The following is a 114,505-nucleotide window of genomic DNA, read 5'->3' as shown; positions in this document are numbered from 1 at the left end:
AACGCATCACGTATATCCGCACCATCGTCCAAGGCAAGGCCGGCCAGGAACCCGGCAAGACAATCGAGACGATGCCCACCACAGGCCAGTACCTGTGACGGCTGGCCCCGCCGCCGGAACCGGCGCCCTGCCCGCCGGCGGCGTGATGCGGGTGATGGGATCAGAAACCGAATACGGGATCCACGCCCCGTCCGCGCCGGGCGCGAACGCCACCATGATGTCCGCCCGGGTGATCCAGGCATACGCTCAGGTCACCCGCCAGCGGGCCGCCGGCGGAGCGGAAACCCGCTGGGACTACACCGACGAGGAGCCGCTGCACGACGCCCGCGGCTGGACGGTGGAGCGGGCCGCGGCGGATCCCGAGCAGCTGACCGACCGGCCGCCGGTGCTTGATGCCGAGTCGGTGGCGCTGGCCTACGGCCGCGGCGAGCTGGAGCGCGACGGCGAGGACAAGTCCGGCTCGCTGCTGATGAACATGGTCCTGGGCAACGGGGCCCGGCTTTACGTCGACCATGCCCACCCGGAGTATTCCAGCCCCGAGGTCACCAACCCGCACGACGCCGTCGTCTGGGACGCCGCCGGTGACCTGGTGGCCCTCGCCGCCGTGCGCCGGCTGGCCGCCGACCCGGAACTGCCGCCGATCAACCTCTACAAGAACAACACGGACAACAAGTCCGTCTCCTACGGTTCACACGAGAACTACCTGATGCCGCGCTCCGTGCCGTTCGGCGACATCGTCCGCGGCCTGACGCCGTTCTTCATCACCCGACAGGTCATGTGCGGTGCCGGCCGCGTGGGTCTCGGCCAGGACAGCTCCCGCGCCGGCTACCAGATCAGCCAGCGCGCCGACTTCTTCGAGACCGAGGTGGGGCTGGAAACCACCATCCGACGGCCGATCATCAACACCCGCGACGAATCGCACGCCACGGCGGACAAGTACCGCCGGCTGCACGTGATCATCGGCGACGCCAACTTGAGCGAGGCCGCCAACTACCTCAAGTTCGGCACCACCGCGGCGGTCCTCAGCCTGATCGAAGCGGGCCTGGCCCCGCGGATCGAGGTCCACGACCCGGTGGCGGCGCTGCAGTCCGTCAGCCACGACACGGCCCTGACCGCCACGCTTCGGCTCAAGGACGGCCGCCGCGTCACCGCCCTGGACATCCAGTGGATGTACCACGAGGCCGCGTCCAAGCTCGCCCAGGAGACCGGGGTGGGCGACGCCGTCGACGGCGACGGGCACACCCGCGCGCTGCTGGACCGGTGGGCTGCGACGCTGACCGCGCTCGACGGCGACCGGGCGGCGGCCGCGTCCTCCGTGGAATGGCTGGCCAAGCTGTCCCTGCTGGAGGGCTACCGGCAGCGGGATGGGCTTGACTGGTCCGATGCCCGGCTGGGTCTGGTGGACCTGCAGTGGGCGGACATCCGCCCCGAGAAGGGCCTCTACCACCGGCTCCTCGCCCGCGGCCGGATGCAACGGGTTGCCACGGAGGCGGAGATCCAGCGCGCCGTCGGCGAGCCGCCGTCGGACACCCGGGCCTATTTCCGCGGCCGCTGCGTCAGCCGCTTCGGGCATGACCTGGTCGGTGCCAGCTGGGATTCGGTGATCTTCGACCTCCCCGGCCGGGGCAAGCTGCAGCGCGTCCCCACCCGCGAACCGCTGCGCGGAACCGAGGCCCTGACCGGCGCTTTGTTCGACCGGCACCAGGACGCCGGGGAGTTCCTGGCGGAGCTGCTGGGGCAGGCGCCGGCCTCCTGACGCCAAAGCCCCCGCAGGGTCCGGCAGCGTGGCAATATGGCTTACAGGAAGTCCCGCGCCGAGCGGGACGGACAGCGAAGGAGAAGATCATGGCAGGCCAGGAGCAGATGCAGCCGCAGTCCCGCGACACCGAGGTCGAGGAGGACGTCGCCCCGCCGCCCGCCGCGCCCGAGGCCCAGGCTTCAGAGGCGACACAGGGCGTGGATGACCTGCTCGACGAAATCGACGGCGTCCTGGAATCCAATGCCGAGGAGTTCGTCCGCGCATTCGTGCAAAAGGGCGGCCAGTAGCCAGCCCCGGGCCGCGGACGGGCCGCGGCAGCCATTGATTCACTACGTGGAGGGAGTGCACCAATGCTGGACAATTCAGCCGACCAGGTGATGGCGGGGGCGTCGTCCTCATTCGCCGAGCACCTGCAACGCTCGCGGCCCGAACTGCTGCCCTACAACGCACTCTCTGCGGGGTCCGGCGCCCCGGCGGGACTGACCGCCGGCCACATTCCCGGCAACGGCTCGGCCCTGGCCGGCGTGCCACACGCCACCACGATCGTCGCCCTGACCTACGCCGGGGGAGTCCTGATGGCGGGGGACCGGCGCGCAACGATGGGCAACATGATCGCCAGCCGGCACATCGAAAAGGTTTTCCCGGCCGACCACTACTCGGTGCTGGGCATCGCCGGGACCGCCGGCATCGCCATCGACATCACCCGTCTCTTCCAGGTCGAGCTCGAACACTACGAGAAGATCGAGGGCACGCAGCTGAGCCTGGACGGCAAGGCCAACCGCCTCGGCGCCATGGTCCGCGGCAACCTCCCGATGGCCATGCAGGGCCTGGCCGTCGTCCCCCTGTTCGCGGGCTTCGACCGCACCGCGGGCATCGGCAGGCTGTTCTCCTACGACGTCACCGGCGGCCGCTACGAGGAACAGGAGCACCACGCCGTCGGCTCCGGCTCCGTCTTCGCCCGCGGCGCGCTGAAGAAACTGTGGCGGCCGGGGCTCAGCGGCGCCGACGCCGTCCAGGTGGCCGTCGAGGCCCTCTACGACGCCGCCGACGACGACTCCGCCACCGGCGGGCCCGACCCCGTACGGCAGCTTTGGCCCGTGGTCTACACCGTCGACCGGGCCGGCGCGGTCCGGGTCCCCGAAGCGCAGCTGGCCGCCGTGGCCGGCGGCATCATCGACGCCCGCACGGCCGCACAGAGGGAGGCCTGAGATGACCCAGCAGTTCTACGTCTCCCCGGAACAACTCATGAAGGACCGGGCCGACTTCGCCCGGAAGGGTATTTCCCGGGGCCGGTCCGTGGTGGTGGTCAGCTGCCGGGACGGCATCGCCCTGGTGGCGGAGAACCCCTCCCCGTCGCTGCACAAGATCGGCGAGATCTACGACAAGATCGCCTTCGCCGCGGTCGGCAAGTACAACGAGTTCGAGAGCCTCCGGCAGGCGGGGGTGCGCTACGCCGACGTCCGCGGCTACTCCTACGACCGTGAGGACGTCACCGCGCGCGGCCTGGCCAGTGTCTACGCCCAGAGCCTGGGGGCCGTGTTCACCGCGGAGCAGAAGCCTTTCGAGGTGGAGCTGGCCGTCGCCGAGGTGGGACCCGCCCCGGAGGCGGACCACCTCTACAGGCTTACCTTCGACGGTTCGATCGCCGACGAACAGGGATTCATCGTGATGGGCGGACAGGCCGACAAGGTTTCCGAGGCCGTGGCCGACGGCTGGCGCGGGGACCTCGACTTCGGCGGGGCCATCCGGCTCGCGCTGGCCGGCCTCGTGGCGGACCGGGACGCGGCTGCCCTGCCGGTCTCCGCCGTCGAGGTGGCCGTCCTGGACCGCGGCTCGGAAACCGCGCGCGGCACCCGGCGGGCCTTCCGCCGGCTCGACGACGCCGAACTTGCCGCGCTGCTGGCGGAGGGAAACTGACATGGACAAGAGAATTTTCGGCATCGAAACCGAATTCGGGATCTCCTATTCGAGCCCGGAGTCCCGGCCGCTCGCCCCGGAGGAAGTGGCCCGCTACCTGTTCCGCAAGGTGGTCAGCTGGGGACGCTCCTCCAATGTGTTCCTCACCAACGGCTCACGGCTATACCTGGACGTTGGATCCCACCCGGAGTACGCCACCGCCGAATGCGATGACCTGGTGCAGCTGATCGCCCACGACCGCGCCGGCGAGCTGATCCTGGATGACCTCGTGGCCGAGGCGCAGGAGCGCCTCGCCGCCGAGGGTTTCAACGGCACCGTCTACCTGTTCAAGAACAACACCGACTCGGCCGGAAACTCCTACGGCAGCCACGAGAATTACCTCATCCCGCGCCGCGGCGAGTTCTCCCGGCTGGCCGAGATCCTGATCCCGTTCCTGGTCACCCGCCAACTGATTGCGGGCGCCGGCAAGATCCTGAAGACCCCGCACGGCGCCACCTACGCGTTTTCCCAGCGCGCGGACCACATCTGGGAGGGCGTCTCTTCGGCCACCACCAGGTCCCGGCCGATCATCAACACCCGGGATGAGCCGCACGCCGACGCCGAGTTCTACCGGCGGCTGCACGTGATCGTGGGCGACTCGAACATGTCCGAGACCACCACGCTCCTCAAGGTCGGCACGGTGGACCTGATCCTGCGGATGATCGAGGCCGGGGTAATCATGCGCGACATGCGGATGGAGAACCCGATCCGGAGCATCCGCGAGATCTCCCATGACCTGACCGGCCGGGCCCTGGTCCGCCTGGCCAACGGCCGGCAGCTCACCGCCCTGGAGATCCAGCGCGAATACCTGAACAAGGTCACCGAGTTCGTGGCGGACAAGGGCGCGCACAACGCCCACGTCCCGCTGATCCTGGACCTCTGGGAGCGGACGCTGGACGCGATCGAGAGCGGGGACACCAGCGCCATCGACACAGAGGTGGACTGGGCCATCAAGAAGAAGCTGATGGACAGCTACCGGACCCGGCACGGCCTGGAACTGGATGCCCCCAGGATCGCGCAGCTGGACCTGACCTACCATGACATTTCGCGCAGCCGCGGGCTGTTCTACCTGCTCCAGTCGCGCGGCGCGGCCCGGCGACTGGTGGACGACACCGCGGTCAAGGACGCCGTCGACGCCCCGCCGCAGACCACCCGCGCGAAGCTCCGCGGCGACTTCGTCCGCCGGGCCCAGGAACTGGGCCGGGACTACACGGTCGACTGGGTCCACCTCAAGCTCAACGACCGCGCCCACCAGACCATCCTCTGCAAGGATCCGTTCCGCAGCGTGGACGACCGGGTGGATGCCCTGCTGGACTCTATGGGCTGATACCCAGCTTTCCGCGTTACTCTGGAGAAGGTGCCGTTTCCCGGCAACCGCTTGCCTTGCCGCCGGCATGAGCCCGGCATGGCGTCCATCCTGCCCCGACGAAAGTTCTTACGTGCGCCGACTACTAGCAATTCTTCTTCCCGGACTGCTGCTGCTCACCGCCTGCGGTGGCGGCGACAAGGCGGCCCCGGAGCCCACCAGCCAGTCCGCCGGCGAGACCGCGAAGCTGGACTCGCTGAAACTGACCGACAACGGTGACAAGAAGGCCCCCGGCGTCGACTTCACCAAGCCGCTGGAGGTCAAGGACCCCACCATCAAGGTGGTCACCGAAGGCAACGGCGACAAGGTCAAGGCCAACCAGGTCGCAGACATCTCGATCGTCGCGTTCAATGGCAAGGACGGCTCCACTGTTGAGGACACCTTCCCGAAGGACCCGGAGAAGCTCGAACTCAACGACGACCTGAAGTCCGGCAGCGCCGTCATCTACAACGCGTTCGTCGGCGCCAAGGTCGGCTCCCAGCTGGCCCTCGCCGTCCCCGGCCAGGCCGGCGCCGAGGGTGCCCCCGCGCAGCCCTCGCAGCTGATCGTCATCAAGATCCTCGCCGCCAAGGACGCCCCGAAGGTCCTCGACAAGCCCGAAGGCGACGCCGTGACGCCGCCGGCCGGCCTGCCGACCGTAAAGGATAACGACAAGGGCGTTCCGGTCATCTCGGTCACCGGCGTCGCCGCACCGACCGCGCTCGTCTCCCAGGACCTGATCAAGGGCAAGGGACAGGCCATCAAGGAGACCGACACCATCACGGTGAACTACGTCGGAGCGACCCTCGCCGACGGCAAGGTCTTCGACTCCAGCTTCGACAGCGGCAAGAAGGCCTCCTTCCCGCTCAACGGCGTGATCAAGGGCTGGACCCAGGGCCTGGCCGGCAAGACCGTCGGCTCCCGCGTCCTCCTGGTCGTTCCCAAGGCCCTCGCCTACCCCGACGCCACGGCCGCCAGCGGCCAGCCGGTCGGCGACCTCGTGTTCGTCGTCGACATCCTCGGCGTCAAGTAACCCTTCCGCATTCCGCACCACACCCAAGCACCCCCGAAGGAGCACACATGTCATTTGGACAGCGCAACCTCGACCGCCAGAAGCCCGAGATCGACTTCCCGGAAGGCGATGTCCCCACCGAGCTGGTCATCAAGGACCTGATCGAGGGCGACGGCGCCGAGGCCAAGGCCGGCGACACCGTGTCCACCCACTACGTGGGCGTGGCCTGGTCCACCGGTGAAGAATTCGACGCCTCCTGGGGCCGCGGCGCACCGCTGGACTTCCGGGTCGGCGTCGGCCAGGTCATCCAGGGCTGGGACCAGGGCCTCCTGGGCATGAAGGTCGGCGGCCGCCGCCGGCTCGAGATCCCCTCCGAACTGGCCTACGGCTCCCGTGGCGCCGGCGGAGCGATCGGCCCCAACGAGGCCCTGATCTTCGTGGTCGACCTCGTGGCCGTCCGCTAAGGGCGTACCACCCCCGCCGGGCCCCTAAGCCCGGCACCTTCCGCGGCGGCGCGGCACCCAAGAGGAAACAACTTCCCCGGGTGCCGCGCTTCCGCCGTTTAACGCCGCGGAACTTTAGTAGCCTTGCGGGGTGTCCGCCTCACGTACCGAACGTCTCCTGAACCTGCTGATCGCGCTGCTGAACACCACCTACGGCCTGCGCCGCGGAGAGCTGCGCCGCAAGGTCTACCACGACACCACCAGCTCCGAGGCCGCCTTCGGGCGGATGTTCGAACGGGACAAGGACGAACTCCGCCGCTTCGGCTTCGAGGTGGAGACCGTCATGGACAAGGGCTGGGGCTCTGACGACCCGGCCACCACCCGCTACCGGATCGGCAAGGAATCCAACCGGCTGCCGGACGTGAGCCTCACCCCGGAGGAATCCACGGTCCTCATGCTGGCGGCCCAGCTGTGGGAGCAGGCAGCGCTGGGCTCCGCCGCCCGCAACGCCGTCCGCAAGCTCCAGGCCGCCGGCGGCCTGGCCGACGCCGAGCTCCCCGCCGGCGTCCAGCCCCGGATCCGCCCCGCCGGGCAGGGCTTCGAGGACCTGGTCACCGCCGTCCACGCCCAGCACCCGGTGGCGTTCGCCTACCGCGCGGGCAGCACCGGCCGCGAGGAACAGCGCACCGTGGAACCCTGGGGCCTTGGCAGCCGCTTCGGCCAGTGGTACCTGATCGGCTACGACCGTGGCCGCAAGGACAAGCGGTTCTTCCGGCTCTCCCGATTTACCTCCGCCGTCACGGTCCTGGAACAGGAAACCTTCACCCCGCCGCCGGCGTTCAACGTCCGCGACCAGCTCGCGGCCCTGCCCGAGCTGCCCGTCCGGCACGCCGCCGTCGACGTCGCCGCGGGCGCACTGCCGGGGCTGCGGCGGCACGCAGCGGACCCAGACACAGTGGACACGGACGGAGGAGCGGACGATGGCGGCGCTGGCCCCCGCGGGGGCTACGACCGGCTGCTGTTGCCGTACCGGGACGAGGAGACGTTTGCCGCCGAGCTCGCCGCGTACGGGGCGAAGGCCGTCGTCGCCGGCCCGGCCCAGCTGCGGGACGCGGTGCTGCGCCGGCTGGATGCCGCGGCGGAGTTTGCGGCCGCTCCGGTGCCCGCCGTCGACTTCGCCCCTGCCGGACCCCAGGCAGTGAAGCGCACCCGGAAACGCACCTCCGAGGATCAGCTCAAGCGCATGCTCCAGCTGATCCCGTTCCTGGTGCACAACCAGGGACTGCACATCAGCGAGGTGGCCGACCGCTTTGGCGTCACCCGTAAGGTGCTCGAGGAGGACCTGCAAATCCTGATCTGCTCCGGCCTCCCGGAGGGTTACCCGGACGACCTGCTGGACATCCGCTGGGATGACGACCACGTCTTCATCATCCAGGACCTGGACCTCACCCGGCCCGTCCGCTTCACCGTCGACGAGGCCTGCGCGCTGCTCACCGGGCTGGAGGCGCTCAACGGCCTGCCCGGCATCGCGGAGGGCGGAGCCCTGGAGTCCGTGACCCTCAAGCTCATGGCCGCCGCCGGCGAGGAGGGCCTCAAGGCCGCCGCCCTCTCCGGTCCCGAGGTCACACCCCAGGACTCGGCGGCGCTGGAGACCGCACGGGAGGCCATCCGCTCCGGCTCCCAGCTGCACCTGCAGTACCTCGCCCCGCAGCGGGACGCCGTCTCCGAACGCGACGTCGACCCCCTGCGCCTCTACTCCCTGGACAGCACCTGGTACCTCGAGGCCTACTGCCACTCGGCACGGGCGGTCCGGAACTTCCGCCTCGACCGGATCCAGGACCTGCGCCCCAACGGACGCCCGGTGACCGCCGCCGGAGCGCCCGCCGACGGTTTCCCGGTGAAGCTCTTCACCCCGAACGACGACGACGCCGTTGTGGTCCTCGAATTGACCCCGCGCGGCGCTGGCCTGGCGGACGAGTACTACGCCGAACGCACCGCCCCGCTGCCCAAGGGCAACCTCCTGGCCGAGGTGCGCTTCGGCAGCACCGACTGGGTGCCGATGCTGATGGCCCGCCACGGCGGCGACGCCCGCGTGGTGGCCCCCGCGGGGCTCGCCGCCGACGTCGCCCGCTGGCTGGATGCTGCGCTGGAATCGTACGGCGCGGCCGGAAACCCGCCGGCGCCGGCGCACCAGCGGCGGCAGCGCGGCTAGACTGAACAGCATGCCTTGGTGGTCCTGGATCCTGCTCTGGACGGCGCTGATTGCGTTGTCGCTGCTCTTCATCGGCGTGCTCGGCGTGCGGTTGTTCCGGCAGTTCATGGCCACCCTCAAGGATCTCGGTGAGGCGGGGGACCGGCTCGCGGCCTTCGGGGCGGCGCCGTCCACTCCCGGTTCAGCCGTGGTTCATGTGGACGGCCTAGGCTCGGACGGCGGCGCGGCAGAAGGCGGCACCCCGGGTCCTATGACGGCTCCGGGCGCGGCGGTTTTTGCCGCTCCCGCGCTGATGCGTCAGAATTACCATGCATCCAAAGCGGCACGGCAGGAAGCCCGGCGCATTCGCCGGATCCGGCGAAAAACGGAACGTGGCCAGCCGCAGGCACTGCGGGACCTCGATATCCGTTAGTCATTAGGATGTACCTAAACGAAAGGACCACCCAGCATGAGGCTTGAAGGCTGGCATCTCATCATCATCATCGTCCTGGCACTGGTGCTGTTCGCAGCGCCGAAGCTGCCGGGGATGGCCCGCAGCCTGGGTCAGTCGATGCGGATTTTCAAGTCCGAGGTCCGCGAAATGAAAAAGGACGGCAAGCCCGAGGCCGAGGTTGACCCGGACGCCGTCGAGGGCCGCGTGGTCAACCACCCCCGGACCGCAGGCCCCGAAGGCCACCCCGGCGGCGGAACCGACGTTCCCCCGTCCACGCGCGCCTAGAACCACATGGCAGTGACCATGAACCGACGGTCGAACCCCGAGGGCCGGATGGCCCTGATCGATCACTTCAAAGAGCTGCGCAACCGGCTCTTTAAGTCGGCGATCGCCGTCGTGCTGGGCACGGTCGTCGGCTTCCTGGTTTACCAGCCCATCCTCGCGGCCCTGATCAAACCGATCCGGGACCTCAACGAGCACGAGGGCCGGCAGGCGTCGCTGAACTTCGACGGCGTCGCCAGCTCCTTCGACCTGATGATCCAGGTCTCCGTGTTCCTCGGCCTGCTGGTGGCCAGCCCGGTCTGGATCTACCAGCTCTGGGCCTTCATCGTGCCCGGGCTGCACAAGAAGGAACGCCGCCTGGCGCTCTCCTTCGTGGCCGCGGCCGTCCCGCTCTTCGTCGGCGGCGTGCTGCTGGCCTGGCTGGTGCTGCCGAACGCGGTCCGGGTTCTCACCGAGTTCACCCCCTCCGGCGGCTCCAACTTCATCAGCGCCCAGGTCTACCTGTCCTTCGTGCTGCGTCTGCTGCTCGCCTTCGGCATCGCGTTCCTGCTGCCGGTGGTGCTGTTTGGACTCAACCTGGCCGGACTGGTCAAGGGCCGCCAGCTGCTCAAGAGCTGGCGGATCACGGTCTTCCTGGTCTGCCTGTTCGCGGCGATGGCCGCCCCCGGCGCGGACGCGACCAGCATGTTCTACCTGGCCGTGCCCATGCTGGTGCTGTTCTTCACCGCGATCGGGTTGTGCCTGCTCAACGACCGGCGCCGCGAGAAGAAGGCGGCGAAGATCGACGCCGAGACCGAGGCCACGGCAGACCGCGCCACCCCCAGCTCCGAACTGGAGAATCTCTAGGCCGGAGCGCATTAGGCTGGAAGCATGTCGTTGAACCCTGAGCCCGAGTCGCCCTCCGAGCGCTACCGGGCCAGCGTCGAACGGGCCGCCGAGGCCAGGACCTACCTGGGTGGTTTCACCCGTTCGCTCGCCTTTGACCTTGACCCCTTCCAGCGCGAGGCCTGCTTGTCCCTGCAGGCCGGCCGCGGAGTGTTGGTGGCTGCGCCCACCGGCGCCGGGAAGACCATCGTCGGCGAATTCGCCATCTACCTGGCCCTGCAGCGCGGCCTGAAGGCGTTCTACACCACGCCCATCAAGGCCCTCAGCAACCAAAAATACACCGAGCTGGCCGGCAAGTACGGCGCCCAGAATGTGGGCCTGCTGACCGGTGACACCAGCATCAACGGCGAGGCCCCCGTAGTGGTGATGACCACCGAGGTGCTGCGCAACATGCTCTACGCCGGCTCCGAGACCCTGGACGACCTGGGCTTCGTGGTGATGGACGAGGTGCACTACCTCGCCGACCGGTTCCGCGGCGCGGTCTGGGAGGAGGTCATCATCCACCTCCCCAGCGAGGTCCAGGTGGCCTCGCTCAGCGCCACCGTCTCCAACGCCGAGGAATTCGGCGCCTGGCTGGACACCGTCCGCGGCCAGACCGACGTCATCGTCTCCGAACACCGGCCCGTCCCGCTCTGGCAGCACGTCATGGTGGGCCGGAAGATCGTGGACCTCTTCGCCGGGGACACCACCTTCGACGAGGTCGCCGCCGCCGGGCCGTCTGATGCGGACGACGTCGCCGCGGGCGACGGGGTCACCGTTGCCGGCACCCTCGAGGGTGGCACGACCGACGACGGCGGCAGCCGCCCCGCGGCGCCCACCAAGCGCCGGGCCATCACCGAGAAGGCCGGCTTCGAGGTCAACCCGGAACTGCTCTCGATGGCCAAGGCCGAGAGCCAGATGAACTTCCGCGGACGGTTCGGCCACGGCGGCCGCAGCCAGCGCCGGCACCGGAACCAGCGGGATGAGGCGCCCCAGTCCGCGCAGCGCAGCCCGGTCCGGAAGGCCAGCCGCCCGCAGGTAATCGCAAGCCTGGACCGGATGGACCTGCTCCCGGCCATCACCTTCATCTTTTCCCGGGCCGGCTGCGACGCCGCGGTGGCTCAGTGCGTCTCCGCCGGGCTCTGGCTCACCACGGAGAAGGAACAGGCCGTCATCGCCAGCCGCGTGGACGAGGCCGCCCAGGACATCCCCTCCGACGACCTGGACGTCCTGGGCTTCTGGAGCTGGCGGGACGGGCTGCTCCGCGGCTTGGCCGCCCACCACGCCGGCATGCTGCCCACCTTCAAGGAGGTAGTGGAGAAGCTCTTCGTCGACGGTCTGGTCAAGGCCGTGTTCGCCACCGAGACCCTGGCCCTGGGCGTGAACATGCCCGCCCGCTGCGTCGTGCTGGAGAAGCTCGACAAGTTCAACGGCGAGGCGCACGTGAACATCACGGCGGGGGAGTACACCCAGCTCACCGGCCGTGCCGGACGCCGCGGCATCGACGTCGAGGGCCACGCGGTCGTGCTCTGGCAGCCGGGCACCGACCCCGCCGCCGTCGCCGGCCTCGCCTCCCGCCGCACCTACCCGCTCAACTCCAGCTTCCGGCCCACCTACAACATGTCGATCAACCTCGTGGCCCAGTTCGGCAGGGCCCGGGCACGCGAGATCCTCGAATCCTCGTTCGCGCAGTTCCAGGCCGACCGGTCCGTGGTGGGCCTGGCCAAGCAGGTCCGCAGCCGGGAGGAGTCGCTGGCCGGCTTCCACAAGGCCATGACGTGCCACCTGGGCGACTTCACGGAATACACCCGGATCCGCCGGGCCCTCTCCGAGGCGGAAAAGTCGGCGTCGCAGAACTCCTCGCGGGCCCGCAAGTCGGTCACCGAGGACTCCCTGAGCCGGCTGCTGCCCGGCGACGTCGTCGACGTGCCCTCCGGCCGCACGCCCGGTCTCGCCGTCGTCCTCAGCTCCGACCACCAGTCGCGCGAACCGCGGCCGGCCATCATGACCATGGAGCACCAGCTGCGCCGGATCGGCCTGCACGATCTCGAGGGCCCCATCAGCCCCCTGACCCGGGTGCGGATCCCGAAGTCGTTCAACGCCAAGGTGCCCAAGTCCCGCCGGGACCTGGCCTCCTCCGTGCACAACGCGCTGCGGGAAAACAGGCCGCCGGCGCCGCCGAACCGCAACGAGGACTTCGGCCGCGCCGCCGCGGCGCCCAACCTGGAGCGGAAGATCACCGAGCTGCGGCGGGAACTACGCGCCCACCCCTGCCACGGCTGCAGCGAACGCGAGGACCACGCCCGCTGGTCCGAGCGCTGGTGGAAGCTCCGGCAGGAGACCGACGGCCTGGTCCGCCAAATCCAGGGCCGGACCAACACCATCGCCAAGACCTTTGACAGGGTCTGCGGCGTCCTCTCCGCCTACGGCTACCTGGAAACCGGGGAGTCCGGAACGGTCTCGATCAGCCCGGACGGGCAGCGGCTGCGCCGGATCTACGGCGAGAAGGACCTGCTGATTTCCCAATCGCTGCGCCTCGGCGCCTTCGGCGACCTGGACGCCGCCGAGATCGCGGCCCTCGCCAGCGTGCTGGTCTACCAGGCCAAACGCGAGGACCGCGGCCTGCGGCCCAAGATGCCGAGCGTTTCCCTGGAGTCCGCGGTCGACATTGTGGTCCGGGAATGGTCCGCGCTGGAGGACGTCGAGGAGGCGAACAAGCTGCCCCTGACCGGGGAACCGGAGCTGGGGCTGGTTTGGCCGGTCTTCAAGTGGGCCAAGGGCCGGCACCTTCAGGAGGTGCTCAGCGGCACGGACCTGGCCGCCGGCGACTTCGTCCGCTGGGTTAAGCAAATCATCGACCTGCTGGACCAGCTGGCCAAGATCCCCGGGCTGGAGCCCCGGGTCTCGCGGCTCTGCTCCGACGCGATCAGCCTGATTAAGCGCGGCGTCGTCGCCTACTCGGCCGTCGCCTGACCCCGGCCAGCTCCCTGGCCCTCATCAGATTCACGGCGGTTTCGGCCGCCCACCGCAGTCACGCCGCCGGAGTGCCCGGCGGCCCGCAGTAAGGAGTTCGTTGTCCATGACCGCTTCACCCTCCGAGTCCCGGCCCGCCACCACCGAGCGTAAGGTCACGCTGTACCGCAACGGCTCGGTCTACACCGCGGCCGATCCCTTCGCGACGGCGATGCTGGTGGACGGGGACACGGTGGCGTGGGTGGGGTCCGAGCAGGCCGCCACCTCCATCGCGGACGACTCGATGACCATCGTCGACCTGCAGGGCGCGCTGCTGGCCCCGGGCTTCGTCGATTCCCACGTGCACCTGACCGAGACCGGCATCGCGCTCGAATCCCTGCAGCTGGGCCAGGTGCGCTCCGGCGCCGAGCTGCTCGACGCCGTCGCCCGCCACGCCGCCGCGGCATCCGGCAGCAGCACGGGAGCCGGGTCCGACGGCGGGACGATCCTGGGCCACGGCTGGGACGAGTCCCAGTGGTCCGATCCGACCTTGCCCGGCCGCGAGGAACTCGAGCGGGCCGCCGGCGGCCGCCCGGTCTACCTGTCCCGGGTTGATGTCCACTCCGCGCTGGTGTCCGCGTCCCTGGCCACCGCCGCCGGGCTGCCCGGACTCGACGGTTTCGGCGCCGACGGCCAGGTCAAGCGTGCCGCGCACACGGCCGCCCGCCGCGCCGCCCGTGACCTCCCGGCCGCCGCGCTGCGCGGCTACCAGCAGGCGGCGCTGGCCCGGTCAGCCGCCAACGGTTACGTGGCGCTGGCCGAGATGGGCGCCCCGCATATCGGCGGCGTCGAGGACCTGCGGATCGCGGCAGGCTGGAACGACGCCGGCCGTCCCGGCCCCGCCATGCCCGAGGTGCTGCCGTATTGGGGCCAGCTGGCAGGCTCGGAGGCCGAGGCCAGGTCCATCCTGGCGGACCTGGGCGTCTCCGTCCTCGGCCTGGCCGGTGACCTCAATATGGACGGCTCCATCGGCTCCCGGACGGCAGCCCTGCGTGAGGACTACGCGGACGCGCCGGGGGAGCGGGGCACCCGGTACCTCTCGGTTGATGAGGCCGCCGCCCACATCGCCGCGTGCTCGCAGCTGGGCCTGCAGGCCGGCTTCCACGTGATCGGCGACGCCGGCCTGGACGCCGCCCTCGAGGCGCTGGACCAGGCCGCGTCCGAGGTGGGCGAGCAGCGCGTGCGCGCCGCCGGCCACCGCCTGGAACACGTCGAACTGGCCGACGCCGCCGCGATCGGCCGCCTGGCCAAGTACTCGGTGACGGTCAGCGCCCAGCCGGTCTTCGACGCCCTGTGGGGCGGCCCGGACAGGCTCTACGCCCGGCGCCTGGGCGACCGGCAGCAGGGGATGAACCCGTTCGGGTCCTTCTACTCCGCCGGCGTGCCGGTGTGCTTCGGCAGCGACAGCCCGGTCACGCCGCTGAGCCCCTGGTCCAGCGTCCGGGCCTGCCTGGAACACCACGACGAGGGCGAACGCATCTCCGCGCGGGCAGCCTTCCTGGGACACACCCGCGCCGGCTGGCGCGCGGCCCGCTACCGGAACCCGATGGCGGGCCAGCTGGTCCCCGGCGCCCCGGCCAGCTTCGCGGTCTGGGAGGTCGAGGAACTCATGGTCCAGGTGGCCGACGGCCGGGTGCAGTCCTGGAGCACCGACCCTCGCGCCCGCACGCCGCTGCTCCCGGCACTGGACACCGGCAGCGACCCGGTCTGCCTGCAGACCGTCCGCGACGGCGTTGAACTCTACGCGAGCGGTTCGCTGGGCCGCTGACCCGCCGCCGGCGCGGCCCGAACGGCCCGCCGGCGCCCGGACTCCCTGTCTATAATGGGAAGCTGTGCCCGTCGTCGGCTCCCGCCGACCATCCCGGCCTGCCGACCGCTCCCTCCAAGGAAAGGCCCCGCTGTGCGTGTCCTCACGATCATCCCGACTTACAACGAGCTGGAATCGTTGCCCAAGACCCTTGGACGCCTGCGCACCGCCGTGCCCGCCTCCGACGTGCTGGTGGTCGACGACAACAGCCCCGACGGTACCGGCGCGCTGGCCGACCGGATGGCGGCTGAGGACAGCCAGGTCCACGTGCTGCACCGGGCGGGCAAGGCCGGCCTGGGTGCCGCCTACATCGCGGGCTTCAAGTGGGGCCTCGACGCCGGCTACGACATCCTCGTGGAGATGGACGCCGACGGTTCGCACAAGCCCGAGCAGCTGCCGCAGCTGATCGAGGCCGTGGAGCAGGGCGCCGACCTGGCGATGGGTTCCCGCTGGGTTCCCGGCGGCAGCGTGGTCAACTGGCCGCTGTACCGCCAGGCGATTTCCCGCGTCGGCAGCACCTACGCCCGCATCATGCTCGGCGTGAACATCAAGGACGTCACCGGCGGCTTCCGCGCGTTCCGCCGCAGCACCCTGGAGAAGCTGAACCTGGATTCGGTCGATTCGGTGGGCTACGGCTTCCAGGTGGACCTGGCCTGGCGCGTCGCCCGGCTGGGCCTGACCATCGTCGAACGCCCCATCACCTTCGTCGAGCGTGAGCTGGGCGCCTCCAAGATGAGCGGCAATATCGTGGTGGAAGCCATGATCAACGTCACCAAGTGGGGCCTGACCGCCCGCTGGAACACCCTGAGCCACAAGCTCGGCCGCAAGTAGCCAGGGGCCGACCGGCACAACGGCGCAGGCAAAGCAGACAAACAAAAAGCCGGGCCGGAACCCCTGAGGGGTTCCGGCCCGGCTTTCTTTGTGTAATGACCTAGGCGGAGCGGCGTTCCCCGCGGCGTTCGCGGAGGATGGTGAGCCGGTCCTCGAGGATCTGCTCCAGCTCCGGCAGGGAGCGGCGTTCCAGAAGCATGTCCCAGTGCGTGCGGACAGCTTTTTCGTTGCCGTTGACCGGACGCTCGCCGTCAACCAGGAGCGCTTCTTTACCGGTCTTGGAAACCCATACGGGGGGAATCTCGGCCTCGGAGGAGAAGGTGACGAATACCTGCTCGCCGTCCGCGCAACGATATTCGACCCGCTGGCGCGGAGCGGGCTCGACGCCGGATTCGGTCTCCATGCTCTGTGCGCCCAGGCGCATACCCCGCAGGCTGCGATCGCTCATTTTTTCTCCCTCATGATCGGTTCGCAGGGCCGGAACCCTGCGCTAGTCCGTGGGCTGAACCCGCCGGACTACTGTGTGCATTGCGTTCTCCGGTGAACCCGTTGCAGGCGGCGCGGCCGGTCGGAGGACCTGCCGTTGTGCCGCGGTGTTCTGCCACCGGATATAACGCTCAGCGAAGCCTATTTGTTCCAGCAGGGTGAACCGGCCGGACAAATACTCCACTATACTCTGCCGGGGGCCACCAGGCAAAGGGGAACGCGGCAAAGGGGGCGCGGTAAAGGCAAAGCGGCAAAGAGAAACGCCGGGCCGCTGCCGGCCCGGCGTTCCCAATATTTCGCAGGGTGTGCGGTCAGTGCTCCGCGGCGCCCGCAGGAGCTCCGGCAGACGGGGCCGACGCCGGGACTGCCGGCGTCGTCGGTGCCCCACCCGCAGCCGGCGCACCGGCCGGAGGTTCGGGGGAGAGGCCGCCCAGGGCGCCGCCGATGCCCTTGAGGGCCTCGCCCACCTCGCTGGGGATGATCCAGAGCTTGTTCGAGCTGCCCTCGGCCAGCTTGGGCAGCGTCTGCAGGTACTGGTAGGCCAGCAGCTTCTGGTCCGGGTTGCCCTGGTGGATCGCCTCAAAGACCTTCTGGATGGCCTGGGCCTCGCCGTCGGCCCGCAGGATCGCCGCCTGGGCGTCGCCCTCGGCCTTGAGGATGGAGGACTGCCGCTGGCCCTCGGCGGTGAGGATCGCGGATTGCTTCGTGCCCTCGGCGGTCAGGATCGCGGCGCGGCGGTCACGCTCGGCGCGCATCTGCTTCTCCATCGAGTCCTGGATGGAGTGGGGCGGATCGATGGCCTTGAGCTCCACCCGGGACACCCGGATGCCCCACCGGCCGGTGGCCTCGTCCAGCACGCCGCGGAGCTGGCCGTTGATCTGGTCGCGGGAGGTCAGTGCCTCCTCCAGGTTCAGGCCACCCACCACGTTGCGCAGCGTGGTGGTGGTGAGCTGTTCCACGGCCTGGATGTAGTTGGCAATCTCGTAGGTGGCGGCGCGGGCGTCGGTGACCTGGAAGTAGACCACGGTGTCGATGGAGACCACCAGGTTGTCCTCGGTGATCACCGGCTGCGGCGGGAAGGAGACCACCTGTTCGCGCAGGTCCAGCAGCGGCAGGAGCCGGTCAACGAAGGGGATCAGGATGGTCAGACCGGGGTTCAGCGTCCGCTGGTACTTACCGAGCCGTTCCACCACGCCGGCGCGGGCCTGCGGGATGATCCGCACCGACCTGACCAACACGATTATCACGAACGCCACAAGTACCAGCAGTACAACTGCGACTGCGATATCCATACATCACCTTTTCCCCAGATATGTGGTTTTGCTGTGCGGCGGGTCCGCCGCGGGATCTCACGTTGTGTGCTTGCGGGCCTAGGCGCCGGAGTCGGGGGCGCCCGGGTCCAGTGTCCGGTCCAGGACTTCAGCGCCTCCACGCGGGACGACGACGGCGGTGGCGCCGTCGATGGCGCTGACGGTGGCGGTCTGACCCGGTTCGAGGACGCCGGAGTCCAGCCGGGCGGTCCAGACGTCGCCGCCGATCTTGACCAGGCCGCCGGCTGAGCTGACCTGCTCCAGGACGACGGCGGGCTCGCCGATCAGGCGTTCGATGTTGCTGCGCTGGTCCGCGGGACTGCTGCGCAGGTGCTTCAGGGCGACGGGGCGGACAAAGCCGACCATCAGGAGGGACACGACGCTGAAGATGACGATCTGCAGCCAGAGGTCCGCTCCGCCGAGGGAGGCCGCCAGGCCCGCGAGTGCGCCGCCGCCGAGCATGATGAAGAACAGGTCGAGCGTCAGCATTTCCACCACGGCGAACACCAGGAACACCGTGAGCCACAGCGCCCACCAGTTGTCGGCCAGCCATTCAAACATCGTTTCCCCCTGGATGTTTTCTTGGTACGGTGCCGCAGACGCGGCCCCGTAACGTCTTTCCATCCTAGGCGGGATGCGGTGCCAGGTGGGGTTCCGGTCCGGCAGTAGCCGGGAACGTAGTGAAGTCGTTACCCGCCGGCGGGGCGCGGTTCCGGCCGCCGCTCCCTCTACAGCGGCGTGAAGACGCTGATCCGGAACCGGGCCGTCACCGCGGTGCGTGCGGCCTGGCGAGCCCGGGTCTCCTCGAGGGATGCCCGGTCCAGGTGATGCCCGGCGGGGCCCATCAGGGCGAGCTTCACGACGTCGTCGGGCGTGAGGTCCAGGGCGATATCCACCTCGCGTCCGGGCAACGCCGTGAAATGCCCGACCAGACCCGCCGCCAGCCGTTCCTCCTTGGCCGGTTCGATGCCCAGCATGCCCGTGGTGCCTGCGACCTCCGTTAGGTGTCCTGGGCGCGGGGTCACCACGATCAGCCTCCCGCCGGGGCGCAGGACGCGGGCGAATTCGGCGGCGTTGCGGGGCGCGAAGACCACCATGACCACGTCGACGGCGGCATCCCGGACGGGCAGCGGCTGCCAGATATCGGCGACGAGGTTCGCCGCGCCAGGGTTCAGCCGGGCCGCGCGGCGCAGGGCGAACTTCGAGATATCCAGCCCGACGGCGGCGGCGGGAACCCGGTCCAGGACGGCGCGCAGGTAGTGACCGGTGCCGGTGCCGGCGTCCAGGATGGCCGGTCCGGCTTCCGAGGCGCCTTCAGCGGTACTGGCTTCCCCCGCTGCTTCGCCTCCGGCGCCCGTCAGCGCAGCCGCGGCGAACTCCGCGAGGGCGTCGGCCAGCGGCCGGTAGTGGCCGGCGGACAGGAAGTCGTGCCGGGCCGCCGCCATGTCCGCCGAGTCCGATTCGAACACGGTGCCCTTGCCGGTCAGGAGGTTGATGTAGCCCTGTTTGGCGGCGTCGAATGAATGCCCGGCGTCGCAGACCAGGCCGCCGCCGTCGGCCGCCCCGCGAAGGAAGCCCCCCCGGCACAGCGGGCAGGCGAGGAGGGCACGGGAGGCGGAAAGCATAGTCTCCATCGTAGGGCCGGCCGCCTCCGGCCGGAGGAGCCCGCGGACCTCCCGGAGAACTCCCTCGCCTCCCGCCGCGGCTGGGCGACGCCGGCGCAACGCCGGACTGTGAGGTATTTCACCTGCCGCCGGGACGGGGCTAGGCTCGCACTCGTGAAACCCCAACATGTGACCCTGCTCAAGTCTGTCTCCGCGCCCGCCGTCCACCCCGACGGAACCCACGCCGTCGTGTCCGTGGTGCGCCCCGATTTCGACGCCGATTCCTACGTGGGCCAGCTGTGGTCCGTCTCCGCGGACGCGGACCGGGCACCGCGCCGGCTGACCCGCGGCTTCCGCGACACCGCGCCCGCCATCTCCCCGGACGGGCAGGTCCTGGCCTTCATCCGCGCCGCGGCGGGCGGGAAGCCGCAACTGCACATCGTGGAGGCCGGCGGCGGCGAACCCGTTGCCGTCACCGACGCACCGCTAGGAGTGGGCGCCTTCGCCTGGTCCCCGGATTCCCGCAGCATCGTTTTCGCCGCCCGCACCCCGGAAGACGGCCGCTACGGCACGGTCGACGGCGTCTCCGCAGGCGGCGAGGACGCCCGGCTGATCACCGACTACCAGTACCGGATGAACGGCGTGGGCTACACGGCCGACAAGCCCCAGCAGCTCTTCCTGCTGGATGTCCCGGCGCTCACCGACGAACCCTGGGTGGCACCGGCCGGCCGGGCCCTCAAGGACGCCGGCAAGGACGCGTCCAAGGACGCCGAGGACACGAAGTCCTCCGGCAAACTGCCGGAAGCGCACCAGCTGACCCACGCGGCAACCGACCATGACGGCGCAGTCTTCAGCGCCGACGGCAGCCACGTCTACTTCACCGCAGCCCTGCACGAGGGACACGACCGGGACCTGGTCACCGGGATCTACCGTGTCCCGGTCGGCGCCGCTGCTAACGCCGACGAGACCCCCGCCCCGGAAGAGGTCCGGCCCGCTGCCGCCGGCACTGGCACCCTGTCCATCGGTGCCGTCCGGGAAAGCCGCGACGGCCGCCACCTCTACTTCCTGGCCCAGGACCTCGGTCCGGAAGGACTGGACTTCGTGGCCCGCAACACCGCCCTCTTCGTGATGCCCCCGGCAGGCGGCGACGCGGTCCGGCTCAGCGACCCGGAAACCCAGGACATCGCGGGCCCGCTGGAACCGGCCGGGACGGACGGCGTGCTGGTGATGAACAATGCGCGCGGTGCCTTTGAGCTGCTCCGCGTCGGCCCCGACGGCAGCAGCGCCGCTCTGACCACCGGTCCGCGCGTGGTCACCGGTGCCGCGGAAGCAGCCGGAACCGTCTGGATCAGTTTCACCGACGCCGGGACCTCCGGTGACGTCGCCGTGCTCGGCGGGGGGGAGCCCCGGACGCTCACCGACTTCTCGGCTCCGCTGCGGGAGGAGGCCGGCGTGCTGGTGCCGCAGGAGCTCACCTTTGCCTCATCGGACGGCTACCCGGTGCACGGCTGGTTGGTCATGCCCGAGGGCAGCGGCCCGCACCCGGTGCTGCTGAACATCCACGGCGGCCCCTTCGCGCAGTTCACCGGGGCGCTCTTCGACGAGGCGCAGGTCTACGCCGGTGCCGGGTACGCGGTGCTGATGTGCAACCCGCGCGGCTCTGCCGGCTACGGCCAGGAGCACGGGCGCAGCATAAAGGAGCGGATGGGCACCGTGGATATGCAGGACGTCCTTTCCTTCCTCGACGGTGCGTTGGAGAAGTTCGAGGAGCTCGACGGCGGCGCGCTGGGCATCATGGGTGGCTCCTACGGCGGCTACCTGACGGCCTGGACCATCAGCCACGACCACCGCTTCAAGGGCGCAATCGTCGAACGCGGCTTCCTGGACCCCGTAAGCTTCACCGGCTCGGCCGACATTGGCTGGTTCTTCGGCGGCGAGTACACCGGCCGCTCGGCGGAGCAGATGGAAGCCCAGAGCCCCATGGCCCGGATCGGGGAGGTGCGCACTCCCACCCTGGTGATCCACAGCGAGGAGGACTTGCGCTGCCCGGTGGAACAGGGACAGCGCTACTTCACGGCGCTGAAGCAGCAGGGGGTGGAGACGGCCTTCCTGGTCTTCCCGGGCGAGAACCACGAGCTGTCCCGCTCGGGCACGCCGCACCACCGCCGGCAGCGGTTCGAGCAGATCCTGCAGTGGTGGGGCCGGTATCTGCCGACGGCCACTAACGCAGTGTCCTAAGCCCCAGGCCCTAGGGCCGCGAGTCACCCAAGGCCCGGCAGGAATCCCAGTTCCTGCCGGGCCTTTGTGATGTCCGGTTGGGCCCAGCGGGCGGCGTATTCGGTGTTGGTGGTCAGGGACCGCAGTTCTGCCCTGTCCAGGTACAGCACGCCGTTGACGTGGTCCGTCTCGTGCTGGACGATCCGGGCCTGCCAGCCGGTGAACTCCCTGGTCTTCACCTCGCCGTCCGGGTCGGTGAAGGTTAGGCGCACCGATTCGGGGCGCAGGACGGCGGCCTGCAGTCCGTTGACGGACAGGCACCCCTCGTAGAAAGCCTTTCGCTCTGTGCCGAGGGGTTCGTAGCTGGGGTTGAGCATGGCGAAGAACTCCAGCGGCTGCCGACCCCGGACGGCAGCGACCTCCGGGTCGACGTCGAACGTGTCCTCCAGCACTGCCAGCCGCAGCGGGATGCCCAGCTGCGGGGCGGCCAAACCCACCCCCGGCGCTTTGTGCATTGCCCGGCGCATCAGGTCGATCAGGGCGGACAGGGTGGGGGCGTCCAGCTGCCCCGTGAACGGGGCCGCGCTCTGCCGGAGCACTGGGTGGCCGGCCTGCACGATCGGCGGCAGCACCCCGGCCTCGAGGATCCGGTGGACGGTTTCCCGGATCTTGTCGTCGAGGGAGAGAGTCCCGGCGGAATCGGTGTCCGCGCTGGTGGGATCGGTGTCTGGACTGAGGTTGCTGGCGTCTGCTGGCATGGCTCCAGACTACTGGCGACCGCACGCGGCGGTGACGAAATCGTAGATCCTGCCGCGCAGCGCCGGCCCGGCAGCGATCTTGAGTGTGCCTGCCCGGCCGGCCACGGTGACGTGGAGCGGTATCAGCGTGCCCACCTTGTCCTCGGCGACGGCGTGCGGGTCGCACCGTGCCGGCCGCAGCCCCAGCGGGACCTCGCGTTCGGGCTGGTCGGCGGTGATCTGCAGTCCGTGCGGCCACGGTGCCGCGGCATCTTCCTCCAGCAGCGTGGTGCCGCCGACGCCATCGATGGTGAGCGTTTGCTTCACCGTCGAATCTCCGGCGATTCGCGGAGTGATGACGAGGTCGACGACGGCGGCGCGGCCGTCTGCGGTGGGCCGCAGGTCCGGGGCGAACCGGAAACCCGCGACGGCATTCGCCGCCTGCGCCACGCACTGTTCGTCGTTGTTCCGGGTCAGCACCCCGAAGGGGTCGGTGACGGCAACCGTGACCTGGCTGACCGCCCCGGTGGTGTCACGGAGCCGCAGGGTGGCCTCGCCGGCCTTCGCTTCGCTGCCGGATGACGCACCCGTGGCCTCGGTGCCGGCATTGCCGGATGCTTCGCCGGCCGCCGGGCAGGCTGCGGCCGGGAGCGGGGCTGGGAGGCTCTTGGCTTGGCCCGGCGGCAGTTCGGTCCCGCCGCCCGGGGTCGCCCAGCCGATGGCGCCGGCGAACAGGCCGGTGGTCACGTCGGCCGCCTCGACGGTGAGGACGGCGGAGGTGGTGTTGGTCAGCTGGATCTCCACGATCTGCTTGCTGTAGTTGTCCCGGAACTGGTTCATCGCCACGGTCACGGGTGCAGCGGACGGGGTGCCGGTAGGGGCAGACGCGGTGGCGGGGACGGAGGACCCGGGCGTTGGTGCGGCCGGCGACGACGTCCCCGTGGTGGAGGGGCCCGTGGGACCGGTGCAGGCCACGGCCAGAAACACGGACACCAGCAGCGGCGCGAGTGTCAGCGCGGCGCGGGCCCGACGTGGCTGATTCTGTGCCGTCCGCCGTTCCGGCGGTGGCCTGCGACGGATCGGAGCGCTGCCCATGCGGCCAGTGTAGGCGCGGGTGCCGTACCACGGCAGGTGCCGGCACCTCTCGTTGCCGGCACGGGAGGTGCGAGGTCCGGTTCGGTTAGTCTCAAGGTATGACTGACGCCGCGCCCCTGGACCGTGTGCTGGGCCTGCTCCGTGCCATCGAGTCCGGCACCGGGTCCGCCGCATTGGAGCCATTTCTCGCCGAGGACTATGTCCTGACGGAGGCGCCCCACCTGCTGGCCCCCGCCGGGAGCACCCGGACCCGGGACCAGGTTCTTGCCGCCGCAGACCGCAGCGGCGAGGTCGTGATCGGGCAGCACTTCGACGTCCGCCGGACCACCTGCCAGGAGAACCGCGTGGTGGTGGAGGCGGAATGGTCGGCCGTCCTGCAGCTGGACCTGCCACTGTGGGACAAGGGTGAGACCATCCGCGCCCGGACCGCCTCGGTCTTCGAACTCCGCGACGGCCTGATCATCAGCCAGCACAGCTACGACTGCTACTACACCCCCGAGTAGGCGCCGCCCGCACGTCAGCGCACGGTGAAGAGGCTCAGTGCATGGTGAAGCGGCGGGCCGTCCACCGGTTCAGCGCCGGAATTGACGCAGCCGCCGCGATTGCCCCGTTCCGGGCCGCGAGGAGTCCCGCCGGCAACGGCCGTCCCAAGGCCATGTTGATCTCGGACTGCCGCACCGCACGGGCCGCGGCCCTGAGCCTGCGGTGCTCGAACGCCCGCAACTCGGGCACCATGGACGGGTCAGTGGACCGCCCGGTGGCCAGTAACGAGGGGATGAGGCCGGCCAACTCGACGGCGTCCAGCCAGCCGAGGTTCATGCCCTGGCCGCCGATCGGGCTGATCTCGTGGGCGGCGTCCCCGATAAGGACGCAGCGCCCCGCGGCCATCCGCCGGACCAGCCGCGAGCGGACGCCGAAGGTGCTCAGCATGGTGTTGCTGCCAGCGTCGACGCTGACGCCGGTGCGCCGTCGAACCTCCCCGGCCAGCCCGTGAGCCCCGTCGCCCGCGGGCGTACCGCCATTCATGCGCACTACCCAGCGCCGCTGCGGGCCCGGCAACGGGAAGGACTCCACGATCCCGTCGGCGGCGAGGAAGAGGGCCGCGTCGGTGCCGAGGTCGGTGCCGTCGTCGAAGTCGCCCATCAGGTACCGGTCCGGGTAGTCCATGCCGTGTGTCCCGAGGCCCGCGGCGGAGCGCACAACGGAGCGGACGCCGTCGGCGCCGATCACCAACGACGCCTCCAGGTAGTCCACGAGCCCGGCGCTGTCGGTGCGCACCCGCACCGGGCCGCCCTCCCGCCCCCTACCCGCCAGGCCCGTCACCCGTACCCCGCAGCGGAGCGCCCCGGGGTCCAGGCCGCGCAGCCTGGCCGCCAGGACCTCTTCCGTGCTGTTTTGCGGCAGGGACAGCACGAACGGGTAGGGCCCGGGCACGGCGTCGAAACTCATCTCCGCCAGGGTCCGGCCCGCGTTGACCGCCACTCCGCGCCGGATCGGGACGCCCCGGCGGATCAGCTCCTGGTCCACGCCGGCGCGGGACAGGGCGCTCAGGGCCGGCGGGTGGATGCCGATGGCGCGGGAGTGCCCGGCGGTCCCGGCGGTCCGGCGTTCCAGGACGGTGACGGATATCCCGCGCTGCAGAAGCAACGTGGCCAGGAACAGGCCGACGGGCCCGCCGCCGACAATAGCGACGTCGATCACGGGCGACGGCCCGGCGTCGCGGAATCGTCGGACGCACCCTGAGGGTTCCCGCTGCCGGGAGGGACCTCACTGGCGGGGCGCTCCAGCAGCAGGAGGTTGCGGAACGGGAAGCCGGGCCGCACCGTCCAGCCCGGGGGAGCGGCGGCGCGCAGTTCGGCGGGCGTGTAGCTGCGGCGGATGGACGTCAGCCCGTCGGCCCGGATGAAGGATCCCCGGAACGGCAGGGCGGCGCCGGAGAACAGCCCGTAGGCCAGTGCGCTGCGCCGCAGGTCGTTGTGCAGGACCAGCCGGCCGGCCAGCGCCGCCGACTCGGACAGGAACGCGGGCAGATGGTCGTCCGGGAGGTGGTGCAGGACGTGGTTGGAGACCACGATGTCGAACCGTTCCCCGGCGGCCAGGAGCCCGGTGGTGTCCTGCCTCCGGAAGCTGACTCCTGGAGCCTTCCCCGCGGCGGTCCGGGCCTCGGCGAAGGCGGCGGCCCGCGGGTCCGGGTCCACGGCCGTGACCCGCAGCGGAAGCCGGTCGCGGGCGGCCCAGCGGGCCAGCCGGACGGCGACGTCTCCGCCGCCACAGCCGACGTCCAGCAGGGACACCGGGGTCCCTGCCGCGAGAAGCGGCCTGAGGTGCTGCCGGTAGATCCCCCGCCAGCCCGAGACGGCGCGGTTTACCAGGTCAAATTGCGCGTAGGTGCGCTCCAGCCGGCCGGGGTCACAGTCGTCCCGGTCCATTTCCTCGACGGCATCGGCCGCCCGGTCACTCAGCAGCACGGAAGCTCTCAGACCAGGGCGGAGGCGGTCGCTGCCGCGGCGGCCCGCTCCGATGCGCGTGGCGAATCTTCCCGCCACCCGGTGACCTTGGTGAACAGCGCGGTCTCCACGGTCAGCCCCGGACCGAACGCCATCGAGCAGATCCGCTCGCCGCGCCCGTCGCCGTCGTCCGCTCCCGGATTGGCGGGAAGGTCCAGGATGTGCCGGAGGACGAAGAGCACCGTGGCGCTGCTCATGTTCCCGTAGTTGCGCAGCGTTTCCCGGGCCGGCCGCAGTTGCTCCTTGCTGAGGCCCAGCCGGGCCTCGACCTTGTCCAGGATGCTGCGGCCGCCCGGGTGGATGGCCCAGTGCCGGATGTCGCCGTACGCGGCACGGGTCAGTGAGGGGTCACGGGCCAGGAGGGGTTCCAGGGCGCCGACGATGTGTTCGTCGATGATGTGCGGGACGTAGGTGCCCAGCACCATTTCGAAGCCGGCGTCGCCGATGTTCCAGGCCATGGCCTCCTCGCCCACGGGGGTGAGCACGGTTTCGAAGTGGTCCAGGGTCATCAGCGCCGGCGCGTCCGGAACGTCCCGGGTCGTAATGACGGCGGCGGCGGCCCCGTCGGCGAAGAGGGCCGAGCCCATGATGGTGTCCGGGTCGTTCGAGGTGCGCACGTGCAGCGAACAGAGCTCGGCGCAGACCACCAGCACCACGGCGTCCGGATCCGCCTCGCAGAAGGCGGCGGCAGCCCGCAGCGCCGGGAACGCGGCGTAGCAGCCCATGAACCCGAGGTGGTACCGCCGGACGGAGGGTTTGAGGCCCAGGCCGCGGACGATCTTGTAGTCGGGTCCGGGGTTGAAGAACCCGGTGCAGGAGACGGTGACCAGGTGGGTGATGTCCTCCCGGGCGATGCCGGCGCAGGCGTCGACGGCCTTCTCCGCGGCCTCGATGAAGAGTTTGCTGGCCTCGACGGCGAAGATGTCGTTACGGGCCTTGGTGCCGGGGCTGAGCAGGAGTCCGGAGGCGGCGTCGAAGAACTGCGGGTCGGCGGCGGTGCTGCGCGTGGTCAGTTCGTCGAGGGCGGTGTAGCGCGTATCGATCGCGGCGCCGTCGAAACAGGTGGCCACCAGGCGGGCTCCGAGCCTGCTGAGGCCCGGCTGGGCGGCGAAGACGTCACGGGCTTCGGACTGGATCAGGACAGTGGGCGGGACAGCAGTTTCCAGGGACCTCAGGTAGACCGTCATGGTTCATTCTGTGGGAGCCCGGCGGATTAGACAATGGCGTCTTGGCCGCGGCTGGCGCCCGCCGTCGTCGTTCCCGCCCAATAACACCACCGTCTGTTCTAAGCTGGCCCTGCACGCCCAATGGAAGGAGACGCGGCAGCATGACACCAGCAGGGGAGCCGGCCCCGGCGGCGGTCCACGTCGCCGACACCCATGACCTGATCCGGGTGCAGGGGGCACGGGAGAACAACCTCAAGGACGTTAGCGTCGAGATCCCGAAGCGCCGCCTGACCGCATTCACCGGCGTCTCCGGCTCCGGCAAGAGCTCGCTGGTGTTCGCCACCATCGCGGCCGAGTCCCAGCGCATGATCAACGAGACCTACAGCGCCTTCGTGCAGGGGTTCATGCCTACCCTGGCGCGCCCCGACGTCGACCTCCTCGAGGGGCTGACGACGGCGATCATCGTGGACCAGGAGCGGATGGGCGCCAACCCCCGGTCCACGGTGGGCACCGCCACGGACGCGAACGCGATGCTCCGGATCCTCTTCAGCCGGATCGGCACCCCTCACGTCGGGCCGCCCACGGCATTCTCCTTCAACGTCCCCACCCGCAAGGCCAGCGGTGTCATGAGCACCGAGAAGTCCGGCCGGGTGGAGAAGAATGTGGTGCAGAACGTCGTCTACCTGGGCGGCATGTGCCCGCGGTGCGAGGGCATGGGGTCCGTGTCCGACATCGACCTGACCGCCCTGTATGACGAGACCAAGTCGCTGGCCGGCGGGGCGCTGACCATTCCCGGCTACAGCATGGACGGCTGGTACGGCCGGATCTTCAGCGGCTCCGGGTTCTTCGACATGGACAAGCCGATCAACAAGTTCACCAAGAAGCAGCTGGATGACCTGCTGTACCGCGAACCGACCAAGATCAAGGTCGAGGGTATCAACCTCACCTACGAGGGCCTGATCCCCAGGATGCAGAAGTCCATGCTGTCCAAGGATCCGGAGGCGATGCAGCCGCACATCCGCGCCTTCGTGGAGCGGGCGGTCACATTCCAGTCCTGCCCGGAGTGCGACGGGACCCGGCTCAGCAAGGAGGCCCGGGCCGCGCGGATCAACGGCAAGAACATCGCCGAACTCTGCGCCATGCAGATCACCGACCTGGCCGGCTGGATCCGGGAGCTCCGGGAACCGTCCGTGGCGCCGCTGCTGGGCGGCCTGCAGCACCTGCTGGATTCCTTCGCGGAGATCGGCCTGGGGTACTTGTCCCTGGACCGGCCGGCCGGGACGCTGTCCGGGGGAGAGGCGCAGCGGACCAAGATGATCCGCCACCTGGGATCCTCGCTGACGGACATCACCTACGTCTTCGATGAGCCCTCGATCGGCCTGCACCCGCACGACATCGAACGAATGAACGGGCTACTGCTGCAGCTGCGGGACAAGGGCAACACGGTGCTGGTGGTAGAGCACAAACCCGAGACCATCGGCATCGCGGACCACGTCATCGACCTGGGGCCCGGCGCCGGAGCGGGCGGCGGTGAGGTGGTCTACCGGGGCACCGTGGCGGGGCTGCGGGGGAGCGGCACCGTTACCGGCCGGCACCTGGATGACCGGGCCGCGGTCAAGGACCCGGTGCGGACACCGGTGGGGGTATTGGAGGTCCGCGGCGCGTCCACGCACAACCTCAAGGACGTCGACGTCGACCTGCCGTTGGGCGTGCTCTGCGTGTTGACCGGTGTCGCCGGCTCCGGGAAGAGTTCGCTGGTCAATGGATCGGTGGCCGGGCGCGACGGCGTGGTGGTGATTGACCAGGGCGCCATCAAGGGTTCGCGGCGCAGCAACCCGGCGACCTACAGCGGGCTGCTGGAGCCCATCCGGAAGGCTTTCGCCAAGGCCAACGGCGTCAAGCCGGCGCTTTTCAGCTCCAATTCGGAGGGCGCCTGCCCGGCCTGCAACGGCGCGGGCGTGATCTACACGGACCTGGGTGTCATGGCCACGGTGGAATCGACGTGCGAGGAATGCGACGGCAAACGCTTCCAGGCCTCCGTCCTGGAGTACACGCTGGGCGGCCGGAATATCGCCGAGGTGCTGGCGATGTCCGTGGCCGAGGCGAAGGACTTTTTCGGCGGGGGAGAGGCAGCCACCCCGGCCGCCCATAAGGTCCTGGACCGGCTCGCCGACGTGGGATTGGGTTACCTGAGCCTGGGCCAGCCGCTGACGACCCTGTCCGGCGGCGAGCGTCAGCGGCTTAAACTGGCGGCCCAAATGGCCGAAAAGGGCGACATTTACATCCTCGACGAGCCGACCACCGGACTGCACCTGGCCGACGTCGCGAACCTTCTGGCGCTGCTGGACCGGCTGGTGGACTCGGGCAAGTCGGTGATCGTCATCGAGCACCATCAGGCGGTCATGGCGCACGCGGACTGGATCGTCGACCTGGGTCCGGGTGCCGGGCACGACGGCGGCAGGATCGTTTTCGAGGGCACACCGGCTGAGCTGGTAGCCGCACGGTCCACGCTGACGGGCCAACATCTGGCCACCTACGTGCGCCACTAGACCGCAGACAACTAAGCCCTTGAAAGTTCAACCGCAGGAAAGGAACTGGTGTCCATGACCCGCCAGAGTGTTCTCGCATCGACGGCACCGAAGCCCATTGGACCGTATTCACAGGCCGCCACGGCACCCGGACTGGGCGTGCTGTTCCTGTCCGGTCAGACGCCCATCGATGCGTCCACCGGCGAACTGGTGGACGGCGACGCTGAAGCACAGACCCGGCGGGTTTTTCACAACCTGGAGCAGGTTCTGACCGAAGCCGGCCTGGGCTGGGACGACGTCGTCAAGGTCAACGTGTACCTGACGTCGATGGCTGACTTTGCGGCGATGAACTCGGTGTACCGTGACATCTTCAATGAGCCGTTTCCGGCGCGCACCACGGTGGCTGTCGCTGAACTTCCGCTCAACGCGCGCGTGGAAATCGAACTGACAGCGGCACTGCGCTAAGCCCCTCCCGGGTTCCTGGCCGCAACGCCGATAATCAACATTATGTAAAGTAATGCTGAATTACCCCCTCGCCCAGGTGTCTTCTTGGGCTCCGCGTACCGAGTCCTCACCGCTTTCTCACTGCACGTAGACCACACTGGATGCCGGTAAGGAATTATCACCCAGGGGGAATTCGTGGCAGCAGCAGGAGCCGATCAAATTAGCGCAGATGCCTGGACCGGCGTCGGGCCTTCGTACGCGCAGAGTTTCGCCCACCTGTGCGCGGGTACCATCGCTCCGTTGCTTGAGGCAACAGCCGGGATCCTTGGCCCACTGTCTGGTCGCAGGGTGGCCGACGTCGGGTGCGGAAATGGAAACCTCGCCGCGGCGGCGATCGAACTGGGCGCCGACGTCACCGCTGTAGACCCGGATGCCGGGATGCTCTCCATGGCCCGCGCCGCGGCACCTCAGGTCGACCTGATTCTGGGCGGACTGCCTGGCCTGCCACTCCCCTCGTCTGCATTTGACGCCGTCCTCGCCAATTTCGTCGTCAACCATGTCGGGGATCCTCGCGCCGCCGTCGTCGAACTCATCCGGGTGTGCCGGCCGAAGGGCACGGTCGGTGTCACCGTCTGGCCCTCCGAGCTTTCGGCCATCAACACCCTGTGGGCGGACGTGGTGAATGCCAGCGGGGTAACGGCAGCCGGCCAGGGCAGACTTCCGGTGGACAAGGATTTTGATCGGACCGAACCGGGCCTGCGGGTGCTGCTCCAACGGCCCGGCCTGGAAGCCGTGCAGACGAGAATCCTCTCATGGGACTTCATGATCGATGCCGAAGACCTGTGGGCCGGTCCGGCCGGCGGCGTCGGGGGAATCGGCAAGATGGTTCGCAGCCAGGCGCCATCCGTTCAGGCCGCCATGCACCGGGAGTACCTGCGGCTGGTCTCCCCCATCACCACGAACGGAAAAGTCGTGCTGCCGGCGGTTGCACTGCTCGGCGTGGGACAGGTTCCTCACAAGAAAGAGCTGCTAGTTGATGATTTCGCCGTGGCCGTCGGATAACAGGACCGAAAGCCGTTCGCGCCACATCTGCAGCTGCTCGGGCGTAAGCCGGGTCCACTCAAAGATCTCCCCGGTGATCAGCAGCGGCTCAGCGCTCCGATACGACCGGGTGGGGTTGCCCGGAAACTTCTTGTCCGTCACGTTCGGGTCGTCCTCAAACGCCCCGATGGGTTCGACGACGTAAACACGGGGGCGCAACGCGCCGTCGGACAACTCTGCAGCGATTTCCGCCGCCAACCCGGCGCCATCGACGAGGGCCGTGAAGTAGATGTGGTTCATCACGACCTCGGGACGGTAATTCGACCGTCGGCCCGCAGTCAGCCGGTCCCCCACCCGCAGATCCGCGACCGTGCCGTGGAAGAAGGGACCATTCTCACTGGATGCTCCGGACACCTGCACTCCTCACCTGTCTGCGCCGACGTCGACGCCGCTCCCCTACGTTAGCCCGCATTCCTATCATCCCCCGGCGAGGCACCATCCGCGGAGGGAGCCGACACCGCCGTTGACGTCGACGGGGCGTCCCCGATCGCCAACCCGGGCGATGGCAGACTGGCGCAATGAACACCCGCGGCGACATGCCACCCTGGCCAGCGACCCACCCGGAACAGGGCCCCATCCGTCTGCGCAGGTTCACGGATGCGGACGCGGCCATGGCCATGGCCCTATCGCGGGATCCATACGTCCCGACGGTGGGAAGCCTCCCCGCGAACGCCACCCTGAAGGAGGCTCTTGCGTGGATCGCGCGGCAGCGGCAGCGTTTCACCAATGGCTCGGGGTTCTCCTTTTCGATCGCCGAGCTGACGAGTGACCGGGCCGTGGGAAACATCGGGCTCTGGACCAGGGATCTGGGCCAAGGACGCGCGCAAGCAGGCTACGCGGTCGTCCCCAGCGCCAGGGGCGCCGGGATCGCGGCGGCAGCCCTCGGAGCCCTCACCGCTTTCGCCTGGTCCATCGAACAGCTGCACCGGGTCGAGCTGTTTATCGAGCCTTGGAATGTGGGGTCCATGCGAACCGCAGAACGAAGCGGCTACCGCCGCGAGGGACTACTCCGCAGTCACCAGGAAATTGCCGGGAAACGGTGTGACATGGTCCTTTACGCAGCGACCCGCGACGACATCGTCCGGCCGCGGACAGACCGTGAAGGAGAATCAACAAGTGCCCAATAGACTCCCCGATGACGGGATCCTGGTTCGAGTGGACGGCCGCACGCGGTCCGAGATCAAGCACATGCTGACAGGCGGCGGGGTCCTGCTGAACGCTCACGCAGAAACCCTCCTGGCCCATCCCGCATTCGACGCTTCGGAGGCCCGGATTCTCCGCATCGTGGCCGGACGCGCCGGGCGGCAGAAGTCGACCGGTGCAGATCAGCTGTCCTCCGCATGATGGGCTGAGCCGCGGTGCAAGAAAAGATCCACAGCGGCTTCAGTGAGCCCTTGAACCACGGCCGCAATAACTTCCAGGATGACCGACATGCGGTAACTGTAAGACTTTTTGTTCGGCGTCTCGACAAATCGCCACCTGCTGAAGATTCTCTGCCGGTGTTCGGCCTAAGACCCTGATCTCCGAAGCGGTTTCTCAGAGGGCAGTAAAACGGCGATGCCCGACCGCCTGAAGCCATAGGATGTCCTGAATGTCAGGCAGCAACGGGGAGCTGACGGGAAACTAAGGCGGGAAGGTGACAGACGATGTTCTCGCTCGGGATTGAACTAGGGCCCGAACTGATGGCCCGCCAAGCCGCGTGGTTCGCTCCTACGCATCAGCCTTTCCTCATTCCCAGAGAAGGCTCGAGTCGCATCGGTATCGAACCCCGACGAGGAGAACTCGACGCTGAACTGCGGGATACCTTCGAGATTTACAACGTCCCGGATTACCTGGTCTGCGTTCTGGTGAGCGAAGAAGAGTTCAATGATCTCGGACGAATGGCGCGGGCAGTTCTCCTGCACAACCAGATCACGTTCGCGAGGCAAGTTATCCCCTCCGTCCGAAGCGCCCCTGCTGAAGTTCGCGCCCAGGCAGCTGCCCAGGCTGACGGACATCGCTTCGTGTGGTGGCCCTCGCTGCTGGAAGGACATGAGATACCGGTCCTCGATGAATATCTTCGCCACGGTCGCAGACCTAGCAGGCATCTGGAGGTTCCCGAACATATCTGGGAGAACTCTCGTGCGGCTCTTCCCGGGGCTAGGGCACTCGCGGGCACCTTTCCCCATGCCAGCGGCCCTAACTGTCTTGGGACCGTCATGGCGGCAGCGGGCCGGTCCGACGCTGCCGGGAGGTGGATGCTGCGGGAGCCATTCGAGGAGTGGCTGTCTTCGACCGCCGCCCCGGGTGGCTCCGACGACGACGCCGGAACGGTGCTCGTCTGGCGCTCGCCGGACGGATTGGTTCAGCACGCTGCTGTGGCGATCGGGGGCGGGTACGTTCTTCACAAACCATCACAGGGCTGGATGAGCCCCAGGAAGATCCTCACCGCCAAGGAGGCAATTGCCAGTGCCCGGCAGCCTGGCCGGAGACTCACCCGCTACAAACTCCGCACTGTTTAGCGGCGCCGTTCGATCACCCGACGCCAAGGCCAAACCGGGCCTGTTCAACCCTGTGGTTCTCGAGCGAAGACGCTTGGCCAGTTGCCGAATTCGATGCGAAAAGTCAGTACCTCTGCCCGCCATCAAGTGCCCTACGGGCGATCTCCTTCTCAACGAGTGCGGACTCAGCAAGACCGAGAAGACCAACTATTGCCCATAAATACATTTGCCAAGCCCCTCCCCACAGCAGGGAAAGCGCCAACCAGGAGACTCCTAGGACATGGGTGCTGCTTTTCATCGAGCGAAGCGTTTCGGTGGACCGCCTAGGGAAGCGCGATGCTCTGCGCAGGCAACTCCAAATTCTTCGCACCCTTGCTCCTCGTTCCGGCGGTGAGGCGCCTTCATCGTAGTGACACCCATCGGGTGAGGCGACGGACGTGCTTTTCCGGCTACAAAGCGAGCGAGGATGAATAGCCGATCCGGCTCTCCCCCGGATACCCGCCCGGCACCAGGCCGCCCGCCATTCGCACGGCCTCGTTGTGGACAATATGATAAGTAGGCGTAATACTAGACAAACTAGTAAAGACGTTGAGAGAGTCTGGAGTGACCGTGACGGCTACCATCTCTGCCGGGCCTGGGGCGCCCGAGGTCGATATTCGCAATGCTGACCTTATCCGACTCATCGCCGGGGTGGCTGCCGCCGACAAGCCGTCGCTGGAGGGCTTTTACGCCCTCACCTCGGCCCGGTGCTACGGCCTCATCCGGCAGATCGTCCCCGAGGCCCACGCCGCGCAGGGAGTCCTCGAAGCTGTCTACGCCTCCGTCTGGAAACGGGCACGAACGTACCGGCCAAGCGACGGTACCCCCCTCGCCTGGGCCCTCTCCCTCGCCTACGGGCACGCGATGCAGGCGCGCACGGGTCGCGGCATCAACGCGGCCTGCGCCTGCCCCGGCCCCGGCCCCGGCAACGATCCATGAATCTCTTCTCCCGGCATCCCCGTCCCGTTCCCCCGGCCCCCGGGCAGGAATCCGTCTGGGACTATCCCCGGCCCCCTCGCGTCGAACACCGCAGCGAACGCGTGGTGGTGCGCTTCGGGGGGCAGGTCATCGCCGACACCACCGATTCGGTCCGCGTCCTGGAAACCAGCCATCCCCCGGTCTACTACCTGCCTATCGAGGCCTTCCCGGCCGGGGCGCTGCGGCCGGCGGAGGGCTCCAGCTTCTGCGAATTCAAGGGCGAGGCCCGGTACTTCGATGTCATCTCCGGGTCATCGACGGCGCATCGGGCCGGTTGGACGTACCCGGAGCCGGCTAAGGGCTTCGAATCCCTGCGTGGCCGGGTGGCGCTCTATCCCGGCCTGATGGACGCCTGCGAGATCGACGGCGAACGGGTCACCCCGCAGGAGGGCGGCTTCTACGGCGGCTGGATCACCGCCAACATCGTGGGCCCGTTCAAGGGCGCCCCCGGCACCGGCGGCTGGTAACCCGGCGCGGTCGAATGTACCAACGCCGTAAAGATCCGGCGTCCCCCGGAAACCTTCATTTCACACGGACAAATGTCCGCCGCAACTGAAATGGGGTCGAAGATGTTGAATCACCGAAAAGTGCTGCTGCCCGTTGTCATGGCCGCCGGTCTGGGCCTTGGGTTCGCGCTCACAGCGTGCGGACCCTACCCGGGCAACGCCGGCATGAGCTCCGCCGGGTCTCCGGTGGTGCGGGACACCGCCGAGTTGACGTCGACGTCGTCCGTTGAAGCAACGACCAAGGCCTCCGCCCCTCCGCACACTGCAAAAGGCCGCGACGCCGGCGACGCGAAGGTCTACACCTTTCCGGACGGCGGACTGAGCTTCGCCTACCCTGCCGACTGGACCGTGCAAACCTCGACGCCCCCAGCAGGGCTGCCCGGCGTGGAGGCCCTGGTCACGGACCAGTACGGCAAGGACCGGGTGCTACTGGCCCGGGGTGTTACGGCCGGTTGCGCCGGCGGCCCCGTCTCCCGCACGGTCTTGGACCGCGCCGCCGCTCCCGGCATTCCCACAGCCGACGGCGGACCAGCAGCGTTCGGCTTTGTCAGCGAAGTCTCCCCCGGCGGCGAGACCTACTCCATGGGCCTCACGGATCCCCGCTCGCTGCAGGAGGGCGACGGCGTCTCCTCCTGGTGCGGCCTGGTGGGTTCCGGCGGGGATGGGCTTTTTACGCGGGTAATCTTCGCCGACCCGGCGTTTCCCAGCCAGGGGGCGGCCAAGGCGTGGATGAAGACCAAAGACTATGACCGTCTCAAGGACTTGCTGGTCAGCGTCACCGTCCGGTGAGCCCGGGGTGTGGGGTGCCTGCGGAGGGGCATCCCACACCTGCGTCCGGACGCGTCAGTGCAGAGGCGGAATGGCTCCGTAGGACTTCGGCAGCGCATAGGGGTTGACCGGCCGATCCTCGTCGAGCGACGTCGGCTCTTGCGTCGCGTAGGTGCGCGGCGTACGCAGATTGCGGGACCGGCGTCGGAGTCCCGTCACGAGGAGCCCCAGCCCTGCGAGCAGGAATGCGGTACCGGCGGCGAGGGCCACCCCCGGCACACCCCGGCCCGAGAGCGCGTCGAAAAGGGGCAACGGCATCATGATGAGCGCCGCCGCCAGAAGGGCCACTCCGGACCCGATGAACAACGTTCCTTTTGATCCCACAATGTCCCCCTTAGAGGTCCACGGACGGACCCTACTACCAGTCAACCCGATCCGGCGCGTCGGGGGAAGCTCCCGCAGGCAACCATGTTCGCCGTTTCGCCTGAAGCGTCCAGCCCATGGAGGATAGGGAGCTATGTGTACCGATGAGGACCTGCCGCACGCCGAGTTCGCCTTTCCCGGACCGTTGAGGGACGCACTCGTGGGTGCCATTCTGGATGGCCGAAAGACGTCGACGACGTCGCTCGCCGTGGAGTACGCGCTCGCCGACGAGCCTTTACCGATGGTCGGGGCGCGGCAGCAGGTCCTGGATTCGGCAGGCCGTGCCGTTGCGGTCATCGAGACCACGGGTGTGCGCCGGATGCCGCTGGCCGAGGTGGACCTGGACCACGCACGGGACGAGGGCGAAGGCTACGAAACGGTGGCCGAGTGGCGCGCCGGACATGAGAACTTCTGGCACAGCGACCAGATGCGGGAGGCACTCGACGAGGCCCGCATCACGGTCCGCGACGACACCCTGCTGGTCCTCGAACGGTTCCGCCTGGTTCGTCGACTGTAGGACGGAAGCGGGCTAGGCTCGGCCCCATGACCGACGCCGAAACCGACACACCGCGACTGCTGGGGACCCTGCACGCCGCAGGCACGTCGGGGTTCGTCCGCCTCGAGGAATACCTGGACGCGCCCGTCGGTACCGTATGGAGGGCGCTGACCGGGCTAAGCGAGCTGGGCGCCTGGCTCGGCGAGCTGGCAGGGATATCGGGAGAGCCGCTTGCGGCAGCCCCCACCGCGGGGAGCGAGTACCGGGCGCGCTACTTTGCGAGCGGCTGGGAGGGTACCTGCCGCATCGAGGCGTGCGAGAAGCGCAGGGCCATCCGGATCGCCACCTCGTCCGAGGATGAACCCGAGGGGCTGATGAAGATCACGCTGGCACCTCACGGCACCGGGACCCTACTGGTGTTCGAGGACCATGGCCTGCCACTGACGAACCTGGCCGCCTACGCCGCCGGGGACCAGATCCACGTCGAGGACCTGCAATCCCACCTCGCGGGCAAGGGACGCTGCGACGCCCGACGGCTCTGGCAGCAACTGCATCCGCTCTATCTCCAGCAGCCCACGCATTGACCAGCGCAGGCATTAACGCCCGGCATGGACCCGCCCCGGCGGAGTCCAGAGCGATCCCCAACCGAACTGTGACATGACTTCGTCGACATCCCGCCGTCGCGGTTCAAGCTTTCGTCAGCATGCTTACTATACTGAGGGCTAACACTTCCGTAGAGAAACGAGCATCGCATGACTTCGGCATCCGCCACGCGTTCCCTCCCCTATCCCCTGGGCGTCACGCTGCGTGAGGGCGGCGCCAACGTAGCGATCTACTCGCAGACTGCCGACGCCGTCGACTTCTGCGTCTTCGACGGAGACGGCAACGAGACCCGGACCGCGCTCGCCGAACGCACCGGCCACGTCTTCCACGCCGTGGTCCCCGGCGTCGAGGTAGGCACCCGCTACGGGATCCGCGTCGACGGGGCCTGGAACCCGGACGCCGGCCTGCGGCACAACGTGAACAAGCTGCTGCTGGACCCGCACGCCACCGCCGTCGAGGGCGGCTACGACTGGGGCCAGGCCGTCTTCTCGCACGACCTGAACGATCCGACCGTCTTCGACGAGTCCGATTCCGCCGATTCGACGCCCCGCTGCGTCGTGACCGACCCGTCCTTCGACTGGGACGCGGGCTCCCCCGACATCGCCCCCCGCACTCCCCTCGCCGAGACTGTGGTCTACGAGGTCCATGTCAAGGGCTTCACCCAGCAGCACCCGGACGTCCCCGAGGACATCCGCGGCACCTACGCCGGCCTGGCGCACCCGGCGGCCATCAAGCACCTGACGGACCTGGGCGTGACCGCCGTCGAACTGCTCCCCGTCCACCAGTTCGTCCAAGACAGCCACCTCGAGGAGAAGGGCCTCCGGAACTACTGGGGCTACAACAGCATCGGCTTCTTCGCCCCACACGGCGACTACAGCTCCGCTGGCGACGGCGGCGGCCAGGTCGCCGAGTTCAAGGCCATGGTCAAGGCGCTCCACGCGGCCGGCCTCGAGGTCATCCTCGACGTCGTCTACAACCACACGGCCGAGGGCAACCACATGGGCCCCACCCTGTCCTTCAAGGGCATCGACAACGCGGCCTACTACCGCCTCGTCGAGGGCGAGGAGTCGGCTTACTTCGACACCACCGGCACGGGCAACAGCCTCAACGTCGGCCACCCCGCCGCCCTGGGCCTGATCATGGACTCGCTCCGCTACTGGGTAACGGAGATGCACGTCGACGGCTTCCGCTTCGACCTGGCCACCACGCTGACCCGCCAGGACGGCAGCGCCGAACTACACAGCGCCTTCCTCACCCTGATCGAGCAGGATCCGGTCCTCGCCCCGGTGAAGATGATCGCCGAGCCGTGGGACACCGCCGGCTACCAGGTGGGCGGCTTCCCGGCCGACTGGTCCGAATGGAACGGCAAATACCGCGACGACGCCCGTGACTTCTGGCACGGCGGCGAGAACATCCTGGGCGACTTCGCCCAGCGCTTCCTCGGCAGCCCGGACGTCTACGAGGGCAGCCGCCGCGCCTCGCTCTCCAGCGTCAACTTCATCACCGCCCACGACGGGTTCACCCTGGCCGACCTGACCGCCTACGACGAGAAGCACAACGAGGCCAACGGCGAGGACAACAACGACGGCGAGAGCGACAACCGCTCGGCCAACCACGGCGTGGAGGGCCCCACCGACGATCCCGCTGTCAACGAGCTCCGGGACCGCCAGCGCCGTAACTTCCTCTCCACCCTGCTGCTCTCCGCCGGCGTCCCGATGATCCTCGGCGGCGACGAAATGGGGCGCAGCCAGGGCGGCAACAACAACGCCTACTGCCAGGATGACGAGATTTCCTGGTTCGACTGGAACAAGGTGGACGGCGACCTGCTGGAGTTCACCACCCAGCTGATCACCCTCCGCCGTGAGAACCCGGCGCTGCGCCCCACCTGGTACCGCCACGCCCCCGAGGCCGGCAGCGCGGACACCGTCCGGGTGCTGCGGGCCGACGCCGAGGGCTTCGGCGACGAGGACTGGACCGAGGACCACCGCGCCATCGCCTTCGTGCTCGAGCACGAGGGCGCCGACGCGTTCGCGGTGCTCTTCAATGCGGCCGAAAACGGGGTGGAGTTTACCATCCCGTCGGCACCCGGTCAGGAATGGGAGCTGGCGCTCTCCACCGACCCGGAGCAGCAGGTTCAGGCCCCGGTCGAGACCCTGATCGTGCGTGACCGCTCGGTCACGGTCCTTCGTTCGCGGGCCTGATCACACCCTGAAGTGACTGTGGGGCGGGACCATTCGGTCCCGCCCCACAGTCATGCCCGGGCCGCTGTGGCCTGCGTCCTGGCTCTTAGCGGAGATCGGTCAGGCCCGTGCCCTGATCGTCGAGGCACGGCGAACGCTTACCGGCGAGCGCCCCGGTGGAGCGCAGGCAGGTGCACTGCGGCCCCTTGGTCCCCGGCAGCGAAGTCCAGACGAACCGCTGCATCTTGTTGTAGAGCCCGAAGTCGAGTACCGCCCCGTCCAGCCTGGGAGCAAGGTCCGCGCTGACGCTTAGCTCGACGGCGTCCTCCCCCGCCGGTTCAAGCTGGCACCGCAGCGGTTTCCGCGGCAGGGTCCTGGAAAAATAGAGGCCCTGCTTCCGGCATCCGCCGTCGGCCGAGTAGCAGTGCAGGGTGCCACCGAACACGCCGATCATCTCCAGCGCGGCGTCTGTGACGAAAAAGCGTCCATGGCCGGGGATGGCCGCCCCGGTTCTCGCGGGACGCCCCTCCTCCGGATGCACTGATACCCGGCCGGTCCGTTGCCTAGCCGGCAACGACGACGACCGTTCCGACGTTGCGGACTCCGCCCCGCACCGCCTGCTCAATGGACCGGGTGGCTTCCGTCAGCTCGGCCATGGTCCAGTGGGCGTGCGCCGGGGTGGTGACCTCGACGTGGAGCCGGTGCCCGGACCAGCGGAGCCGGACGGTGGATCCGGGTGCCACGGGTTCGATGGCCGCCTCGGTCCGGTCCACCAGGGCCGGGTCGACGCCGTCGAGCAGGCGCCGACCGATATCCCGCACCGTTCCCCAGAGCAGCACGAAGATGGTGATCGAGATCAGGATGCCGATCAGCGGGTCCGCCAGCGGGAAGCCGAGCCAGACGCCGATGACGCCGGCCACCACGGCCAGGGAGGTGAACCCGTCGGTGCGGGCATGCACGCCGTCCGCCACGAGGGCCGCGGAGCCGATTTCCTTGCCGACCCGGATGCGATAGACGGCTACGATCTCGTTGCCGGCGAAGCCGATGAGACCGGCCGCCAGCACCCAGCCGAGGTTGGTGAGGGGCTCGGGCTGGAAGATGCGGATGACCGATTCGACGGCGGCGACGACGGCGGACAGCGCCACCATGGCAACGATGAACAGGCCGGCGAGGTCCTCGGCCCGGCCGTAGCCGAAGTTGTAGGTCCTGGTGGCGGCGCGGCGGCTGAGGACGAAGGCGATCCAGAGCGGCACCGCAGTCAGGGCGTCCGAAAAGTTGTGGATGGTGTCTGCCAGAAGCGCCACCGAGCCGCTGAAGAGGAAGACCACCAGCTGCAGGAGCGACGTAACGGCCAGGACCACCAGCGAAATCTTCAGCGCCCGGATGCCCTTGGCCGAGGATTCCATGGCCTCATCGACGGAGTCCGCGGCGTCGTGGCTGTGCGGGACGAACAATCCGTGCAGGAACCCACGAAGTCCACCCCGGTGTTCGTGGCCATGGTCGTGGCCGTGTGCATGCCTGTGACCGTGGACGTGCCCATGTGCGTGGTCGTGGTCGTGACTGTGCGCATGGTCGTGGTCGTGACTGTGGTCGTTCGCGTCGTCGTGGTCGTGCTGGTGGGCGGCGGCCTGCGGCACGCTGCCGTCGGTGATGTCTTTCATGCCGTTCCGCTCTCTTGGTCTGCGTGGTGGTGCCGGGGGGTGCCGCCCAAGGTGTGTTCGGCTTGGTAGATCGCATCCGCCACGAGCTGGCGGGCGTGTTCGTTCTCGAGCCGGTAGTACACCCGCGTGCCCTCGTGCCGGGTGGAGACGATCCGCGCCATGCGGAGTTTGGCGAGATGCTGGGAGACCGCGGACTGGGGCTTCCCCACGGTCTCGGCCAGCTCGTTGACGGACAGCTCGCCCTCGCGCAACGCCAGGATGATCCGGACCCGGGTGGCGTCCGCCAACATCGCGAAGACCTCGACGGCCAACTCGACGTACTCGCCGTCGACGTCCAGGCCGCACGGCTTATCTGCATTCATGCGAATATTATGACACAGAGGTATTGGCGGAATTTTGGCCCGCTCCGGTGACTTGCCCATAAGTGACAGCATTCAACGCAGTCCCGCACTGCACCGACCCGGGAGGCACCATGCCACTGATCAACATCGACGTCGTCGAAGGACGCACCCAGGACCAGCTGCAGGCGTTGCTGGACACGGTTCACGAGTCAATGGTGGAGGCCTTCGAGGTGCCGCCCACCGACCGATACCAGATCCTGACCCAGCACAAGCCGCACGAGATGGTCGCCCTGGACACCGGGCTGGGGATGACCCGCAGCAACGACCTCGTCGTCCTGCGCTTCACCAGCCGGCGCCGGGCGGAGGACGCGAAGCAGAAGCTCTACCGGCTCCTGGCCACGGGACTCGACGCGAAGTGCGGCATCAGCCCCCAGGACCTGATCGTCACCATCACCGAGAACGACGCCGCCGACTGGTCCTTCGGCAACGGTACCGCCCAGTTCCTCACCGGGGAGCTTTAGGCTTCCTCCCCCGTACTGTCCCCGGCAAAGTCCACCGCGGCGGCGTCCTGCACCGCCGCGGTGCGGCCCGGGGCGGTGTGGAACTGCCAGTAGAGATTGGTGTGCGCAATGACCAGGTCCGGGCTGGGAGCACCCCACTCGGACTGGTCCTCGGTGGTGTGCGCGTCACCCACCAGCGTCACGTCGTAGCCGCGGACGAACGCGCCGTGAATGGTAGACCGGATGCATTCGTCCGTCTGGGCGCCCGACACCACCAGCCTGCCGATCCCGGCCGAAGCGAGGACCTCCTCCAGGTCGGTGTCCTCGAACGAGTCGGCGTACTTCTTGTGGACCACCGGCTCGGAGTCGTGCGGGGAGAGCTCGGGGACGATTCCCCACTCTTCGCTGCCGCGTGCCAGGTGCTCGGAAGAGTGCTGCACCCAGACCACCGGAACCCCCGCCTCGCGGGCCCTCTCGACCAGGCCGCCGATGTTCCGGACCACGCGGTCCCGCTCGTAGGCTCCCTCGACGACGCCATTCTGGACGTCGATCACGACCAGGCCCGTTGTCGGCCGATCGGCGAGTGTTGTCATTGCGCACCCCTTCGTGCTGTTTCTGCCGGTGTAATGAGTCGCGCCCATGCTAGCCGCGCGGGGCGACGAAATCCACGGTCCGGGGAACCGGCCGGGGATCGGTCGAGCTGCCGGGCACAGGAATCCGGTCCTGCCGATCCCGGTTAAACTTGGGGCATGCCCCTTAGCGCCCCAGCACCGCACCAGAACCAGCCCCTGGACGGGCGCCGCCCCGCGCCGCGCACCGCGATCCTGGCGGCTGCCGCGGACGCGCTCCTGATCCTGCTCTTCGCCGCCATCGGGCGCGACGCCCACCAGCGCGGCGAAATCGTCACCGGCGTGCTGGCCACCGCATGGCCGTTCCTGGCCGGAGCCGCGGCTGGCTGGCTGGTGTTCCGTCTCTGGCGCCGTCCGCTGGCGGTGTGGCCGTCCGGCGTCGTCGTCTGGCTCGCCACGGTGGCGGTGGGCATGCTGCTTCGGGCCCTCACCGGCCAGGTAGTGGTACTTCCGTTCGTGATTGTCGCCCTGATTGCCGTCGCCGTTTTCCTGCTCGGCTGGCGCCTCCTGGCCGCGGGCGTGAGGCGGCTGCGCTCCCGCCGCAGCGGGAGCTGATGGACTAGGCTTGCAACCATCCGGGCCTGCCCGCACCGGCGGCTTCGGCCCTGCTCCGGCACCCCGGCAATGATGCACCCGCTCCGAAAGGTCCCCACGTGATCACCGCTTTCGTCCTGATCAAGACTGATGCTTCCGCCATCCCGGAGACGGCCGAGAAAATTTCGTCGATCCCGGGCATCAGCGAGGTCTACTCCGTCACCGGCGAGTGGGATCTGATCGCCATCGCCCGGGTGGCCAAGCACGAGGATCTGGCGGATGTCATCGCGGACAAGCTCTCCAAAGTTCCGGCTGTGGTGCACACCACCACCCACATCGCCTTCCGCGCCTACTCCCAGCACGACCTCGACGCGGCCTTCGCCCTCGGCTTCGAGCAGTAAGCGCCTCGCGCAACAAAGGCTCAGGCAGTAGACACTCGAGCGCTCACAGCCACGCGCGGCCGGCGACTGTTCAGTCGCGGGACAGCGCCACCCAGCGGTCCAGGACGGCGGCGGCGGCACCCGAGTGCACAGCTTCCTCGGCCCGCTTCATCGCCGCGGCCATCCGCTCGGTCAGCGGCCCGGCGGCATCCAGGTCGAAGGCCACCAGGCCCGCCGCGGCATTAAGCAGGGCCGCGTCCAGCGCCGGCCCGGGATCTCCGGCCAGCACGGACCGAACGACGGCGGCGTTCGCCGCGGCGTCGCCTCCGCGCAGTTCCGCCACCGTCGCCTGACGGATGCCCAGCTCGCGCGGGTCGAAGGTCTGCTCGGCGACGTCGCCGTTCCGGATCTCCCAGATGCGGGAGGGGCCGGTGGTCGTCAGTTCATCGAGGCCGTCGTCGCCGCGGAACACCAGGCCGCGGCTGCCGCGCCGGGCCAGCACCCCGGCCACCAGCGGCGCCATCCGCTCGTTGGCCACACCCACCGCGGATGCCTGGACGTGCGCCGGGTTGGTCATCGGCCCCAGGAAGTTGAAGGCCGTCGGAACACCAAGGTCACGCCGGGCGACGGCGGCATGCCGCATGGAAGGGTGGAAGACCTGGGCGAAGCAGAAGGTGATGCCCGCTTCTTCAGCGTTGCGGGCCACCCGCGGGATCGGCAGGTCCAACCGGACGCCGAGCGCCTCAAGAACGTCGGCGGAGCCGGACGCCGACGACGCCGCCCGACCGCCGTGCTTGACCACTTTGGCGCCGGCGCCGGCGGAGATGAGCGCGGCCATAGTGGAGATGTTCACGGTGTTCAGCTGGTCCCCGCCGGTGCCGACGATGTCCAGCTTCTCCCCGGCGATCTCCAGCGGGTTTGCGGAGTTGATCATCGACTCGACCAGGCCTGTGAGTTCGGCCACCGTCTCGCCCTTGGCGCGCAGCGATACAAGGAACCCGGCCACCTGTGCCGGCGAGGCCTCACCGGACATGATCGAGGCCATGGCCCAGGCGGTGTCGCCGGCGGTGAGGTCCTCACCCTTGATCAGGGCGCCGATAAGGCGCGGCCAGGTCCTGCTTGCCGCCGGTGTAGATGCCTGGGAAGTCACGGTCCGATGCTATCGAGCCGGGAGCCGCAATGCCCAATGCGAAGGCCTGCGGAACTTTTCCGCGCGATTTCGCGTCTTTGTAGAAAAAGTGCCCTCAAAAGGCGGTTCGCGTTGGGCACACAGGACTTTTACAGACATAATGTCTATGTGACATCTGCGACCCATGCCCCCAGTACCCCGGCGCACCCCACGCTGAACCGCCCGAACATGGTTTCCGTTGGAACCGTTGTCTGGCTCTCCAGTGAGTTGATGTTCTTCGCCGGTCTCTTTGCCATGTACTTCACACTCCGTTCGACGTCCGGACAGATGTGGGCTGAAGAGACAGCCAAGCTCAACTTCCCCTTTGCGCTCGTTAACACGATCGTCCTCGTGGCCAGTTCCTTCACTTGCCAGATGGGCGTCTTCGCCGCGGAACGGCTTCAGCCGCGCCGCCTTGGCGGTCCGCTGAGCTTCTCCCGCTGGGGAATGAATGAGTGGTTCACGCTCACATTCATCATGGGTGCGTTCTTCGTGGCCGGCCAGTCGACCGAGTACGCCATGCTCGTCTCCGAGCACGTCTCGCTCTCCTCCAACGCTTACGGCTCGGCGTTCTACATGACCACCGGCTTCCACGGCCTCCACGTCATCGGCGGCCTCATCGCGTTCCTGCTCATCATGGGACGCTCCTTCGCGGCCAAGAAGTTCGGACACTTCGAGGCAACCTCCGCGATCGTCACCTCGTACTACTGGCACTTCGTCGACGTCGTGTGGATCGGCCTCTTCCTGGTCATCTACGTCCTCAAGTAGCCACCCCTTGTCTCTCTTTCTACAAGAGATAGAATTTCAAGAAGCGGCTCCCGGAGCCAACGCAGCATCGAAAAAAGGAACCACCACGTGAAGGCACTCTCGCAGAAGCGACGTCACCCACTGGCAGCAGTTGCACTGTTGCTGATGGGCCTCCTCATCACTGGTGGGCTGTACGCCGTCGCCACCACCGTCAACCAGGCCAAGGCCGACACCACGAGCTTCAGCGCAAGCGACGCGGAGGAGGGCGGCAAGCTGTTCGCCGCCAACTGCGCCACCTGCCATGGCATGGGTGCCAGCGGATCGCAGGCGGGCCCGTCGCTCGTCGGCGTCGGCGCCGCCGCGGTTGACTTCCAGGTGGGAACCGGCCGTATGCCCATGCAGATGAACGGTCCGCAGGCTTACAAGAAGCCCGCCCAGTTCAACGAGGAGCAGACCCACCAGCTGGCTGCCTATGTAGCCTCCCTGGGCCCCGGCCCCTCCATCCCGGAAGCCGGAGTCCTCGACGAGAAGGGCGACGCCGCCAAGGGTGGCGAGCTGTTCCGCACCAACTGCGCCATGTGCCACAACGCCGCCGCTGCCGGTGGCGCACTGACCAAGGGCAAGTTCGCCCCGGCCCTGGCCGACGTGTCCGGCAAGCACATCTACGAGGCCATGGTCACCGGCCCGCAGAACATGCCGGTCTTCTCCGACGCCAACGTCTCCCCCGAGGGCAAGCGCGACATCATCACCTTCCTTAAGCAGATCGAATCCAACGGATCCCCGGGCGGCAACGACCTCGGCGCCCTCGGCCCGGTCTCCGAAGGCCTGTTTGTCTGGATCGCCGGCCTGGGCGTCATCATCGCCTTCACCATCTGGCTGACCTCGCGGACCTCCTAGGCTCCGCACCCCGTAAGAATTTCTGCCGGCCCGCCGGCAGGTTGAATTGAAAACTAACCCGGCGAGAGCCGGGACGAGAGAAGGATGAGGCGAATTATGGGCAACCATAGTGACGGCAGTCCGAACCACTCGGGCACCGTAGCTACGGCTGGTCAGAGCGAGGTGGAGAAGTTCCAGGATCCTGGAATTCCCCCGCACCGTTTGCGCCTGGCTGACACGGACCCGAAGGCCGCAAAGCGAGCGGAACGGCAGGTGGCCCTCCTGTTCGGCGTATCCGTCGTTGGTACCCTGATATTCCTGGTGGCGTACTTTGCCATCGATCTTGGAAACGACTCCTCGATCGCCACTATCCGGCTGCAGAACACCCTGCTGGGCATCGGCACCGCGTTCGCGATGCTGGGCATCGGCACGGGCATCGTGCACTGGGCCAAGGCCCTCATGCCGGACCACGAAGTGTCGGAAGAGCGTCACGCCATCCGCACCGAAGAGGACCGCCAGGCCGCCGTCCGGATCGTCGACGACATCGTCGAGGAAACCGGCATCAAGCGCCGCCCGCTGATCCGCAACACCCTGCTGGGCGCCGTCGCCCTCGCCCCGCTGCCGGCCTTGGCCGTCTTCGGCGACCTCGGTCCCCGTCCGGACGACAAGCTGGCCCACACCATGTGGGCACCGGTCAACGGCAAGACCAAGCGCCTCACCCGCGACCCTGATGGCACCCCCATCAAGGCCTCGGACGTCACCATCGGTTCCGCCTTCCACGTCATCCCGGAAGGCCTGAACGAGCTGGAGTCGGGCAAGCTGAACGAGAAGGCCAAGTCGGTCGTCCTGCTCATGCGCCTGAACCCGGAATCCCTCAACCCCTCCCCGGGGCGCGAGGACTGGGGCTACAACGGCATCGTTGCCTACTCCAAGATCTGCACCCACGTCGGTTGCCCTGTCGCCCTCTACGAGCAGCAGACGCACCACCTGCTGTGCCCGTGCCACCAGTCGACCTTCGACCTGACCCAGGAATGCAAGGTCATCTTCGGCCCCGCCAGCCGGCCGCTCCCGCAGCTGCCCATCGCCGTCGACGATGAGGGTTACCTCTACGCCACGAGCGACTTCAAAGAACCTGTTGGACCTAGCTACTGGGAGCGTGATGAGCATGAGCGCAACATCAACAGCTGACACCCCCACCTTTGTCGCCAAGACCAAGGGCGGCCGCATCACCGACTTCGTCGACCAGCGCGTCGGCGGATCGGGCATCCTCCGCGAATTCGGCCGGAAGGTCTTCCCGGACCACTGGTCCTTCATGTTCGGCGAGGTGGCGCTGTACTCCTTCGTCATCCTGCTGCTCTCCGGCACCTTCCTGACCTTCTTCTTCGATCCGTCGATGGCTGAGACCCACTACCAGGGTTCCTACATGCCGCTGAAGAACGTCGAGATGTCCGTGGCGTACAACTCCTCGCTGAACATCTCCTTCGATGTCCGCGGCGGCCTGTTCATGCGCCAGGTGCACCACTGGTCGGCACTGCTGTTCGTGGCCTCCGTGGCCGTGCACATGCTCCGCGTGTTCTTCACCGGCGCGTTCCGCAAGCCCCGCGAGATGAACTGGGTCATCGGCTCCGTCCTGCTGATCCTGGCCATGGCCGCCGGCTTCACCGGTTACTCCCTCCCCGATGACCTGCTCTCCGGTAACGGCCTGCGCATCATCGACGGCGTGATCAAGTCCATCCCCGTGATCGGCACCTACATCTCGTTCTTCCTCTTCGGCGGCGAGTTCCCGGGCACGGCCATCATCGGCCGCCTGTACGTGCTGCACATCCTGCTGGTTCCGGCCCTGATCCTCCTGATGATCGCGGCCCACCTGTTCATGGTCGTCGTGCACAAGCACACCCAGTACCCCGGCCCGGGACGCAACGACGGCAACGTCGTCGGCTACCCCCTCGGCCCGGTCTACGCGGCCAAGGCCGGCGGCTTCTTCTTCATCGTGTTCGGTGTCATCGCCCTCATGGCCGGTTTCTTCACCATCAACCCGATCTGGAACTACGGTCCCTACGACCCCTCCCCCGTCTCCGCAGGCACCCAGCCTGACTGGTACATCGGATTCGTCGACGGCGCCCTCCGCCTGATGCCCGGCACGTTCGGCAACTGGCACGTGGAGCAGATCTTCTTCGGCCACGTCTTCACCTTCAACGTCCTGCTGCCGGCCCTGGTCCCGGCGGGAATCCTCTTCACCGTGATGTTCACCTACCCGTGGATCGAACGCTGGATCACCAAGGATGACCGCGAGCACCACGTCCTGGACCGTCCGCGCAACGCCCCGACCCGTACCGCCATCGGCATGGCCGGCTTCGTCTGGTACTGCGTGATGTGGGCAGCCGCTGGTTCCGACCTCATCGCCACGCACTTCCACGTGGCCCTGAACGACGTCACCTACTGGCTGCGCGCACTGTTCTTCATCGGCCCGGTCATCGCGTTCATCGTGACCAAGCGCGTCGCCCTGGCGCTGCAGCGCAAGGACCGTGAGATCGCCCTGCACGGCCGTGAGACCGGACGCATCGTGCGCCTGCCGCACGGTGAGTTCATCGAGGTCCACGCCCCCCTGGACGAGTACAAGCGCTACAAGCTGGTCGGCTTCGAGTCCCCGAAGCCGCTCCCGGCCCAGCCGAACGAGAAGGGTGTGGTGGACCGCAAGGAAAACCGCCGCGCCAAGCTCTCCCGCTGGTTCTTCGAGGACCGGGTGGCACCGGTCACGCCCACGGAGCTCGCGGCGGCCCACAGCCACCACGGCGCCCACGAGGCGGTCGAGGCGAACGCCGAGCAGAAGACGCTCAGCCACTAGTCTCCCCTCGTAAGACATAGAAGAGGCCCGGTCCTGATGGATCGGGCCTCTTCTGTGTTTCCGGGGACGTCCAGTGCTATGGCCTGGTCCCCGTGGCGACCGGCGCCTAGGGCCGGTAGCCGCTGACGTAGTTCCTGGTGGGACGCACGCCGGGCCGCTGCAACGGGACCCAGAGCTTGTACCGGTCGGCCCGGTAATAGGAGACTGAGTAGTCCACCATGGCGCGGGCCACGAAGGCGTGCCGCTGGATCTTCAGCAGCGGCGAACCTACCTCGACATTGAGCAGCCGGGCGGTCGACGGCGAGGCGGCGGTCGCCTCGATCATGTCCTCGCCCCACTCCATCACCAGGTCGTAGCGTTCGCTGAGGACGTTGTAGAGCGACGTCGGCGGATCACCGTCGAGCAGGCCCGGCACGCGGTGTGCGGGAATGAAGTTCTCGTCCACGCTCATGGGTTCGTTGTCCGCCAGAAGGAGCCGCCGGAAGCGGACCACGGGCGTTCCCTCCTCCAGCTGGAGTTCGCGGGCCAGGAACGCGCTGGCGCCGATTTGCTCGAAGCTGAGGACCTTGGCCGCCGGGACCATGCCGCGGCGCTGCATTTCCTCGCTGTAGGAGGTCAGCTTCACCTGGAGGTCCAGCTTTGGTTTCCTGACGAACGTCCCTAGCCCCACGACCCGTTCGATGACCTCCTCACCGACGAGGGCGTCGATAGCCTGGCGGACGGTCATGCGGGCCAAGCCGAACCGCTCTGAGAGCTCCCGCTCCGACGGCAGGGCCGAGCCCGGCGGGCAGGAGGTGGCGATGTGGGTGCGCAGGATCTCGCGCAGCTGGACGTAGATGGGAACCCCGCTGGAACGGTCGATCTCGCCGGCCATCCGGGCGGCGTTACTTCCCACGGCCGGGCCTCGTGCAAGCTGTCATGAATTAAGCGTAGGGCACCCGCGCCACAGGTCTAGACCAATCCGGGCTCGCGGTTTCCCGGCTCTCCGCTCCCCCGGCTACGCTGGAGGCTGCATCTTTCGCTTGACCCCATCAGGAGCCTCCCTTGCCCGTACACAAGGCCGTCATCCACGCCGAAATCGGATTGCACGCCCGGCCGGCGGCAGAGTTTGTCCGCGCCGTCACCGCCACCGGCCTGCCCGTCACAATCGCCCGGCCCGGCCAGCGCGGCGTGGACGCCCGGTCCCTGCTCGAAGTCATGACGGAGGACTTCGAACGCGGCTGCGAGGTGGAGCTGGCCATCGACGCCGCCAGGATTCCGGAAGGCCGCAGCGCCGAGGACGCGGAGGCCGCCCTCAGCGACCTTGGCACCCTGCTGGCGGAGCAGTAACAAACAAAAACGACGGGGACCCCACCGGATGGTGGGGTCCCCGTCGTCGTTAGCGGTGCCGGGCGAAAGCCCGTGCGGTGCCTAGTGGGCGTGGTCTCCGCGGCTGTACTCGTAGACCCAGCCGATCAGCGCCACGATGGCCAGGCCACCGGCGATGAAGGTGATCCAGAAGCCGACTGCGATGCCCAGGAAGCCACCTGCGCAGGCGAGGCCCAGGACCAGCGGCCACCAGCTCCAAGGGCTGAAGTGGCCCTGCTCGCCGGAACCCTCGTGGATCTCGGCGTCGCTGCGGTCCTCGGGACGCAGGCCGACGCGCTTGCCGGTGAAGCCCAGGTAGGCGCCGATCATGCCGGCCAGGCCGGCGACCAGCAGGATGCCCAGGATGCCGACCCACTCGCTCCAGTTCGTCATGAAGCCGTAGACGATCGCGACCGGGATGAAGAAGAACACACCGAGTCCAAAAATTCTAGATTCGATTTTCACAGTTAGGCGTCCTTCTGGTCGGCGTTACCGAGCGTCGCAGCAGCCGGCGCCGGGGAGTCGATGGTGTAGCTCTGGGCGAGCTCCGGGTGGTGCAGGTCCAGGGCGGGACGCTCGGACCGGATCCGGGGCAGCGAGGTGAAGTTGTGGCGCGGCGGCGGGCAGGAGGTTGCCCATTCCAGCGAGGCACCGAAGCCCCACGGATCGTCGACCATGACGTTCTCGTTGCTCCGCCAGGTGATGTAGACGTTCCAGAAGAACGGGATCAGCGAGGCGCCCAGCAGGAAGGAGGAGTACGTGGAGAACTGGTTCATCCAGGTGAAGCCGTCTTCCGGCATGTAGTCGGCGTAGCGGCGCGGCATGCCCATGACGCCGAGCCAGTGCTGGATGAGGAAGGTGCCGTGGAAGCCGAGGAACAGCATCCAGAAGTGGATCTTGCCGAGGCGCTCGTTGAGCATCTTGCCCGTCCACTTCGGCCACCAGAAGTAGAAGCCGGCGAACATGGCGAACACGACGGTACCGAACACCACGTAGTGGAAGTGCGCCACGACGAAGTACGTATCGGAGACGTGGAAGTCCAGCGGCGGGGAGGCCAGGATGATGCCGGTCAGGCCGCCGAAGAGGAAGGTGGCCAGGAAGCCGATGCTCCACAGCATGGGGGTTTCGAAGGTGATGGAACCCCGCCACATGGTGCCGATCCAGTTGAAGAACTTCACGCCGGTGGGAACCGCGATCAGCATCGTCATGAAGGAGAAGAACGGCAGCAGGACCGAGCCGGTGACGTACATGTGGTGGGCCCACACGGTGACGGACAGTGCGGCGATGGAGATGGTGGCGTAGACCAGGCCCTTGTAGCCGAAGATCGGCTTGCGGCTGAAGACCGGGAAGATCTCCGAGACGATGCCGAAGAACGGCAGGGCGATGATGTAGACCTCGGGGTGGCCGAAGAACCAGAACAGGTGCTGCCAGAGGACGGCGCCGCCGTTCTCCGGGTCGAAGATGTGCGCACCGAAGCGGCGGTCGGCGCCGAGGGCGAAGAGGGCCGCGGCCAGCGGCGGGAAGGCCATGAGCACCAGGATGGCGGTGACCAGGGTGTTCCAGGTAAAGATCGGCATACGCCACATGGTCATGCCCGGGGCGCGCATGCAGATGATCGTGGTGATGAAGTTGACCGCACCCAGGATGGTACCGAAGCCGGAGAGGGCCAGGCCGAAGACCCAGAGGTCACCGCCGACGCCGGGGCTAAAGGTGGTGTTGGACAGCGGCGCGTAGGCGAACCAGCCGAAGGAGGCGGCACCCTGCGGGGTGATGAAGCCGGAGACCGCGATCGTGGAACCGAAGAGGAAGAACCAGAAGGCCAGCGCGTTCAGTCGCGGGAAGGCGACGTCGGGGGCACCGATCTGCAGCGGCATGATGACGTTGGCGAAGCCGGCGAACAGCGGGGTCGCGAACATCAGGAGCATCACCGTGCCGTGCATGGTGAAGAGCTGGTTGTACTGTTCCTTGGTCTGCAGGATCTGCATACCGGGTTCGAACAGTTCGGCGCGGATCAGCAGCGCCATGACGCCGCCGAAGCAGAAGAACACGAAGGACGCGATCAGGTACATGTACCCGATGGTCTTGTGGTCCGTGGAGGTGATCCAGTTGACGACGATGCGCCCCTTGGATTTGGGTACTACGGGAGCCTCAAGGATCCCGGAGGGCTGAGAGTAGGTTGTTGCCACTTCGCGCTCCCCTTACTTGTTCTCGGTCGGGGCCGGGTTGCGGTCGTACTCTTCGCCGAGCAGGCCGGTGTTGCCGTCCTGGCGGAGCTGGTTCATGTGGGCGGCGAACTCCGACTCGGAGACGACCTTCACGCGGAACAGCATTTCGGAGTGGTACTCACCACAGAGTTCGGCACACTTGCCGTCGTAGGTTCCCTCTTTGGTGGGAGTGAACCGGATGTAGTTGGTCTTGCCGGGGATCATGTCGCGCTTCTGCAGGAAGGCGGGAACCCAGAAGGAGTGGATGACGTCGCGGGAGTTCAGCTCCAGGTCAACGGACTTGTTGACGGGCAGGTACAGCGTCGGCAGCTTTTCCTTGTCGACGTCGTTGCCGGTCAGGTGCGCCTGGACGCCGGCCTCGTGGAGGTCCTCGGTGACGACGTCACCCTTCTTGTAGTTGAAGTCCCAGGCCCACTGCTTGCCGCGGACGTCGACGACGACGTCGGCAGGCTGGCTGCGGTCGTCGATTGCCTTCTGGTCGCTGTCGGTGAAATAGAAGAACACCAGGACCATGAAGAGCGGGATCGTCAGGTAGAAGACCTCGAGCGGGAGGTTGAAGCTGTTCTGGCGGGGGAACCCGACGGTGCCCTTGCGGCGCCGGTAGGCGACGATGCACCAGATCATCAGGCCCCAGGTGATGATGCCAACGACCAGGGCTGCAATCCATGAGTTGACCCAGAGGTCCATGATGCGGTCAGTGTGGTTGGTGGTGCCGCGCTCGGTCGGCAGCCACCCTTTCTGTACCTCTGGTGAACATCCAGTCAAAGCCAACGCGCCGGCTAGTGCCAAGCCAGTGATCGAAGTGATCTGTTTGCGTCGGCTGCCGGTTCGGTTCTGCGAACTCACAGACGGCCCTTCCTACTTGTTGCTGTCGCCCGGCCGCATACAACGATCCGGGCACACTAAAAGTTTTACTACTCGGTGTAGAGCTTACCGCTCCCTGGGAGTTTTCGCCCACATGTCCGCGCCGTGGTCCGGCACCTTTTTCGGGGTTTCCGCGTTAGGGTCCCCGGACGGAACAATGGCCGGGCTGAAAGCCCGGCCATTGACCTTAGTGGAAGGAGTCTCCGCAGGCGCAGGAGCCGCCGGCGTTGGGGTTATCGATCGTGAAGCCCTGCTTCGAGATGGTGTCTTCGAAGTCGATGCTCGCGCCGCTGAGGTACGGCACGCTCATCTTGTCTACGACGACCTCGACGCCGTCGTAGTCGCGGACGGCGTCGCCCTCGAGGAGGCGCTCGTCGAAGTAGAGCTGGTAGATCAGGCCGGAGCAGCCGCCCGGCTGCACGGCGACGCGGAGGCGCAGGTCGGTGCGGCCTTCCTGTTCCAGCAGGCTGCGGACCTTGCCGGCAGCGACGTCGGTCAGCTGCACCTCGTGGCTGGCCAGTTCCTGGCTTTCCTGGACTGCGGTGTCGGTGCTGGTTTCATTGGTTGTAGTGCTCATGGCCTACCTTCTGACGACGGTCGGAGCGGCGCCGCCCGGCGGCGCCGGCCCCTGCTTTAACGGTATGGGCTATAGCTACATGCTACGTCGATCAGTGCTGTAGCTCTAACTCCTGGGATAACCGTCCGCGTCCGCCGGATGTTCCCCGGAAGCCCGGTATCAGGCCAGTCCCTCGGCGTTCAGCCGGGCCAGGAGCAGCGCCTCGGCGATGATCGCGTTCCGGAAGTCCTCCAGGTGCAGGGACTCGTTGGCGCTGTGGGCGCGGGAGTCCGGGTCCTCGACGCCGGTAACCAGGATCTGGACGTCCGGATACAGCTCGGTGAGGTCCGCGATGAACGGGATGGACCCGCCGATGCCGGTCTCGACGGCCGGCACGCCCCAGGCCTCGCCGAGGGCCCACATCGCCAGCCGGGCCGCCGGGGAAGAGGTGTCGGTCATGAAGGCGCTGCCGGTCTCCCCCGGGGTGAAGACCACCTGGGCGCCGAACGGGGCGTTGGCCTCGACGTGGCGGCGGACCGCGTCCATGGCCTCGTCCGGGTTCTGGCCCGGGGCCAGGCGGAGGCTGAACTTGGCCTTGGCGCGCGGCAGCAGGGTGTTGGAGGCGACGTTCACGGCGGGGGCGTCGATGCCGATGATGGACAGCGCGGGTTTCGTCCACATGCGCGAGGCGATGCTGCCGGTGCCGGCGAGCTTGACGCCGTCGAGCACGGAGGCGTCCTTGCGGTATTCCTCCTCGGTCAGGTCCACGGCGGCGTCATCCCGGCCCACCAGCCCCTCGATGGCGACGCTGCCGTCGTCGTCGTGCAGGGTGGCGATCAGGCGGGAGAGCAGGGTGGGGGCGTCGAGCACGGGGCCGCCGAACATGCCCGAGTGCACCGCGTGGTCCAGGACCTTGACCTCGATGGTGCCATCCACGAGGCCGCGGAGGCTGGTGGTCAGGGCGGGGATGCCGACCTTCCAGTTAGAGGAGTCGGCAACGACGATCACGTCGGAGCGCAGCAGTTCCTGGTGGGTTTCGAGGAATGCGCGGAAGGTCGGCGAGCCGGCCTCCTCCTCCCCCTCGAAGAAGAACGTGACGCCGAGGCCCAGCTCCTCCCCCAGCACCCGGCTGACCGCAGAATAGGCGGCGACGTGCGCCAGGATGCCGGCCTTGTCGTCCGCGGCGCCGCGGCCGTAGAGCCGGCCGTCCCGCTCGACGGCGGTGAACGGTTCGGTCTCCCAGAGCGAGAGGTCGCCGGTGGGCTGGACGTCGTGGTGGGCATAGAGCAGGATGGTTGGCTTGCCGGCCGCGGCGGGACGGCGTGCGACGACGGCGGGTCCGCCCGGGGTGCCGTCCTCCTTGTCGCAGCGCAGGATCCGGACATCATCGAAACCGCTGCCGCGGACCAGCTCGGCCACCGCGTCGGCGCTGGCATTCAAGGGAGCGGGATCGAAGCTGGGCCAGGCGATGCCGGGGATCGCGACGAGTGCCTTGAGCTGCTCGACGGTGGCGTCAAAGGCCTCGGTGACGGCCTGGCGGAGGGCTGCGGTATCGACGGTCTGGGTGGTGCCGCCTGCTGAATGCTGCGGGGTGCCCGCGGGTGATGAAGTCATGGCCAAAACACTACCCGTGTCCCCGATCACCTCAAACAGCACCACAGGCCCCACCGGAGGCACGGCGCGGGCGCCGGCACGCGTCCCGGTGCCCGCGTCCGCCGCCGCGTCATCGGGCCGGGAACGGCACCTCTGCAGGGTAGTCTGTAGGGGTGTTTGGACGGAAAAAGGAAGCGCCCTCGGCGCAGGATGTAGTTGACCAGCAGGTGGCCGCGGCTCGAACCCCCACCGCCGGCAAGGGCGCGCCCACCCCGAAGCGCAGCGCGCAGGAAGCGGCCCGCAAGCGGCCCCTGGTGCCGCAGGACCGCAAGGCCTCGCGCGCAGCGGAGCGCACCGCGGTGGCCGAGCAGCGGCTGAAGATGCGCCAGGCCATGGATACCGGCGACGAGAAGTTCCTCCCGCTCCGGGACAAGGGACCGCAGAAGCGCTTCGCCCGTGACTACGTGGACGCCCGCTACAGCCTGGGCGAATACCTGATGTTCGGTGCGCTGGTCTTCGTGGTCATCTCCCTGCTGGTGCCCGCCAGCAGCGAGCAGATGATCTACGTCCTGGGCGCCTTCTGGGTGATGTTCCTGGCCGTCTTCGTCGATGTCTTCTTCCTGTCCCGGAAGCTGAAGAAGCGCCTGACGGAGAAGTTCGGCGACGTCGAACGCGGCACGGTCTGGTACGGCTCGATGCGTTCGCTGCAGTTCCGCCGCCTGCGCATGCCCAAGCCCCAGGTCGGCCGCGGCGAGTACCCGGCCTGACCCCACCACCAGCCCACTAAAAACCCCCGGCAGCCTCGCTGCCGGGGGTTTTTCGCATCTGTGGGTGCCGCCGCCCGGGAGGGCGTTGCGCGTCTCGCGGGGGGCTCTTCGCCTAGCGACGAACGGGGTGCTTCGCCAGGTACCCGTTGATCCGCGCCGCCCAGAACGGGCCCTCATAGAGGAACGCGGTGTACCCCTGGACCAGGGTGGCGCCGGCCTCGAGCCGGGCGCGGACATCCTCGCCCGATTCCACCCCGCCCACCGAGACGAGGGTCAGCGCGCCGCCGGTCGCCGCCTTCAGCCGGGCCAGGACCTCCAGGGACCGCTTCTTCAGCGGCGCGCCGGAGAGACCCCCGGCCCCGCAGGACTCCACGGCATCCGGGTCGGAGGCCAGCCCCGTCCGCCCGATGGTGGTGTTGGTGGCGATGATGCCGTCGAGCTTGAGGTCCAGCGCCAGCCGGGCAACGTCGTCGATGTCCTCGTCGCTGAGGTCCGGGGCGATCTTGACCAGCAGCGGAACGTGCCGTCCGGCGGCGGTGTCGGCCGCCTCCCCCACGGCGGTCAGCAGCGGGCGCAGGGTCTCTACGTCCTGCAGCAGCCGCAGGCCGGGGGTGTTGGGGGAACTGACGTTGACCACCAGGTAGTCCGCGGCCGGCGCCAGGCTGCGCGCGCTGATGAGGTAGTCCGAAACCGCGTCCTCAAGTTCCACCACCTTGCTCTTGCCGATGTTGATGCCGATCACCGGCCGCACGGTCCGGTAGCGGCGCTGCAGCGCTGCGCGCGCGGCGCGGAGCCGGGGAGCGACGGCGGCGGCGCCGTCGTTGTTGAAGCCCATCCGGTTGATCACGGCGCGGTCCTCGATCAGGCGGAACAAGCGCGGCGCCGGGTTCCCGGGCTGGGCTTGGCCGGTGATGGTGCCCACCTCGATGTGGCCGAAGCCCAGGTCCGTGAGGGCCTCGATGCCGTGGCCCTCCTTGTCGAAGCCAGCGGCCAGGCCGAACGGTGAGGGGAAGGTCAGGCCGAACGCCTCGGTCCGCAGCGACGGCGCCGGTGCCGTGAGCCGCTGCAGCAGCCGGCCCGCACCGCAGCGGTGGGCGAGGCGGATGCCCTGGAAGCCGATCTTGTGGGCACGCTCGGCGTCCATCCAGGAGAAGGCAAGCCGGAAGAAGGTGGGGTAAAGGCGCATGGTTCTAGTTTTCCGGGTCCGGCGCGACAAATCCAACCGGCGCGGGCGGGTGTCCCGGGCCGGGCGCTAGCATGATGCCATGACCCGCGATGAAGCAGTCCCCGCCCGCTCCCCGGGCTCCCCCTCCCCCGCCCGGATTGAGGCGGACGTGCTGGTGGTGGGCGCCGGCCTGGCCGGGCTGGTCGCCGCGTCCCAGGCGTACGCGGCGGGACGCCGGGTGGCGGTGCTGGACCAGGAACCCGAGTCCTCCGCGGGCGGCCAGGCCCATTGGTCCTTCGGCGGGCTTTTCCTGGTCAACACCCCGGAACAACGCCGCCTGGGCGTCCGGGACAGCGCCGAGCTGGCCCTCGCCGACTGGTTAGCGTCGGCCGGCTTCGACCGCGAGGAGGACGCCACCGCCCGGCAGTGGGCCGAGGCATACGTGGATTTCGCCGCCGGTGAGAAGCGGTCCTGGCTGGCCTCCCTCGGCGTCGGGCTGTTCCCGCTCGTGCAGTGGGCCGAACGCGGCGGCTACGGACCCGACGGCCACGGCAACACGGTGCCCCGCTTCCACGTCGCCTGGGGTACCGGCCCCGCGATCGTGGCACCATTCCTGGCCAAGCTCCGGGAGGGCCAGGCCGCCGGGCGGGTGAGCTTCCATTTCCGGCACCGTGCCACCGGGCTGACGACGACGGCGGGCCGGGTCACCGGGGTGCACGGCTCCGTGCTCGCACCGAGCACCGCCGCCCGCGGCGAACAGTCCTCCCGGGAAGAGGCGGGCAGCTTCGAGGCCTCCGCGGCGGCGGTGATCGTCGCGAGCGGCGGAATCGGCGGCAACCACTCGGCCGTACGCGCCCAGTGGCCGGGCGGAAACGCCCCGGCGGAGATGCTCTCCGGGGTGCCGGCCTCCGTGGATGGAGAGTTCCTGGGGGCGGTGTCCCGGGCCGGCGGAACCCTGGTCAACGGCGACCGGATGTGGCACTACCCCGAGGGCATCCACAACCACTCTCCCGTCTGGCCCCGGCACGGCATCCGCATCCTGCCCGGCCCGTCCGCGCTCTGGCTTGATGCGACCGGACGGACGCTGCCGGCTCCGCTGTTCCCGGGTTTCGACTCCTTGGGCGCGCTCCGGCACATCCTGGGCACCGGGTACGCCCACTCCTGGTTCGTGCTGAACCGCAGCATCGCGCTGAAGGAATTCGCCCTCTCCGGCTCGGAACAAAACCCTGACCTCACCGGCAAGGACCTGCGCCTGCTGGCCACCCGGCGGCGGCCCTCCCCGGACAACCCCCTGCAGCGGTTCCTGGACCGCGGGATCGACTTCCTCCAGGCCGCAACCCCGCGCGAACTGGCCGCCCGGATGAACGAGCTGGCCGGCGGCGGACTGATCGACGCGGATGGACTCGAGCGCACCATCCGTGCCCGGGACCGCCAGTTTGCCAGCGGCCTGGGCAAGGACCCGCAGCTGGCCGCCATCCGCGCCGCCCGCCGCTTCGCCACGGACAAGCTCATGCGCGTGGCACCGCCGCACCCGTTGCTCGATCCGCGGCACGGCCCGCTGCTGGCCGTTCGGCTCTCGGTCCTGACCCGCAAGAGCCTGGGCGGGATCCGGACCGACCTGCAGTCCCGGGTGCTGGACGCATCCGGCGCCCCGGTGGACGGGCTGTACGCCGCCGGCGAGGCGGCCGGTTTCGGCGGCGGCGGCATTCACGGCTACCGCGCCCTGGAGGGGACGTTCCTGGGCGGGTGCATGTTCTCCGGGCGGGCCGCCGGGCGCGCCGCCGCGGCGGCCGTGGCCTAGGCAGACATCCAGCGCAGGGAGGACGGACGGTGGCCGACGAGGGGCTGCAGTGGCAGCAGGACATCCTGGGCGAAGATTTCGCCGCGTGCACCTTCACCGCGGCCGGCCCGGACGGCGTCGAACGCGAAGCCACGCTGGTCCGTCACGTCCCCTCCCTGGGCGCAGGCCGGCGGCCGAGCCGGGCGGTACTGTTCCTGCACGGCTGGAGCGACTACTTCTTCAACGAGGAGCTCGCGGAATTCTGGACCGGGCATGGTTTCGACTTTTTCGCCCTGGACATGCACAACCACGGACGCAGCCTGCGGCCGGGTACGCACGGCGGCTACGTGGCGGACCTGGCCGACTACGACGCCGAGATCACGACGGCCATCGCGATCGTCCGGTCGATGGGCCCGGGCGGCCGGTACCCGGTCACGCTGATGGGCCACTCCACCGGCGGCCTGATCGCGGCGCTGTGGGCCAGCCGCCACCCGGGAAACGCCGCGCAGCTGGTGTTGGACAGCCCGTGGTTGGAGATGCACGGCACCCCCGCCCTCCGCCGCGCGGCCCGAACCATGGTGGAACCCCTCGCCCGTTTCCGGCCCGAGTCCGTGATCCGGCTGCCGGCGCGGCCGTTCTACTGGCGCAGCATCAGCAGCGCCGCCGAGGGCGAGTGGCTGCTCGACGACTCCTACCGGCCGCCGCACGCCTTTCCGGTGCGGGCCGGCTGGCTCAGCGCCGTCCTGTCCGGGCAGACCCGGGTGGCGCGGGGCCTGAACATCGACGTGCCCATCCTGGTCCTGATCTCCGGGGCGAGCGCCAACGGCATGTTCTGGAAGGAATCCATGCGCCGCACGGACGCCGTGCTGGACGTGAACACCATCGCCCTGCGCGCCCTGAGCCTCGGCCGGACCGTCACGCTGGAGAGGATCGACGGCGCACTGCACGACGTCTTCCTCTCCGCCCCCGGCGTCCGGGCGGACGCCTACGCCCGGCTGGCCCGCTGGATGACGGCCTACGCCCCTGAGGAGGGCGGCGCCAGCTGAGCCGCGGCGTCCACGGCCCCGCCGTAGCGGCGGTCACGCCGGGCGTAGATCTCAACGGCCTCCCACAGGGTCCGGCGGTCCACGTCCGGCCAGAGCGTGTCCAGGAAGACGAACTCGGCGTAGGCGGACTGCCAGAGCAGGAAGTTGGAAAGGCGCTGCTCGCCCGAGCTGCGCAGGAACAGGTCAACGTCCGGCAGGTCCGGCTCGTCCAGGTACTTCTGGATGGTCTTCTCGGAGATTGCCGAGGGCTTCAGCCGGCCGGCGGCCACCTCCTCGGCGATCGCCGAGACGGCGTCGGCGATCTCCGCGCGGCCGCCGTAGTTAACACACATGTTCAGGGTGCAGGTGCTGTTACCGCGGGTGAACTCCTCGGCCTCCTCCAGCTCCTTGATGACCGAGCCCCACAGGCGCGGCCGCCGGCCGGACCAGCGGATCCGCACGCCCCACTCATTCATCTGGTTGCGCTGGCGGCGCAGCACATCCTTGTTAAATCCCATCAGGAAGCGCACCTCCTCCGGGGAACGCCGCCAGTTCTCGGTGGAGAAGGCGTACACGCTCAGGTGCTTGATGCCGAGCTCGATCGCCCCGGCCACCACGTCCAGCAGCGCCGGCTCCCCCGCCTTGTGCCCCTCGATCCGCGGCAGTCCGCGCTGGTTGGCCCAGCGGCCGTTGCCGTCCATGACGATCGCGACGTGCTGCGGCACCAGCTCGGCCGGAATGGCCGGCGGCACCGCGCCGGAAGGGTGCGGGTACGGGGCCACCACAGGGGTGGTGCGCCGCGGGGTGGGGGTTTTCTTCTTGCCGAGGGCCACGGTCAGGTTCGCTCCACATGCTTGAGGGATTTGAGGACACGCTCCAGGTGCCACTGCAGGTAACTGGCCACCAGGCCTGCCGCCTCACGGCGGTGGACGGCCACGGACGCGTCCGCGGCAGTCCAGTTTCCGGTCAGCAGGGCACCGAGGAGGACGACGGTTTCCGGTGCCGGTGCGGGCGATCCGGGCGGGCGGCAGGCCGGACAGACCATCCCGCCCAGGGGTGCCGAGAAGGCCGTGTGCGGGCCCGGCGCCCCGCAGCGGGCGCAGTCGGTGAAGCTGGGCGCCCAGCCGCCGGTGGACAGCGCGCGGAGCAGGTAGGAATCGAGGATCAGTTCCGAGGCGTGGTCGCCGCGGCTCAGCGACGCCAGCGCCCCGACCAGCAGGTTGTACTGCGCGGTGCCGGCCTCGCCGTCGACGTCGGTGAGCTTCTCGGCCGTTTCGGTCATGGCCGCGGCCACCGTGTAGCGGCCGTAGTCGGCCGCGATGCCGGTCCCGTAGGCGCCCTTCGCGACGGCCTGGGTGACCACGTCCAGGGTGCGGCCCGAGATCAGCTGCAGGTCCGCGACCATGAAGGGTTCCAGCCGGGCTCCGAAGCGGCTGCTGGTGCGGCGGACCCCCTTGGCGACGGCGCGGACCTGGCCGTGGTGCTTGGTCAGCAGCGTGATGATGCGGTCGGCCTCGCCGAGCTTATGAGTGCGCAGGACGACGGCGTCGTCCCGGTAGGCGCGCGCGGCGTAGGAGGATGGTTGGGCCACAGTTTTATCTTCGCATTGACTTCGCGTAATCGCCGCCACGGGCCGTCCGCACCACGGAAACAGCGCTGCGCCGCCGGAGAGTCTCCGACGGCGCAGCCGCAGGGCGGGCGGGCTGGTGCGGTTTAGCCGCGGGCGTCCCGGATGGCGCGGTTGACGGCGGAGATGACGGCCTTCAGCGAGGCCATCGAGGTGTTGGCATCGATGCCGACGCCCCAGAGGACCCGCTCGCCGACGGCGCATTCGACATATGCGGCGGCCTGGGCGCTCCCGCCCTCGGACAGGGCGTGCTCGCTGTAGTCCAGGACGCGGACGTCGACGCCGTCTTCGCGGAGGATGCTTAGCAGCGCCGCGATCGGGCCGTTGCCGGTGCCGGTGCGCCGCAGGGGCTTCCCGTCGACCTTCAGCGCGGCGGTGAGGGTCATGGTTCCGTCCTCGTCGGATTCGGTGCTGACCGCGCCGAGCGCGTAGCGGCCCCACTGGCCCTCGGCGGCCGAGGAGGGCAGGTACTCATCCTGGAACACCTGCCACAGCTGGGCGCCGCTGACCTCGCCGCCCACGGCGTCGGTGCGGCGCTGGATGACGCCGGAGAACTCGATCTGGGCGCGGCGCGGCAGGTCCAGGTTGTGCTCGTTTTTCAGCAGGTAGGCCACGCCGCCCTTGCCGGACTGCGAGTTCACCCGGATCACGGCCTCGTAGCTGCGGCCCAGGTCCTTCGGGTCGACCGGCAGGTACGGGACCTGCCATTCGTAGTCGGCCACGTCCTTGCCGGCGGCGGCGGCGTCGCGCTCCAGGGCTTCCAGGCCCTTCTTGATGGCGTCCTGGTGGGAACCGGAGAAGGCGGTGAAGACCAGGTCTCCGCCGTACGGGGTGCGCTCGGCCACCGGCAGCTGGTTGCAGTATTCGACCGTGCGGCGGACCTCGTCGATGTCGGAGAAGTCGATCATCGGGTCGATGCCCTGGACGAACATGTTCAGGCCCAGGGTCACCAGGTCAACGTTGCCGGTCCGCTCACCGTTGCCGAAGAGGCAGCCCTCAATCCGGTCCGCGCCGGCCAGGTAGCCCAGCTCGGCGGCGGCGACGCCGGTGCCGCGGTCGTTGTGCGGGTGCAGGGAGAGGATGATCCCCTCGCGCGGGTGCAGGTGGCGGCTCATCCACTCGATCGAGTCGGCGTAGACGTTGGGCGTGGCCATCTCGACGGTCGCGGGCAGGTTGATGATCACCTGGCGGTCCGCGGAGGCTTCGAAGACGTCGGCGACGGCGTTGCAGACGCGCACGGCGTATTCCAGCTCGGTGCCGGTGAACGATTCGGGCGAGTACTCGTAGGTGATGTGCGTGTCCGCGAGGGTTTCCTCGTACTTCTTGCACAGCCGGGCACCCTGCAGGGCGATGTCCAGGATGCCGTCCTCGTCCTGGTTGAACACCACGCGGCGCTGCAGGACCGACGTCGAGTTGTACAGGTGCACGATCGCCTGCTTGGCGCCGACCAGGGATTCGTAGGTCCGCTCGATCAGGTGCTCGCGGGCCTGGGTCAGGACCTGGATGGTGACATCGTCCGGGATGTGATTGCCCTCGATGAGCTGGCGGACGAAGTCGAAGTCCGTCTGCGAGGCCGACGGGAAGCCGACCTCGATTTCCTTGTAGCCCATCCGGACCAGCAGGTCGAACATCTTCATCTTGCGGGCCGGGCTCATGGGATCGATCAGGGCCTGGTTGCCGTCGCGGAGATCAACGGCGCACCAGCGCGGGGCCGTGGTGATGACCTTGTCCGGCCAGGTCCGGTCCGGCAGTTCGACCGTGATCAGGTCCTGGAACGGGACGTACCGGTGGACCGGCATACCTGAGGGCTGCTGTGCGTTTAGCATTACTTATCGGGGCCTTTTCTGTGATTCCTGATGAAAGGGTGGCCGGGCAACACAAACTCCGCAGCGAGGTTTGGCCTTGCGCTAGATCGCGTCTGAGGCCCCGCCGCGGCAGCTAAGAAGAAGCAGTTCTGCACGCACATTTTCACGATAACACGGTGCGTAAGATGAAGGAGCGATACCCCCAGCAACGTCCACCATGCAGACGCCGGCCCGGTCATCACGCCCGCGGCGGCGCCTGAACAGAAGGAGCCGCAGTGCCGCTTTCCGGGATTGACCAGTCCACCATCGACGACGCCGTCCGGCCGCAGGATGACCTGTACCGCCACTTCAACGGCGCCTGGCTGAAGTCCGCCACCATCCCCGATGACCGGCCGCTGGACGGTGCTTTCACCGCCCTCCGCGACGGCGCGGAGCTCGCGGTGCAGGAGATCATCCTGGCCGCCGGCGGCCGGGGCACGGAGGCCAGCGGCATCGAACGCAAGATCGGCGACCTCTACAACAGCTTCATGGACGAGGACGCCGCCGAGGCCAAGGGCGCCGAACCGATCCGGGAGCGGCTGGCCGAGGTGGCCGCCACCGGGTCCGTCGCCGAGCTGCTGCGGCTGGCCGGCCGCCTGTTCCGTGCCGACGTGTCCGGACTGTTCTACATCTACCCGGCTCCCGATGCCGGGAATCCGGACCGGATCCTGCTCTACACCGGGCAGGCTGGCCTGGGCCTGCCGGATGAGTCGTACTACCGGGAAGAACAGTTCGCCGCCACGGTCACCGCCTACCGGGAGCACGTGCGCACCATGCTGCAACTGGCCGGCGTCGCCGACGCGGAGGCCGCCGCGGGGCGCGTGGTGGAACTGGAAACGGCCCTGGCGTCCCACCACTGGGACAAGGTGTCCCTGCGCGATCCGCAGAAGACCTACAACCTCAAGACCGCCGACGAGGTGGCCGGGCTCTTCCCGCTCATGAACGACTGGTTCGACGCCGCCGGCATCGACGCGGACAAGCGCGCCGAGCTGGTGGTCAGCACCCCCGACTTCTTCACCGGCGCGGCGTCGCTGCTGGAGACGGTGCCGCTGGGCACCTGGCAGGAGTGGCTCGCCATGCGCGTCGTCAGCGCCGCAGCCCCGTATCTGTCCTCGGCGTTCGTGGACGCCAACTTCGCGTTCTACGGCACCACCCTCAGCGGCACTCCGCGCAACCGTGACCGCTGGAAGCGCGGCGTCGCCGTCGTCGAGGCCGCCCTGGGTGAGGCCGTGGGGCAGATCTACGTGGCCCGGCACTTCCCGGAGTCGCACAAGGAACGCATGCGGGTCCTCGTAGGAAACCTGATCGAGGCGTACCGCGAATCCATCACCGGCCTGTCCTGGATGGGCGAGGACACCAAGCAGGAGGCGCTGAAGAAGCTGGACGCCTTCCGGCCCAAGATCGGCTACCCGGAGAAGTGGATCGACTACTCCGCCGTCGTGATCGACAAGGACGACCTGCTCGGCAACGTGGAGCGCGCACACAACGCCGACGTCGACCGGCACCTGGACGAGGTGGGCAAGCCCGTGGACCGGGAGAAGTGGCTGATGACCCCGCAGACGGTCAACGCCTACTACCACCCGCTGCTGAACGAGATCGTCTTCCCGGCCGCGATCCTGCAGCCGCCGTTCTTTACCGCGGACGCGGACGACGCCGTCAACTACGGCGGCATCGGCGCGGTGATCGGGCACGAGATCGGCCACGGCTTCGACGACCAGGGCTCCCAGTACGACGGCGACGGCCTGCTGCGCAACTGGTGGACCGAGGCGGACCGCGGCGCGTTCGAGGCCCTCACCTCGAAGCTGGTGGTCCAGTTCGACGCCCTCTCCCCCGCCGAGGCCTCCGGCCGGCACGTCAACGGCAAGCTCACCCTCGGCGAGAACATCGGCGACCTCGGCGGCCTGACCATCGCCTACAAGGCCTACCTGATCAGCCTCGGCGGCCAGGAGGCCCCCGTGCTGGACGGCCTGACCGGGGCACAGCGGTTCTTCGCATCCTGGGCAGCGGTCTGGCGCCAGGTGATCCGCAGCGAGGAGGCCATCAAGCGGCTCGCGACCGACCCGCACTCCCCCAACGAATTCCGCACCAACGAGATCGCCCGGAACCTGGACGCCTTCCACGAGGCGTTCGGGACCACGGAACGGGACGGCATGTGGCTTGTCCCCGCGGAGCGCGTCAGCATCTGGTGACCTAACAGGCACATCGATACACGAGGAGGCCCGGGCGTTGACGCCCGGGCCTCCTCCGTACCTGCCGTGTCCGTCCGGTCAGCGGACGATCATGGCGGGGTTGACCTGCTGGCAGACCGTGTCGCCGGCCGTCTGGTTCACGATGTCCGGCGGCAGCTGCGCGGACGCGGAGGTGGACGGCTGCGCGCCGGCCGCGTAGTCGGCCCCGAGGTAGGCCTGGACGCCGGTGACGTTCGCCGCGGGGAGGACCTTGGAGGACGGGACGCCCAGCAGGGCGGCGACGTCCGCGGCGACGTCCGCGAAGTTCCCGCCGTAGTACACGGCGGTGGACGCGACGGCGGGCGCGGTGAACTGAGCGGTCTGGGTGAAACCGGCGGCGTTCAAGGCGGCCACCGCCTTCGCGGCGTTGGCCGCGTTGGAGCTGCCGTTGGCGACCGTGACCGGCTGTGCGGCCTTGTTGTAGGCGGCTGCGCTCGTGGCGGCCGGCGCGGGAGCGGACGACGCCGCGTCGGTGGCCCCCGCGGTGGGGGCGGCCGGGGCCTTCGGGTCGGTCAGGTCCACGTCGCTGCGGAGTGCGGCGAAGAGCTGGGACGCCGCGGGTTCGGCCAGTTGCAGGCGGTTGCTGTCCGAGACGGCCGGTTCTGTGGGGGTGGCAACGAAGGCGACCTTGCTGATGTCGATGTTCTTCAGCCGGTTGCCGACGGTGAGCAGGGTGGGCACGGACGCCAGTCCATCGTCCACCGTGAGGTTTTTGGTGATGGCGTCGGCGATGCCGAGCATTCGGCCCGGGTTCGTCAGGGTGCCGTCATCCTTGATCTTGCGGACCAGGGAGGAGAGGAAGCCCTGCTGGGCCTTGATCCGGCCGAGGTCGCCGCCGTCGCCGAACGCGTGCCGGGTCCGGACGAAGGAGAGGGCCTGCTCGCCCTGGACCTTGGAGGTGCCCTTGGGCAGCCGCAGGCCGGAGTCGGGGTCGTAGACGGCGTCGCTGACGCAGACGTCCACGCCGCCGACGGTGTTGGAGAGTTCCTTGACGGAGTTGAAGTCGGCCATCATGAAGTGGTCAATCTCGAGGCCGGTGAGCTTATTGACGGTGTCCACCGCGCAGCCGATGCCAGCCTCGGACATCGCCGAGTTGATCATGGCCTGGCGCTGGGCCGGGTATTCCTTCTTGGTCTTCTGGTCCACGCACTTGGGGATGTCCACGAGGAGGTCGCGGGGAAAGCTGATGACGCTGACGCGCTTGTTGTCCGCGGAGATGTCCATCATCATCATCACGTCGGAGTGGCCGTAGCCGGCGGAGTCCTCGGCGCTGCCGTACTCGGAGTTCTTGCCGTCCCGGGTGTCCGAGCCCAGGATCAGGATCTGCATCCGGTCCGTTGCCTCGTTGACGGCGTCCTCGGTGCGGCCGTTGCCGGCGCCGAGGGCCTGCTTGCTGATGTTCCCCTGCAACCGGATGAACCAGTAGGACCCGAACGCGATCACGCCCACCAGGAGCACGGAGATCACGATGGTGGTGGCCTTCAGCCAGGTGGGGGTCCGGTGCGTTGCGCCCAGGTGCCGGGCGGGCCCGACGGAGGGGTCATCCGCGTGCCGGGCAGCGGCGCCTGACCGGGCCGGTGGAACGGTCCCGTCTGAACGGTTGTCACGGGGTCGAACCACGGATGGTGCCTTCCTTCGCGGAGTGGGTCTACCCATTTTAGTGCCCCGCGGCGGAAAAGCTGTGACCGGCCCTCGCCCTGCGCGGGTTGGGGCCGGCCGGGGAGGGTCAGAAGCCCAGCTTCACCAGCTGCTTCGGGTCCCGCTGCCAGTCCTTGGCGACCTTCACGTGCAGGTCCAGGTAGATCCGCGCGCCCAGCATCGCCTCGATGCCCTTTCGCGCGTTGGTGCCGACTTCCCGGAGCCGGGCGCCGCCCTTGCCGATGATGATGGCCTTCTGCGAGGGCCGTTCGACGTACAGGTTGACGCGGACATCCAGGAAAGGACGGTCCTCGGGACGGTCTTCGCGCGGCACGATTTCCTCCACGACGACGGCCAGGGAGTGCGGCAGCTCGTCACGGACGCCCTCGAGCGCGGCCTCGCGGATCAGTTCGGCGATCATCACGGCCTCGGGCTCGTCCGTGAGGTGGCCGTCCGGGTAGAGCGGGGGCGACGGCGGCATATGGCTGATCAGCACATCGGCGACCGTGTCGACCTGGAAACCGTCGGCGGCGGAGACGGGGACGATGTCCTTCCAGCCCTCCTCGCCGAGGACCTCGCGGCCCAGGGCGGCGACGGCGAGCAGCTGCTCGGTGAGGGCCTGTCGGTCCACGGTGTCCGCCTTCGTGACCAGCGCGATCACGGGTTTGCGGCCGAGGGCGGCCAGCTGGGCGGCGATGAACTTGTCGCCGGGGCCGATCTTCTCGTTCGCCGGGAGGCAGAAACCGATCGCATCGACCTCGGCCAGGGTGTCCGCCACGAGTTCGTTCAGGCGCTTGCCGAGCAGGGTGCGGGGCCGGTGCAGGCCCGGGGTGTCCACCAGGACCAATTGCGAGTCCTCGCGGTGCACGATCCCGCGGATCGTGTGCCGGGTGGTCTGCGGCTTGGCGGAGGTGATGGCCACCTTCTGGCCCACCAGGGCGTTGGTCAGGGTGGACTTTCCGGCGTTGGGGCGTCCCACCAGCACCGCGAACCCTGCCCGGTACCCGCCGTAGGGCGCTCCGCCGTCGGACTTATTCTGCTTGCTCACGTGGAACTCCCTGTTGCATTGTGTCGGCCTCGTCGAGTAGCTCTCCAAGGTCAGTGTCTTCCTTTGGCGCTGCCGCCGCAATGACGTGGCTGACGCGGTTCCGGCGGCCCTCGAGCCGGTCGGCGCGGAGGGTCACGCCGTCGACCGTGACGGTGCTTCCCACGATCGGGACCCGGCCCAGGGCCTTCGCGAGCAGGCCGCCCACGGTGTCCACCTCGTCGTCGTCGAGCTCCAGGTCGAAGAGTTCGCCCAGGTCGTCGATGCTCATCTTGGCGCTCACCCGGTAGGTGCCGTCGCCCAGCTCGACGGCCTCGGCGGACTCCGTGTCGTATTCGTCGACGATCTCGCCGACGAGTTCCTCGATCAGGTCCTCCAGGGTGACTAGGCCGGCGGTGCCGCCGTATTCGTCGATGACGATGGCCACGTGGGTGGATTCCTTCTGCAGCTCGCGCAGCAGTTCGCTGACGGGCTTGGAGTCGGGAACGTAGCGCACCTCGCGGGCGAGGGCGTCCACCGCGGGCGGTTCGACGCCGGGTTCCAGGTTGTGGATCACGGCGGCGACGTCCTTGAGGTAGACGATGCCGAGGACCTGGTCGGTGTTCTCGCCGATCACCGGGATCCGGGAATAGCCGGAACGGAGGAACAGGGACATGGCCCGGTGCAGGCTGGAGCCGGAATCGATGGTGAGGATGTCCGTGCGGGGCACCATCACGGCGCGGACCAGGGTGTCGCCGAAGTCGAAGACGGACTGGATCAGTTCCGCCTCGTCGTTCTCGATCACCTCGGATTCGCTGGCGCGTTCGACGAGTTCGCGGAACTCCTCTTCGCTGAAGAAGGCCTCGTTGTCCGCCGGGGCGCCGGGGGCGACGGCGCTGCCGAGGGTGACCAGCCAGCCCGGGATGGGGCCGAGCACCCAGCAGAGCCAACGGATCAGCGGGGCGGAGAAGCGCACCAGCCCGGCGGAGTGCACCCGGCCAAGCTGGCGCGGGGAAACCCCCACGATCACGAAGCCGAGGATCGCCATGATGCCGGTGGCGATCAGGCCGGCCAGCCAGACGTTATCCAGCACGCTGTGCAGCAGCACGGTCACGGCCACGGCGGAGGCCATCTCGAACCAGATCCGCCAGAACCGCAGGGCACGCATGTGCGCCACCGGCTGGGCGAGAATCCGTTTGAGGGCGGTGCCGCGGCTGTTCAGCACCGCCGCCTCGGCGTCGTGCCGTGGGAGGTAGTTGAAGGCTGCCTCGGCCGCTGTCAGGAGCGCGGCAAAACTCAGGAAGACCAGCGACATGCCGGCCAGGATCAGTGGGGTCACTGAATCGTCTCTGCCGGGGCTTCCCGGCCGGTGAAGCCGGAGAGGAGTTCGCGCTGCAGGCCGAACATCTCTTCCTTCTCCTCCGGCTCGGCGTGGTCGAAGCCGAGCAGGTGCAGGATGCCGTGCGTGGTGAGCAGCAGCATCTCGTCCTGGGTGGAGTGGCCGGCGTTCTGGGCCTGGATCTCGGCCACCTGCGGGCAGATGGCGATGTCACCGAGCATGCCCTGCGGGGTGGGCTTGTCCGGGGTGCCGGGGGTCAGCTCGTCCATCGGGACGGAGAGCACGTCGGTGGAACCCGGCTCGTCCATCAGTTCGATGTGCAGCTTTTCCATTGCGGGCTCGTCCACCAGGAGGATGGACAGCTCCGCCTGCGGGTGGATGAAGAGCCGTTCGAAGACGTACCGGGCCAGCGCCACCAGTTCGGCCTCGTCGACGGCGATGCCGGATTCGTTGTTGACCTCGATGCTCATGCGTGTTCTCCCCGGTTGTCCCGGGCGACGGAGTGCTTGACCCGGTTTCGTTGTGTTTCGTCCCAGACGCTGTAGGCGTTGACGATGTCGCCCACCAGCCGGTGCCGGACGACGTCGGCGGCGTCCAGGACGGAAAAGTTGACGTCCTCGATGCCCTGCAGGATGTCCTCGACGATCCGCAGGCCGGACCGGGTGCCAAACGGCAGGTCCACCTGGGTGATGTCGCCGGTGACCACCATCTTGGAGCCGAAGCCCAGGCGGGTGAGGAACATCTTCATCTGCTCCGGCGTCGTGTTCTGGGCCTCGTCCAGGATGATGAAGGCGTCGTTCAGGGTCCGGCCGCGCATGTAGGCCAGCGGGGCCACCTCGATGGTGCCCGCGGCCATCAGGCGCGGGATGGACTCCGGGTCCATCATGTCGTGCAGCGCGTCGTAGAGCGGCCGCAGGTAGGGATCGATCTTGTCGCTCAGCGTTCCGGGCAGGAAGCCGAGCCGCTCACCGGCCTCGACGGCGGGGCGGGTGAGGATGATCCGGCTGACTTCCTTCTGCTGCAGCGCCTGCACGGCCTTGGCCATGGCCAGGTAGGTCTTGCCCGTGCCGGCGGGACCGATGCCGAAGATCACGGTGTTCGCGTCGATGGCGTCCACGTAGTTCTTCTGGTTCAGCGTCTTGGGCCGGATGGTCTTGCCGCGGCTGGAGAGGATGTTGGTGGTCAGCACCTCCACCGGGTTCTGCAGCGACTGGCTGCGGAGCATGGAGACGAGCTGCTGCAGGACGGCCGGGGTGATGACCGTGCCGCGGGCCACCAGGCCGCGCACCTCGTTCAGGAGCCGCATGATCCGGGGGACGTCCGCCGGCGGGCCGCTGATGGAGAGTTCGTTTCCGCGGACGTGGAAGTCGACGCCGGGGTACTGGGATTCGATGAAGCGCAGCGCCTCGTCGTGGCTGCCCAGCGACTGCACCATCTGGCCCGAGTTCTCGAAGACCACGACCTCCGTCCGCACGCCTGGGATGGAGTGGGGAAATTCCCCGGTGGTGCGTTCGCCCGCGGTGGTCCGGGCCTTGCCGTTGGCTGCTTCAGTCATGGTGATGGCCCGCGGGCCTCTGGTTCCCTCCAGCTCGAATATGCTCCGTCGCCGCCGCTCCCGTCTGGCCGCCGTGAGGTGCGGCGTCGCCGGGTCCGGCGGTCCTCCCATCTTACGTCAGGAGACCGCCGCCGTGCCGCGCTCCAGGCCCGGCCGGACGGGGCGCCCCAACGCAGGGCCGCCGTCGCCACCGGCCGCTTCCACGGCGCCTTCCGGTGGCCCGCCCGACGCCCTGTTCGACGTCCCGTCGACGCCGTGGCGGCAGCCGTTAGCCGGCTTTAGGTATCAACTTCATATCGGCCTCATATCGTTCCCGTTGCAGTTTGTTCGGGTGCCCCGCTTCCCCGCCGGCGGGCACCCCCCCTGTGCCATGCTGGATTGGGCCTATCGGTCCCGGCCGGCGACGGCCCGCACATCAACGACCACCGCGAGAGGGAGCACCGCAATCGGCATCAAGGGCGCCAGCAGTCAGGGCACGAGGACCGCGACGGCGGCACGGCGCATGCGCCGCGGCCTGCTGCTGGTCGTGCTGCCCGCTTCCCTGGTGCTCTCCGGTTGCGTCGCCAACCCCCGGCAGGACATCACCGATGCCGGCTCCCCCACCCAGACGGTGCCGGGACCCGCGGACGGGACCACCGCCACGAGCGCCCCGCTGGAATCCGCGCAGGCCTCCAACAAGGCCCCGGTGTACTGGATCGGCCGCAGCAACAACAACGTCTTCCTCTACCGCGAATTCCGGGACGTCTCCGAGGACGACAACCCCGTGACCCGCGCGTTGCGGGTGATGATGTCCCAGAAGCCGCTGGACCCTGACTTCTTCACCCCGTGGCAGAATCCGCGCAAGCTCGCCACGTCGATCTCCGGCAAGAACACCATCACGGTGGACGTGTCCTCCGACGCGTTCAACAGCAACCTCGACGCCGACATGGCCGAGCGCGCCATCCAGCAGCTGGTCTACACGGCCACCGCCGCCGCGGCCAGCGCCGGGCTGACGGACTCCGGGCAGCAGATCCAGGTGGTCATCCTTGTGGACGGCCACACCGACTACGTCGCGTTCAACCGGGTCCGGCTGGGCGCACCCACCTCCCGCAGCGCCGGCATGGTGGCGCCGGTGTGGATCATCGACCCGCAGGAGGGCACCACCGTGGCCGACGGCGCGGTAAAGATCTCCGGCCGCAGCACCTCGCCGGGCGGGAAGCTCCGCTGGGAGATCCAGAAGGTCGACGGCAACGCCAAGACCCCGTACCAGAGCGGCATGATGACCGCGGCGGCAGACGCGCAGCAGTCGGGGCTGTTCAGCTTCACCCTGAACCTGGGACCGGGCAGCTACGAGGCGCGGGTGTCCCAGGTGGACGCGAACGGCAAGGCCACCGACCTCAACGTCGACACCCGCGGCTTCACGGTTAAGTAGCCCGGTCCAATAGCACCGTCAAATAGCCCGGTTAATTGACCACCTAAAACACCGCTAAGCAGCCTGCCGGGTAGCCGCTACCAGCGGCCCAGGATGTCGCTGGCCAGCACGGTGGCCGCGGGCCCGGCGGTGGAGGACCGCAGCACGTGGTGCCCCAACAGCGCGGTCACGGCCCCGGCATCACAGAGCCGGGTGACCTCCCGCGGGCTGATCCCGCCCTCCGGTCCCACGATCAGCAGCACCTCGCGCGGCGCCGCGCCGTCGTCCGCGCTATTAACGCTCTCCTGCCAGTCGGCCAGCACCCGGCGCAGCGGCCGGACGGCGTCTTCGTGCAGGATGACGGCGAGGCCGCCGGAAGTCACCGTGGCGGCGACGGCCGCCTGCAGCGAGCCGCCGTCCACCGCGGCGCGAACCTCGGGGATCCAGGCCCTGCGGGCCTGTTTCGCCGCCGCCGTCACCACGGACTGCCACTTGGCGTGCGCCTTCGCGGCGCGTTCGGGCTTCCAGCGGACGATCGACCGTTCGGCCTGCCACGGGACGACGGCGTCGATCCCCAGCTCCGTCGCGGTCTCGGCCGCGAGTTCGTCCCGGTCACCCTTCGCCAGGGCCTGCACCAGCACCAGCCGCACCGCGGGACGCGGCTCGTCGTTGACCGCGGTGCACTCGAGCGTCAGCTCCTGGGGCCCGGCGGCGGTGACCGTGCCGGTGATCCGGCGGCCGGCGCCGTCGGCGATGTCCACCTGCTCCCCAGCAGCGAGGCGCTTGACCGTGACGGCATGCCGCGCCTCGGCGCCGTCCAGCACGAAGGTGGAACCGGGGGCCTGGTTGTCCAGGGTTCCGGCGGGGGTGAAGAAGACCGGGTTGCTCACCGCTACAGGTTACCGAGGCGGTCCCGCAGCTTGGCGAAGACCCCGCCGCTGGCGGCCAGCTTGCCCTCGGTGAACTGCTCGCCGCGGAGCTTGGCCAGCTGGCGCATGAGGTCCTCCTGGGCGGCGTCGAGCTTGGCGGGGGTCTCCACCTGGAGGTGCACCTTGAGGTCGCCGCGGCCGTAGCCGCGCAGGTGGGTGACGCCGAGCCCGCGCAGGGTGATGACCTCGCCGGACTGGGTGCCGCTCTTAACGTCGATCTCCTGCTGCCCGTCGAAGGTGTCCAGGGTCAGCTCGGTGCCGAGGGCCGCGGCCGTCATCGGAATGGTGAGGCTGGCGTGCAGGTCGTCGCCCTCGCGGACGAAGGTCGCGTCGTTGTTGACCCGGATCTCCACGTACAGGTCGCCGGAGGGGCCGCCCGCCGGGCCGGCCTCGCCCTGGCCGGAGAGCTGGATCCGGGTGCCGGTGGCGACGCCGGCGGGGACCTTGACGGTCAGGGACCGACGGCTGCGGATCCGGCCCTGGCCGGCGCACTCATTGCAGGGGTCCTTGATGACGGTGCCGAAGCCCTCGCAGCTGCCGCACGGGGCGGTGGTCATGACCTGGCCCAGGATGGAGCGGACCGGGCGCTGGACCTGGCCGCTGCCGCCGCAAATGTCGCAGCGTTCGGGGTGGCTGCCCTCGCGGCAGCAGGAGCCCTCACAGGTGGGGCAGGTGACGGCGGTGTCCACCTCGAGCTTCTTGTTGACGCCGAAGACGGCGTCGCGCAGCTCGATCCGGACGCTGATCAGCGCGTCCTGGCCGCGGCGGACGCGGGAGGCCGGGCCGCCGGCTCCGGCGGCGCCGCCGAAGAAGGTTTCGAAGATGTCCTGGAACGCGAAGCCCTGGCCGGCGTAGCTGCCGCCGCCGAAGCCGTTGTCCGTGCCGTTCTCGTTGCCGGTGGTGTCGTAGACGCGGCGCTTCTGCGGGTCGGAGAGCACCTCGTAGGCGTGGGTGACCGCCTTGAAGCGCTCGGACGCGTCCTCGCCCGGGTTGACGTCCGGGTGCAGGGTCCGCGCGAGTTTGCGGTAGGCCTTCTTGATTTCCTCGCCTGTTGCTTCGCGGGAGACTCCAAGAACGTCGTAGTGGCTGCTCAAAGTGTGTATCTCTTCCTTTTTGTACTGCCGGTGCTGGGCGACAAGCCTGGTGGTGGATCCGGCCGGTCAGGGCCCGAGGATCCGTGAAAGGTAGCGGGCCACCGCGCGGACGGCGGCCATGGTGGTGGGGTAATCCATCCGGGTGGGGCCGAGGATGCCCACCTTGGCGGTGGCGTCGGGGCCGTACCCGGTGGCCACCACGGAGGCCTCGGAGAGCCCGTCGTAGGGGTTCTCCCGGCCGATGCTGACGGTCACGCCGCGGGGGTCCTCGGCCATGTCCGAGAGCAGCCGGAGCATGACCACCTGCTCCTCGAGGGCCTCGAGGACGGGACCGATGCTCAGCGGGAAGTCAACGTTGGAGCGGGCGAGGTTGGCCGTGCCGGCCATCACCATCCGCTCCTCGCGGCTGCTGGCGGCCAGCGCCTCCAGTCCGCGGGCCAGCGCCTGGGCGGCGCCGCGGCGGGCGGGGGCGGTGCTGTCGACGACGTCGGGCAAAGTCTGCGGGAGCAGGCTCAACGGGGTGCCGCCGAGCCGGCCGAGGAAGACGCCCCGCAGTTCGGCGAGGGTCTCGTCGCCAAGGTCCTGGCCGACGTCGATGACGCGCTGTTCGACCTTGCCGGTGTCCGCGATGAGCACGGTCAGCACTTTTCGCGGTGCCAGCAGCACGAACTCGATGTGCCGCACCCGGGCCCGGCTGAGCAGCGGGTACTGCACCACGGCCACCTGGTTGGTCAGTTGCGCCAGCAGGCGCACCGTCCGGTCCAGGACGTCGTCGAGGTCTTCGGAGCCCTCCAGCAGGGCCTGGATGGACCGCCGCTCCGCCGGGGACAGCGGCTTGACCGCGGAGATGCGGTCCACGAAGAGCCGGTAGCCCTTGTCCGTGGGGATCCGGCCGGCGCTGGTGTGCGGGGCGGTGATCAGCCCCTCGTCCTCCAGCGCGGCCATGTCGTTGCGGATCGTTGCGCTGGAGACGCCCAGGTGGTGGCGTTCCACCAGCGCCTTGGAGCCCACGGGTTCACGGGAATGGACGTAGTCCTCCACGATGGCGCGCAGCACTTCGAGTTTGCGTGGTTCGCTCACGCCGCACCTCCAATCGAGCCTCAACCGTCAACCGGCGCCCGCCGCCCGAAAGAACCCGGGGGTTAGCACTCGGCATGCCTCAGTGCTAACCAGTCTAATATGTCCGGCCGCGTTGTTAGCATTGGATTCGCTCCGGGCGTGACCGTGGCAAGCCGGGCGACTGCCCGGCGCGGCCGGCCACCACCCCGGCCCCATGCAGTTCCCCGTTGCAGTTCCGCCCCGATGCAAAGCAGTGTGTAACCGATGTCCTATCAGAACTGGGGCCCGCAGGACCTCACCGCCCCCGCCCCTTCCCAGCTGCCCGAGGTCCCGGTGCAGCGCGGCATGGTCCTCGAGGACGTGCAGTCCGGCTGGGTTGGTGCCGTCACCCGGGTGGAGAAGTCCGGCGGCATGCACGTCGTGGCCCTTGAGGACCGGCGCGGGAAGTCCCGGACTTTCCGACTCGGCTACGGCTTCCTCCTGGAGGGCCGGCCCATCCGGCTGATGCCGCCGGCACCCCGGGCGGCCGCAGGACCGGCCACCGGGACACGCACGGCGTCCGGCTCGGTGCGCGTGGCGGTCCAGCGGGCGCAGGTGGCCAAGGCCAGCCGGATCTGGGTTGAGGGCAAGCACGACGCCGAACTGGTCGAGAAGGTCTGGGGCGACGATCTCCGGGTCGAGGGCATCGTCGTCGAGCCCCTGCACGGCATCGACGATCTCGCAGCCGCGGTCAAGGACTTCCGTCCGGGTCCCGGCCGCCGCCTCGGCGTCCTGGTGGACCACCTGGTGGCAGACTCCAAGGAGTCCCGGATCGCCGAGGCCGTCATGGCCTCCCCCGGAGCCCGCGGAAACGTCCTGATCGTCGGCCACCCGTACATCGACGTCTGGCAGGCCATCCGGCCGTCCGTGCTGGGCATCGAACGCTGGCCCGTGATCCCCCGCGGCGTGGACTGGAAGACCGGCATCCTGACCGCCTTCGGCTGGCCGCACAGCACCAAGGAGGACATCGGGTTGGGCTGGCAGAAACTCCTCGGCGCCGTTCGCAGCTATGCCGACCTGGAACCCTCGCTTCTAGGCCGGGTGGAGGAGGTCATCGACTTCCTCACCGCCCCGGAACAGTAGGGCCCGTCCGGCAAGGTGGCGGGCGTCGGCGCCCAAGCAAGTATTCTTGATACGGTGGCCGCCGCGTTGTGACGGTGGCCGCGCCCGCACAGGTACCAACGCTCCACCGCAATCCAAAGGACGAAACGTGGCAGAAGACGCACGCGAACACACGGACCCCCAGGCCGGTCACGGCCAGTCGCAGTACCATGGCGTTCCCGCAAATGCGCTTCCCCTGACCGCCAGCGAGGACCGTCAGTGGGCCACCCTGTCGCACTTCGGAGGCATCCTCGGCTGCATCCCGTCGCTGCTGATCTACCTGATCTTCAAGGACCGCGGCCCCTTCACCGCCCAGGAGTCCAAGGAAGCGCTAAACTTCACCCTGCCGCCGACGATCGCGGCCGTGGTGGCCAACCTGCTGGTGTTCGTCCCCGTGGTGGGCAACCTGTTCGCGGTCCTGGCCACGGTCATCTGGATCGCGCTGGCCTGCTTCTCCGTGGCGGCCGGCATCCACGTCAACCGCGGCCAGCCGCACCGCTACGAGTTCAACCTGCGCTGGATCAAATAGCGCCGGTTCCCACAACGTCAACGGGCACCCCGGGATTTCTCCCGGCGTGCCCGTTTTTGTCTGGTGTGCGCGGCTCGCTGGTCCGGCAGTGTTAGTCCGGCAGCAGCCGTCGGACGACGGCGTCGGCCAGGAGGCGGCCCTTCAGCGTGAGGACCAGCCGGCCGCGAAAGGCCTGTGCCGGTTCCACGAGTCCGTCGGCGATCAGTCCCGCGACGGCGTGCCGGCCGGTTTCCTCCAGCCCGCCCAGGCTGGGGATGTCCAGGCCGGAGACCAGCCGCGCCTCGAGCATGATGCGCTCGACATTGCGGGTCTCCGAGTCCAGGGTTTCCCGGCCGGCCGCCGGGGAGGCGCCGGAGTCCAGCCGGGCGGCGTAGGCGACGGGGTGCTTGACGTTCCACCAGCGGACGCCGCCGACGTGCGAGTGGGCCCCCGGCCCGATCCCCCACCAGTCGTCCCCGCGCCAGTAGGCGAGGTTGTGGCGGCAGGCCTGCTCCGGCGTCGCCGCCCAGTTGCTGACCTCGTACCAGCCCAGCCCGGCGGCGGAAATGAGTTCGTCGGCCAGCTCGTACTTGGCCGCGTGGTCGTCGTCATCAATCCCCGGGACCTCGCCGCGGCGGATCTGGGTGGCGAGCTTGGTGCCCTCCTCGACGATCAGGGCGTAGGCGCTGATGTGGTCCGGGCGGTAGGACAAGGCGGTCTCCAGCGATTGGCGCCAGTCCTCCAGCGACTCGCCGGGCGTGCCGTAAATCAGGTCGAGGCTGACGGCCAGCCCGGCCTCCCGTGCCCACTCCACCACCAGGGGCACCCGGCTGGACGTGTGGGTCCGGTCCAGGACCTTGAGCACGTGCGGCACGGCGGACTGCATCCCGAAAGACACCCGGGTGAAGCCGGCGTCGGCCAGAAGCTGAAGGGACTCGCGGGTCACCGAGTCCGGGTTCGCCTCGGTGGTCACCTCGGCGCCGGGGGCAAGGCCCCAGGTGTCAACGGCGGCGCGCAGGATGCGGGCCAGGTCTTCCGCAGGGAGGAGGGTGGGGGTGCCGCCGCCGAAGAAGACGGTGCTGAGCGGACGCTCCGGCAACCCGGAATCGGCCAGGGCGCGGGCCGCGAATCCGACCTCCGCGACGGCGGTGTCGGCGTAGGCATCCTGGGACGCCCCGCCGCCGAGTTCCGTGGCGGTGTAGGTGTTGAAGTCGCAGTAGCCGCAGCGCACCGCGCAGAACGGGATGTGGACGTAGAGCCCGAAGGCCCGGTCCCCGGCGCCCTCCAGCGCCTGGGCGGGCAGCAGCCCGTCCGACGGCGCGGGGTCGCCGAGGGGTAGTGCGCTTGGCATGGTTACTTCTTGGCCTTGTCCTTGGATTCTTCCGTGGTCAGGGCGGCGATGAACGCCTCCTGCGGTACCTCGACGCGGCCCACCATCTTCATGCGCTTCTTGCCTTCCTTCTGCTTCTCGAGCAGTTTGCGCTTTCGGGTGATGTCACCGCCGTAGCACTTGGCCAGAACGTCCTTGCGGATGGCGCGGATGCTCTCGCGGGCGATGATGCGGGAGCCGATGGCGGCCTGGATGGGCACCTCGAACTGCTGCCGCGGGATCAGTTCGCGCAGCTTGCCGGTCATCATCACACCGTAGGCGTAGGCCTTATCCCGGTGGGTGATGGCGCTGAATGCGTCCACCTGCTCGCCCTGGAGCATGATGTCGACCTTGACCAGGTCGGCGACCTGGTCGCCGTCGGCCTTCCAGTCCAGCGAGCCGTAGCCGCGGGTGCGGGACTTGAGGATGTCGAAGAAGTCGAAGACGATCTCGGCCAGCGGGAGCCGGTAGCGGATCTCGACGCGGTCCTCGGAGAGGTAGTCCATGCCGCCCATGACGCCACGGCGGCTCTGGCAGAGCTCCATGATGGCGCCGACAAACTCGTTCGGCGCCAGGATGGTTGCGGAGACCATCGGTTCGCGGACCTCGGCGACCTTGCCCGTGGGGTACTCGCTGGGGTTGGTCACGTGAATGACCTTCTTGTCCTCCAGCGTGACCTCGTACTCGACGTTCGGGGCGGTGGAGATCAGGTCCAGGTTGTATTCGCGTTCCAGCCGTTCCCGGGTGATCTCCAGGTGCAGCAGGCCCAGGAAGCCCACGCGGAAGCCGAAGCCCAGCGCGGCGGAGGTCTCCGGCTCGTAGACCAGCGCGGCGTCGTTGAGCATCAGCTTCTCCAGCGCGTCGCGGAGGACCGGGTAGTCGGTGCCGTCCAGCGGGTACAGGCCGGAGAAGACCATGGGCTTGGCGTCCGCGTATCCGGCCAGCGACTGCGTGGCGGGCTTGGCCATGTTGGTGACGGTGTCGCCCACCTTGGACTGGCGGACGTCCTTCACGCCGGTGATCAGGTAGCCCACCTCGCCGACGCCCAGGCCCTTGGACGGCGTGGGCTCCGGGGAGCTGACCCCGATCTCCAGCAGTTCGTGGGTGGCGCGGGTGGACATCATCTGGATGCGTTCGCGCGGGTGGAGCATGCCGTCGACAACGCGGACGTAGGTCACCACGCCGCGGTAGGTGTCGTAGACCGAGTCGAAGATCATGGCCCGGGCGGGGGCATCGGGATCGCCGACGGGGGCGGGCAGGTCGCGGACAATCTTGTCCAGGAGGGCCTCGACGCCGGCGCCAGTCTTACCGGAAACCCGCAGCACGTCCTCCGGGTCGCCGCCGATCAGGTTCGCGAGCTCCTCGGCGTACTTCTCCGGCTGGGCGGCCGGCAGGTCGATCTTGTTCAGGACCGGAATGATGGTGAGGTTGTTCTCCATCGCCAGGTAGAGGTTGGCGAGGGTCTGCGCCTCAATGCCCTGCGCGGCGTCGACCAGCAGCACGGCGCCCTCACAGGCGGCCAGGGACCGGGACACCTCGTAGGTGAAGTCGACGTGGCCGGGGGTGTCGATCATGTTCAGCGCGTAGCTGGTGCCCTCGAGCTCCCACGGCATCCGGACGGCCTGCGACTTGATGGTGATGCCGCGTTCCCGCTCGATGTCCATGCGGTCCAAGTACTGGGCCTTCATGTCACGGGACTGGACGATGCCGGTGAACTGGAGCATCCGGTCGGCCAGCGTGGACTTGCCGTGGTCAATGTGCGCAATGATGCAGAAGTTCCGGATGAGGGCCGGATCTGTTGCGGCAGGCACCGGGGCGGTGCGGGCCATGGGAGACACGCAGGGTCCTAACTCTTGGCTGAACTGGTGAAGGTTTTGTCCGCGGGCTGAACAGCCGGCGTCGCGCCGTGCTGCCGAAGGCCGCAATTCTCGTCTCCCTAGTCTCCCACGTCCCGGCGCGTGGGTCTGCATTCCGGCCCGTCCGAACCCGGCGCCGGTAGGGTTTGCCCATGGCATTGAACCTTCGCTCCCTCGGCAAGGCCGTCCGCGGCACGCTCCGCTTCCTCGGCATCGGCGGCGCGCCGGCCGCTCCCCCGGCCGGGACGTCGTCCGGTCCGCGCCGCGGCGGACCTGTTCCCGGCTCCTATCCCGGGGACTTCCGCGGCAAGGCCACGGTCAGGTATGCGCCGAACGCCAATGGGGTGCCCGAGCCCGGGGAGATCATCTGGACCTGGGTGCCGTTCGAGGAGGACCACAGCCAAGGCAAGGACCGCCCCGTGCTGCTGGTGGGAAGCAAGGGACGTTATCTCCTCGGCCTGATGCTCACCAGCAAGGACCACGACGGCGATCCGCGGCGGGCGGCGAACTACGTGGACATCGGGACGGGGCCCTGGGACCGTCAACGGCGGCCCAGCGAGGCGCGGCTGGACCGGGTTCTGCAGATCGACCCGGCGGCCGTCCGCCGGGAGGGTGCCATTCTGGATGCCGGGCGGTTCCGCGGGGTGGCCGCTGCGCTCCGCGACCGGCAGGGCTGGTCCTGACGGCCGTCCCGTCACCGGGCATCTCGTCATCAGGCGGGCGTTTCTGCTATTATTGACAGCTGTGTGTCCGTGCAGGTCGACGGCCACAGATGGTTGGTCGCCATAGGTATCCCCACGCCGCTCAGTCAATGGCCAATCTGAAAGCCCTCTAGACCATTTTCCGCATTGAAAAAGAGAGTTCACACGTGGCTAATATCAAGTCCCAGAAGAAGCGCATCCTGACCAACGAAAAGGCTCGCCTGCGCAACAACGCAGTCAAGTCCGAGCTGAAGACGGCCATCCGCGCCGTCAACACCGCCGTTGCGTCCGACGACAAGGATGCCGCGTCTGCTGCACTGGTTTCCGCCAGCCGGAAGCTCGACAAGGCTGTCAGCAAGGGTGTTCTGCACAAGAACAACGCTGCAAACCGCAAGTCGGCGATCTCCAAGAAGGTCAACGCACTCTAAGGTTTTCCAGTTCAGCTGAACTGATGATTGTGGCCGGCACCGCCAAGGTGCCGGCCACAGCCAGTTAACCGGGCTTCCGGGTCGCCGGGCCATGGCCTTGGCGTTCCGGTGAGGCGGTCTGCCGTACTGGCTTTGAGGTCCGGCGACGACCCTGCCGGACCTAGCGGCGGACGGAGCCGGCGATGACCGTGACGGCGTGTTCGACGGCGTAGACCGGGTCCCGGGACAGCCCCTTGACCTGCGCGTCCGCTTCGGCGGTGACCTGGATGGAGCGCACCAGCCCCTCCGGGGTCCACCGGCGGACGTCCCGCTGGGCCTGCTCCACCAGCCAGGGTTGCATGCCAAGCTGCTTGGCGATCTGGGCCGAGGAACCCTGCGCCCCGGCGACCTTGGCCAGGGACCGCAGTTTGGCCGCCAGCGCGGCGACGATCGGGACCGGGTCGGCCCCGGTATCCAGCGCATGGCGCAGAGTGGAAAGAGCGAGCGGGGCGTTGCCCGCCATGGCGGCGTCGGCGACCTTGAACCCGGAGGCCTCAACCCGGCCGCCGTAATAACGGTCCACCATATCGGCGTCGACGGCTGTGGTGGCGTCGGCGATCAGCTGGCTACAGGCGGCGGCGAGTTCGGCCAGGCTCGCCCCGACGGCGTTGATCAGGGCCTGGACGGCGTCGGGTTCGATCCGTCGCGAGGCGGCCTTGAACTCTGTCATGACGAAGGAAATCTTCTCGGCGTCCTTCTTCAGCGGCTGGCAGTCGACCACCGGCCAGCCGCCGGCCTTGATGGCGTCCAGCAGCTTCTTGCCGCGGACTCCGCCGCCGTGCCGCATCACCATGACCGCGTCAGGTTCGGGCTGCGCCAGATACTTCAGGGCGTCGGCCAGGAACGCGTCGTTCATCGATTCCAGCGCCTCGACCTCGATCAGCTTTTGCTCACCGAAGAGGGACGGACTGACGTTCATGGCCAGCGCGCCGGGTTCGTAGGCAGCTGCGCTCATGCGGGTCACCTCGACGTCGGGAGCTGCCGCACGGACCAGTTGCCGCAGCCGGTCCATAGCGCGGGACGCCAGGTAATCCTCGGGGCCGCCCACCAGCACCACGGGAGCAGGCGTCACGTCCCGCCAGGTGGCGGTGTTCGTGGCCGCGGCCTTGGTGCGTGGGTTCTGGGCAGCAGCCACTGGTGATTCCTCCGGGGGGTTGGTTTGTAGAGTCTAAGCGTCCCACGGCGTCGGCGGACCGCCAAGCCGCGGGGAGCCCAGTCACGTCCGTCCGGCAGCAGGGCCAGTACCCGCACCGTCCGGCCGTGCATCGCGAGAATGAGAAGCCACGCCCGCACCGGGTGGCAGAGCAGCCAGGCGGCGCCGAGGGTTAGGACGGACAGCAGCACCATGGACGAGGCTCCCACCCCGCCCTCCGGCCACGCAAGCGCGGCTCCCGGGAGCCCGGCGAAGAAGCGGGCGGCGGCCCCAACCCCGGCTGCGCAGATCCCAGCCACGGCCATCGGCGCGGACGCGAGGGCCGGTGACACCGCGAGGAGCGGTACTGCGGCCGTGCCCAGCAGCGTCACCGGTGCCACCAGGACGGCCGCAGCGAGGTTCGCCGCGAGGGCATACGTCGAAAAGCTAGGCTGCAGGAGGACGATGACCGGGCCGCAGAACAACTGGGCGGCGAACGGCACGGCGACGCCGGCGGCTACGGCGCGGGGCACCGTGGCCGGAAACCACGCAATCACGGGCCGCCCGGCTGCGATGATGCCGAGGGTCGCGAGGACCGACAGCAGGAACCCGAAGTCATCCGCCAGCCCGGGGTCCATCAGGAGCAGCCCGATCACCGCCGTGCACAACAGGCTCAGCGCCTGCCCGGACCGCCCCGCCGCGACCGCTGCCAGCCCGACGGCACCCATGCAGGCGGCGCGCAGGACACTCGCATCCGGGCCCACGAGCGCCACGAACAGAGCCAGCCCGGCCAGCGCCAGCCCCGCGGCAACGGGACGGGGAAGCCGCAGGCTCCGCGCCCCGAGGAGGAGCGCTCCGAGCACCAGGCTGCAGTTGGCCCCGCTCACGGCGGTCAGGTGGGTCATGCCGACGGCCTTCATCGCCGCGGCGAGTCCGGGGTCCAGGCCGGAGGTGTCGCCCGTGACCATGCCGGGAAGCAGTCCGCGGGCGTCACCGGGCAGTGTCCGGGCGGCCGCCGTGTAGCGGGCGCGCAGCCCGGACAACGCCGCCTCCGGATCACCCCCGGTGCCGTCCGTCCCGGCTAGCGGAACCGGGGAAGTGGTGGCGGAGAGCGTCCCGGCCTGGGTGCGCCCGGCCTCGGCGGCTTTGAGCTTCCCGGTGGCGCGAATGTGCTGGCCTTGTTCCACACCGGCCCAGTCCTCCCCGCCGAGGACCGTCAGCGGGGTGGCCGTCCCGATGCGGTGGCCATCGTGGATGAGGGTGCGGAGGGTCGCCTCGACGGACCATCGCGCGGGGGCGCCGCGGCCCGGCGGTGCGGCGAGTCGTTCCGGAGCGGCGGTGATGTCCAGTTCTGCCACGACGGACGCGCGGGCGGCGAAGGCTTCAGCCACAGCGCCCTGCTGCCGTTCGGTGGCGGCGGCGCCGGCATGCGATCCGGCCCCGGCGGCGAGGGCGAGTCCCACGGCCAGGGTCGCCCTTGCGCTTCGCCGGGCGTGGCCTTTCCCGCCCCGTTCGGCCGTCCGTTTCCGCATCAGCAGGAAGACGATGCCCGCGAGGAACACGGCGCAGATCAGTGCCTGATCGAGCGGCCGGATCCACGCGCCGGCCAGGGAGCTGGCCCAGACCAGCAATGCGGCCGGCACGAGGCGCAGGTCGCTCCGCCGCCGGGCTCCGCGGTCGGGCGGACCGTTCCGCGGGGCAGACGCGTGACTCGACTGCCGGGTGTTCGACACCCATGGGAGCCAGCCGGACAGCGTCTTTCCGAGGTGCGCCTCCAGCCGCCCCCTGATGCTGGCCGCCCGCAAGGACCGTGCCTGCCCGTCCGACTTCTTTCGCTTGTGCTTGTCCGTCAGGGCGGCTGAAGTGTCCGGCGACTTCGGCCGGTGCGACAGGCTGGTGACCGCGGCGTCCCGGTAAGCCTGCCAGGGACGATGCTGGTGCCCGGGGTCCTGATTCCGGTGTTCGCGCGGCATGTCAGATCCGCACCAGCGGCAGCAGGGCCTCGAGGAGTTTGGGCCCGACGCCGTCCACGGCGTCGAGCTCCTCGACCCGGGTGAACCGGCCGTGTTGTTTGCGCCAGTCCACAATGCGCTGGGCGAGCACCGGCCCCACCCGCGGCAGTGTGGCGAGTTCCTCCGCGTCGGCGGTGTTGAGGTTGACCTTCGCGGTCCCGTTCCCTGAAGCCCCGGACCCGCTTCCGCTGCCGCCACCTGTCCCGCCGGACCCGCTTTCGTTGCTGGCGGAGGACCTGCCTCCCTCCGCCGGCACCCCGCCCTGCGAATCCTGCGCCTCGGAGCTGCCACGTTCGGGCACGACGATTTTTTGGCCGTCCTCCACGGCCGCGGCCAGGTTCAGCCGGTCCAGGTCCGCGGTGGAGGTGGCCCCGCCGGCGGCAGCGATCGCCTCGTGGAGCCGGCTGCCCGCCGCCAGGGTGAGCACCCCCGGCCGGGTGACGGCGCCCGTGACGTGCACGACGACCCGCTCGACCGGTGCGGCGGGCGCAGTCTCCACGGCCGCGGCAGTGGTTGACGTCTCACTCAGGGGCATGACCTGCGGCGTGGTGCCGGGGGCCCGCCACCAGAACCAGCCGCCGAGCAGCACCGCAACCACAGCAAGCAGGACGGCGGCCCCGCGGGCCGTCCGCCAACGCACCATGGGCGGCGCAAACTCCGGCATCCCGTCGTCCGGCCGGGCGTCAGGGGACAAATCGAGGGGATCCAGCAGGGGCGCGTCGTCTGCGGACCCCTCCGCAGACGTGTTTCCGGACGGCCCTAGGCTGGCGGCCCAACGATGCCGGGCCGCGAGGGGACCCGGAAGGGTCGAAGTCGGGGAACGGCGCGGCATGCGTCCACGCTAAGTGCCAGCGCAACTCTGCCGATAGGCACCGGCGGGCCTATGTGGACAGCTGGCCCTGCTAAGAACCGGCCGGCGGACCGCTCGGGGCGGAGGACGCCGCCGGGGATGGTACCGGGGTACTGCTCTCCCCCACCACCACGGCCAGCACCCCCAGCCCTGCGTGGGCCGCGAGGACGGCCGGCAGCGAACTGATCTGTGCGGGCGGGCAGCCGGGCAACCGGTCCGCCAGCCGGGCTGCCAGCTGTTCGGCCTCGGCAGGGTTCCCGAAGTGGTGCACGGCGAGCCGCGCTTCACCGGCGGGCCGGGACAGGGCGTCGTCGGCCGCGATTTCCTCCAGCCGCGCCACCGCCCGGGCCGCGGACCGGACGCGTTCCAGCGGGACGATCCTGCCGTCCTCAACCGCCAGGATCGGCTTGATCGAGAGCATGGTTCCCCAGAGGGACGCGGCCGCTCCGATCCGTCCCCCGCGGCGCAGCTGCTCCAGGCTGGGGACGTAGAAGTACACCTTGGTCCGGGCCAGGCGAGCCTCGGCGAAGCCGCGAACAGCCGCGGCGTCCAGCCCGTCGGCCGCGGCCACGACGGCGCTCTGCACGCCCATTCCCTCGGCCATGCCGGCAGTGCGGGAGTCCAGCACCTCCACCGGAATGTCCACCCGCGCGGCCGCCAGCCGGGCCGAGTCCGCGGTGCCCGAGAGCTCGGCGGAGAGATGGATGGACAGCACGGCTTCGAACCCGCGGGCGGCGGCGTCGCGGTAGGCGCGTTCGAACTGGCCCGGCGACGGACGCGAAGTGCGGACCGCCACGCCGCCGGCCAGGGCCACGGCGATGGTTTCGGCGATGTCGTCCTCGCCCTCACCATAGATTTCCTCGCCTACCATGACCGGCATGGGCACCACGGTCAGGCGCCCGTCGGAGGTAAAATCGCGCACCCAGTCGCCAGGGAGGGCCGCAGCGGAATCGGTCACCACCGCGGTCCGGACCGCGGGGACCACGGCGAGCTCGGCCGCATCCGGCCGGGTGGCGCGGCGCAGCCGCAGCAGACGCTCCCGCAGCCAGGGCCAGCCCGGCGGCTCACGGTCAGGCACGAAACACCCCCTGGAATGTGGACCGGCCGCCGGCGAAAGCGCCGACGGCCGGTGACAGCATAACTCCGGTCCGGCTAGGCCGGAACGATGTTGACCAGTTTGGGGGCCCGCACGATCACGGTGCGGATCCCCCGGCCGTCCATGGCGCGCTGGACGTTTTCCGAGGCCAGCGCCAGTTCGCGCAACTCATCCTCGGAGATCTCCGGGGAGACCTCCAGCCGGTCGCGGACCTTGCCCTGCACCTGGACCACGGCGGTGACCGTGTCCTGGACCAGCAGGGCCGGGTCGTGGGCCGGCCAGCCGGCGTTGGCAACGGATGCCGGGTGTCCCAGGACGTTCCACAGGTCTTCGGCCGTGTACGGGGCGAAGAGGCTGAGGATCACCGCGACGGCCTCGACGGCCTCACGGACGGCGGGATCCGCGCCGCCCGGACCGACGTCGATCGTCTTGCGGGTGGCGTTGACCAGCTCCATCAGCTTCGCCACGACGACGTTGAACTTGTTCGCGTCCAGCAGCGCCTGGGCGTCGGCGATGGTGCGGTGCGTGACGGCACGCAGCGCCCGGTCACCGGCGGCGAAGTCGACGCCGGGCTCGCTCGTGACGTCCTGGCCGAGCCGCCAGGCGCGGGCCAGGAACTTCGCGGAGCCCGACGGCGAGACATCCGCCCAGTCGACGTCGTCCTCCGGCGGGGAGGCGAAGATCATGGTCAGGCGGACGGCATCGACGCCGTACTTGTCCAGCTGTTCGCCCAGGTCCACGCCGTTGCCGAGGGACTTGCTCATGGCCTTGCCGCCGTTGAGGACCTGGCCCTGGTTCAGCAGCGCCCGGAAGGGCTCGTCGGCCTCGATCAGGCCCATGTCGTGGATGACCTTGGTGAAGAAGCGGGCGTAGAGCAGGTGCAGGATGGCGTGCTCGACGCCGCCCACGTACTGGCCCACGGGCATCCAGTCGTTGATCTTCGCGGGATCGAAGGGGCCCTCGGTGTACTGCGGCGAAACGAACCGCAGGAAGTACCAGGAGGAGTCCACGAAGGTGTCCATGGTGTCCGTGTCGCGCTTTGCCGGGCCGTGGCAGGAGGGGCAGTCCACGTTGACCCAGGCCTCGGCGGCGGCCAGCGGGGAGGTGCCCTTCGGGGACAGGTCCTCGCCGCGGAGGTCATCGGGCAGGGTGACCGGCAGCTGGTCGTCCGGGACCGGGACCTCGCCGCAGTCGGGGCAGTGAATGATCGGGATGGGGGCGCCCCAGAACCGCTGACGGCTCAGCAGCCAGTCACGCAGGCGGAAGTTCACGAACTTCTCGCCGGTTCCCAGCTTCTCCAGGATGGTGATGGCGGCGGGAATGGCCTCGGCCTTGGGCAGGCCGTTCAGCTCGCCGGAGTTGATCAGGGTGCCCTCGCCGGCGGTGGCGGTGCCGGAGACGGCGGGGTCCTCCTCGCCGGTGTCCAGGACGGCCCGGACCGGCAGGTCGAAGGTCTTCGCGAAGTCCAGGTCGCGCTGGTCGTGGGCGGGCACGGCCATGATGGCGCCGGTGCCGTAGTCGGCCAGCACGTAATCGGCAGCCCAGACCGGCAGCTTCTCCCCGGTCAGCGGGTTGATGGCGTAGCGGCCGGTGAAAACACCGGTCTTTTCGCGTTCGGTGGACTGGCGTTCGATCTCGGAGAGGGCCTTGACCTGCTCGCGGTAGGCGTCCAGGGCCGCGGCGTGTTCCTCGGTGACCAGTTCGACGGCGATCGGCGCGTCTGCGGCGACCACGAAGAACGTCGCACCATACAGGGTGTCCGGGCGCGTGGTGAACACGGTGACGTCCTTGGCGGGCTTGCCGCCGTCGGCCTCGACGACGAAGGTGACGTGGGCGCCCTCGGAGCGGCCGATCCAGTTCTTCTGCATGGCCAGGACCCGCTCGGGCCAGTGGCCGCGCAGTTCCTCCATGTCGTCCAGCAGCCGGTCCGCGTAGTCGGTGATCTTGAAGTACCACTGGTTCAGGGACTTCTTGGTCACGGCGGTGCCGCAGCGTTCACAGGCGCCGTTGACCACCTGTTCGTTGGCCAGCACGGTCTGGTCCTTGGGGCACCAGTTCACCGGGGAGTTCTTGCGGTACGCCAGGCCGCGCTCGTAGAAGCGCTTGAACAGCCACTGGGTCCAGCGGTAGTACTCCGGGTCGGAGGTGTGCAGCCGGCGGGACCAGTCGGCGGAGATCGCGTACCGCTTGAAGGACGCGGCCTGGGTGTCGATGTTGGCGTAGGTCCACTCGCTGGGGTGGGCGTTGCGCTTAATGGCGGCGTTCTCGGCGGGCAGGCCGAAGGAGTCCCAGCCGATCGGGTGCAGCACGTCGAAGCCCTGCTGGCGCAGGTAGCGGGCGACGACGTCGCCCATCGCGAAGGCTTCGGCGTGGCCCATGTGCAGGTCGCCGGAGGGGTAGGGGAACATGTCCAGCACGTAGCGGCGTTCCTTGGAGCCGTCGTCGAGCGGAGTGAAGACCTTGAGGTCCTCCCAGACCTGCGGCCACTTCGCCTCCATGGCGGCGAAATTGTAGGTGCCCTCCTCGGGGGCGGCACCTGCGACGGCTGCTGCTGTTCCGGTCTCTGTCTCCGGCTGAACGCTCACTGCTGGCCTCTTCTATTCTTTTCGATCTTGTCCGATCAGGACGGGTGGCGCCTGATCCTTCGGTCCCCTGCTCCGGGCCCGCACTTCGTCCCGGACACACAAAAGCCCCTCACACGGAGGGGCTGCCGCTCGACAATCCGTAGGTCTAACCGGGATGCCGGGCGGCTAACTAAGCAGGAGGATCGCACGCATACGACTACTTTAGCGCACCCGCACCCCACCCCACCCGAGCCACGTCGAACCGGGCGGCTGAAGGAGTCCTGCCCGGGAATGCCGAACTGTTGAGGGGGCCCGGGAGCGGCTTCGGGCGTCCGCGAAGCGGGCGGGGCCCCCTCAACAGTGAAGGCATCGGTGCTGGGACCTACTTCACGTCCTCGTCGACCCAGTCCATGGACTTGGTGACGGCCTTCTTCCAGAGGCGCATCTGGCGGTCGCGCTCGGAGTCGTCCATCTGCGGCTCCCAGCGCTTGTCCTCGGACCAGTTGGCCGAGCACTCGCCCAGATCCTTCCAGAAGCCGACGGCGAGGCCGGCCGCGTAGGCTGCGCCCAGCGACGTAGTCTCGACGACCTTCGGGCGGATCACCGGCACGCCGAGGATGTCGGCCTGGAACTGCATCAGCGCGTCGTTGGCGACCATGCCGCCGTCGACCTTGAGCTCGCTCAGCGGCACGCCGGAGTCGGCGTTGACGGCGTCGAGCACCTCGCGGGTCTGGAAGGCGGTGGCCTCCAGGGCGGCCCGGGCGATGTGGTTCTTGTTCACGTACCGGGTCAGGCCGACGATCGCGCCGCGGGCGTCGGAGCGCCAGTACGGAGCAAAGAGGCCGGAGAATGCCGGGACGATGTAGACCCCGCCGTTGTCCTCGACCGCGGCAGCCAGGGTCTCGACCTCGGGGGCGCTGCTGATCATGCCCAGGTTGTCGCGCAGCCACTGGACCAGCGAACCGGTCACGGCGATCGAGCCTTCCAGGGCGTAGTGCGGCTTGGCGTCGCCGAGCTTGTAGCCGACGGTGGTCAGCAGGCCGTTCTTGGAGTGGACGATCTCCTCACCGGTGTTGAAGATGAGGAAGCAGCCGGTGCCGTAGGTGTTCTTGGCCTCGCCGGCGTCGAACGCCGCCTGGCCGAACGTGGCGGCCTGCTGGTCGCCCAGGATGCCGGCGACCGGTACCTCGCGCAGCAGCTGGGAGGTGTGGACCGTGCCGTAGACCTCGGAGGAGGACTTGATGGCGGGCATCATGGACGCCGGGACGCCGAAGGCATCCAGGATTTCCTGGTCCCAGGAGAGGGTCTCGAGGTCCATGAACATGGTCCGGGAGGCGTTGGTCACGTCGGTGACGTGCACGCCGCCGTCGGTGCCGCCGGTGAGGTTCCAGAGCACCCAGCTGTCGGTGTTGCCGAAGACCAGGTCGCCGGCCTCGGCCTTAGCGCGGGCGCCGTCGACGTTGTCCAGGATCCACTTGATCTTGGTGCCGGAGAAGTAGGTCGCCAGCGGCAGGCCCACCTTCTGCTTGAACCGGTCCGGGCCGCCGTCCTTGGCCAGCTCGTCCACGATCGACTGGGTGCGGGTGTCCTGCCAGACGATCGCGTTGTAGACCGCCTTGCCGGTGGTCTTGTCCCAGACGACGGCGGTTTCGCGCTGGTTGGTGATGCCGACGGCGGCGATGTCGTGGCGGGTCAGGTTGGCCTTGGAGAGGGCGGAGGCGATGACCTCGCGGGTGTTGTTCCAGATCTCCGCGGGGTCGTGTTCCACCCAGCCGGCCTGCGGGAAGATCTGCTCGTGCTCCATCTGGCCGGTGGAGACGATGTTGCCGCTGTGGTCGAACACGATGGCGCGGGTGCTGGTGGTTCCCTGGTCAATGGCGATTACGTACTGGTTCACGTTGACGTCCTTGTCTGTATTGCCTGGCGGTTGAAGGTAATGCGTACGGGGGTGTTCGGGTTAGGAAGCGGCGGCGGTGGCGATGATCGGCACGATGGCCGCCACGATGCCGGCGAGGCCGCCGCCAACCAGCGGACCCACGACCGGGATCCAGGAGTAGCTCCAGTCCGAGGAGCCCTTGCCCTTGATCGGGAGCAGCGCGTGGGCGATGCGGGGGCCGAGGTCACGGGCGGGGTTGATGGCGTAGCCGGTGGGGCCGCCGAGGGAGACGCCGATGCCGACCACCAGGAGGGCGACGGCCAGCGGGCCGAGGCCGGAGGGGGTTCCGCCGAAGGTCAGGATGACGAAGACCAGGACGAAGGTGCCGATGATCTCGGTGATCAGGTTCCACGGGGTGGAGCGGATGGCGGGGCCGGTGGAGAACACACCCAGCTTGCTGGCGGGTTCGGGCTCGGCGTCGAAGTGCTGCTTGTGGGCCAGCCACATGACGACGGCGCCCAGGAAGGCGCCGAGCAGCTCGCCACCGAAGTAGGTCAGGGTTGAGCCGAAGTCGACGGCGACGCCGGGTGCGTACTCCTTCTTGCCGTTGAGCAGCAGTCCGAAGGTCACGGCCGGGTTCAGGTGCGCGCCGGACTTGACGGCCACGAAGACACCGGCGAAGACGGCAATGCCCCAGCCCCAGGTGACCATCAGGAACCCGCCGTTGTTGCCCTTGGTGCCTTTGAGCGCGACGTTGGCCACAACGCCGCAACCCAGCAGGGTCAGCATTGCGGTACCGAATACTTCGGACAGGAAAACTATTCCAAGAGACATCTTTGACTCCTCTATTTTCTGTTGTCGTCCCTCGCGGGTGGAGGGGACGTGTGGCCGGCAGCGGTTTCACGCTGCCGGCCGGCAACTGCCTTCGGGCCCGTCGGGCCCTGGTGGCAGCCTTCGCGGCCGGGGGAAAAGTGCCCCCGGCCGCTCAAGTGTTAGGCAACCAGGCTGTGGACCTGGACGCCGTGGAAGCGTTCCAGCACCTCCTGGGCGTGGGTGATTTCGGCGCTGCGGGTGGCGGCGTCCCAGCCCAGCGGGCCGGACAGGACGTCGGCTACCTCGTTGAGCAGTTCGCCGGTGACCAGGCCGCGGAACGCCAGCGAGGTGCGGCGGATCAGCACGTCGATCAGGTGGCCGATCTGCTCGTTGCGGGCCATGAACTCCAGCTCGCGGACGCTCAGCTCACGCGTGGAGCGCAGCATCCGGTCCTCACCGGCGTCGAGGAACTCCATGACGGCCTCGGCGCGGGTGCCGTAGCGTGTGAGCAGGCCGGCGGTCCGGTCCGCGTCGCGGCCGGAGGTCATGTGGGCCTTGATCCAGCGCTGCACGCCTTCCTCGGAGTCGGGGAAGCCGGCGCCGCCGCCGATCGCCATCTTGGCGGTGGAGACCTTGCGGCTGCGTCCCAGTTCGGCCAGCACGTCGTTGCTGAGGTGCTCGGCGAGGGCGCGGAACGTGGTCCACTTGCCACCGACGAGGCTCAGCACCACCGGGCTGCCGTTGCCGCCGCGGCGTTCGATGCGGTAGTCGCGGCTGACGAACCCGGGCTGGGTTTCGTCGTGGCGCGGCAGGGGGCGGACGCCGGAGAAGGTGTAGACGATCTGCTCGCGGCTGACCGGCAGGTCCGGGAAGACGTGGCCGATCAGGTCGAAGAAGTAGTCGATCTCGGCGTCGGAGCAGACGGCGTCCTCGGCCATGTCGGCGTCGATGTCGGTGGTGCCGACCAGGACGCGGTCACCCATCGGGTAGATCAGCACGATGCGGCCGTCGGTGTGCTCGAAGAAGATCTCGCGGCCCTGGCAGGCTTCGAGCAGTTCCGGGTGGTCCAGCACGATGTGCGAGCCCTTTGTGCCGCCCATGAACTTCGACGCGGCGCCCATGGCCTCGTTGGTGAGGTCCACCCAGGCACCGGTGGTGTTGACCACGACGTCGGCGGTGAAGTCGAAGACCTCGCCGGTCAGTTCGTCACGGAGCTGCACGGAACCGGACTTGCCGTCGGCCGCCGTGCCCATCGAGACCAGGGAGAGGTAGTTGCTGGCGCGGGCGCCGTTGCCGCCCGCCTCGCCGGCCTTCTCGCCGTCCTGGAGCACGTCCAGGGTGAGGCGCTCCGGGTTGTGCACGGAGGCGTCGAAGTAGGTCGCGGCGTACTTGATGCCGGGGTGGAGGCGGGGCAGCTCGGCCAGGGCGTTCTTCCGGCCGCGGAACTGGTGCCGGGGCACGGTGCCGCCGTCGCGGGAGAAGAAGTCGTACATGGTCAGGCCGGCCTTGATCAGGAAGGCGCCGCGCTCGGTGTGCTTGCCCTGCTTGTGGGTCAGGAACCGCAGCGGTGCGGCGAGGATGCCGGAGAAGGTGCTGAAGATCGGGATGGTGGTCTGCAGCGGTTTGACGTAGTGCGGGGCGATCCGCAGCAGGCGGTTGCGTTCGACCACGGACTCCTGCACCAGGCGGAACTCGCCGTTTTCGAGGTAGCGGATGCCGCCGTGGATCATGTGCGAGGAGGCGCCGCTGGCCCCCTGGCAGAAGTCGCCGCGCTCGACGAGGGCGACGTCGACGCCCTGGAGCGCCAGGTCCCGGAACGTCCCGACTCCGTTGATGCCCCCGCCGATGATGAGTACCTGTGCGTGCGGACGGTCCCGCAATTGCTGCACCGATGTGCGCTGCTGACCGGGGGCCGGATGACCGGAACTGACCTTGTTTCCCAACACTGCTCCTTGGGGCTTGACGCTGCGCGGCGCGCCTCTGGCACGACGCCGTTCATGACTATTCTTTGGAGTAATGGAAAATGGAGTCAAGCACTATGCACAAACGTGCAGAAGGGAGCCGCAATGTCGCCGACGCGCCAGTCGGACGCCCTCCGGGCGGCCCAGTTGTACTACCTCCAGGACCTGACCATGGACGCGATCGCACGGGAGCTGCGGACCTCGCGTTCGACCGTCTCGCGGTTGCTCTCCGCGGCCCGGGAATCGGGCCTGGTGCAGATCCAAATCCGCAGCCCGCTGGACACCGGCCCCGAGCTCGCCAGCCGGATCAAGGCCGAATACAAGGTGGACGTCCACGTGGTTCCGGTGGTGGACACCCTGAACGAGGCGGAAACCCTTGACCGTGTGGCCATGCAGGCCGCGCGGACCATCGGCCCGCTCGTTGATTCGAACGCCATCATCGGTGTCGCGTGGGGATCCACGCTGAGCGCGGTCAGCCGCCACCTCACCCGGAAGATTACGCACGACAGCATCATCGTCCAGCTCAACGGCGCCGGAAACATGCAGACCACGGGCATCACCTACGCCTCGGACATCATGCGCCGCTTCGGCAGCGCCTACGGCGCGCGGGTGGAACAGTTCCCGGTGCCCGCGTTCTTCGACCACGCCGCCACCAAGCAGGCCATGTGGAATGAGCGCAGCGTGCAGCGCATCCTTCAGCTGCAGGCGCGGATGAGCATCGCCATTTTCGGTGTCGGATCGGTCGACGCCGACTACCCCAGCCACGTCTACGCGGGCGGCTACCTCGACGAGGACGATCTCAGCGTCCTGGCCGGGTCCGATGTCGTGGGCGACGTAGCGACCGTGTTCTTCCGCGCGGACGGCTCCTCCGACGGCATCACCCTGAACGAACGCTCCACCGGGCCGGACCTGGCACAGCTCCGGCAGGTCCGGCGGCGGATCTGCGTGGTCTCCGGCGCCTCCAAGATCAATGGACTGCGCGGCGCCCTGGCCGCGGGGCTGGCGACGGACCTGATCCTGGACGAGGCCAGTGCCCGGCGGCTGGTCAGCACCGAGGGGCTCGGCTGAGGCGGAGGGAACGCCGGAGAGGCCGGGGTACTAGGTAGAGTCGTTGCTATGAGAATGACGCCGCGGGTGACGCTGAACAACGGTGTGCTGATGGACCGCCTGGGCTACGGGCTGTACAAGGTGCCGCCGGCCGACGCCGCCGGGCTGGTGACCATGGCCTTGGAGGCCGGCTACCGGCACTTCGACACTGCCGCGATGTACGGCAACGAGACCGGCGTCGGCAAGGCGATTGGTGCGCTGGCAGCGTTCGACGGCGCCACCGGCGGCTCCGGGGAGCGGCACCCCCGGCTGACGCGTGAGGACCTCTTCGTCACCTCCAAGCTGTGGAATGACGATCAGGGCTATGACGCAACGCTGCGGGCTTTCGACACCTCGATGGCCAAGCTGGGCCTCGAGTACCTCGACCTTTACCTGATCCACTGGCCCTGCCCCGGGCGCGGCCTCTTCGCGGACAGCTACCGGGCGCTGGAGACCCTCTACCGGGAGGGACGGGTCCGCGCGATCGGCGTGTCCAACTTCCAGCCGGCGCACCTTGACCGGCTGCTGCAGGGCGCAGAGGTGGTCCCCGCCGTGAACCAGATCGAGCTGCACCCGTGGCTGCAGCAGGCCGAACTGCGCGAACTTCACTCCTCCCTGGGGATCGTGACGGAAGCCTGGAGCCCGCTGGGCCGCGGCCAGGTCCTCGAGGACCCGGTGGTGACGGAGATCGCCGCCGCCCACCGCCGCTCCCCCGCGCAGGTCATCATCCGGTGGCACCTGCAACTGGGCAATGTGGTCATCCCGAAGGCCAGCTCCTACGCCCGGATCCACGAAAACCACGACGTCTTCGGGTTCGAGCTGACGACGGCGGACCTGGACGCCCTGGCCGGTCTGGACCGCGGCTTCCGCACCGGGTCCAACCCGGACAACGTCAACTGACGCCCCGCCGCCCGCACCCCACCACAGGCCCCCCACCACAACGAATGGAACACGTGGCGACCCAGCCCCCTCCCCCGCAACCGCTCCTCAGCGCCGCCCTGCAGACCCGCGCCACCGCCTCCACCGTGGACCTCAACGGCACCCGGGTGGCGTACTGGACGTATGAACCCGAGCAGGAGACCCCGGACACCCGCACCATCCTGGTGATCCACGGCTTCCGCGGCGACCACCACGGCCTGCTCCGGGTGGCGGACCAGCTCCCCGAGATGCGCCTGGTCATGCCCGACCTGCCGGGTTTCGGTGTCTCCGGTGCCCTTGCCGCCGGTGCGCACAGCGTGGAGGGCTACGGGCGGTTCGTGGCCGATTTCATGGCCGCCCTGGGGCTGGGACCGGAAACGGTGCTGCTGGGCCACTCGTTCGGCTCGATCATCACCAGCCACTTCGTCGCCCATCACCCGGACGCGGTGTCCGAACTGATCCTCATCAACCCGATCGCGGCGCCGGCCCTGGAGGGCCCGAAGGGACTGATGACCAAGGTCGCGGTGCTCTACTACGAGGCCGCGGCGCGGCTCCCCCGCCGGCTGGGCAACGCCCTGCTGCGCAACCAGCTGATCGTGCGGGTGATGAGCGAGACCATGGCCAAGACCAGGGACAAGCGCCTGCGGCAGTTCGTCCATGCCCAGCACACCGCCTACTTCTCCGCCTTCGCGGACCGGGACAGCCTGCTGGAGGCCTTCAAGGCCTCGGTGGGAAACAACGTGGCCGAGGTCGCCGAGCGTCTGACGCTGCCGGTCCTGCTGATCGCCGGAGAGAAGGATGAGATTGCCGCCCTGCCGGACCAGCACAAACTGCTCCCCCGCCTTCCCGACGGCACCCTCGACGTGATCCCCGGCGTCGGACACCTGATCCATTACGAGACCCCGGAACCCGCCGCCGGTTTCATCCGCCGCTTCCTGAAGGACCACGCCGCATGAAGATTCTCATCGACGCCCGCTTCACCCGGCTGGACCATCATGACGGCATCAGCCGCTACGGTTCCAGCCTGATCGCGGCCGCCGCGAAGGTGGCCGACGTGTCCATGCTGATCAGCGATACCCGCCAGCTCGCACTGCTGCCGGACGTGCCCTACACGCTGATCAACAGCCCGCTCTCCCCCGCCGAGCTGTTCGTCGCGCGGAAGGTCAACACGCTGGGGGCCGACGTCGTCGTCTGCCCGATGCAAACCATGGGCAGCTGGGGGCGGAAGTACGCGCTGATCCTGACTTTGCACGACCTGATCTACTACGAGCACCCGGCTCCCCCCGGCTTCCTGCCGGCGCCCGTCCGGGTGCTGTGGCGGCTCTACCACAAGGCATTCTGGCCGCAGCGGGTGCTGCTCAACCGGGCCGACGTCGTGGCCACCATCAGCGCCACCACCGAGGCACTGATGGCCAAGTACCGGCTGACCAGACGCCCGGTGCGGATCGTCGGGAACGCACCCCAGCCGGGGCTGACCCCTCGTGATCCCGGCGCCGCGGCCGAGAAGACGCTGCTGTACATGGGCTCGTTCATGCCCTACAAAAACGTTGAGCCAATGGTCCGCGGCATGGCTGAGCTGCCGGAGATGACCCTCCACCTGCTGAGCCGGATTACGCCCGAGCGCCGCGCCGAGCTGGAGGCACTGGTCCCCGCGGGCGCCAACGTGGTGTTCCACAACGGGATCACGGACGAGGAGTACGAAACCCTGCTGGCCCGGACCACCGCGCTGGTAAGCCTGTCCAAGGCAGAGGGCTACGGGCTGCCGCTGGTGGAGGCGATGTCGCATGGGACGCCGGTGATCGCCAGCGACATCCCAATTTTCCGCGAAGTGGGTTCCGACGTGGTCAGCTACGTGGATCCATCCTCGCCGGCCGACTTCGCGGCCGCCGTCCGCGACCTGGAGGATCCGGCGCTGTGGAAAGACCGTTCCGTGCGGTCCGTCCACCGGGCCGCAGAGTTCAGCTGGGACGAATCGGCCCGCCGGCTCCTTGCCGCGGCCGAGGAGGCGGTTGCACTGCGGAAGCAGGGCCGACGACGGCGGTAGGGTCTTGGTTGGTGGCGTTGCCGGGCGCGGGCTGATCTAGCGGCGGACCGCTCAGCCAGTGCTGTCCAGGATCAGTCGCACCGTCTCCCGGGGCTGGTCCCAGTGCGGGAAATGACCGCAGTCGTCGAACCAGTGGAGAGTTGCATCCGGGAAAAGGTCCATAGCCCGGGCCGCCTCGCCCGGAACAGTCACCTTGTCCTTTCGCCCCCATCCAATGACCACTCTGCCCTTGAGTGAACCCGCCGGAGCGCCTTCCTGGCGGGGGCCGTGAATCAGCGCGTCGAGGGCCGGGTCCAGGCTGGTTGACGTCTTGAAACCGCGAAGCTCATGCAGCACCAGGTCCTGCGGCAGCCTCCAGGGATGCGCGGAGAACTGAGCCAACAGGGCCGTGCGGCCCACGGGGTTTCCCGTGAGGAAAGGAAGCACCGGCTGGATGCGGCGCACCAGCGCGACGGACGCCTTGATGCTGGCACCAAAGATCGCGGCCTGGCGGTCACTCCAAAAACCTCCAGGGTCGAGCGCGACCGTGGTCCCGGCGTGCCCCCGCCGCGCCATTTCCAAGGCCATGCGTGCCCCCATGGAGCTGCCGACCAGATCAATGTCGCCCAGTTCCGCTTCGCCGATGAAGGCTTCGACGGCATCGGTCAGCGTCGCGATGGTCGTCTCGCCGGTCAGGGGGGCGGATTCCCCGCACCCGGGCAGATCGACGGCGATGACATCTCGTTCAGCAGCCAGCGCCGGGACTATCGGGTTCCAGTTTCCTGCACTGGATCCGAGACCATGGACCAGGAGGAGCGGCTTACCGGAGCCCTGCCGGGTTGAGTGCAACATGGCTTCACTCTACTGTGCGGGCCGCCACGATCACGGGAGCACTCCAGGTCGGAACTGCAAGCTCCTCACCAACGTGGGCGCGGTCATCGCCTCAGCGTTCCTCTGGGAACAGCAGCCGAGGCGTCTGCCTAAAGGTCTCGCCGTTCTCGACGCTTCCGTTCCGCAAATCCCGAGATCACCTGCGCGTCGTTGGCGTGGTAAGTCCTCCAAGCGCTGCCGACGTCAACCCACAGGGCGGGTTGGTCCGCCTCCGGAACGAGGCGGGCCGTCCCAGGGCTGGTTATCGACCAGTAGGAGAGGTTCAGCGTCGGCGGCCAGTCGTCCCGGTAGGACCGGACAGCAGCGAAGGCCGGGACCGCGGCGACCTCAAGGACGAGCCCGGTCTCCTCGGCCAACTCCCGTACGGCGCCCTCACGGGAGGTCTCCCCCGGTTTCACCTTCCCGCCTGGCGGTACCAGCCCTCGCCAGGGATGATCCACCACGAGGAGTCTCAAGTAGTCGGGCGAAAAAACCCACACATCTGCCGCCAGGGGGTGCTGCTCCGCCCTCCACACGCTTCGGAACCAACGCTCCGTCCCGTCCTCAACCTTCTCGGCCGCGGCAAGGTCACGCAGCGCCGCGGCAACGGCGTCCGGGCCATGGATCGGCGCCATCTACAGCACGTCCACGCCGTCGAGCCGGACCTGCACCGGGTCGTCGCTTCGCTTGGCCGCGGCGGCCGCCTTAACGGCCCGCAGCGCCTTAGTCACTTCGGCTGCCTGGGCGTACGGAATGAACAGCAGCGTCCGGACGTCTTCGCCGCGGGACGCGCCGCCGGCCTGGACACCCGGCCCACCGGCACCCGGAATCCCCGCACCCGGCACCCCCGGCGCCGGAAATCCGGAGCCGGGAAGCGGCGCCGGTCCGGCGGTCCGCAGCGTGATGCCCCGCGACGCGAGGCCGGCCTCGACGGCGGAGGTGAAATGCCCGACCGCCGTCCTTGGTCCGGTCAGGGACGCGACCCGCACCGCCGGGGGCAGCGACAGTTCCTGCCGGAGTCCGAGTTCCCGGCCGGCATAACCGGCGGGATCCCAACGCAGCAGCGCACCCACGCCCGCGGCGTCGTCGGCGGTGATCACCACCAGGCCGCCATCGGCGGCGGGCCGGACCAGGGCGGCGGCATTGAACCAGCGGCGCACGGCGTCCTCGCCCGCCCTGAGGTTCTCGCGGCGCAGCAGGGAATCTCCGTCCAGCAGTAGCGCGGCGGCGTATCCGCCCGCCGCCACGGGCTCGGCTCCCACGGTGGCGACCACGAGGGCCTTGGTGTCCGGGACGGTGGCCAGGACCCGGTCACCGGACGAGTTCAGCACGGGTTTGCCGGGGAAAGCGCGGCCCAGTTCCTCCGCGGTCCGGAGCGCCCCGGTGGCGCCCCGGCGGAGCTGAGTGCCGTTGCAGGTGGCACACCGCCAATGACCCGCCGCGGTGGAGCACCAGCGGCAGACCGGGACGGCGCCGCTGCCGGCGGGTCCGTTGATGGCCAGCGGGCCGTTGCAGGCGGTGCAGCGGGCCGGTTCGCGGCAGCGCTCACACGCCAGCGACGGCGCATACCCGGCGCGGGCCACCTGCACCAGTACCGGTCCGCGTTCCAGGCCCTCCTTCGCCGCACGCCATGCCGCGCCGGGGAGACGGGCGATCCGGGCCAGCGGGTCGCGCTCCTGCTCGAAGCTGTCCGCGGTATTCACCACACGCGGCACGGTCCGGCGCACCACGGTGCGGTCCGCTTCGACGGGAAGTGCCCAGCCGGACTCCACCAGCCGCTGGGTCTCCGTGCTACGGGCGTGCCCGGCGAGTAGGCAGGCCGCCCCTTCGTGCACCGCCCGCAGCAGGAGCACCTCGCGCGCATGGGCGTACGGCGCCCGTTGTTCGATGTGCAGGTCGTCCCCGTCGTCCCAGCAGACCACCAGTCCGAGGCGGTGCACCGGGGCGTAGGCGGCCGACCGCGTCCCGACCACGACGCCTGCCGCCCCGCTGAGCACCCGCAGGAAGTTCCGGTAGCGCGGGGTGGGCCCGTCGTCGGCGGTCAGCCGCGCCACGTCCGCGGCGGGCAGCAGCTCCAGGAGCGCCTCCTCCACCCGGTCCAGGTCCCGGTAGTCGGGAACGACGACGACGGCGCCCCGGCCCGAGCGGCGCACGGCCGCGACGGCTTCGGCGATCAGCCGGGGCCACGCCGCGGGGCCGAAGCCTTGCAGTGCCGAGAGCACCGCACGGGGCGACTCCCCCGCGCCCAGGTGCTGCAGGAACGCACCGCCGTTGCGGTAGGCGGACCAGCCCGAGGGCGGCAGAACTGCCGCCGGGGCCGCCGTGTCCGGCGGGAGTGCCTCAGTCCCGGCATCTTCGGGCAGGGGTTCGGTAAACAGAGCCGGGTCCAGGTCGCCGCCGGGGGCAAATTCCTTCTCCAGCCTCGCCATCCGCGGCGGCACGGCAACGCGCAGGACGTCACTGACGGTGCCGGCGTAGCGGGCCGCAACGCGCTCCGCCAGCGCTGCCACCCCGGGAGTCAGCACGGGCACCGGGGAAACCACCTTGTGCAGCGGCACCAGCGCATGCCCGGCATCGGAGGCGGCTACGCGTTCCAGCAGGAAGCCGCCAAGCTCCTGCCCGCCAAACTTGACCTTCACCCGCACGCCGGGCCGGGCCGCCGCGTCCAGGTCCGCGGGCACGCTGTAGTCAAAGGGCCGGTCCAGGTGCGGCAGGAAGCTCTCCAACTGCACCCGTGCCACGGGAAGTTCGGCGGCCAGGGCGGGACCCGCCGCGGCGGCGGAGGCCGGGAAGCCCTGCAGGAGGGAGAGCTGGAAGGGTTCTTCCGGCGCGGGGGCGCGGCGTGGCTCGCTCACGGGTCTCTCTCCTTTCCCAGGTGCTTCGGCCGACACAACGGCATTCAAAGGCTGCGGGCCCGGCCGACAGGGCCGGTTAAAGCATGTAGCCAGGCCGCCGGTTGGCGGCCTGGCTACAGCACATCACAGAGCTCTGACGATGTGGAATCAGGCGTTGAAGAAGGCCTTCAGCGCGTCCACGCGGTCCAGCCGCTCCCAGGTGAAGTCCGGTTCGTCGCGGCCGAAGTGGCCGTGCGCGGCGGTCTTGGCGTAGATCGGGCGCTTGAGGTCGAGGGCGTCGATGATGGCGCGCGGGCGCAGGTCGAAGATCTCGGAGATCGCCTCGCTGATGCGCGCCGGGTCCACGGTCTCGGTGCCGAAGGTTTCCACGTAGGTGCCCACGGGGCGGGCCTGGCCGATCGCGTAGGCGATCTGGATCTCGGCACGGCGGGCCAGGCCGGCGGCCACCACGTTCTTCGCCACCCAGCGCATGGCGTAGGCCGCGGAGCGGTCCACCTTCGACGGATCCTTGCCGGAGAAGGCGCCGCCACCGTGGCGGGCCATGCCGCCGTAGGTGTCGACGATGATCTTGCGGCCGGTCAGGCCGGCGTCGCCCACCGGGCCGCCGATCACGAAGGCGCCGGCGGGGTTGAGGATGTTGCGCGAGCGGGAGGTGTCCAGGTTGGACATGGCCATCACCGGGTTCACCACCTGCTCGGCGAGGTCGGCCCGGAGCTGGTCAAGGCTGGCGCCCTCGGCGTGCTGGCTGGAGATCACGACGGTCTCGAGCGAGACCGGGCGGTCGCCGTCGTAGCCCACGGTGACCTGGGTCTTGCCGTCGGGGCGCAGGTAGTCCAGCTGGCCGGACTTGCGGACCTCGGTGAGGCGTTCGGAGAGCCGGTGCGCCAGCCAGATCGGGACCGGCATGTAGGAGGGGGTCTCGTCGCTGGCGTAGCCGAACATGAGGCCCTGGTCGCCGGCGCCCTGGAGGTCATAGTCGTCCTCCTGGCGGCCTTCGCGGGCCTCGATGGAGTTGAAGACGCCGCCGGCGATGTCGTTGGACTGCTGGCCAATGGAGACGGACACGCCGCAGCGGGCGCCGTCGAAGCCGTTGGCGGAGGAGTCGTAGCCGATGCCCAGGATCGTCTCGCGGACGATCTGCGGGATCTCGACGTACGCGTCGGTGGTCACCTCGCCGGCAACGTGGACCAGGCCGGTGGTGGCGAGGGTTTCGACGGCGACCCGGGACTCAGGGTCCTTGGCCAGCAGGGCGTCGAGGATGGCATCGCTGATCTGGTCACAGATCTTGTCCGGGTGTCCCTCCGTCACGGACTCGGAGGTGAAGAGCCGGAGCGAGGCGGGCGTGGACCCGTGAAAGTCTGGGATGTGCAGCGGTAAAGTCACTCAACTACCTTACTGGTTGGGAACGGGCATACAGCGGCGCGTGACCTCCGGTGAGGGAGACCTTGCTAACGCCGGGTGTCAGGCGGGCGGTTGCACCCGGCTCAGCTCGGCGCTGACGCGGTCGATCACGGCAGCAGCGACATCGGACTTGCTGCCCGACGCCTCTTGGGGTTCGGAGCCGGAGCGGGCAAGGATGACTACGGAATTGGTGTCCTGGCCGAAGACCTCATCGCGGCCCACCTGGTTGACCACCAGGAGGTCGCAGCCCTTGCGCCGCAACTTGGCCTCGGCGTACTCGAGGACCCCGCCGTCGGCGTCGCCGGTCTCGGCGGCGAAGCCCACAATCAGCTGGTTGCGGGATGCGGTGTCGCGGACCTCCACCAGTTCCTTGAGGATGTCCGGGTTGCGGACCAGGGTGATGACCGGGTCGGCGGTGTCGTCGCGCTTCTTGATCTTGGTCCCGGAGGTTTCGGCCGGGCGGAAATCGGCGACGGCGGCGGCCATGATGATGACGTCCGACTCGGCGGAGGCGCGCAGGGCGGCCTGCCGGAGTTCCAGTGCGGTTTCCACGCGGACGACGTCGACCCCCTCGGGCGCGGGGACGTCCATGTGCGCGGCGACCAACCGGACCTTCGCGCCGGCGTCGCGGGCCGCGGCGGCGAGGGCCACGCCCTGCTTGCCGGAGGAGCGGTTGCCGAGGAAGCGGACCGGGTCCAGTGGTTCACGGGTACCGCCGGCACTGATGGTGACCCTGGTGCCGGCCAGCGGCCCGGGGCCGGCAGCCGTGGGGCCGGCAGGGCCGGGGGCCGCAGCACGCTCCGGGGCGTCGGGGCTGCCGGAGGATTCGGCCAGCGCCATGGCGGCGGCGAAGATCGCGGCGGGTTCGGGCAGCCGGCCGGGGCCGGAGTCGGCGCCGGTGAGGCGACCCGAGTCGGGCTCGAGAACGGTGATGCCGCGGGAGCGCAGGGTCTCGACGTTCGCCTGCGTGGCCTGGTGGCGCCACATCTCGGTGTGCATGGCGGGGGCCATCAGGACCGGCCCGCCGGCCATCAACAGCGTGTTGGTGAGCAGGTCGTTGGCCTGCCCGGTGGCGGCGCGGGCCAGCAGGTCCGCCGTCGCCGGCGCCACCACGATCAGCTCCGCCTCGTGGCCGAGCCGGACGTGGTTGACGGTGTGCACGTCGTCGAAGACGCTGTTGCTCACCGGGTGCCCGGAGAGGGCCTCCCAGGTAGCAACCCCCACGAACCGGGTGGAGGCGTCGGTGGGGATGACGGTGACGTCATGACCGGCTTCAGTAAAAAGCCGGAGGAGCGATGCCGCCTTGTAGGCGGCGATCCCTCCCCCGACTCCGAGGACTATGCGCACGTGACCTCCGTCAGGCAGCAGAGCATTTACTCTGCGGCGGCCTCGATCGGCGTGGAAACGAGCTTGCCTTCGTTGATCTCGCGCAGGGCGATGGACAGCGACTTCTCGTTCAGCTTGGTGTCGACCAGCGGGCCGACGTACTCGAAGAGGCCCTCGTGCAGCTGAGCGTAGTAGGCGTTGATCTGGCGGGCACGCTTGGCACCGAAGATCACCAGGCCGTACTTCGAGTCGGCTGCCTTCAGCAGTTCGTCGATCGGCGGGTTGATGATGCCTTCAAGGTTCGTGGACACGAATTCTCCAAATTCTTACGGGCCGATACGTCCCGTGGCCGAGGTTACGGGTTCGGGGTCAGCCCCATGAGTGAAACAAGCTCGTCAGCTGCACGGCGAACGTCGTCGTTGACCACGGTGTGGTCAAACTCCGGTTCAGCAGCAAGTTCTAGTTTAGCGGTTTCCAGCCTTTGCTGCTGTTCTTCCGCGGATTCCGTGCCGCGGCCCACCAGGCGGCGGACCATTTCGTCCCAGCTCGGCGGGGCCAGGAAGACGAACTGTGCGTCCGGGACGGCCTGCTTGACCTGGCGCGCGCCCTGCAGGTCGATCTCGAGGAGGACGGAGCGTCCCTCGGCGATGGCGGCGTCGACGGTGGAGCGGAGGGTGCCGTAGCGGTTGCGGCCGTGCACCACGGCCCATTCCAGCAGTTCGCCCTTCTCCACCAGCTCGTCGAACTCGTCGGCGGTCTTGAAGAAGTAGTGCACGCCGTCCTGTTCGCCCGGACGCGGTTCGCGGGTGGTGGCGGAGACCGAGAGCCAGACGCCGGGGTAGTTGTCCCGGATGTAGGTGGACACGGTGCCTTTGCCGACGGCGGTCGGTCCGGCGAGGACTGTCAGTCCGGGTTTCTTGCTCACATATTCCTTTAGCGGTGCTTTATTTCGAACGGGGCTGCTTCTCGTCTATAAAATCTACCAGCGCGGCGCGTTGGTGGATTCCCAGCCCCCGCACCCGGCGGGAGGCCGCGATGCCGAGCCGCTCCATGATCGCCGCGGCACGGACCTGGCCGATGCCGGGCAGGGCCTCGAGCAGTTCCACCACCCGCATGCGGGCCACCGCCTCGTCCGTCTCCGCGGCGCCGAGCAGTTCGGTGATGGACAGCCGGCCCGACTTCAGCCGCTCCTTGGCCTCGGCCCGGGTGACCCGGGCGGCGGCAGCCTTGCGCAGGGCATCGGCACGCTCCTGCGGCGTGAGGGGTCGCAAACTCACTGGGGTCCTCCCTGCGTAGCTGTTCCCGAACCTACCCTTTGGCAGCGTCGGAACGCAATGGAGGACCCCGGCCTCACAGCCCCCTTAACCCGCACGGGAGCGGTTCAGCCCGGTGTCAGGCGGTCCGCAGCCCGTCGAGGGTACGCTGGGCCGCGGCACGCAGGCCGGCGGTGTCCGGACCGGCGGCCAGGATGTCCCGGCTGGAGGTGCCGAGGACCTGCCCGTAGGCGGCCCCGAAGGTCCGCTTGAGGTCGGCGGGAGTGGCTCCCTGGGCGCCCAGGCCGGGGGCCAGGATGGGGCCGCGGACGGCCTCCAGGTCCAGGCCGAGGTCGGTCAGGGCCGAGCCGACGGTGGCGCCGACGACGAGGCCCACGGAGCCCATGGCGCCGTCGTAGCGCCGGTTTTCCCCGGCCGCGGCGGTGACGATCCGCCGGGCCACGGAGTCCGCCCCGCCCACGTGCTGCACGGAGGCGCCTTCCGGGTTGGAGGTCAGGGCCAGGACGAAGACGCCGCGGCCGGCCTGGGCCGCGAGGTCCAGGGCCGGGCGCAGGGATTCGAAGCCCAGGTAGGGGCTGAGGGTGACGGAGTCGGCGGCCAGGGCCGAGCCGTCCCGCAGCCACGCGTCGGCGTAGGCGGCCATGGTGGAGCCGATGTCGCCGCGCTTGGCGTCGGCGATGCTGAGCACTCCCCCGGCGGTGCATTCGGTGAGGGTGCGTTCCAACACGGCCATGCCGGCGGAGCCGTGCCGTTCGTAGAGCGCCACCTGCGGCTTCACCGCGGCGGCGAGCGGACCCACGGCCTCGAGCACGGTGAGCGAGAAGCGTTCGACACCGGCGGCGTCGTCGTTCAGGCCCCAGGCGCTCAGCAGCGCCGGGTGCGGGTCAATACCGACGCAGAGCGGGCCGCGCACGGCCATGGCCCGGCCCAGCCGGGAGCCGAAGGACTCCCGGCCGGCCGTGGTGTCCGTGCCCTGCTCAGGCATGCTGCGCCGCGGTCCGGGCGGCTTCCTGCGATTCGGCGAGGGCAGCGGCGTGCTCCTGCAGGCTGGTGACGGACCATTCGTAGGTCCGCATCGCCTCGATCGCCTGCACCGCGGCGTTGAACTCGGCCACGGTCGTGATGCAGGGGATGCCGATGGACGTCGCGGCGGCGCGGATCTCGTAGCCGTCGCTGCGGGCCTCGCCACCGGATGGGGTGTTGAAGACCATGTCGATCTCGCCGGCGACGATCAAGTCTGCGATGGTCCCTTCACCCTCGGCGCTGCTGCCCTCGGCGACCTTGCGGACCGGGGTGGCCTGCAGGCCGTTGCGGCGCAGCACGTCGGCCGTGCCGCCGGTGGAGACGATCTCGAAGCCGAGGTCGGAGAGGCGCTTGACCGCCATGATGACGGCGCGCTTGTCCCGGTTGGCGACGGAGACGAACACCTTGCCCTCGGTGGGAAGGGCGTTGTTGGCCCCGGCCTGGCTCTTGGCGAAGGCGGTGTCGAAGTGCTTGTCGATGCCCATGACCTCGCCGGTGGAGCGCATTTCCGGGCCGAGCAGAGAGTCGACCACCTTGCCCTCTGGGGTCCGGAACCGGCTGAACGGCAGCACGGCTTCCTTGACGGCGACGGGGGCGTCCAGCGGCAGGGTGGAGCCGTCACCGGACTCCGGCAGCATCTTATAGGCGCTGCGGAGCTGGTTGATGGTGACTCCGGCGCCGATCAGCGCCGCGGCCTTGGCCATCTGCACACCGGTGGCCTTGGAGACGAACGGCACGGTGCGGGACGCGCGCGGGTTCGCCTCGAGCACGTAGAGCACGTCGGAGGCGAGGGCGAACTGGATGTTGATCAGGCCGCGGACGCCCACGCCCTCGGCGATGGCCCGGGTGGCGGTCCGGACCCGGTCGATCACGTTGTTGCCCAGGGTGATCGGGGGCAGCACACAGGCGGAGTCGCCGGAGTGGATGCCGGCCTCTTCGATGTGCTCCATGATGCCGCCGAGGTACAGGTCCTTGCCGTCGAAGAGGGCGTCGACGTCGATCTCGACGGCGTCCTCAAGGAACCGGTCGATCAGCACCGGGTGGTCCGGGGTGATCTCGGTGGCGTTGGCGATGTAGCGGGAGAGGTTGGCCTCGTCGTAGACGATCTCCATGCCGCGGCCGCCCAGGACGTAGGACGGGCGGACCAGGACCGGGTAGCCGATTTCGTCGGCGATCTTCTTGGCGTCCTCGAAGGACACGGCGGTGCCGTTCTTCGGGGCGATCAGGCCGGCCTCGTCGAGGACGCGGGAGAAGGCGCCGCGGTGCTCGGCCAGGTCGATCGCCTCCGGGGAGGTGCCGAGGATCGGCACGCCGGCGTCGGCAAGCTGCTGGGCGAGCTTGAGCGGGGTCTGGCCGCCGAGCTGGACGAAGACGCCCATGACGCCGCCGGTGCGTTCCTCGGCCGCGATGACCTCGAGGACGTCCTCGAGGGTCAGCGGTTCGAAGTAGAGCCGGGTGGAGATGTCGTAGTCGGTGGACACGGTCTCCGGGTTGCAGTTGACCATCACGGTCTCGTAGCCGGCCTTGCGCAGCGCCATCGAGGCGTGGACGCAGGAGTAGTCGAACTCGATGCCCTGGCCGATCCGGTTCGGACCGGAGCCGAGGATGATGATGGAGGGCTTGGCGTGCAGCGCAACCTCGTCTTCCTCGTCGTAGGAGGAGTAGTGGTACGGGGTGTACGCGGCGAACTCGGCGGCGCAGGTGTCCACGGTCTTGTACACCGGGCGGATGTCCAGGGCCTGCCGGACGCCGCGGACCACGGCCTCCGGGTTGTGCGTCAGGGCGCCGATCTGGGCGTCGGAGAAGCCGTGCCGCTTGGCGCGCTGCAGCATCTCCTTGGTCAGGGCGGTGGACTGGCGGATCTCGAGGGAGATCTCGTTGAGCAGCTGCAGCTGGTCCAGGTACCACGGGTCGATCTTGGTGGCCTCGAAGAGCTGCTCCACCGTGGCGCCGCCCAGCAGGGCGCGCTGGACCTGGTGCAGGCGGTCGGTGGTGGGGCGCTTGGCCTTCTCGACCAGTTCCGCAACCTCCCACTCCGGGACCGGGGTGAAGTCCAGCTGCGAACCCTTCTGCTCCAGGGAGCGGAGGGCCTTCTGCAGGGCCTCGGTGAAGTTGCGGCCCATCGCCATGGCCTCGCCCACGGACTTCATGGTGGTGGTCAGGGTGGGGTCCGCGGCCGGGAACTTCTCGAACGCGAAGCGCGGGACCTTGACGACGACGTAGTCCAGGGTCGGCTCGAAGGACGCCGGGGTCTTCTGCGTGATGTCGTTCGGGATCTCGTCCAGGGTGTAGCCGAGCGAGAGCTTGGTGGCGATCTTGGCGATCGCGAAGCCGGTGGCCTTGGAGGCCAGGGCCGAGGAGCGGGAGACGCGCGGGTTCATCTCGATGACGACGACGCGGCCGGTGTCGGGTTCGACGGCGAACTGGATGTTGCAGCCGCCGGTGTCGACGCCGACCTCGCGGATGACGGCGATCGCGATGTCGCGCAGCCGCTGGTACTCGCGGTCGGTCAGGGTCAGGGCCGGGGCGACGGTGATGGAGTCGCCGGTGTGGACGCCCACCGGGTCGAAGTTCTCGATCGAGCAGACCACCACGACGTTGTCGTTCTTGTCGCGCATCATCTCGAGCTCGTACTCCTTCCAGCCGAGGATGCTCTCTTCGAGCAGCACCTCGGTGGTGGGGCTGTACTGCAGGCCCTGGCCGACGATGCGGCGCAGGTCGCCCTCGTCGTAGGCGAGGCCGGAGCCGAGGCCGCCCATGGTGAAGGAGGGCCGGACCACCATCGGGTAGCCCAGGTCTTCGGCGGCCGTGAGGGCCTCATCGATGGTGTGGATGATGTGGCTGCGGGCCGATTCGGCGCCGCAGCGCTCCACGACGCCCTTGAACTTTTCCCGGTCTTCGCCGAGTTCGATCGCGGCAATGTTGGCGCCGATCAGTTCGACGTTGTACTTCTCCAGGACGCCGTTCTTGTCCAGGGCGATCGCGGTGTTCAGCGCGGTCTGGCCGCCCAGGGTGGGCAGGACGGCGTCGGGGCGTTCCTTGGCGATGATCTTCTCGACCACCTCGGGGGTGATCGGTTCGATGTAGGTGGCGTCGGCGAACTCCGGGTCGGTCATGATGGTGGCCGGGTTGGAGTTGACGAGGATGACGCGCAGGCCTTCGTCCTTGAGGACGCGCAGTGCCTGGGTGCCGGAGTAGTCGAATTCGGCCGCCTGGCCGATCACGATCGGGCCGGAACCGATGACCAGGACGCTCTTCAGGTCAGTTCTCTTGGGCATTACTTCTTGTCCTCAGTCTTGGAGTCGGTGGAGGTCGTGGTGCCGGCGTTCGCGGCCGCGGTCTTCGTGCTCTCCATCAGGTCGATGAAGCGGTCGAAGAGGTAGGCGGCGTCGTGCGGGCCGGAGGCCGCCTCGGGGTGGTACTGGACCGAGAAGGCGGGGATGTCCAGGCAGTTCAGGCCCTCGACGACGTCGTCGTTGAGGCTGACGTGGCTGACCTGGACGCGGCCGAAGCGCTCCTCGGGGGCCACCGTGTCGCCCGCCAGCGGGGCGTCGACGGCGAAGCCGTGGTTCTGCGAGGTGATCTCGACCTTGCCGGTGGCGCGGTCCATGACCGGCTGGTTGATCCCGCGGTGGCCGTAGCGCAGCTTGTACGTGCCGAAGCCCAGCGCACGGCCGAGGATCTGGTTGCCGAAGCAGATGCCGAAGTAGGGCAGCTTGGCGTCCAGCACGGAGCGGAGCAGGCCCACCTGGGTGTCGGCTGTGGCGGGGTCGCCGGGACCGTTGGACATGAACACGCCGTCGGGGTTGACGGCCTTGACGTCCTCCAGGGTGGCGGTGGCCGGCAGGACGTGGACGCGGACGCCGCGCTCGGCGAACCGGATGGGGGTCATGCGCTTGATGCCAAGGTCGATTGCGGCGATGGTGAACCGCGGCTCGCCTTCCCAGCCCCAGTCGGCGGGCTCGACCGTGTAAGCCTCGTCGACGCTGACCTCTTCGGCCAGGCGGGAGCCTTCCATGGGGGCGCTGGCGAGGACGGCGTCGACCAGTTCCTTGTCCGTGGCGCGGGCGGCGTCGCCGGAGAAGATGCCGGCGCGCATGGTCTTGTGTTCGCGCAGGTGGCGGGTGATGGCGCGGGTGTCCACCCCCTGGATGCCGACGACGCCCTGCTCGGTGAGCTCCTCGTCCAGGCTCCGCTCGGAGCGCCAGTTGGACGGGCGGCGGGCGGCGTCGCGGACGACATAACCGGCCACCCAGATGCGGCGGGACTCGGCGTCGTCCTTGTTGACGCCGGTGTTGCCGATGTGCGGCGCGGTCTGCACCACGAGCTGGCGGGCGTAGGAGGGATCCGTGATGGTCTCCTGGTAGCCGGTCATGCCGGTGGCGAAGACGGCCTCGCCGAGGGCGGTGCCGGTGGCGCCGTAGCTGCGGCCGCGGAAGATGCGGCCGTCCTCGAGGACCAGCACGGCGGGCTCCGGCGCGGCGGGGACGCCGGCGGCGGTCCCGGACTCGGACTTCTCTTGCTCTGTTGCGATCACTGGTTGCGTCACGTCGTTACTTTCCACTTTCGGCTTCTGCCTGGGGGGCAGCGGAGATCAAATCATTGAGAACGGTCAGGAGGGCGGTCTTGTCCTCGGCGCGGCGGCTGCGGAATCCGGTGTCCAGCTCGCGGGTCCCGAGCATCCAGCTCAGGACCAGGAGCCCGTCCTGTTCCACGAACTTGCCGGCCATGCCGCTTTCCTGGCGGACGCCGGTGAGGCGTTCCACGGGGATGAAGAGCGGACCCGCGCCGGTGCGGTCAAACAGGACGCCGTCGCGGTGCACGGAGAGGCCGGCGTTGGTGCGCAGGCCCAGCCCGTGGACGGCGATCCGGTCCAGCCAGTCCCCCGCGGTGGTGGTGGCCACGTACTGGCCCTCGGCCTCGGCCAGGGCCGGGCCAAGCGCGTCGGGGGCCTCGGGCAGCGCCGGGATGTCCGCCTGGCGTCGGAGCCGGTTGCGCCAGCCCAGCCCGATCAGCACCAGTGCCACGGCCACGAGGACCAGCACCAGGAGCAGGGAGAGTTCCTTGACCATCAGGGGCGCCCCGCCGTTTCCGCGGCGTCCCAGCGGTACGGGGTGTTCAGCGCGCCGTCGAGGACGGTCGGGTGGCCGTGCAGGAAGGTGGCCATCACCTTGCCCGGGAGTTCCCGGCCGGCGAATGGAGAGTTGCGGCCCATGGTTGCCATCTTAGAAGGGTCAACGCTCCAGCGCGCAGCCGCGTCCACCAGGATGACGTTCGCGGGTTCCCCGGCTTCCAGCGGCCGGCCTTGGTCTTCCACCCGGCCGATCGCGGCGGGGGTGGTGGAGGTCACGCGGGCGAAATCGGCCCAGTCCATCAGGCCGGTTTCGATCATGGTGTGCTGGACGACGGAGAGGGCGGTCTCCAGCCCGGTCATGCCCATGGCCGCCTGCGCCCACTCGCACTCCTTATGCTCGCTGGGGTGCGGGGCGTGGTCGGTGCCGACCACGTCGATGGTGCCGTCGGCGAGGGCGGCGCGCAGGGCCTGGACGTCCTCGTCGGTGCGCAGCGGCGGGTTGACCTTGTAGACGGGGTCGTAACTGCGGACCAGTTCGTCGGTGAGCCAGAGGTGGTGCGGGGTGACCTCGGCGGTGACGTTGATGCCGCGGGACTTGGCCCAGCGGATGATCTCGACCGAGCCGGCGGTGGAGACGTGGCAGACGTGCAGGCGGGAGCCGACGTGCTGGGCCAACAGGACGTCGCGGGCGATGATGCTTTCCTCAGCCACGGCGGGCCAGCCGGCGAGGCCGAGGACGGCGGAGACGGCGCCCTCGTTCATCTGGGCCCCGGCGGTGAGCCGGGGTTCCTGCGCGTGCTGGGCGACGACGCCGTCGAAGGCCTTGACGTATTCGAGGGCGCGGCGCATCAGGACCGGGTCGCTGACGCAGATGCCGTCGTCGGAGAAGACCCTGACCCGGGCGCGGGAGTCGGCCATGGCGCCGAGTTCGGCGAGCTGCTCGCCGGCCAGGCCGACGGTGACGGCACCGACCGGGCGGACGTCGGCCCAGCCGGCGGTGCGGCCCAGGCTGAAGACCTGTTCGACGACGCCGGCGGTGTCCGCGACGGGGTTGCTGTTGGCCATGGCGTGGACGGCGGTGTAGCCGCCCAGGGCGGCGGCGCGGGTGCCGGTTTCGACCGTTTCGGCGTCCTCGCGGCCGGGTTCGCGCAGGTGGGTGTGGATGTCCACCATGCCCGGCAGTGCGACGAGGCCGTGCGCATCAATCACGGTGACGCCGTCGTCGTTGGCGAGGTCGGTGCCGCGGGCGGCGATGACGCCGTCGCGGATCAGCAGGTCTTCGGCCGGGCCGCCGAGGATCGAGGCGCCACGGATGAGGTAGCTGCCGGTCTGGTGCTGCGGTGCCATCAGTGGTTCTCCTTGGCGTGGGTGGGGGCTGGCTCGCGGGTGTCGCCGGAGAGCAGCAGGTACAGGGCGGCCATCCGGACGGACACGCCGTTCCGGACCTGGGCCAGGACGGTGGACCGCGGCGAATCGGCGGCGGCGGACGAGATCTCCAGGCCGCGGTTCATCGGGCCGGGGTGCATGATGATGGTGTCCTTCAGGCCCAGGGTGTCCAGGGCGCGGAGGCGGTTGTCGTCGAAGCCCCAGCGGCGGGAGTATTCGCGGGTGGTCGGGAAGAACGAGGCGTTCATCCGTTCGCCCTGCACGCGGAGCATCATCATCGCGTCCACGCCGCCGGCGAGGGTCTGGTCCAGGTCGTAGCTGACGGTGCACGGCCAGTGTTCGACGCCGATGGGCAGCAGCGTGGGCGGCGCCACGAGGGTGACCTCGGCGCCGAGGGTGCGCAGCAGCCAGACGTTGGAGCGGGCCACCCGGGAGTGCAGGACGTCGCCGGCGATCGCGACCCGCATCCCGGTCAGGTCCGCCCCGGTGGAAGGGACGCCGGCGAGCTTCGACCAGTGCCGGCGCATGGTGAAGGCGTCCAGCAGGGCCTGGGTGGGGTGTTCGTGGGTG

Annotated in this window: 108 protein-coding genes (2 of these 108 cut by a window edge); 50 read left to right on the top strand and 58 right to left on the bottom strand. The window is 68.9% G+C overall.

Annotated features, from left to right (window positions below):
• The 15 genes from arc to ACFVY3_RS05635 all read left to right on the top strand — a co-directional run.
• Positions 1–98: the 3' end of a proteasome ATPase gene (gene arc / locus ACFVY3_RS05705; RefSeq protein WP_400159036.1), read on the top strand. It extends 1,696 nt beyond the left edge of the window; the window shows 98 of its 1,794 coding nt (coding positions 1,697–1,794); its start codon lies off the left edge, out of view; it ends in the stop codon at positions 96–98.
• 47 nt (positions 99–145) lie between these two features.
• Positions 146–1,756, top strand: coding sequence for a depupylase/deamidase Dop (gene dop, locus ACFVY3_RS05700; protein WP_400159067.1), 1,611 nt, complete (start codon positions 146–148; stop codon positions 1,754–1,756).
• 89 nt (positions 1,757–1,845) lie between these two features.
• Positions 1,846–2,046, top strand: a complete 201-nt coding sequence (locus ACFVY3_RS05695) for a ubiquitin-like protein Pup (protein ID WP_290257843.1) — start codon at positions 1,846–1,848, stop codon at positions 2,044–2,046.
• A 63-nt stretch (positions 2,047–2,109) separates the two neighbouring features.
• Positions 2,110–2,967, top strand: a complete 858-nt coding sequence (prcB, locus tag ACFVY3_RS05690; protein WP_400159035.1) for a proteasome subunit beta — start codon at positions 2,110–2,112, stop codon at positions 2,965–2,967.
• A 1-nt stretch (position 2,968) separates the two neighbouring features.
• Complete coding sequence (gene prcA / locus ACFVY3_RS05685; RefSeq protein ID WP_364135746.1) at positions 2,969–3,676, top strand: proteasome subunit alpha; 708 nt, start codon at positions 2,969–2,971, stop codon at positions 3,674–3,676.
• Between the two features lies 1 nt (position 3,677).
• A complete protein-coding gene (gene pafA / locus ACFVY3_RS05680; protein WP_400159034.1) occupies positions 3,678–5,042 on the top strand; it encodes a Pup--protein ligase in 1,365 nt (454 codons plus the stop codon).
• A gap of 112 nt (positions 5,043–5,154) precedes the next feature.
• Positions 5,155–6,093: an FKBP-type peptidyl-prolyl cis-trans isomerase gene (locus tag ACFVY3_RS05675; RefSeq protein ID WP_400159033.1), complete on the top strand. Its 939-nt coding sequence runs from the start codon at positions 5,155–5,157 to the stop codon at positions 6,091–6,093.
• Positions 6,094–6,140: 47 nt separating this feature from the next.
• Entirely contained in the window at positions 6,141–6,536 is a 396-nt protein-coding gene (locus tag ACFVY3_RS05670; RefSeq protein ID WP_290257838.1) for an FKBP-type peptidyl-prolyl cis-trans isomerase, read from the top strand.
• A gap of 130 nt (positions 6,537–6,666) precedes the next feature.
• Positions 6,667–8,727, top strand: coding sequence for a helix-turn-helix transcriptional regulator (locus ACFVY3_RS05665; protein ID WP_400159032.1), 2,061 nt, complete (start codon positions 6,667–6,669; stop codon positions 8,725–8,727).
• Positions 8,728–8,737: 10 nt separating this feature from the next.
• The gene (locus ACFVY3_RS05660) at positions 8,738–9,139 is read left to right on the top strand and encodes a hypothetical protein (RefSeq protein ID WP_364135734.1); all 402 of its coding nucleotides are present in this window, start codon (positions 8,738–8,740) and stop codon (positions 9,137–9,139) included.
• Between the two features lie 36 nt (positions 9,140–9,175).
• On the top strand, positions 9,176–9,445 hold the full coding sequence (gene tatA / locus ACFVY3_RS05655; protein WP_290257835.1) for a Sec-independent protein translocase subunit TatA: 270 nt from the start codon (positions 9,176–9,178) through the stop codon (positions 9,443–9,445).
• A gap of 48 nt (positions 9,446–9,493) precedes the next feature.
• Positions 9,494–10,288, top strand: coding sequence for a twin-arginine translocase subunit TatC (tatC, locus tag ACFVY3_RS05650; RefSeq protein ID WP_364135829.1), 795 nt, complete (start codon positions 9,494–9,496; stop codon positions 10,286–10,288).
• A 24-nt stretch (positions 10,289–10,312) separates the two neighbouring features.
• A complete protein-coding gene (locus ACFVY3_RS05645; RefSeq protein WP_400159031.1) occupies positions 10,313–13,279 on the top strand; it encodes a DEAD/DEAH box helicase in 2,967 nt (988 codons plus the stop codon).
• A gap of 106 nt (positions 13,280–13,385) precedes the next feature.
• Positions 13,386–15,086 carry an amidohydrolase gene (locus ACFVY3_RS05640; RefSeq protein WP_400159030.1) on the top strand — a complete coding sequence of 567 codons (1,701 nt, stop codon included), beginning with the start codon at positions 13,386–13,388 and terminating at the stop codon, positions 15,084–15,086.
• A gap of 132 nt (positions 15,087–15,218) precedes the next feature.
• Positions 15,219–15,956 carry a polyprenol monophosphomannose synthase gene (locus ACFVY3_RS05635; protein ID WP_290257832.1) on the top strand — a complete coding sequence of 246 codons (738 nt, stop codon included), beginning with the start codon at positions 15,219–15,221 and terminating at the stop codon, positions 15,954–15,956.
• 100 nt (positions 15,957–16,056) lie between these two features.
• Here the strand turns inward: ACFVY3_RS05635 and ACFVY3_RS05630 are convergent, their stop codons facing one another.
• The 4 genes from ACFVY3_RS05630 to ACFVY3_RS05615 form a co-directional block, all read right to left on the bottom strand.
• Entirely contained in the window at positions 16,057–16,404 is a 348-nt protein-coding gene (locus ACFVY3_RS05630; protein ID WP_290257831.1) for an RNA polymerase-binding protein RbpA, read from the bottom strand.
• Between the two features lie 349 nt (positions 16,405–16,753).
• The gene (locus tag ACFVY3_RS05625) at positions 16,754–17,734 is read right to left on the bottom strand and encodes an SPFH domain-containing protein (protein ID WP_400159029.1); all 981 of its coding nucleotides are present in this window, start codon (positions 17,732–17,734) and stop codon (positions 16,754–16,756) included.
• 78 nt (positions 17,735–17,812) lie between these two features.
• Positions 17,813–18,313, bottom strand: coding sequence for an NfeD family protein (locus ACFVY3_RS05620; protein ID WP_400159028.1), 501 nt, complete (start codon positions 18,311–18,313; stop codon positions 17,813–17,815).
• A 167-nt stretch (positions 18,314–18,480) separates the two neighbouring features.
• Positions 18,481–19,377 carry a methyltransferase domain-containing protein gene (locus ACFVY3_RS05615; RefSeq protein ID WP_400159027.1) on the bottom strand — a complete coding sequence of 299 codons (897 nt, stop codon included), beginning with the start codon at positions 19,375–19,377 and terminating at the stop codon, positions 18,481–18,483.
• 153 nt (positions 19,378–19,530) lie between these two features.
• Between ACFVY3_RS05615 and ACFVY3_RS05610 the strand changes: the two genes are divergently transcribed.
• Complete coding sequence (locus tag ACFVY3_RS05610; RefSeq protein WP_400159026.1) at positions 19,531–21,594, top strand: S9 family peptidase; 2,064 nt, start codon at positions 19,531–19,533, stop codon at positions 21,592–21,594.
• 23 nt (positions 21,595–21,617) lie between these two features.
• On the opposite strand, the gene ACFVY3_RS05605 is transcribed toward ACFVY3_RS05610, so the two are convergent.
• Together ACFVY3_RS05605 and ACFVY3_RS05600 are read right to left on the bottom strand one after the other, a co-directional pair.
• Positions 21,618–22,331 carry a peptide deformylase gene (locus tag ACFVY3_RS05605; RefSeq protein WP_400159025.1) on the bottom strand — a complete coding sequence of 238 codons (714 nt, stop codon included), beginning with the start codon at positions 22,329–22,331 and terminating at the stop codon, positions 21,618–21,620.
• Positions 22,332–22,340: 9 nt separating this feature from the next.
• Positions 22,341–23,405 (bottom strand): hypothetical protein, encoded by a 1,065-nt coding sequence (locus ACFVY3_RS05600; RefSeq protein WP_400159024.1) that lies wholly within the window; start codon positions 23,403–23,405, stop codon positions 22,341–22,343.
• A 98-nt stretch (positions 23,406–23,503) separates the two neighbouring features.
• Between ACFVY3_RS05600 and ACFVY3_RS05595 the strand changes: the two genes are divergently transcribed.
• Positions 23,504–23,908: a nuclear transport factor 2 family protein gene (locus ACFVY3_RS05595; protein WP_400159023.1), complete on the top strand. Its 405-nt coding sequence runs from the start codon at positions 23,504–23,506 to the stop codon at positions 23,906–23,908.
• Positions 23,909–23,942: 34 nt separating this feature from the next.
• Here ACFVY3_RS05595 and ACFVY3_RS05590 read toward each other — a convergent pair whose 3' ends face one another.
• Genes ACFVY3_RS05590 through ACFVY3_RS05580 form a run of 3 tightly spaced genes read right to left on the bottom strand, consistent with a single transcriptional unit; the run spans position 23,943 to position 27,099 of the window.
• Complete coding sequence (locus ACFVY3_RS05590) at positions 23,943–25,106, bottom strand: FAD-dependent oxidoreductase (protein ID WP_400159022.1); 1,164 nt, start codon at positions 25,104–25,106, stop codon at positions 23,943–23,945.
• Positions 25,103–25,873 (bottom strand): class I SAM-dependent methyltransferase, encoded by a 771-nt coding sequence (locus tag ACFVY3_RS05585; RefSeq protein WP_400159021.1) that lies wholly within the window; start codon positions 25,871–25,873, stop codon positions 25,103–25,105. Before ACFVY3_RS05585 ends, ACFVY3_RS05590 begins: the two co-directional genes overlap by 4 nt.
• An 8-nt stretch (positions 25,874–25,881) precedes the next feature.
• The gene (locus ACFVY3_RS05580) at positions 25,882–27,099 is read right to left on the bottom strand and encodes a type III polyketide synthase (protein ID WP_400159020.1); all 1,218 of its coding nucleotides are present in this window, start codon (positions 27,097–27,099) and stop codon (positions 25,882–25,884) included.
• A 140-nt stretch (positions 27,100–27,239) separates the two neighbouring features.
• On the opposite strand from ACFVY3_RS05580, the gene ACFVY3_RS05575 reads away from it, so the two are divergent.
• The 3 genes from ACFVY3_RS05575 to ACFVY3_RS05565 all read left to right on the top strand — a co-directional run bounded on the left by ACFVY3_RS05575 (position 27,240) and on the right by ACFVY3_RS05565 (position 31,112).
• A complete protein-coding gene (locus ACFVY3_RS05575) occupies positions 27,240–29,627 on the top strand; it encodes an ATP-binding cassette domain-containing protein (RefSeq protein WP_400159019.1) in 2,388 nt (795 codons plus the stop codon).
• Positions 29,628–29,681: 54 nt separating this feature from the next.
• Complete coding sequence (locus ACFVY3_RS05570; RefSeq protein ID WP_290257819.1) at positions 29,682–30,071, top strand: RidA family protein; 390 nt, start codon at positions 29,682–29,684, stop codon at positions 30,069–30,071.
• Between the two features lie 174 nt (positions 30,072–30,245).
• Positions 30,246–31,112, top strand: coding sequence for a class I SAM-dependent methyltransferase (locus ACFVY3_RS05565; RefSeq protein ID WP_400159018.1), 867 nt, complete (start codon positions 30,246–30,248; stop codon positions 31,110–31,112).
• Here the strand turns inward: ACFVY3_RS05565 and arr are convergent.
• Positions 31,080–31,505: an NAD(+)--rifampin ADP-ribosyltransferase gene (gene arr, locus ACFVY3_RS05560; protein WP_400159017.1), complete on the bottom strand. Its 426-nt coding sequence runs from the start codon at positions 31,503–31,505 to the stop codon at positions 31,080–31,082. The two genes, ACFVY3_RS05565 and arr, sit on opposite strands and share 33 nt — an antisense overlap.
• Before the next feature lie 164 nt (positions 31,506–31,669).
• Here arr and ACFVY3_RS05555 point away from each other — a divergent pair, with 164 nt between their 5' ends.
• The 6 genes from ACFVY3_RS05555 (at position 31,670) to ACFVY3_RS05530 (ending at position 35,943) form a co-directional block, all read left to right on the top strand.
• Positions 31,670–32,278, top strand: coding sequence for a GNAT family N-acetyltransferase (locus ACFVY3_RS05555; protein ID WP_400159016.1), 609 nt, complete (start codon positions 31,670–31,672; stop codon positions 32,276–32,278).
• A complete protein-coding gene (locus ACFVY3_RS05550; protein ID WP_400159015.1) occupies positions 32,268–32,495 on the top strand; it encodes a hypothetical protein in 228 nt (75 codons plus the stop codon). Before ACFVY3_RS05555 ends, ACFVY3_RS05550 begins: the two co-directional genes overlap by 11 nt.
• Before the next feature lie 302 nt (positions 32,496–32,797).
• Positions 32,798–33,652, top strand: a complete 855-nt coding sequence (locus ACFVY3_RS05545; protein ID WP_400159014.1) for a hypothetical protein — start codon at positions 32,798–32,800, stop codon at positions 33,650–33,652.
• Between the two features lie 588 nt (positions 33,653–34,240).
• Positions 34,241–34,609: a hypothetical protein gene (locus tag ACFVY3_RS05540; protein WP_400159013.1), complete on the top strand. Its 369-nt coding sequence runs from the start codon at positions 34,241–34,243 to the stop codon at positions 34,607–34,609.
• Positions 34,606–35,115: a DUF427 domain-containing protein gene (locus tag ACFVY3_RS05535; RefSeq protein WP_400159012.1), complete on the top strand. Its 510-nt coding sequence runs from the start codon at positions 34,606–34,608 to the stop codon at positions 35,113–35,115. Before ACFVY3_RS05540 ends, ACFVY3_RS05535 begins: the two co-directional genes overlap by 4 nt.
• A gap of 120 nt (positions 35,116–35,235) precedes the next feature.
• Positions 35,236–35,943 (top strand): hypothetical protein, encoded by a 708-nt coding sequence (locus tag ACFVY3_RS05530; protein WP_400159011.1) that lies wholly within the window; start codon positions 35,236–35,238, stop codon positions 35,941–35,943.
• A gap of 54 nt (positions 35,944–35,997) precedes the next feature.
• Here the strand turns inward: ACFVY3_RS05530 and ACFVY3_RS05525 are convergent, their stop codons facing one another.
• On the bottom strand, positions 35,998–36,306 hold the full coding sequence (locus ACFVY3_RS05525) for a hypothetical protein (protein ID WP_377970475.1): 309 nt from the start codon (positions 36,304–36,306) through the stop codon (positions 35,998–36,000).
• Between the two features lie 133 nt (positions 36,307–36,439).
• Here ACFVY3_RS05525 and ACFVY3_RS05520 point away from each other — a divergent pair, with 133 nt between their 5' ends.
• The 3 genes from ACFVY3_RS05520 (at position 36,440) to glgX (ending at position 39,645) form a co-directional block, all read left to right on the top strand.
• On the top strand, positions 36,440–36,862 hold the full coding sequence (locus tag ACFVY3_RS05520; RefSeq protein ID WP_400159010.1) for an ASCH domain-containing protein: 423 nt from the start codon (positions 36,440–36,442) through the stop codon (positions 36,860–36,862).
• 26 nt (positions 36,863–36,888) lie between these two features.
• The gene (locus ACFVY3_RS05515) at positions 36,889–37,425 is read left to right on the top strand and encodes an SRPBCC domain-containing protein (protein ID WP_400159009.1); all 537 of its coding nucleotides are present in this window, start codon (positions 36,889–36,891) and stop codon (positions 37,423–37,425) included.
• Positions 37,426–37,593: 168 nt separating this feature from the next.
• Positions 37,594–39,645 (top strand): glycogen debranching protein GlgX, encoded by a 2,052-nt coding sequence (glgX, locus tag ACFVY3_RS05510; RefSeq protein ID WP_400159008.1) that lies wholly within the window; start codon positions 37,594–37,596, stop codon positions 39,643–39,645.
• A gap of 85 nt (positions 39,646–39,730) precedes the next feature.
• Here glgX and ACFVY3_RS05505 read toward each other — a convergent pair whose 3' ends face one another.
• The 3 genes from ACFVY3_RS05505 to ACFVY3_RS05495 form a co-directional block, all read right to left on the bottom strand.
• Positions 39,731–40,078: a peptidase gene (locus ACFVY3_RS05505; RefSeq protein WP_400159007.1), complete on the bottom strand. Its 348-nt coding sequence runs from the start codon at positions 40,076–40,078 to the stop codon at positions 39,731–39,733.
• 109 nt (positions 40,079–40,187) lie between these two features.
• On the bottom strand, positions 40,188–41,285 hold the full coding sequence (locus tag ACFVY3_RS05500; RefSeq protein ID WP_400159006.1) for a cation diffusion facilitator family transporter: 1,098 nt from the start codon (positions 41,283–41,285) through the stop codon (positions 40,188–40,190).
• Positions 41,282–41,647, bottom strand: a complete 366-nt coding sequence (locus ACFVY3_RS05495) for a metalloregulator ArsR/SmtB family transcription factor (protein ID WP_364135642.1) — start codon at positions 41,645–41,647, stop codon at positions 41,282–41,284. Before ACFVY3_RS05495 ends, ACFVY3_RS05500 begins: the two co-directional genes overlap by 4 nt.
• Before the next feature lie 110 nt (positions 41,648–41,757).
• On the opposite strand from ACFVY3_RS05495, the gene ACFVY3_RS05490 reads away from it, so the two are divergent.
• Complete coding sequence (locus tag ACFVY3_RS05490; RefSeq protein ID WP_400159005.1) at positions 41,758–42,147, top strand: tautomerase family protein; 390 nt, start codon at positions 41,758–41,760, stop codon at positions 42,145–42,147.
• Here the strand turns inward: ACFVY3_RS05490 and ACFVY3_RS05485 are convergent.
• Positions 42,144–42,719 carry a cysteine hydrolase family protein gene (locus ACFVY3_RS05485; RefSeq protein WP_290257808.1) on the bottom strand — a complete coding sequence of 192 codons (576 nt, stop codon included), beginning with the start codon at positions 42,717–42,719 and terminating at the stop codon, positions 42,144–42,146. The genes ACFVY3_RS05490 and ACFVY3_RS05485 overlap by 4 nt on opposite strands.
• Before the next feature lie 156 nt (positions 42,720–42,875).
• On the opposite strand from ACFVY3_RS05485, the gene ACFVY3_RS05480 reads away from it, so the two are divergent.
• Both ACFVY3_RS05480 and ACFVY3_RS05475 read left to right on the top strand, forming a co-directional pair.
• Entirely contained in the window at positions 42,876–43,310 is a 435-nt protein-coding gene (locus tag ACFVY3_RS05480; protein WP_400159004.1) for a DUF3054 domain-containing protein, read from the top strand.
• A 98-nt stretch (positions 43,311–43,408) separates the two neighbouring features.
• Positions 43,409–43,690 (top strand): Lrp/AsnC family transcriptional regulator, encoded by a 282-nt coding sequence (locus tag ACFVY3_RS05475; protein ID WP_290257806.1) that lies wholly within the window; start codon positions 43,409–43,411, stop codon positions 43,688–43,690.
• Between the two features lie 70 nt (positions 43,691–43,760).
• Here ACFVY3_RS05475 and trpD read toward each other — a convergent pair whose 3' ends face one another.
• On the bottom strand, positions 43,761–44,819 hold the full coding sequence (trpD, locus tag ACFVY3_RS05470) for an anthranilate phosphoribosyltransferase (RefSeq protein WP_364135632.1): 1,059 nt from the start codon (positions 44,817–44,819) through the stop codon (positions 43,761–43,763).
• Between the two features lie 111 nt (positions 44,820–44,930).
• On the opposite strand from trpD, the gene ACFVY3_RS05465 reads away from it, so the two are divergent.
• From ACFVY3_RS05465 to ACFVY3_RS05450, 4 genes are all read left to right on the top strand, one after another.
• Positions 44,931–45,605 (top strand): heme-copper oxidase subunit III, encoded by a 675-nt coding sequence (locus tag ACFVY3_RS05465; protein ID WP_290257804.1) that lies wholly within the window; start codon positions 44,931–44,933, stop codon positions 45,603–45,605.
• Between the two features lie 87 nt (positions 45,606–45,692).
• Complete coding sequence (locus ACFVY3_RS05460; protein WP_290257803.1) at positions 45,693–46,481, top strand: c-type cytochrome; 789 nt, start codon at positions 45,693–45,695, stop codon at positions 46,479–46,481.
• 96 nt (positions 46,482–46,577) lie between these two features.
• The gene (locus ACFVY3_RS05455) at positions 46,578–47,648 is read left to right on the top strand and encodes a ubiquinol-cytochrome c reductase iron-sulfur subunit (protein WP_290257802.1); all 1,071 of its coding nucleotides are present in this window, start codon (positions 46,578–46,580) and stop codon (positions 47,646–47,648) included.
• Positions 47,626–49,305, top strand: a complete 1,680-nt coding sequence (locus tag ACFVY3_RS05450; protein WP_290257801.1) for a ubiquinol-cytochrome c reductase cytochrome b subunit — start codon at positions 47,626–47,628, stop codon at positions 49,303–49,305. Before ACFVY3_RS05455 ends, ACFVY3_RS05450 begins: the two co-directional genes overlap by 23 nt.
• Before the next feature lie 106 nt (positions 49,306–49,411).
• On the opposite strand, the gene ACFVY3_RS05445 is transcribed toward ACFVY3_RS05450, so the two are convergent.
• The gene (locus ACFVY3_RS05445; protein ID WP_400159066.1) at positions 49,412–50,179 is read right to left on the bottom strand and encodes a GntR family transcriptional regulator; all 768 of its coding nucleotides are present in this window, start codon (positions 50,177–50,179) and stop codon (positions 49,412–49,414) included.
• A gap of 170 nt (positions 50,180–50,349) precedes the next feature.
• On the opposite strand from ACFVY3_RS05445, the gene ACFVY3_RS05440 reads away from it, so the two are divergent.
• The gene (locus ACFVY3_RS05440) at positions 50,350–50,634 is read left to right on the top strand and encodes an HPr family phosphocarrier protein (RefSeq protein WP_290257800.1); all 285 of its coding nucleotides are present in this window, start codon (positions 50,350–50,352) and stop codon (positions 50,632–50,634) included.
• Between the two features lie 81 nt (positions 50,635–50,715).
• Here ACFVY3_RS05440 and ACFVY3_RS05435 read toward each other — a convergent pair whose 3' ends face one another.
• The 5 genes from ACFVY3_RS05435 to ACFVY3_RS05415 form a co-directional block, all read right to left on the bottom strand.
• Entirely contained in the window at positions 50,716–51,117 is a 402-nt protein-coding gene (locus ACFVY3_RS05435; protein ID WP_290257799.1) for a cytochrome c oxidase subunit 4, read from the bottom strand.
• Between the two features lie 2 nt (positions 51,118–51,119).
• Entirely contained in the window at positions 51,120–52,838 is a 1,719-nt protein-coding gene (gene ctaD, locus ACFVY3_RS05430) for a cytochrome c oxidase subunit I (protein WP_400159003.1), read from the bottom strand.
• Positions 52,839–52,850: 12 nt separating this feature from the next.
• The gene (coxB, locus tag ACFVY3_RS05425; RefSeq protein ID WP_377970454.1) at positions 52,851–53,723 is read right to left on the bottom strand and encodes a cytochrome c oxidase subunit II; all 873 of its coding nucleotides are present in this window, start codon (positions 53,721–53,723) and stop codon (positions 52,851–52,853) included.
• Positions 53,724–53,928: 205 nt separating this feature from the next.
• The gene (locus tag ACFVY3_RS05420) at positions 53,929–54,318 is read right to left on the bottom strand and encodes an iron-sulfur cluster assembly accessory protein (RefSeq protein ID WP_290257796.1); all 390 of its coding nucleotides are present in this window, start codon (positions 54,316–54,318) and stop codon (positions 53,929–53,931) included.
• 159 nt (positions 54,319–54,477) lie between these two features.
• Positions 54,478–55,911 (bottom strand): dipeptidase, encoded by a 1,434-nt coding sequence (locus ACFVY3_RS05415; protein ID WP_377970452.1) that lies wholly within the window; start codon positions 55,909–55,911, stop codon positions 54,478–54,480.
• A 152-nt stretch (positions 55,912–56,063) separates the two neighbouring features.
• Here ACFVY3_RS05415 and ACFVY3_RS05410 point away from each other — a divergent pair, with 152 nt between their 5' ends.
• On the top strand, positions 56,064–56,657 hold the full coding sequence (locus tag ACFVY3_RS05410) for a DUF3043 domain-containing protein (protein WP_290257794.1): 594 nt from the start codon (positions 56,064–56,066) through the stop codon (positions 56,655–56,657).
• 112 nt (positions 56,658–56,769) lie between these two features.
• Here the strand turns inward: ACFVY3_RS05410 and ACFVY3_RS05405 are convergent, their stop codons facing one another.
• Complete coding sequence (locus ACFVY3_RS05405) at positions 56,770–57,843, bottom strand: quinone-dependent dihydroorotate dehydrogenase (RefSeq protein WP_400159002.1); 1,074 nt, start codon at positions 57,841–57,843, stop codon at positions 56,770–56,772.
• A 79-nt stretch (positions 57,844–57,922) separates the two neighbouring features.
• Between ACFVY3_RS05405 and ACFVY3_RS05400 the strand changes: the two genes are divergently transcribed.
• Both ACFVY3_RS05400 and ACFVY3_RS05395 read left to right on the top strand, forming a co-directional pair.
• Complete coding sequence (locus tag ACFVY3_RS05400; protein WP_400159001.1) at positions 57,923–59,623, top strand: FAD-binding dehydrogenase; 1,701 nt, start codon at positions 57,923–57,925, stop codon at positions 59,621–59,623.
• A 44-nt stretch (positions 59,624–59,667) separates the two neighbouring features.
• On the top strand, positions 59,668–60,648 hold the full coding sequence (locus ACFVY3_RS05395; RefSeq protein WP_400159065.1) for an alpha/beta hydrolase: 981 nt from the start codon (positions 59,668–59,670) through the stop codon (positions 60,646–60,648).
• On the opposite strand, the gene ACFVY3_RS05390 is transcribed toward ACFVY3_RS05395, so the two are convergent.
• The 3 genes from ACFVY3_RS05390 to leuA all read right to left on the bottom strand — a co-directional run bounded on the left by ACFVY3_RS05390 (position 60,618) and on the right by leuA (position 64,080).
• Positions 60,618–61,460, bottom strand: a complete 843-nt coding sequence (locus ACFVY3_RS05390) for an isoprenyl transferase (RefSeq protein ID WP_400159000.1) — start codon at positions 61,458–61,460, stop codon at positions 60,618–60,620. The two genes, ACFVY3_RS05395 and ACFVY3_RS05390, sit on opposite strands and share 31 nt — an antisense overlap.
• Positions 61,461–61,462: 2 nt before the next feature.
• A complete protein-coding gene (recO, locus tag ACFVY3_RS05385; protein ID WP_364135608.1) occupies positions 61,463–62,218 on the bottom strand; it encodes a DNA repair protein RecO in 756 nt (251 codons plus the stop codon).
• A gap of 122 nt (positions 62,219–62,340) precedes the next feature.
• Complete coding sequence (leuA, locus tag ACFVY3_RS05380; protein ID WP_400158999.1) at positions 62,341–64,080, bottom strand: 2-isopropylmalate synthase; 1,740 nt, start codon at positions 64,078–64,080, stop codon at positions 62,341–62,343.
• 254 nt (positions 64,081–64,334) lie between these two features.
• On the opposite strand from leuA, the gene ACFVY3_RS05375 reads away from it, so the two are divergent.
• Entirely contained in the window at positions 64,335–66,287 is a 1,953-nt protein-coding gene (locus tag ACFVY3_RS05375) for a M13 family metallopeptidase (RefSeq protein WP_400158998.1), read from the top strand.
• Between the two features lie 78 nt (positions 66,288–66,365).
• On the opposite strand, the gene ACFVY3_RS05370 is transcribed toward ACFVY3_RS05375, so the two are convergent.
• From ACFVY3_RS05370 to ACFVY3_RS05350, 5 genes are all read right to left on the bottom strand, one after another.
• Positions 66,366–67,946, bottom strand: coding sequence for an LCP family protein (locus tag ACFVY3_RS05370; protein ID WP_400158997.1), 1,581 nt, complete (start codon positions 67,944–67,946; stop codon positions 66,366–66,368).
• A gap of 106 nt (positions 67,947–68,052) precedes the next feature.
• Positions 68,053–69,012 carry a GTPase Era gene (era, locus tag ACFVY3_RS05365; RefSeq protein WP_400158996.1) on the bottom strand — a complete coding sequence of 320 codons (960 nt, stop codon included), beginning with the start codon at positions 69,010–69,012 and terminating at the stop codon, positions 68,053–68,055.
• Entirely contained in the window at positions 68,996–70,327 is a 1,332-nt protein-coding gene (locus ACFVY3_RS05360; protein WP_290257785.1) for a hemolysin family protein, read from the bottom strand. Before ACFVY3_RS05360 ends, era begins: the two co-directional genes overlap by 17 nt.
• A complete protein-coding gene (gene ybeY / locus ACFVY3_RS05355) occupies positions 70,324–70,797 on the bottom strand; it encodes an rRNA maturation RNase YbeY (protein WP_290257784.1) in 474 nt (157 codons plus the stop codon). The genes ACFVY3_RS05360 and ybeY overlap by 4 nt, the downstream gene beginning before the upstream one ends.
• On the bottom strand, positions 70,794–71,882 hold the full coding sequence (locus tag ACFVY3_RS05350) for a PhoH family protein (RefSeq protein ID WP_364135588.1): 1,089 nt from the start codon (positions 71,880–71,882) through the stop codon (positions 70,794–70,796). The genes ybeY and ACFVY3_RS05350 overlap by 4 nt, the downstream gene beginning before the upstream one ends.
• 502 nt (positions 71,883–72,384) lie before the next feature.
• Between ACFVY3_RS05350 and ACFVY3_RS05345 the strand changes: the two genes are divergently transcribed.
• Positions 72,385–73,293, top strand: a complete 909-nt coding sequence (locus tag ACFVY3_RS05345) for a GerMN domain-containing protein (protein WP_400159064.1) — start codon at positions 72,385–72,387, stop codon at positions 73,291–73,293.
• Positions 73,294–73,370: 77 nt separating this feature from the next.
• Here the strand turns inward: ACFVY3_RS05345 and ACFVY3_RS05340 are convergent, their stop codons facing one another.
• The 3 genes from ACFVY3_RS05340 to hrcA all read right to left on the bottom strand — a co-directional run bounded on the left by ACFVY3_RS05340 (position 73,371) and on the right by hrcA (position 76,375).
• The gene (locus ACFVY3_RS05340; protein ID WP_290257782.1) at positions 73,371–74,162 is read right to left on the bottom strand and encodes a 16S rRNA (uracil(1498)-N(3))-methyltransferase; all 792 of its coding nucleotides are present in this window, start codon (positions 74,160–74,162) and stop codon (positions 73,371–73,373) included.
• A 2-nt stretch (positions 74,163–74,164) separates the two neighbouring features.
• Positions 74,165–75,295 (bottom strand): molecular chaperone DnaJ, encoded by a 1,131-nt coding sequence (gene dnaJ, locus ACFVY3_RS05335; protein ID WP_377970439.1) that lies wholly within the window; start codon positions 75,293–75,295, stop codon positions 74,165–74,167.
• A 66-nt stretch (positions 75,296–75,361) separates the two neighbouring features.
• On the bottom strand, positions 75,362–76,375 hold the full coding sequence (gene hrcA / locus ACFVY3_RS05330) for a heat-inducible transcriptional repressor HrcA (protein WP_400158995.1): 1,014 nt from the start codon (positions 76,373–76,375) through the stop codon (positions 75,362–75,364).
• Positions 76,376–76,618: 243 nt separating this feature from the next.
• Here hrcA and ACFVY3_RS05325 point away from each other — a divergent pair, with 243 nt between their 5' ends.
• Both ACFVY3_RS05325 and ACFVY3_RS05320 read left to right on the top strand, forming a co-directional pair.
• Positions 76,619–77,476, top strand: coding sequence for a DUF3097 domain-containing protein (locus ACFVY3_RS05325; RefSeq protein WP_400158994.1), 858 nt, complete (start codon positions 76,619–76,621; stop codon positions 77,474–77,476).
• 127 nt (positions 77,477–77,603) lie between these two features.
• A complete protein-coding gene (locus tag ACFVY3_RS05320) occupies positions 77,604–78,023 on the top strand; it encodes a DUF4870 domain-containing protein (protein ID WP_290257778.1) in 420 nt (139 codons plus the stop codon).
• A 91-nt stretch (positions 78,024–78,114) separates the two neighbouring features.
• Here the strand turns inward: ACFVY3_RS05320 and hemW are convergent, their stop codons facing one another.
• Positions 78,115–79,353 (bottom strand): radical SAM family heme chaperone HemW, encoded by a 1,239-nt coding sequence (hemW, locus tag ACFVY3_RS05315; protein WP_400158993.1) that lies wholly within the window; start codon positions 79,351–79,353, stop codon positions 78,115–78,117.
• Positions 79,354–79,355: 2 nt separating this feature from the next.
• Positions 79,356–81,209, bottom strand: a complete 1,854-nt coding sequence (gene lepA / locus ACFVY3_RS05310) for a translation elongation factor 4 (RefSeq protein WP_290257776.1) — start codon at positions 81,207–81,209, stop codon at positions 79,356–79,358.
• 170 nt (positions 81,210–81,379) lie between these two features.
• Here lepA and ACFVY3_RS05305 point away from each other — a divergent pair, with 170 nt between their 5' ends.
• Both ACFVY3_RS05305 and rpsT read left to right on the top strand, forming a co-directional pair.
• On the top strand, positions 81,380–81,910 hold the full coding sequence (locus ACFVY3_RS05305; RefSeq protein WP_400158992.1) for a type II toxin-antitoxin system PemK/MazF family toxin: 531 nt from the start codon (positions 81,380–81,382) through the stop codon (positions 81,908–81,910).
• Positions 81,911–82,095: 185 nt separating this feature from the next.
• Entirely contained in the window at positions 82,096–82,356 is a 261-nt protein-coding gene (gene rpsT / locus ACFVY3_RS05300) for a 30S ribosomal protein S20 (protein ID WP_290257774.1), read from the top strand.
• A gap of 160 nt (positions 82,357–82,516) precedes the next feature.
• On the opposite strand, the gene holA is transcribed toward rpsT, so the two are convergent.
• From holA to ACFVY3_RS05260, 8 genes are all read right to left on the bottom strand, one after another.
• Positions 82,517–83,530, bottom strand: coding sequence for a DNA polymerase III subunit delta (holA, locus tag ACFVY3_RS05295; protein ID WP_400158991.1), 1,014 nt, complete (start codon positions 83,528–83,530; stop codon positions 82,517–82,519).
• On the bottom strand, positions 83,464–85,500 hold the full coding sequence (locus tag ACFVY3_RS05290) for a ComEC/Rec2 family competence protein (protein ID WP_400158990.1): 2,037 nt from the start codon (positions 85,498–85,500) through the stop codon (positions 83,464–83,466). The genes holA and ACFVY3_RS05290 overlap by 67 nt, the downstream gene beginning before the upstream one ends.
• Before the next feature lies 1 nt (position 85,501).
• On the bottom strand, positions 85,502–86,203 hold the full coding sequence (locus ACFVY3_RS05285; RefSeq protein WP_400158989.1) for a helix-hairpin-helix domain-containing protein: 702 nt from the start codon (positions 86,201–86,203) through the stop codon (positions 85,502–85,504).
• 238 nt (positions 86,204–86,441) lie between these two features.
• Positions 86,442–87,467, bottom strand: a complete 1,026-nt coding sequence (locus ACFVY3_RS05280; protein ID WP_400158988.1) for a DegV family protein — start codon at positions 87,465–87,467, stop codon at positions 86,442–86,444.
• Between the two features lie 74 nt (positions 87,468–87,541).
• Complete coding sequence (gene leuS / locus ACFVY3_RS05275) at positions 87,542–90,070, bottom strand: leucine--tRNA ligase (RefSeq protein WP_400158987.1); 2,529 nt, start codon at positions 90,068–90,070, stop codon at positions 87,542–87,544.
• A gap of 361 nt (positions 90,071–90,431) precedes the next feature.
• Positions 90,432–91,946 (bottom strand): glycerol kinase GlpK, encoded by a 1,515-nt coding sequence (gene glpK / locus ACFVY3_RS05270; protein ID WP_400158986.1) that lies wholly within the window; start codon positions 91,944–91,946, stop codon positions 90,432–90,434.
• A 60-nt stretch (positions 91,947–92,006) separates the two neighbouring features.
• Positions 92,007–92,759 (bottom strand): MIP/aquaporin family protein, encoded by a 753-nt coding sequence (locus ACFVY3_RS05265; RefSeq protein WP_290257767.1) that lies wholly within the window; start codon positions 92,757–92,759, stop codon positions 92,007–92,009.
• A gap of 158 nt (positions 92,760–92,917) precedes the next feature.
• The gene (locus ACFVY3_RS05260) at positions 92,918–94,681 is read right to left on the bottom strand and encodes a glycerol-3-phosphate dehydrogenase/oxidase (RefSeq protein ID WP_400159063.1); all 1,764 of its coding nucleotides are present in this window, start codon (positions 94,679–94,681) and stop codon (positions 92,918–92,920) included.
• A 123-nt stretch (positions 94,682–94,804) separates the two neighbouring features.
• On the opposite strand from ACFVY3_RS05260, the gene ACFVY3_RS05255 reads away from it, so the two are divergent.
• The 4 genes from ACFVY3_RS05255 to ACFVY3_RS05240 are packed head-to-tail and all read left to right on the top strand — an operon-like array spanning position 94,805 to position 98,747.
• A complete protein-coding gene (locus tag ACFVY3_RS05255) occupies positions 94,805–95,767 on the top strand; it encodes a sugar-binding transcriptional regulator (protein ID WP_290257766.1) in 963 nt (320 codons plus the stop codon).
• Between the two features lie 48 nt (positions 95,768–95,815).
• The gene (locus ACFVY3_RS05250) at positions 95,816–96,685 is read left to right on the top strand and encodes an aldo/keto reductase (protein ID WP_400158985.1); all 870 of its coding nucleotides are present in this window, start codon (positions 95,816–95,818) and stop codon (positions 96,683–96,685) included.
• 44 nt (positions 96,686–96,729) lie between these two features.
• Positions 96,730–97,659, top strand: coding sequence for an alpha/beta fold hydrolase (locus ACFVY3_RS05245; RefSeq protein WP_400158984.1), 930 nt, complete (start codon positions 96,730–96,732; stop codon positions 97,657–97,659).
• The gene (locus ACFVY3_RS05240) at positions 97,656–98,747 is read left to right on the top strand and encodes a glycosyltransferase family 4 protein (protein ID WP_400158983.1); all 1,092 of its coding nucleotides are present in this window, start codon (positions 97,656–97,658) and stop codon (positions 98,745–98,747) included. Before ACFVY3_RS05245 ends, ACFVY3_RS05240 begins: the two co-directional genes overlap by 4 nt.
• Before the next feature lie 51 nt (positions 98,748–98,798).
• On the opposite strand, the gene ACFVY3_RS05235 is transcribed toward ACFVY3_RS05240, so the two are convergent.
• The 14 genes from ACFVY3_RS05235 to ACFVY3_RS05170 form a co-directional block, all read right to left on the bottom strand.
• Entirely contained in the window at positions 98,799–99,578 is a 780-nt protein-coding gene (locus ACFVY3_RS05235) for an alpha/beta fold hydrolase (protein ID WP_400158982.1), read from the bottom strand.
• Positions 99,579–99,706: 128 nt separating this feature from the next.
• Complete coding sequence (locus tag ACFVY3_RS05230) at positions 99,707–100,231, bottom strand: NUDIX domain-containing protein (RefSeq protein ID WP_400158981.1); 525 nt, start codon at positions 100,229–100,231, stop codon at positions 99,707–99,709.
• Positions 100,232–102,451, bottom strand: a complete 2,220-nt coding sequence (locus ACFVY3_RS05225) for a primosomal protein N' (RefSeq protein ID WP_400158980.1) — start codon at positions 102,449–102,451, stop codon at positions 100,232–100,234. It lies immediately after the preceding gene.
• A gap of 147 nt (positions 102,452–102,598) precedes the next feature.
• Entirely contained in the window at positions 102,599–103,834 is a 1,236-nt protein-coding gene (gene metK / locus ACFVY3_RS05220; protein ID WP_290257755.1) for a methionine adenosyltransferase, read from the bottom strand.
• 78 nt (positions 103,835–103,912) lie between these two features.
• Entirely contained in the window at positions 103,913–105,199 is a 1,287-nt protein-coding gene (locus tag ACFVY3_RS05215; protein ID WP_400158979.1) for a bifunctional phosphopantothenoylcysteine decarboxylase/phosphopantothenate synthase, read from the bottom strand.
• A gap of 26 nt (positions 105,200–105,225) precedes the next feature.
• Positions 105,226–105,489 (bottom strand): DNA-directed RNA polymerase subunit omega, encoded by a 264-nt coding sequence (rpoZ, locus tag ACFVY3_RS05210; RefSeq protein ID WP_138769242.1) that lies wholly within the window; start codon positions 105,487–105,489, stop codon positions 105,226–105,228.
• Positions 105,490–105,533: 44 nt separating this feature from the next.
• Positions 105,534–106,103, bottom strand: coding sequence for a guanylate kinase (gene gmk, locus ACFVY3_RS05205; RefSeq protein WP_400158978.1), 570 nt, complete (start codon positions 106,101–106,103; stop codon positions 105,534–105,536).
• A gap of 19 nt (positions 106,104–106,122) precedes the next feature.
• On the bottom strand, positions 106,123–106,455 hold the full coding sequence (gene mihF, locus ACFVY3_RS05200; protein WP_290257751.1) for an integration host factor, actinobacterial type: 333 nt from the start codon (positions 106,453–106,455) through the stop codon (positions 106,123–106,125).
• Positions 106,456–106,570: 115 nt separating this feature from the next.
• Complete coding sequence (gene pyrF / locus ACFVY3_RS05195; RefSeq protein ID WP_400158977.1) at positions 106,571–107,437, bottom strand: orotidine-5'-phosphate decarboxylase; 867 nt, start codon at positions 107,435–107,437, stop codon at positions 106,571–106,573.
• Entirely contained in the window at positions 107,430–110,753 is a 3,324-nt protein-coding gene (carB, locus tag ACFVY3_RS05190; RefSeq protein ID WP_364135519.1) for a carbamoyl-phosphate synthase large subunit, read from the bottom strand. The genes pyrF and carB overlap by 8 nt, the downstream gene beginning before the upstream one ends.
• A complete protein-coding gene (gene carA / locus ACFVY3_RS05185; protein WP_400159062.1) occupies positions 110,753–111,940 on the bottom strand; it encodes a glutamine-hydrolyzing carbamoyl-phosphate synthase small subunit in 1,188 nt (395 codons plus the stop codon). Before carA ends, carB begins: the two co-directional genes overlap by 1 nt.
• A gap of 88 nt (positions 111,941–112,028) precedes the next feature.
• On the bottom strand, positions 112,029–112,547 hold the full coding sequence (locus ACFVY3_RS05180) for a hypothetical protein (RefSeq protein ID WP_400158976.1): 519 nt from the start codon (positions 112,545–112,547) through the stop codon (positions 112,029–112,031).
• Complete coding sequence (locus ACFVY3_RS05175) at positions 112,547–113,896, bottom strand: dihydroorotase (protein ID WP_400158975.1); 1,350 nt, start codon at positions 113,894–113,896, stop codon at positions 112,547–112,549. Before ACFVY3_RS05175 ends, ACFVY3_RS05180 begins: the two co-directional genes overlap by 1 nt.
• Positions 113,896–114,505, bottom strand: the 3' portion of a protein-coding gene (locus tag ACFVY3_RS05170) for an aspartate carbamoyltransferase catalytic subunit (RefSeq protein WP_400158974.1). Its footprint extends 389 nt past the window's final position; the window shows 610 of its 999 coding nt (coding positions 390–999); its start codon lies beyond the right edge, outside the window — the gene reads right to left on this strand; it ends in the stop codon at positions 113,896–113,898. Before ACFVY3_RS05170 ends, ACFVY3_RS05175 begins: the two co-directional genes overlap by 1 nt.

Origin of the sequence: Arthrobacter sp. BPSS-3, assembly GCF_044628475.1 — a bacterium.
Taxonomy (GTDB): Bacteria; Actinomycetota; Actinomycetes; order Actinomycetales; family Micrococcaceae; genus Arthrobacter.
Note: the sequence above shows the minus strand (reverse complement) of the source record. Positions and strands in the feature narration are given on the sequence as shown.

Coding starts and splice junctions, on each gene's coding strand:
- dop (WP_400159067.1), top strand. CDS start 146: ATGCGGGTGATGGGATCAGAAACCGAATACGGGATCCACGCCCCGTCC.
- ACFVY3_RS05695 (WP_290257843.1), top strand. CDS start 1,846: ATGGCAGGCCAGGAGCAGATGCAGCCGCAGTCCCGCGACACCGAGGTC.
- prcB (WP_400159035.1), top strand. CDS start 2,110: ATGCTGGACAATTCAGCCGACCAGGTGATGGCGGGGGCGTCGTCCTCA.
- prcA (WP_364135746.1), top strand. CDS start 2,969: ATGACCCAGCAGTTCTACGTCTCCCCGGAACAACTCATGAAGGACCGG.
- pafA (WP_400159034.1), top strand. CDS start 3,678: ATGGACAAGAGAATTTTCGGCATCGAAACCGAATTCGGGATCTCCTAT.
- ACFVY3_RS05670 (WP_290257838.1), top strand. CDS start 6,141: ATGTCATTTGGACAGCGCAACCTCGACCGCCAGAAGCCCGAGATCGAC.
- ACFVY3_RS05660 (WP_364135734.1), top strand. CDS start 8,738: ATGCCTTGGTGGTCCTGGATCCTGCTCTGGACGGCGCTGATTGCGTTG.
- tatA (WP_290257835.1), top strand. CDS start 9,176: ATGAGGCTTGAAGGCTGGCATCTCATCATCATCATCGTCCTGGCACTG.
- tatC (WP_364135829.1), top strand. CDS start 9,494: ATGGCCCTGATCGATCACTTCAAAGAGCTGCGCAACCGGCTCTTTAAG.
- ACFVY3_RS05645 (WP_400159031.1), top strand. CDS start 10,313: ATGTCGTTGAACCCTGAGCCCGAGTCGCCCTCCGAGCGCTACCGGGCC.
- ACFVY3_RS05640 (WP_400159030.1), top strand. CDS start 13,386: ATGACCGCTTCACCCTCCGAGTCCCGGCCCGCCACCACCGAGCGTAAG.
- ACFVY3_RS05630 (WP_290257831.1), bottom strand. CDS start 16,404: ATGAGCGATCGCAGCCTGCGGGGTATGCGCCTGGGCGCACAGAGCATG.
- ACFVY3_RS05625 (WP_400159029.1), bottom strand. CDS start 17,734: ATGGATATCGCAGTCGCAGTTGTACTGCTGGTACTTGTGGCGTTCGTG.
- ACFVY3_RS05620 (WP_400159028.1), bottom strand. CDS start 18,313: ATGTTTGAATGGCTGGCCGACAACTGGTGGGCGCTGTGGCTCACGGTG.
- ACFVY3_RS05615 (WP_400159027.1), bottom strand. CDS start 19,377: ATGCTTTCCGCCTCCCGTGCCCTCCTCGCCTGCCCGCTGTGCCGGGGG.
- ACFVY3_RS05605 (WP_400159025.1), bottom strand. CDS start 22,331: ATGCCAGCAGACGCCAGCAACCTCAGTCCAGACACCGATCCCACCAGC.
- ACFVY3_RS05600 (WP_400159024.1), bottom strand. CDS start 23,405: ATGGGCAGCGCTCCGATCCGTCGCAGGCCACCGCCGGAACGGCGGACG.
- ACFVY3_RS05595 (WP_400159023.1), top strand. CDS start 23,504: ATGACTGACGCCGCGCCCCTGGACCGTGTGCTGGGCCTGCTCCGTGCC.
- ACFVY3_RS05580 (WP_400159020.1), bottom strand. CDS start 27,099: ATGACGGTCTACCTGAGGTCCCTGGAAACTGCTGTCCCGCCCACTGTC.
- ACFVY3_RS05575 (WP_400159019.1), top strand. CDS start 27,240: ATGACACCAGCAGGGGAGCCGGCCCCGGCGGCGGTCCACGTCGCCGAC.
- ACFVY3_RS05570 (WP_290257819.1), top strand. CDS start 29,682: ATGACCCGCCAGAGTGTTCTCGCATCGACGGCACCGAAGCCCATTGGA.
- ACFVY3_RS05555 (WP_400159016.1), top strand. CDS start 31,670: ATGAACACCCGCGGCGACATGCCACCCTGGCCAGCGACCCACCCGGAA.
- ACFVY3_RS05545 (WP_400159014.1), top strand. CDS start 32,798: ATGTTCTCGCTCGGGATTGAACTAGGGCCCGAACTGATGGCCCGCCAA.
- ACFVY3_RS05535 (WP_400159012.1), top strand. CDS start 34,606: ATGAATCTCTTCTCCCGGCATCCCCGTCCCGTTCCCCCGGCCCCCGGG.
- ACFVY3_RS05520 (WP_400159010.1), top strand. CDS start 36,440: ATGTGTACCGATGAGGACCTGCCGCACGCCGAGTTCGCCTTTCCCGGA.
- ACFVY3_RS05515 (WP_400159009.1), top strand. CDS start 36,889: ATGACCGACGCCGAAACCGACACACCGCGACTGCTGGGGACCCTGCAC.
- glgX (WP_400159008.1), top strand. CDS start 37,594: ATGACTTCGGCATCCGCCACGCGTTCCCTCCCCTATCCCCTGGGCGTC.
- ACFVY3_RS05505 (WP_400159007.1), bottom strand. CDS start 40,078: ATGATCGGCGTGTTCGGTGGCACCCTGCACTGCTACTCGGCCGACGGC.
- ACFVY3_RS05500 (WP_400159006.1), bottom strand. CDS start 41,285: ATGAAAGACATCACCGACGGCAGCGTGCCGCAGGCCGCCGCCCACCAG.
- ACFVY3_RS05495 (WP_364135642.1), bottom strand. CDS start 41,647: ATGAATGCAGATAAGCCGTGCGGCCTGGACGTCGACGGCGAGTACGTC.
- ACFVY3_RS05490 (WP_400159005.1), top strand. CDS start 41,758: ATGCCACTGATCAACATCGACGTCGTCGAAGGACGCACCCAGGACCAG.
- ACFVY3_RS05485 (WP_290257808.1), bottom strand. CDS start 42,719: ATGACAACACTCGCCGATCGGCCGACAACGGGCCTGGTCGTGATCGAC.
- ACFVY3_RS05480 (WP_400159004.1), top strand. CDS start 42,876: ATGCCCCTTAGCGCCCCAGCACCGCACCAGAACCAGCCCCTGGACGGG.
- ACFVY3_RS05455 (WP_290257802.1), top strand. CDS start 46,578: ATGGGCAACCATAGTGACGGCAGTCCGAACCACTCGGGCACCGTAGCT.
- ACFVY3_RS05450 (WP_290257801.1), top strand. CDS start 47,626: ATGAGCGCAACATCAACAGCTGACACCCCCACCTTTGTCGCCAAGACC.
- ACFVY3_RS05445 (WP_400159066.1), bottom strand. CDS start 50,179: ATGGCCGGCGAGATCGACCGTTCCAGCGGGGTTCCCATCTACGTCCAG.
- ACFVY3_RS05420 (WP_290257796.1), bottom strand. CDS start 54,318: ATGAGCACTACAACCAATGAAACCAGCACCGACACCGCAGTCCAGGAA.
- ACFVY3_RS05415 (WP_377970452.1), bottom strand. CDS start 55,911: ATGACTTCATCACCCGCGGGCACCCCGCAGCATTCAGCAGGCGGCACC.
- ACFVY3_RS05405 (WP_400159002.1), bottom strand. CDS start 57,843: ATGCGCCTTTACCCCACCTTCTTCCGGCTTGCCTTCTCCTGGATGGAC.
- ACFVY3_RS05400 (WP_400159001.1), top strand. CDS start 57,923: ATGACCCGCGATGAAGCAGTCCCCGCCCGCTCCCCGGGCTCCCCCTCC.
- leuA (WP_400158999.1), bottom strand. CDS start 64,080: ATGCTAAACGCACAGCAGCCCTCAGGTATGCCGGTCCACCGGTACGTC.
- ybeY (WP_290257784.1), bottom strand. CDS start 70,797: ATGAGCATCGAGGTCAACAACGAATCCGGCATCGCCGTCGACGAGGCC.
- ACFVY3_RS05350 (WP_364135588.1), bottom strand. CDS start 71,882: ATGACTGAAGCAGCCAACGGCAAGGCCCGGACCACCGCGGGCGAACGC.
- ACFVY3_RS05345 (WP_400159064.1), top strand. CDS start 72,385: ATGCGCCGCGGCCTGCTGCTGGTCGTGCTGCCCGCTTCCCTGGTGCTC.
- ACFVY3_RS05325 (WP_400158994.1), top strand. CDS start 76,619: ATGTCCTATCAGAACTGGGGCCCGCAGGACCTCACCGCCCCCGCCCCT.
- hemW (WP_400158993.1), bottom strand. CDS start 79,353: ATGCCAAGCGCACTACCCCTCGGCGACCCCGCGCCGTCGGACGGGCTG.
- ACFVY3_RS05305 (WP_400158992.1), top strand. CDS start 81,380: ATGGCATTGAACCTTCGCTCCCTCGGCAAGGCCGTCCGCGGCACGCTC.
- ACFVY3_RS05290 (WP_400158990.1), bottom strand. CDS start 85,500: ATGCCGCGCGAACACCGGAATCAGGACCCCGGGCACCAGCATCGTCCC.
- ACFVY3_RS05285 (WP_400158989.1), bottom strand. CDS start 86,203: ATGCCGGAGTTTGCGCCGCCCATGGTGCGTTGGCGGACGGCCCGCGGG.
- ACFVY3_RS05265 (WP_290257767.1), bottom strand. CDS start 92,759: ATGTCTCTTGGAATAGTTTTCCTGTCCGAAGTATTCGGTACCGCAATG.
- ACFVY3_RS05255 (WP_290257766.1), top strand. CDS start 94,805: ATGTCGCCGACGCGCCAGTCGGACGCCCTCCGGGCGGCCCAGTTGTAC.
- ACFVY3_RS05250 (WP_400158985.1), top strand. CDS start 95,816: ATGAGAATGACGCCGCGGGTGACGCTGAACAACGGTGTGCTGATGGAC.
- ACFVY3_RS05245 (WP_400158984.1), top strand. CDS start 96,730: ATGGAACACGTGGCGACCCAGCCCCCTCCCCCGCAACCGCTCCTCAGC.
- ACFVY3_RS05240 (WP_400158983.1), top strand. CDS start 97,656: ATGAAGATTCTCATCGACGCCCGCTTCACCCGGCTGGACCATCATGAC.
- ACFVY3_RS05235 (WP_400158982.1), bottom strand. CDS start 99,578: ATGTTGCACTCAACCCGGCAGGGCTCCGGTAAGCCGCTCCTCCTGGTC.
- ACFVY3_RS05230 (WP_400158981.1), bottom strand. CDS start 100,231: ATGGCGCCGATCCATGGCCCGGACGCCGTTGCCGCGGCGCTGCGTGAC.
- pyrF (WP_400158977.1), bottom strand. CDS start 107,437: ATGCCTGAGCAGGGCACGGACACCACGGCCGGCCGGGAGTCCTTCGGC.
- carB (WP_364135519.1), bottom strand. CDS start 110,753: ATGCCCAAGAGAACTGACCTGAAGAGCGTCCTGGTCATCGGTTCCGGC.
- ACFVY3_RS05180 (WP_400158976.1), bottom strand. CDS start 112,547: ATGGTCAAGGAACTCTCCCTGCTCCTGGTGCTGGTCCTCGTGGCCGTG.
- ACFVY3_RS05175 (WP_400158975.1), bottom strand. CDS start 113,896: ATGGCACCGCAGCACCAGACCGGCAGCTACCTCATCCGTGGCGCCTCG.